The sequence below is a fragment of the Thioalkalivibrio sp. XN8 genome, assembly GCF_011058255.1.
GTDB lineage: Bacteria > Pseudomonadota > Gammaproteobacteria > Steroidobacterales > XN24 > XN24.
Genome location: NZ_JAALFH010000016.1, coordinates 1 through 82,352, shown reverse-complemented (window position 1 = coordinate 82,352; position 82,352 = coordinate 1). Strand labels below are relative to the sequence as shown.

The window sequence follows — 82,352 nt, the reverse complement described above, 5'->3', positions numbered from 1 at the left end:
CAATTAACGACGAAGGTGGCGGATGGGCCCTCGGGCCCATCCCTCCCCACCAAAACCACGACGGCCGGGAGAGCGATCTCCCGGCCGTTTTCTTTTGCTGCGGTCGCTCGCCATCGCGGTGCGCGTGGGACTATCATGCGGCCGGACTGCAGCCCCGCCCGAGCCCGCTATGAGTCACGCCCGCTCCACCACCGTCGTCGGCGCCAACACGCTCGCTTCCCGCGTGCTGGGTTTCGCCCGCGATGTGGTGTTCGCGCGGCTCTTCGGCGCCGGCCTGGGCATGGACGTGTTCGTCGTCGCCTTCCAGATCCCGAACTTCCTGCGCCGGCTGTTCGCCGAGGGCGCGTTTTCGCAGGCTTTCGTGCCGGTGCTGAACGAGTACAAGAGCCGGCGCAGTCACGAGGAAGTCAAGGAACTTGCCGACCGGGTCACGGGGACGCTCGGCGTCGTGCTGTTCGGCATGACGCTGGTCGGGGTGCTGGCGGCGCCGCTCTTCATCATGCTCTTTGCGCCCGGCCACCTGCGCGATCCCGAGAAGATCGCGCTCGGCGTGGAGATGCTGCGCCTGACCTTTCCCTACCTGTTCTTCATCTCGCTGACGGCACTGGCAGGCGGCATCCTCAATACCTACGGGCGCTTCGGCGTGCCGGCCTTCACGCCGGTGTTGCTCAACCTCGTGCTGATCGGCGCGGCCGTCTGGCTGGCGCCGCACTTCGAGCGGCCGATCGTCGGCGTGGCGGTCGGCGTGCTGGTCGCGGGCTTCGTGCAGCTCGCTTTCCAGCTGCCCTTCCTGCGGGCGCTGAAGCTGCTGCCGCGGCCGCGCTGGGGCTGGCATCACCCCGGCGTGCGCCAGATCGGCCGGCTGATGGCGCCGGCGATCCTCGGCTCCTCGGTGGCCCAGATCAACCTGATCGTCGACCGGGTCATCGCGTCGTTCCTGGTCACCGGCAGCATCAGCTGGCTGTACTACTCCGACCGCCTGCTGGAGTTCCCGCTCGGCACCTTCGCCATCGCGGTCGCCACGGTGATCCTGCCGAGCCTGTCGCGCCGGCATGCCGAGCAGTCGATGGCGGAGTTCTCGGCGACGCTCGACTGGGCCCTGAAGCTGGTAGTGGTGATCGCCCTGCCGGCCGCGGTCGGGCTGTTCCTGCTCGCCGGGCCGATGCTGGCGACGCTGTTCCAGTACGGCGAGTTCACGGCTTTCGATGTCCGCATGGCGAGCCTGAGCCTGATGGCTTACGCGCTGGCGCTGATCGGCTTCACGCTGGTTAAGGTGCTCTCGCCGGGTTATTTCAGCCGCCAGGACATCAAGACCCCGGTGCGCATCAGCATCCGGGCCATGCTCCTCAATATCGTCCTCAACATGCTCATCGTGGTGCCGATGTACGTGTACCAGGTCCCAGGTGCCCATGCCGGCCTCGCGGCGGCCACCGGCCTGTCGGCCGTCTACAACGCCACGGCGCTGTACCGCGGGCTTCGCTCCACGGGCATCTACACGCCGCTCGCCGGCTGGGGCCCGCTGCTGGGGCGGGTGCTGTTCGCCAACGTCGTCATGGGCCTGGGCCTGTGGCTCATGGCGGGCCCGCTGGACGGCTGGCTGGCAGCCGCCTGGCACGAGCGCGGGCTGCGGCTGGCCGCCATCATTTGCCTCGGCTTCGGCGCCTACCTCGCCGCGCTGCTGTTGGCCGGGCTGCGCCCCCGCCACCTGCGCAGCCCGGCGGGCGCGCCCACGCCGCCGCATTCCGTATAATCCGGTGTCTTTGGGCCCGCGCGGCGGGGCGCTACCGGATACGGTCTTGGAACTGATTCGCGGCAAGTACAACCTGCGTCCCGGGCACCGCGGCTCGGCCGTCACCATCGGCAACTTCGACGGCCTGCACCTGGGTCACCGCGCGGTCCTGGCCGGGCTGACCGGCGCGGCCCGCGAGCGCGGCCTGCCGGCGGTGGTGATGAGCTTCGAACCCACGGCGCGGGAATATTTCATGGGCGCTGCCGCGCCGCCGCGGCTGATGCGCTTCCGCGAGAAGTGCCAGGCCCTGGCGGCGCTCGGCATCGATCGCCTGTTCTGCGCCCGCTTCGACGCCGCGATGGCCGCGCTCCCGCCGGAAGATTTCATCCGCGATTACCTGGTCGAGGGCCTGGGCACGCGGTACCTCGTGATCGGCGACGATTTCCGCTTCGGGCGGGACCGGGCCGGCAATTTCGCTACTCTCCAGGAAGCCGGGCGACAGCATGGCTTCGAGGTGGCCGACACCCCGACCCGCACCATCGACGGTCTCCGCGTGAGCAGCACGGCCGTGCGGGCGGCCCTCGCGGCCGGCGACCTGGGCCTCGCGAAGCGGCTGCTGGGGCGCCATTTCGGGATGAGCGGGCGGGTGGTGGAGGGCGACCGGCGCGGGCGGCGGATCGGTTTCCCGACCGCCAACCTGCGGCCCGGCCGGCGCGTGCTGCCGGTGACCGGCGTGTTCGCGGTGCTGGTCCGGGGGCTGGCGGACAGGCCGTGGCCGGCCGTGGCCAACCTCGGCGTGCGGCCGACAGTCGGCGGCAGCGAGCCGCTGCTGGAGGTGCACCTGTTCGAGTTCAGCGGCGACCTCTACGGTCGTCGTATCATGGTCGACTTCGTGGCCCGCCTGCGGGACGAGCGGCGCTTCGAGAACCTGGATGCGCTGGTGGCGCAGATGCAGCGCGATGCCGAGCAGGCCCGGCGCACGCTCGCCGCGGCAGGCTACTGAGAAAGGAACGACGACGTGGCTGACTACAAGAGCACGCTGAACCTGCCGCAGACGGATTTCCCGATGCGCGCGGCGCTGGCGCAGCGCGAACCGGCGATGCTGGCTGACTGGGAGGCGCGCGACTTCTACGGCAAGCTGCGCGCGGCGGCGCAGGGCCGGCCGGCCTTCCTGCTGCCCGACGGCCCCCCGTACGCCAACGGCGACATCCACCTCGGCCACTGCGTCAACAAGGTCCTGAAGGACATCGTCATCCGTTCCCGCACCCTGGACGGCTACGACGCACCCTACATCCCGGGCTGGGACTGCCACGGCCTGCCCATCGAACTCGTGGTCGAGCGCGAGTACGGCCCGGTCGGCGCGAAGCTCGCGCCGCGGGAGTTCCGGGATGCGTGCCGCGAGTTTGCCCGGGCCCAGGTGGAGGGCCAGCGCAAGGACTTCCGCCGCCTCGGCATCCTCGGCGACTGGGAGCGGCCCTACCTGACCATGGACCCGGCCTACGAGGCCGAGCAGCTGCGCGCTTTCGCCCGCATCTTCGCCAACGGCCATGTCTACAAGGGCTTCAAGCCGGTGCACTGGTGCCTCGACTGCGGCTCGGCGCTGGCCGAGGCCGAGGTCGAGTACGCCGACAAGAAGTCGCCGGCGATCGACGTGCGCTTCGTGGTGATGGACGAGGCGGCCGCGCTGGACGCCTTCGGCGGCGACGCCCGCGGCAACACCGCGGGGCTGCTGTCGATTCCGATCTGGACCACCACGCCGTGGACGCTGCCCGCCAACCAGGCCGTGGCGCTGCACCCGGAGCTCGAGTACGCGCTGATCAGCTTTGCCGGGGAAGCCGGACCGGAGCGCATCGTGGTGGCGCGCGACCTGCTGGCGCAGGCCACCCGGCGCTGGGGCATCGAGCACTTCGAGGAGCTCGCGGTTTGCCGCGGCGCCGCCCTGGAAGGGCTCAGGCTGAGGCATCCCTTCCTGGAACGGGAGGTGCCGGTGATCCTGGGCGAGCACGTCACCATCGAGGCCGGCACGGGCGCGGTGCACACGGCGCCCGGCCACGGCCACGACGACTTCGTCGTGGGCCAGCGCTACGACCTCCCAGTGGAGAACCCGGTCGGCGATGACGGCCGCTTCAGGCCCGGCACGGAGTTCGTTGCCGGCCAGACTGTGTTCGAGGCCAACCCGGCGATCGTGGAGCTGCTGCGGGAACGCGGCGCGCTGCTGCACCACGAGGGCTTGCAGCACAGCTACCCGCACTGCTGGCGCCACAAGACGCCGCTGATCTTTCGCGCCACGCCGCAGTGGTTCATCAGCATGGACCGCGAGGGGCTGAGGGCCGGGGCGGTCGCGGCCATAGGCAAGGTGCAGTGGATGCCCGCCTGGGGCGAGAACCGCATCCGCGCCATGGTCGAGGGCCGGCCCGACTGGTGCATCTCGCGCCAGCGCAGCTGGGGCGTGCCGATCGCCCTGTTCGTCGACCGCGAGACCGGTGAGCCGCATCCCGAGTCGGTGCGACTGCTCGAAGAGGTGGCGCAGCGCGTGGCGCGCGACGGTATCGACGCCTGGTGGGAGCTGGACGTCGCCGAGCTGCTGGGCGAGGAGGCCGCGCGTTACGAGAAGGTGCGCGACATCATGGACGTATGGGTCGATTCAGGCCTGATGCACCACTGCCTCAGCGCCACGCGCGCCGAGGTGGGGTTCCCGGCCGACCTGTACCTCGAGGGCTCCGACCAGCACCGCGGCTGGTTCCAGAGCTCGCTGCTCACTTCAGTGGCGATGCACGGCGAGGCGCCGTACCGCGCGGTCCTGACCCACGGCTTCACCGTGGACGAGAAGGGCCGCAAGATGTCCAAGAGCCTGGGCAACGTGATCGCGCCGCAGAAGGTGCTGGGCACGCTGGGCGCCGACATCCTGCGCCTGTGGGTCGCGGCGACCGATTACCGCGGCGAGATCAGCGTCTCGGAAGAGATCCTGAAACGCATGTCGGACTCCTACCGACGCATGCGCAACACCTTCCGCTTCCTGCTCGGCAACCTGGCCGGCTTCGACCCGGCGAGCGACAGCGTGCCGCCGGAGCAGATGATCGCGCTGGACCGCTGGGCGATCGCGCGGGCGGCGGCGCTGCAGGAGGAAGTGCGGCGCGCCTACGGCGACTACGAGTTCCACCACATCTACCAGAAGGTGCACAACTTCTGCGTGCTGGACATGGGCGGCTTCTACCTTGACGTGCTGAAGGACCGTCTCTACACCACACCGCGCCGCAGCCACGCGCGCCGCTCGGCGCAGACGGCGATGTACCACGTGGCCGAAGCCATGGTGCGCTGGCTGGCGCCGGTGCTGGCCTTCACCAGCGAGGAGATATGGGCCAGCCTGCCGGGCGGGCGACCAGGATCGGTGCTGCTCTCGACCTGGCACGAGCTCCCGGCGGTGCCGATGCGCGCTGACGATCCCGACTGGGAGCTGGTGCACGAGGTGCGCGACGCCGTCGCCCGGCAGCTGGAAGCCCTGCGCAATGCGGGCCGGATCGGCGGCTCGCTGGATGCCGAGCTGGTCCTGTATGCCGAGCCCGGGCTGGCGGAAAAGCTCGGCCGGCCGGGCGATGAGCTGCGGTTCCTCTTCCTAACCTCGGACGTGCGGGTCGAGCCGCTCGCCGGCCGGCCGCCGGAAGCCGCGCCGCTGGAAGGCTTCGACGACCAGCTGTGGGCGCTGGCGACCCCGACGGATCATGCCAAGTGCGTGCGCTGCTGGCACCGCCGCGCCGATGTCGGCAGCGACCCGGAGCATCCCGAAATCTGTGGCCGCTGCGCCACCAACCTGGCTGGCGAGGGCGAGCGGAGGCAATGGGCATGAACGAGACCACGGGCACCACGAGCACGCCCCGCGGGGCGCTGGGCTGGCTCTGGCTCTCGGCGGCCATCGTGGTCGCCGACCAGTTCACGAAGTGGCTGGTCACGCACAACCTGGCGCTGTACGAGCGCGTCGAGATCCTGCCGGTGTTCGGCCTGACCCACCTGCACAACACCGGCGCGGCCTTCAGCTTCCTGGCCGACGCCGGCGGCTGGCAGCGCTGGTTCTTCATCGCTATCGCGGTCCTGGTGACGGCGCTGGTCGTGGTCTGGCTGCGGCGCCTGCCGAAGCAGGGGCACGGCTGGCTCGCGGCCGCCCTGGCGCTGGTGGTCGGCGGGGCGGTGGGCAACGTGATCGACCGCGTCGCCCACGGCTACGTGATCGACTTCATCAGCGTCCACTGGCAGCAGTGGTTCTTCCCCGCCTTCAACGTCGCCGACTCGGCCATCACGGTGGGTGCCGTAATGTTGATCATCGACAGCTTCTACGAGGGCCGCCGGAAACAAAAGTTGATCTAGGCGGTCAACAACCCCTTGTCGAAAAGAAAACAATATCTTCTCCGGAGGTCCGGCATGAGATTCCTGGTCCCGATGCTGCTGGCGCTCGTCGCCATCCCGTCCGTTCACGCTGCCGAGGAAGACACGCGCCTGCTGCGCTTCCCGGACATCTGGGGCGACCGCGTGGCTTTCGTTTATGGCGGCGACATCTACACCGCCTCGACCGCCGGCGGCGCCGCCCAGCGGCTGACCTCGGACGAGGGGCAGGAGCTGTACCCGAAGTTTTCCCCGGACGGCCGGTGGATCGCCTTCTCGGCCGAATACACCGGCACCCGCCAGGTGTGGGTGATGCCGGCGGCCGGCGGCACGCCGCGACAGCTGACCTTCTATACCGACGTCGGCCCCATGCCGCCGCGCGGCGGCACCGACTACCGGGTGCTGGACTGGACGCCGGACGGCCAGCACATCCTGGTGCGCGCCAACCGGACGCCCTACGGCGAGCGCGATGGCGTGCCCATGCTGGTGCCTTTTGCGGGCGGCATGGAGCAGCCGCTGGGCCCGCCCGAGACCGGCGGCGGCATGCTCTCCGCCGACGGCAACACCTATGTGTACACGCCCATCGACCGCGAGTTCCGCACCTGGAAGCGGCATCGCGGCGGTCGCGCCCAGGACGTCTGGACCTACGACCTGGTCAACAACACCTCCCAGCGGCTGACCGATTTCGTCGGCACCGACCACCAGCCGATGTGGGTGGACGGCCGCGTGTATTTCGTTTCCGACCGCGACTTCACCCTGAACCTGTTCGCCATGGACCTCGACGGCGGCAACGTCGGCAAGGTCACCGACTTCGACGAGTTCGACGTGCTCTGGCCGAGTTCGGACCGGCGGCGCATCGTGTTCGAGAATGGCGGTTACCTCTGGCTGCACGACCCGGCCACCGCCGAGACGCGGCGCATCCCCATCCAGGTCCGGGGCGACCGGCCGCACGTGCTGCCGAGCTTCAAGAACGTCGCGTCCAGTATCGAGAGCTTCGGTATCGCGCCGGGCGGCGAGCGCGCCGTGTTCGGCGCGCGCGGCGAGATTTTCACCGTGCCGGCCGAGCATGGCGAGATCCGCAATATCTCGCGCACGCCGGCCGCGCGCGAGATCAGCGTCAGCTGGTCGCCGGACGGGCGCTGGATCGCCTATCTGTCCGACGCGACCGGCGAGTACGAGATCTATCTCCGGGCCCAGGACGGCAGCGGCGAGCCGAGGCAGGTCACCCGCGACGGCAGGATCTGGCGCTTCCCGCCGGTCTGGTCGCCCGACTCGAAAAAGCTGGCCTTCGCCGACAGCAACAACACCCTCAGCGTGGTGGACGTGGACAGCGGCCGGGTGAGCGTCGTCGACACCACCCGCTACACCAGCAACTCCTTCCGCAACCTGACCCAGTACACCTGGTCGCCCGACAGCAAGTGGCTGGCCTACACCAAGGTCAACGAGAGCTACAACAGCTCCATCTGGGTCTACTCGGTGGACTCCGGCAAGGCGTCGCAGCTGACCGAGGATGCGACCAACGAGCAGAGCCCGGCCTTCGACCCACAGGGCCGCTACCTGTACTTCACGTCGACCCGCGACTGGAACTTGGTGTTCTCGAGCTACGAGTTCAACTATCTCTACAACAACGCCACCCGCATCTTCGCCGCCACCCTGGCCGCCGACGGCCCGGCGCTCAACCGGCCGCGCAGCGACGAGGTGAAGCCGCGCGCCGACGGCAGCGAGGACAAGGGCAAGGACGAGGAGAAGAAGGAGCAGCCCGCGCCGCTGCGCTTCGACCTGGCAGGCTTCAACGACCGCGTCACGGTGCTCGACGTGCCCTCGGCCAACTATGTCGGCCTGGCGGCGAACGAGGGCGGCCTGTTCTTCGTCAAGGCCCAGCAGGGCAACGGCAACGAGCTGCACTACTACGATCTCGAGCAGCGCGAAGCGAAGAAAGTGCTGGACGGCGTGACCGGCTATGAGCTCTCGGCGGACGGCAAGAAGCTGCTGTGGCGCCAGGGGGACAAGTTCGGCATCGCCGACGCCAAGCCGGACGTGGACGCCGGCAAGACGGCGCTGAAGCTCGACCGCATGGAAATGCTCATCGACCCGAAGGTCGAGTGGCAGCAGATGTACGTGGACGGCTGGCGCATCCTGCGCGACTGGTTCTGGGACCCCGGCCACCATGGCCAGGACTGGGAAGCCATCCGCGAGCGCTATGCGCCGCTGGTCCCGCACGTCGCTCACCGCGCCGACCTCGACTACATTTTCGGCGAGATCGGCGGCGAGCTGAACGCCGGCCACATCTACGTCAACAGCAGCCCCGACACCCCGGGCGTCGAGCGCAAGCCGGGCGGCCTGCTGGGAGCCGAGATCGAGCGGCACGAGTCGGGCTACTTCCGGATCGCCCATATCTTCCCGGGCGAGAACTGGCACGACTACTACCGCTCGCCGCTGACCGAGGCGGGCGTCATGGCCGCCGCAGGCGATTTCATCCTGGCGGTGGACGGCGTCAGCACGAAGGGCGTCGACAACTTCTACCGGCTGCTGCAGAACAAGGGCGGCCGGGTGGTCGAGCTGACGCTCAACGACCGGCCGAGCGAGCGCGGCGCGCGCGTCGAGCGCGTCAAGACGGTGACCAGCGAGACGTCGCTGCGCTACCTCGACTGGGTGACCGAGAACCGGCGGCGCGTGCACGAGCTCTCCGGCGGCCGGATCGGCTACATCCATGTGCCCAACACGGCGGTGGAGGGCAACCGGGAGCTGTTCAAGGGCATGCTTGCAGAGGCCCGGCGCGAAGCGCTGATCATCGACGACCGCTACAACGGCGGCGGCTTCATTCCCGACCGCATGATCGAGCTGCTGGCGCGCACCCCGCTGAACTACTGGGTGTGGCGCGGCTTCGAGCCGCAGCCGCGGCCGCTGCTCAGCCACGACGGCCCCAAGGCCATGCTGATCAACGGCCTGGCCAGCTCGGGCGGCGACGCCCTGCCGTATTACTTCCGCAAGCAGGGGCTGGGCCCGCTGATCGGCACGCGCACCTGGGGCGGCCTGATCGGGATCAGCGGCAACCCGGGCCTGGCCGACGGCGGCAGCCTGATTCCCGCCACCTTCCGCTTCCTCGACACCGACGGCGAGTGGGCGGTGGAAGACGAGGGCGTGGCGCCGGACATCGAGGTCATCGACCGGCCCGAGGCCATTGCGGCGGGCCGCGACCCGAGCCTGGAGAAGGCGGTCGAGGTGCTCCTGCGGGAACTGGAGGCCAGCCCGCCGCGGCAGATCGAGACGCCGCCCGCGCCGACCGATTTCCGCTTCCGGCAATAAGGAACTGCGATAGGATTACGCCCATGAAGATCCTGCTGGCCAACCCGCGCGGCTTCTGCGCCGGCGTCGACCGCGCCATCGACATCGTGGAGCGCGCGCTGAAAATGTTCGGTGCGCCGATCTACGTCCGGCACGAGGTGGTGCACAACCGCTACGTGGTGGACCGCCTGCGCAACCTGGGCGCCGTGTTCGTGGACGAGCTCGACGAGGTGCCCGACGGCGCCACCGTGATCTTCAGCGCCCACGGCGTCTCCAAGGCGGTGCAGGCCGAGGCCGAGCGCCGCGGGCTCGAGGTCTTCGACGCGACCTGCCCGCTGGTCACCAAGGTCCACATGGAGGTGTCGCGCTACGGCCGGGAAGGCCGGGAAGTCATCCTGATCGGCCACGCCGGCCATCCCGAGGTCGAGGGCACCATGGGCCAGTACGACCGGAGCCGGGGCGGCGACATCTACCTGGTCGAGAACCCCGGGGACGCCGCGAAGCTGGAGGTCAGGGATCCCGACAAGCTCGCCTTCGTGACCCAGACGACGCTGTCGGTGGACGACACGGCGCGGGTGATCGAGGCGCTCAGGGCGCGCTTCCCGGCTCTCACCAGCCCCCGCAAGGAAGACATCTGCTACGCCACCCAGAACCGCCAGGACGCGGTCAAGGACCTCGTGCGGCAATGCGACGCGATCGTGGTGGTGGGCTCGCAGACCAGCTCGAACTCCAGCCGCCTGAAGGAGATCGCGCTCAAGGCCGGCATCCCCGGCTACATGGTGGACGGCGCGGACGACCTGCAGCGCGAGTGGTTCGAGGATTGCGGCACCGTCGGGGTGACCGCCGGCGCCTCCGCGCCCGAGGTCCTGGTGCAGCAGGTGGTCGCGCGCCTCAAGGACTGGGGCGGGGAAACGACCGAGGAGGTCAAGGGCCGCGAGGAGCACGTGGTGTTCTCGCTGCCCAAGGTACTGCGCTCGGCCTGAGGCGTCGCCTCCGCCCGGTCACGGCCAGCAGCGCTCGGGCGGCCCGGGCCCCGAGTTGCGGACCCCCGCCTGGTCGATGGTCAGCAGCCGGCAGTCCCGGTCCCGCGCCTGGGGCGATCCCGCCGCCGGGCGCGCGCTGGCGATGAAGCCGGATTCGTCGGCCCGCTCGATCCGCAGCCGATACCAGCCCCGTTCGCTTGTCCCCAGTCCCAAGCCCACCGGCGGCGCCGGCGCCGCCGTGTCGGCGTAGCGCCCGTGTACCAGGCGAAACCGCTCCTGCGCCGTGGCCACGGCGTGCAGCGCGGCGGCCGCATCGACGCGGCGGGTGCGCTGGAGCAGCGACTGCCAGGACGGGATGGCGAGCGCCGCCAGGATGGCGACGATAGCCATGCAGGCGAGCACTTCCACCAGCGTGAAGCCGCGCTTCACGGCTCGGCTCCCGTTCGGCGCCACCAGGTCGGCTGCGGGGTGCCGGGCAGCGCGCCCCGGACGGCGAATCCCCGCGACACCGTGGCGCGGGCCGTCCCGGCGGCGCCGATGCTGCGAATCTCGAAGACCCATTCGGCCGGACCGCCGCCGGGGACGAGCCGGGCCGCGACCAGCTCGACCGTGGCGCGCCAGGCGCCGCCGTAGGGCAGGGCCCCCGTGCCTTCCCAGCGCCCGGCCGCCGACCAGCCCCGGGCCTGCAGGGCGGCGGCCACGCCGGCCTCGGCGGCCAGGCCGGCCTGCAGCCGCGACAGGCCCTGCTCGGTCATGGCGAGCTCGAGCGCCGCGGTGCGGCCGACGGCGGAGGAGAGCAGCGCGCCGGCGGCCAGGAAGGCCAGCACGACCACCAGGACCGCGCCCTCGGCCCGGCGCCTCATCCGACCGGCCCGTTGCGCAGCGCGATGGTGCGGGTCATGGCGAGGTCGCTCGCCTCCGCGCTGCGGAGCGTGATGCGCACCGCGACGATGGGGCCGCTCGCCGACTCGGGCGCGACGAAGGCGTCCGGCAGGCCGTGCCCGGCGGTGCCCGGCGCGTCGTGGTCGACCCCCAGCAGGACTTCCAGCGCCGCGATGCCCGGCATCACTTCCTCGTCGACGATGCGCGGGCCGCGCTGCAGGGTCTTGCGTCGCAGCGAAGGCTGCCGGGCGGCGCCGGTCGAGTGCGGGCTGACGTAATAGGCGCGGGCGACCAGGGTCCGGCCCTCGTGCCCGGGCGGCACGGCTTCCCCGGCGGCGACCAGCCGGCCGCCCCAGTAGTCTGCCTGCACCTGCAGGACGCCGGCCTCGGGATCGCCCGGCTCCGAGGATGCCCGGCGCAGGGCGAGGACGCTGCCGAGCGGGCTCGCGCCGCGATAGGGCCGGCAGGCCAGCGGCCAGCCCGCCGACCAGGCCTGCAGCGCCGCGTCGAGGTCGATGCTCCAGCCGGGGCCGCAGTCGCCGCCGACCGCCGCGGCGAGCGGGGCCGCACCGGCCCGGCGCCCGGCGATCTGGGCGGCGTCGGGCGCCGGGCCCCAGTAGGCCGTGTGCGCGAGATCGTGCTCCAGCACCGCCATGGCGATCCTGAGCGCGTCCTGGGCGTCCGCCGCCGAGCCGGCATCGAGCGCCAGGCGCAGGATGCGGGCATGCAGGGTGGTGATCATCAGCGCCAGCAGCAGCCCCAGCGCCAGCGCGACCAGCACCTCCGCCAGGCCGAAGCCGGCCGCTCGCCGCCCGCTCACAGCGGCACTCCTACGCGCAGCGTCCGGGTGGCCCCGTCGTTCTCCCGCCAGCGCAGCTGCAGCACCAGGGCCTCGGCCCCCGCCCGCTGCAGTTCGGCTTCGGCCTCGGGCAGCGCCGCCGCGAGCTGCCGGGACCACGCCGCCAGCTCCGCGGCCGCCACGTGCTCGGGCGCGCAGGGCGCCGGGCAGGGTCCGGCGGCCGGCAACGCAGTCCAGTCGATGGTCGGCAGGGCGCCGATGCGGCCGGCGAGGTCGGCGGCCAGCGCGACCGCCTGCTGTCCGCGCCGGGCCTCGAGGGTGGCGCCCAGCCCGCCCAGGGCGAGGCCGAGGTTCCCGGTGACGACGACGCCGATCACGGCCAGCGCCGCCAGCACCTCGGTCATGGCGAAGCCCTGGTTGCTCATCTTGGCGGGCACTCCAGCGAACCCGGGCCCCGCTCGATGCGGGGCCGCCCGGTGGGCGCAATGACCAGCGCCCGGGCGGCCGCCGCGCCCCGGCGGTCGCACCAGGCCAGCGTGCCGTTGGTGCTCCGCCGTTCGCCCGGCTCGAACACGAAGGCGGCCCGGTTGGCGCGAATGTCGGCGCCCGGCGCCGCCACCGGCTCGCCCCGGCGCAGCGGCGGCCCGGCGGCCGCGACCGGCAGCACCAGCCAGCCGTTGCCCCAGGCATCGCGGCCGGCAGCGCAGCCTCCGCCCGCGGTGGCCGGGCAGAGCATTACCGGTCGCCCCTGGCGGAAGGCCTCGCTGCGCGCGAACCAGGCGGCCCGGAGCAGGCCGTCCATGGCGGCGGCGCGGCCGGCATTGAGCCGCAGCATTTCCATGGCCGGGATCGCGAGCGCCGACAGCACGGCGATGATGGCCAGCGCCGTCATGAGTTCCAGCAGGGTCAGGCCTTCCTGGCGCGACATGGGTTCCTCCCTCCCTTGCTGCACAGGTTGCCGGCTGCCGGGCCCGGCGGGGAGGGTGGGAAAATGGGGATTTGCAGCAGATATCCGGACCGGCGAGAGTGACCGGGGCCGCGGCAGGTGACACTGCCGGCCCGGGCCGCCTATAATGCATCCGTCCGAATGGGTTGATACGTCTATGAATACACAGGAAGAAATCGCCACCCTGCTGGCCCGCCACGGCGCCAAGCCGACGACGCAGCGACTCAAGCTCGCCGAGCTGGTGTTCGCGCGCGCCCAGCACGTCTCCGCCGAGCAGCTGTTGCAGCAGGCGCGCGCGCGGGGCATCCGGGTCTCCAAGGCGACCGTCTACAACACCCTCAACCTGTTCGTGGACTGCGGCCTGCTGCGCGAGCTGGTCGTCGACCGCGACCGCGTCTACTACGACTCGACCACGCACGACCATCACCACTTCTACAACATGGATACCGGCGAGATGATCGATATCCCCGAGGAAGCGGTGTCCTTCGCCGGCGTGCCCAACGCCCCGGCAGGGACGGAGTGCGAAGGCGTGGACGTGATTATCCGGGTCCGCAACCGGAGCTGAGCCGGCCCGCCGGCATTGCCGCTCCGGCGGCCATCTCCTATACTTCGCCGCCTCGCGAAGACCCCAGTGCCGGGGTAGCTCAGTCGGCAGAGCAACTGATTCGTAATCAGTAGGTCGGAGGTTCGATTCCTCTCTCCGGCACCATTCACCTAGCCCGCGCGTGGAGCGATACCTGGCTACGGTTCGGCGACCACCGCTTCGAGCAGCTCTCGGTGGTGCTCGATGATTCCTGGCCGGTAATAGTAGACCTGAGCCTTGCCACCGCTGGATCGGATTCCGAACCTGATCCACGTGTGCGCCGCCCGCAGTTGCTGCGACGGTTCCAGCATCGATCGAATTCCTGGTACCGGACCTTCTTTCTCCATCGCGAACCACTCGGGGGAGTGTCGTATCATGTTGTAGGTGCCCAATGGTTCCGCGACAAAGGTACAGAGCGACACCGTGCAGACGATGTCGGAAATGCCGGAACCATCACCGGGAGGTATCCCCTTGGCGGTGGCGACTGTCAGGATCGCCTGTTCGAAAGACTCTGCCGCCTCGACGTCCAGGCCGAACTCGCGGATGTCCTCCTCTAGAATGAACCGAAGCAAATCATGTCCCGCCCCGCCGCGCCGGTGGCGAACGGCGCTATGAAGCAGGTGCTCGATGGGATCGCCCGCCTGATGTACTGGGTCACGGTCGGGATGAGGCGAATCTTCGGGCAAGTCGGCAGACTCCACGTTCGGCTGTGGCGGGGAATCGCGGTCCGCCATTACTGCCGGACTATGGGACGGATCCGGCCGCGGGTGTGGATTGACATTGGAAACCGGTTCCTCAGGCATCTCAGGCGCGATCGCCAGATTTGCCTCTCCGGGTCCCTGGGGCGGAATCGTGTCTGAGATCCCGGCATCGCCGACGTGGACTGCATAGGCGCAAAACGCTACGGCGATTACGACGACAATCGAAGAACCTAGCAGCCTATAGGACATTCTCAATATACATCCGTATCGTCACACACGTGGAAGATACCGCACGGCTGACCTAGTGCCCCCCAGGTGCCGGATCCGGTGGAGAAGCCGTGCCCACTCGCCCAGTCATGAAACTCCTGAGGTCCACCTGTCGGTGTCCCGCCCTCGGCACTATCGATCCGACCGTCAGAAAAGAACTCTTGTTCCTCAACTGCCAGCCCCGATGAATCCATCCAACCAGCGGCGTACTTCCATCCGCCTTCGCCATCCGGCTTCGTGTTCCAATAAGTATGGAAACCTTTGGCATCGCCCTCGTCGATGAAGCTGTTGACGTCCTCATGCCCGGAGGCCATCGCGAAGTTGCACCAGGCAATGGTCGCGATCAGTATCAATGTAGCTCTTCCCAACATTCTTGCCTCCCTGGCCGAATCGGCACCGACTTCGAGGTTGCGACGATTGACCTGCTTGCTGAGGGACAGCGGCAGATCTCGAGTACCGGATATGGTCCGAAATTACCATATGTCGAATCGGGGGGGGGCAAGTCCCCTTCCGTACTGAATACCCGCCCTGATCGGCAGACCGGAACCGCGGGCACCGGTCGGCGTAGCTTTGGAAACTCTCTGAGGGACGCATGATCCGCGCCTCGTGTCCCCTTTGTGGTACCTTCCCCCGTTCGTTTGGCCACGCTTGCTGACTCATGCTTCGTGCCGTTTTCCTGTACGCGCTGGCCGCCCTGCTGGTCCTGCTTGCCGGTTGCACCGACGCCGGACCCGCGGGTCGCGAGGCGGCTGGCAATGCTCCGATCGGCGGCCCGTCCGGCACCGAGCTGGCGGAGCGCCAGGTCCTGCACCGGGGCAACGGCGCCGAACCGCAGTCGCTCGATCCCCACAAGAGCGAGGGCGTGCCGGAGTCGAACCTGCAGCGCGACCTCTACGAGGGCCTCACCATCGATGACCCGGAACTCGGCGTGGTGCCGGGCGCGGCGGAGTCCTGGGAGATCAGCCCGGACGGCACGGTCTATACCTTCCGCATGCGCGCGAACGGCCGCTGGTCCAACGGCGACCCGGTGACGGCGCATGATTTCGCCTACGGCCTGCGGCGCTCGGTGGACCCGGCCACGTTGTCGAACTACAGCATCATGCTGCGGCCAATCCTCAACGCCGAGAAAGTCATCGCGGGCGAGTTGCCGCCCGAGGCGCTGGGCGTGCGGGCCATCGACGACCTGACGCTGGAGGTCACCCTGGAGGCGCCGACGCCGTATTTCCTCGGCGTGCTGAATCACTCCGCGAGTTACCCGGTTCACCGTGGCACGGTGGAGAAGTACGGCGACCGCTGGGCCCGGCCCGACCGGCTGGTCTCCAACGGCGCCTACCGGCTGAAGGACTGGGTGATGCAGTCCCACATCGTGCTGGAGCGCAACCCCTACTACTGGGACAACGAGAACACCACCATCGAGGAGGTCTGGTTCTACCCGATCGAGAACCAGTCCATCGAGCTGCAGCGCTACCGGGCCGACGCCCTCGACATGACCTACGAGCTGCCCTTCCGGCAGCTGGCCTGGCTGCGCGAGAATCTCGCCGACGACATCCGGATCAGCGAGTACCTCGGCATCTACTATTTCGGCCTGAACGTGACGCGCCCGCCCTTCCAGGACAATGTCGCCCTGCGCCGCGCCCTGAACCTTGCCATCGACCGGGAGCTGCTGACCCGCCAGGTCACGAACGCGGGCGAGATCCCGGCCTACGGCTACGTGCCGGCCGCAGCCTACTACGAGCAGGTGGTGCCCGAATGGGCGGACTGGACCCAGGAGGAGCGGCTCGCGGAGGCGCGGCGGCTATACGAGGAGGCCGGCTACTCGCCGGACGAGCCCCTCACCGTGCAGATCCTCTACAACACGCACGAGAACCATCGCACCATCGCGGTGGCGATCGCGTCGATGTGGCAGGACGCCCTCGGCATCGAGACCGAGCTGGTCAACCAGGAGTGGAAGGTCTATCTAGAGACGCGCCGGACCAAGCAGGACACCCAGGTATTCCGCGCCGGCTGGATCGGCGACTACAACGACGCCTACAACTTCCTCGAGATCCTGCACTCGGAGAGCGGCCTGAACGATCCCGGCTGGAACAACCCGCGCTACGATGCGCTGCTGGAGGCCGCCTCCCGCGAGATCGACCTCGAGCGCCGGGCGCAGCTCATGCACCAGGCGGAGCAGCTGGTGTTGGAGGAGCTGCCGGTGATCCCGGTATATTTCTACGTCACCAAGCGGCTGGTGAAGCCGTGGGTCGGCAACTACCGGCCGCATGTCCTGGACCACGTCCAGACCAAGGACCTGAAGATCCTCAAGCACTGATGCGAGAAGACGGCGACATGCGGGCGGAACGGGGAGGGCGGCGGACGTGATCCGGTACGCGCTGAGCCGCTTCCTGGGCGCCATTCCGACCCTGCTGATCCTGGTCGCGCTGGCCTTCTTCATGATCCGGGCGGCGCCCGGCGGACCCTTCGATTCAGAGAAGGCGCTGCCGCCGGAGATCGAGGCCAACCTGCGCGCCGCCTACCATCTCGACGAGCCGCTGGTGCAGCAGTTCGGCCGCTACCTGCTGAACCTCGCCCGCGGCGATTTCGGGCCGTCCTTCCAGTACAAGGACTACAGCGTCACCGAGCTGATCGCGGCCGGCTTCCCCGTGTCGCTCAGGCTCGGCGGCTCGGCGATGATCCTCGCCCTGCTGCTCGGCGTGACGGCCGGGACCATGGCGGCGCTGCGCCAGAACTCGCGCACCGACCATGCCGTGATGGCGGTCTCCATGACCGGCATCTCCATCCCCAACTTCGTCATGGCGCCGCTCCTGATCCTGCTGTTCGCGGTCACGCTCGGCTGGCTGCCCGCCGGCGGCATCGGCGACGGCAGCCCGCGCTACCTGGTGCTGCCCGTGATCTCGCTGGCGCTGCCGCAGATCGCCTACATTTCCCGCCTGACGCGCGGCAGCATGATCGAGGTCCTGCGCAGCAACTTCATCCGCACCGCCCGCGCCCAGGGCCTGCCCGAACGGACCATCATCCTGCGCCACGCCCTCAAGCCGGCGCTGCTGCCGGTCGTCTCCTACCTGGGCCCGGCCTCGGCCGCGGTGATCACCGGCTCGGTGGTGATCGAGCAGATCTTCGGCGTGCCCGGCCTCGGGCGTTATTTCGTGCAGGGCGCGCTGAACCGCGACTACACGCTGGTGATGGGCGTGGTGGTGTTCTACGGCGCGCTGATCATCCTGTTCAACCTGCTGGTCGACCTGGTCTATGCCTGGCTCGACCCCAAGGTGAAGTACGCATGAGCGCGGCGCCGGAAAGCATGGCGGCGACTCCGGCGCCCGTGAAGGGCCGCAGCCTGTGGGTGGATGCCTGGAACGTGCTGCGGCGCAACCGCGCGGCGATGGTGGCGGGGGCGCTGATCTTCACCATGGCGGTGCTGGTGGTGGTCGGGCCCTGGCTGTCGCCCTGGGACTACGCCCAGACCGACTGGGACAACGTCTCCATCGGGCCTGACTGGGAGAGCCGCCACTATTTCGGCACCGACGCGCTGGGCCGCGACCTGTTCGTGCGCACGCTGCACGGCGGGCGCATCTCGTTGCTGATCGGGGTGGTGGCCACGCTGGTGAGCCTGCTGATCGGCATCAGCTGGGGCGCGACGGCGGGCTATCTCGGCGGGCGCGTCGACCACGTCATGATGCGCATCGTGGACATCCTCTACGCCATGCCCTTCATGTTCTTCGTCATCCTGCTGATGGTCTTCTTCGGCCGGAACATATTGCTGATCTTCGTCGCCATCGGGGCCATCAACTGGCTCGACATGGCCCGCATCGTGCGCGGCCAGACGCTGTCGCTGAAGCACAAGGAATTCATCGAGGCGGCGGAGGCGCAGGGCGTGGCCTCCTTCAACATCATCCGCCGCCACATCGTGCCCAACCTGCTCGGCGTGGTGGTGGTGTACGTCACCCTCACCATCCCCCAGGTGATCCTGGTGGAGAGCTTCCTGAGCTTCCTCGGCCTCGGCGTGCAGGAGCCGATGACTTCCTGGGGCGCGCTGGTGAACGAGGGGGCGCAGGAGATGGGCACGGCGCCTTGGATGCTGGTGTTCCCTGCGACCTTCCTGGCGCTGACGCTGTTCTGCTTCAACTTCGTCGGCGACGGCCTGCGCGACGCGCTCGACCCGAAGGACCGCTGATGGCGCTGCTCGAGGTCGAGAAGCTCAACGTCCGCTTCCACACGCCCGACGGCGAGGTGCACGCGGTGCGCGACCTCGGGTTCTCGCTGGAGCGCGGCGAGACGCTGGGCATCGTCGGCGAGTCGGGGTCCGGCAAGAGCCAGTCGATGATGAGCCTGATCGGGCTCTTGTCGGCCAACGGCCGCGCCTCGGGCTCGGCGAACTTCGACGGCACCGAGCTGCTCGGGCTGCCGGCCGAGGCCTTGCGCCGCATCCGCGGCCGGCGCGTCGGCATGATCTTCCAGGACCCGATGACCTCGCTGAACCCCTACATGACGGTGTTCCAGCAGATGGCGCAGGTCCTGCAGCACCACGAGGGTATCGGCCGCAAGGCGGCGCGGGCCCGCTGTATCGAGCTGCTCGACGCGGTGCATATCCCGGCAGCGGGCAAGCGGGTGGACATGTACCCGCACGAGTTCTCCGGCGGCATGCGCCAGCGCGTGATGATCGCCTCGGCCCTGTTGTGCCGGCCCGACCTGCTGATCGCGGACGAGCCGACCACGGCGCTGGACGTGACGGTGCAGGCGCAGATCCTCGAGCTGATGCGCGAGGTGCGGCGCGAGACCGGCGCCTCGATCATTCTCATCACCCACGATCTCGGCGTGGTGGCGGGTCTCTGCGACCGGGTCCTGGTGATGCACCGGGGCGAGGAGCAGGAATCGGGCCCGGTGGACGACATCTTCTACCGCCCGCAGCATCCCTACACCCGCGCGCTGCTGGCCGCGGTGCCGCGCCTCGACCGGGCCGACGGCCGGCGCCTGGCCGCCCTGGGCGGGTCCGGGTCCGCAGCGGAGGCGGCTGCCGCGCCCGTGCAGGTGGTCCGCACCGCGCCGGACCGCGCCGCGCCGCCGCTGCTGGAGACCCGCGACCTCAAGGTGCATTTCAAGCTGGCGCCGGAGCGGCTGTTCGCGCCGGCGCGCGTGCTGAAAGCCGTGGACGGGGTCGACCTCGCGCTGCACCCGGGCGAGACCCTCGGCGTGGTCGGCGAGTCGGGCTGCGGCAAGTCGACCCTGGCCCGCGCGATCCTGCGCCTGGTCGAGCCGACGGCCGGGCACGTCACCCTGCTGGGCGACGAGATCACGGCGGCGGGCAAAAAGGCGATGCGGCCGCACCGGCGCGACATGCAGGTGGTGTTCCAGGACCCGCTGGCCTCGCTCAACCCGCGCATGACCGTGGGCACCATCGTGGCCGAGCCGCTGCAGACCCATTTCCCGGGCCTCGGCCGGGCCGAGATCCGCCGTCGCGTCGGCGCCATGCTGGAGCGCGTCGGCCTCGGGCCGGAGCACATCAACCGCTATCCGCACGAGTTCTCGGGCGGCCAGTGCCAGCGCATCGGCATCGCCCGCGCCCTGGTGCTCGAGCCCAAGCTCGTCATCTGCGACGAGCCGGTGAGCGCGCTGGACGTGTCGATCCAGGCGCAGATCGTCAACCTGCTGATGGACCTGCAGGCGGAGATGAACCTGTCACTGGTGTTCATCGCCCACGACCTCGCCGTGGTGCGCCACATCAGCCACCGGATCATGGTGATGTATCTCGGCCGCGTGGCGGAGATCGCCGATCGCGACGCGCTGTACGAGCGGCCGCTGCATCCCTACACCCAGGCGCTGATCCGGGCGGTGCCCATCCCCGACCCGGAGCTGGAGCGCGCCAAGGCCTTCGCGCCGCTGGAGGGCGACCTCCCGTCGCCGGTCAATCCCCCCTCGGGCTGCGCCTTCCGCACCCGCTGCCCGATCGCCACGCCGCGCTGCGCGGTCGAGACGCCGGAGTTGCGCCGCATCGACGGCCACCTGGTCGCCTGCCACGAAGCGGACCGGCCGCGCGCGCCGGGGGACTGAAGCCGGCCGTGCGCCTGTCCCGGGTCCGCCTCGCTGTCGCCGCGGTCTTCGTGCTGTTCGCGCTGGCGGTCACCTGGCCCGGCGCCCTGCTGGTCGCTGAGCCGGGCCCGCTGGTCTTCGGCCTGCCGCGCGCCCTGGCCTGGTACATCCTCTGGATCCTCATCGGCCTGGCCGCGCTGCTGGTGCTGGACCATTTCGAGAGCCGCGCGGGAGACGACTGATGGAGCGCTGGCACTGGGTCGCGCTGATCGTCGCTGCCTACCTCGGGGTGACGCTGTGGATCGGGCTCCGCGCCGGCCGGCGCAGCTCCCGTACCGTCACCGGCTTCGTCGCCGGCGATCGCGACTTCGGCCTGCTGGTGATGTACTTCATCACCGGCGCCACCGTGTTCTCCGCCTTCGCCTTTCTCGGCGGGCCCGGCTGGGCCTACTCGCGCGGGGCGGCCGTCTTCTACATCCTGGCCTACGGGGTGCTGGGCATCGCGCCCTGGTATTTCATCGGCCCGCGGGTGGCGCGCATCGGCCGGCGGCTGGGCTACGTCACCCAGGCGCAGTTCCTCACCGGGCGCTTCCCGTCGCGCTTCCTGTCCCTGTTGGTCGCCAGCCTCAGCGTGATCGCGCTGCTGCCCTATATCACGCTGCAGATCCGCGGCGCGGGCATCGTCATCGAGGTGGTGACGGAGGGCCATGTCCCCCTGTGGGCCGGCGCGGCGCTGGCCTATGGCATCGTGCTGACCTACGTGCTGGTGAGCGGCGTCACCGGCGTCGGCTGGACCAACACTTTCCAGGGCATCTTCATGCTGGTGATTGCCTGGTCGCTGGGGCTGTACCTGCCCCATGCGCTGCATGGCGGCATCGGCCCGATGTTCGAGGGCATCCTGCTCGAGCGGCCCGAGTTGCTCGAACTGCCCGGCCTCACCGGCAGCGGCGCGCCCTGGAGCTGGGGCGGCTACAGCAGCGCCATCCTGGTCAGCGCCATCGGCCTGACGCTGTGGCCGCACCTGTTCATGAAGGCCTTCACGGCGCGCGACGACCGCATCCTCCGCCGCACGGTGGTGCTGTTCCCGACCTTCCAGCTGTTCCTGGTGCCGGTCATGCTCATCGGTTTCGCCGGCGTGCTCTACCTGCCGGGACTCGAGCAGCCGGACTTCATCCTGCCGCAGCTCATTCTCGACGTGCAGCTGCCGCTGCTGGTGGTCGGCCTGTTCTGCGCCGGCGCGCTGTCGGCCTCGATGTCGACCGGCGACGCCGTGCTGCATGCCACGGCGTCGGTGGCCGTGGAGGACGGCGTCAAGCCCTTCCTGCCCATGGACGACCAGCTCCAGCGCCGGCTGATCCGCATCGGCGTGCTGCTGGCGGGGATCGTCGCCTACGGCTTCGCCGTCACCGAGGGCATGTCGCTGGTGCTGCTGTTGCTGACGTCCTACGGCGTGATCGTGCAGCTGGCGCCGACCGTGCTGGCGGCGCTGTTCTGGCGGCGGGCAACCACGGCCGGGGCGCTGGCCGGGCTGGTGGCGGGCGGGCTGGCGACCCTGTGGTTCTTCTTCAACCCGGCGCTGCGGCCATGGGACCTGCACGAGGGCCTGCTCGGCCTGGCGGTCCACCTCCCCGTGCTGCTGGCGGTGTCGCTGCTGACGGCCGCGCAGCCGCGCGGCCACGTCGACCGCTTCGTCGCGGTCTGAAGGAGCAGGGCGGATGCAGCTGCTCGAGTTGAGGATTCCCCCGGTAGCGGTGTTTCTCCTCGCTGCCGTGGCGATGGGCGGGCTCGCGCTCGCCACGCCGGGCCTGCGGGTCGGCTTCCCGGGCCAGCTGCTGGCGGCCAGCGTGGTGCTGCTGGCCGCGGGGCTGGTCGGGCTGGCGGGGGTCCGGGTCTTTGCGCGGTACGAGACCACGGTCAACCCGCTGCAGCCGGAACGCGCCACCCGGCTGGTGGCCGCCGGGATCTATCGCTACAGCCGCAACCCGATGTACCTCGCGCTGGCGCTGGCGCTCGTCTCGTGGGCCGTCTGGCTCGGCTCCTGGCCGGCGGCGCTGGTCGTGCCCGCCTTCGTGCTGGCGATGAATCGCTGGCAGATCGTGCCGGAGGAGCGGGCCCTGGCGGCCCTGTTCGGGGCGGAGTACGAGGCCTACCGGCAGCGGGTGCGCCGCTGGCTCTAGCTCAGCACCGCGCCTTTCGAGGCGCACTGCACCAGGCGGGCGTACTTCTCCAGCACGGTGCCGCGTTTTTCTCCGTCGCGCGGGCGCCAATCCTCCAGCCGCCGCGCCAGTTCCGCCGGGCCGACGCGCAGGGTCAGGGCGCGCTCGCGCGCGTCGATCTCGATCTCGTCGCCGTCCTGCACGGCCGCCAGCGGACCGCCCGCGGCGGCTTCGGGCGCGACGTGGCCGACCACGAAGCCGTGGCTGCCGCCGGAGAACCGGCCGTCGGTGATCAGCGCCACCGAGTCGCCCAGGCCCTTGCCCATGATGGCCGACGTCGGCGACAGCATTTCCGGCATCCCGGGCGCGCCCTTCGGCCCCAGGTAGCGAATCACGACCACGTCGCCGGCGGCGATGCGGCCGTCGAGGATCGCCTGCAGCGCCCGCTGCTCGCTGTCGAATACCCGGGCGGTGCCGACGAAGCGCTCGCCCTCCTTGCCGGTGATCTTGGCGACGGCGCCGTCCGGCGCGAGGTTGCCGCGCAGGATCACGAGGTGACTGTCCGGCTTGATCGGCCGGTCGAGCCCGCGCACCACGTCCTGGCCGGCCGGGTAGGGCGCCACCTCGGCCAGGTCCTCGGCCAGGGTCCGGCCGCTCACCGTGAGGCAGTCGCCGTGCAGCAGCCCGGCATCCAGCAGCATCTTCATCAGCGGGCGGATGCCGCCGATGGCGATCAGCTCGGACATGAGGTACTTGCCGCTCGGCTTGAGGTCGGCCAGCACCGGCACGCGCGCCCCGAGCCGCGTGAAGTCCTCGAGTTCCAGCGGCACGCCGGCGGTGTCGGCGATGGCCAGCAGGTGCAGGACGGCGTTGGTGGAGCCGCCGAGCGCAATGGTCACGGTGATGGCGTTCTCGAAGGCCTCGCGGCGGAGGATGTCGGAGGGCTTGATGTCCCGGCGCAGCAGCTCCAGCACCGCCGCCCCGGCGCGCCGGCAGTCCTCGGCCTTGGCGTCGCCGACCGCCTCCTGGGCCGAGCTGTTGGGCAGGCTCAGCCCGAGCGCCTCGATTGCCGAGGCCATGGTGTTGGCGGTATACATGCCGCCGCAGGAGCCGGGCCCGGGGATGGCCGTGCGCTCGACCTCGAGCAGCTGCGCATCCGAGACCGTGCCGCGGGCGTGGCCGCCGACGGCCTCGAACACCGAGACGATGTCCGTGTGCCCGGCGCCCGGGCGGATGGTGCCGCCGTAGACGAACACGCTGGGACGGTCCAGCCGCGCCATGGCCATGACGCAGCCGGGCATGTTCTTGTCGCAGCCGCCGATGGTCACGAAGGCGTCGAAGCCCTCGGCCGCGACCACGGTCTCGATCGAGTCGGCGATCACCTCCCGCGAGACCAGGGAGTAGCGCATGCCCGGAGTGCCCATGGAAATGCCGTCGGAGACCGTGATGGTGTTGAAAATCACGGGCTTACCGCCGGCGGCGCGCGCCCCCGCGGCGGCCTCGCGGGCCAGCTGGCCGATGTGGACATTGCAGGGGGTGAGCTCGGCCCAGGTGGACGCGATGCCTACCTGGGGCTTGCCGAAATCGGCGTCCGTGAAGCCGACGGCGCGCAACATGGCGCGGCTCGGCGCGCGGGTCACGCCGTCGACCACGGGGCTGGAATACTTGCGGGACCGCTCGTCACTCATGGCAAAAACCGCCTCTGCAAATATAAGGTGCGCCCGGGTCCGCTTCGGAGGCGAGGCGGGGCCGTGGCCGGGAGCCGATTAAAAAAACTGTTGACACTGCCGAAAACATTATGCATAGAATCCGCCCAAGCTGATTGCAGCGCAACAAGCGTTATCGAAACAATGACCCACGGCAAGCCACAGCGCAGGAACAACACGAGGCAGCGGCCGATCGCCCTGGCCCGTGCCCCTGAGCGCCTGCCGGTCAACGCAGTCAGCGCCCTCCTTGGCCTCCTTATCGTCATTCTCGTACTCGGGAAGAGCGGGGTCATGGTGTAGGTAGGCGCAAAGCAGGCAGAGAACCGAACCAGAGAACCCCGCAACCGGAAACGGCTGCGGGGTTCTCGCTTTCTGGGCCGCGGAATTTTTGACTTGAGGAAAGGTATCGAGCATGAAGATCTACGTCGAATCGGATGTTGAGCAGGGCAAGGCGGGTGTGAGCCGCATCGCCGTCATCGGCTACGGCAGCCAGGGCCGGGCGCACGCCCTCAACCTGCGCGACAGCGGTATCGACGTGACCGTCGGGCTGCGGCCGGGCGGCCCGAGCTGGCAGCGGGCGGAGGCGGACGGCATCAAGGTCGCGCCCCCGGCCCGGGCCGCTGCGGGCGCCGACATCGTCGCCATCCTGGTGCCGGACATGGCGGCGCCCCGGGTCTGGCGGGACATCGAGAGCAGCGTGAAGCCCGGCGCCGCGATCCTGTTCGCCCACGGTTTCAACATCCACTACGGCTCGATCCAGGCGCCGGACAGCATCGACGTGATCCTGGTCGCGCCCAAGGGGCCGGGCGCCCTGGTGCGGCGCCAGTACGAGGAAGGCCGCGGCGTGCCCTGCCTGATGGCGGTGGCGCAGGACGCGACGGGCCGGGCGAAGGCGCGGGCCCTGGCCTACGCCCACGGCATCGGCGGCACCCGCGGCGGCGTGCTGGAGACGACTTTTGCCGAGGAGACCGAGACCGACCTGTTCGGCGAGCAGGCGGTGCTGTGCGGCGGCGTGACCGAGCTGGTGACCCAGGGCTTCGAGACCCTGGTGGAAGCGGGCTACCAGCCCGAGGTCGCCTACTTCGAGTGCATGCACGAGCTGAAGCTGATCGTGGACCTGCTGCACGAGGGCGGGCTGGCGAAGATGCACCAGTTCGTCAGCGACACCGCCAAGTACGGCGACCTGACCCGCGGCCCGCGCGTGGTCGACGAGAGCACCCGCGAGCGCATGCGGACGGTGCTGAAGGAGATCCAGGACGGCACTTTCGCCCGCGAGTGGCGCGCCGAGTACGAGGCCGGCATGCCGCGCTACAAGGCGATGATGGCCGCCGACATGGCGCACCCGATCGAGCAGGTCGGGCGCGAGCTGCGGGCCCGCATGTCCTGGCTGCGTACGGAACAGCAGGACGCCGCATGAGCAGCAAGGGCGCTGAGCTGGTGGTCCGCGCCCTGGAACAGCAGGGCGTCGAGATCATCTTCGGTTACCCGGGCGGGGCCATCATGCCCGTCTACGACGCGCTGCTGAACTCCTCCGTCAAGCACATCCTGGCCCGGCACGAACAGGGCGCGGCGCTGGCGGCCGACGCCTACGCCCGCGTCACCGGCCGGCCGGGGGTGTGCATGGCGACTTCCGGCCCCGGCGCCACCAACCTGGTCACCGGCATCGCCAACGCGTTCATGGACTCGGTGCCGCTGGTGGTCATCACCGGCCAGGTGCCGACCACCGTGATGGGCACCGATGCCTTCCAGGAGGTCGATGTCTTCGGCATCACCATGCCGATCGTCAAGCACAGCTTCATCGTCCGGCGCGCCGAGGACATCCCCAAGACCATCGCGCTGGCGTTCCAGATCGCGGCCGAGGGCCGGCCCGGGCCGGTGCTGGTGGACCTGCCGAAGGATATTGCCAACGCCGTGCCGGCGCACGCGCCGATCTACGAGACCCGCCGGCCGAAGCGCGTGGTGCCGGACGCCGCGCAGGTGCAGGCCGCGCGTGAGCTGATCCTGGGCGCGCAGCGGCCGGTGCTCTACGGCGGCGGCGGGATTCCGATCGCCGGCGCGGTGGACGCCTTCCGCGCCTATGCCCGGGCCAGCGGCATCCCCGTGGTCACCACCCTGAAAGGCCTCGGCTCGGTGTCCACGCGCGACGAGAACTTCCTGGGCATGCTGGGCATGCACGGCAACCGGGCCGCCAACCGCGCCATCCAGGAGTCGGACCTGCTGATCTGCGTCGGCGCCCGCTTCGACGACCGCGCGACGGGCAAGCTGGACGGCTTCGCCCCGAAGGCCAGCGTGATCCACATGGACGCCGACCCGAGCGAGATCGGCAAGCTGCGCTTCGCCGACGCCGGGCTGCTGGGCGACCTGGTGGAGTCGCTGGCCGCCATGCCCACCGGGCTGGACATCGCGCCGTGGCAGCAGTGGTGCGCCGCGCGCAAGGTCGAGCACGCCTGGCGCTACGACGCGCCGGGCGACGACATCTACGTGCCCCACATGCTGCGCCGCCTGACCGAGGAGGCGCCGGACGTGACCATCGCCTGCGACGTCGGCCAGCACCAGATGTGGGTGGCGCAGCACTGCCATTTCGACCGCCCGGAGCAGCACCTGACCAGCGCCGGGCTGGGCACCATGGGCTACGGGATCCCGGCCGGCATCGGCGCCTGCCTGGCGCGGCCGGGCGCCCGGGTGGTCACGGTCTCCGGCGACGGCTCGATCATGATGAACATCCAGGAACTGCAGACCATCAAGCGCTACGGCCTGGACCTGAAGATCCTGCTGGTCGACAACTCCTCGCTGGGCATGGTGCGCCAGTGGCAGCAGCTGTTCCACGGGGAGCGCTACAGCGAGGTCGACCTGTCCGACAACCCGGACTTCGTCGAGGTGGCGCGGTCCTTCGGCATCCCGGCCTTCCGCATCACGCGGCGCGACGAGGTCGAGGGCGCGATCCGCAGGCTGCTGGATACCGAGGGCCCGCTGCTGGCCCATGTCTGCATCGATCCGAAGAGCAATGTCTGGCCGCTGGTGCCGCCGGGCCAGAGTAACGACGTGATGATGGAGGAGTTGAGCGCATGAACCACACGCTGCAGATGAATCTACACCAGGTCGAGGGCGCCCTGATCCGGCTGCTCGGCCTCATCGAGCGGCGCGGCTTCGCCGTGACCTCCATGAACGCCTACACCGGCGAACAGCACGTCGAGGTGACGGTGGACATCCATTCCGCAGGCCGCTCGGTCGAGACGCTGACGCGCCAGATCCAGAAACTGTACGACGTGCGGAGCGTGGCGTGCCTGACGGCCGCCGAGGCGCCGGCGGCGCTGGGGGGGAGCGTAGCATGCTGACCGCCGACACCATCGCGCCGCCGGCGGCGCCGAACCCGCCCGCGGCCGCAGCCGAGCGGCCGCTGGCCGAGCTGGCCGACATCCAGGCCGCCATGGCGGTGCTGGAGGGCCAGCTCCAGCCGACGCCGCTGCTGCACCATCCCACGCTGGACGCGCGGCTCGGCTGCGAGGTCTTCGTCAAGCTCGAGAACGCCCAGGACGTGGGCTCCTGCAAGATCCGGGGCGCCATGAACCTGCTGGCCCGGCTGGCGGCGGACGAGCGCAGCCGGGGCCTGGTCACCGCGACGCGCGGCAACCATGGCCACGCCATCGCCTACGCGGCCCGGCGCCACGGCGTCTGCTGCACGGTGTTCGTGCCGCGCGGCATCAGCCCGGAGAAGCACGCCGCGATCATCGCCCAGGGCGCGCGGGTGATCGAGTCCGGCCACGACTTCGACGCCGCCATGATCGCGGCGGAGGAGCACGCTGCCCGCACCGGCGCCCGCCTGGTCCACACGGTACGCGACCCCGACATGGTCGCGGGCGCCGGCACCATCGCGCTGGAGATGCTGGCCCAGGCGGCGGAGCCCTTCGACGCGGTGTTCGTGCCGGTGGGCGGCGGCGGCGTGGCGGCCGCGGTCGCGACCGTCGTCAAGGCGCAGAGCCCGGCGACGCGCGTCATCGGCGTCTGTGCCGAGAACGCGCCCGCCATGCACCACGCCTGGCACACCGGCGAGTACCATCCCTTCGCCGCGGTCGATACCCTGGCCGACGGCCTGGCCGTGCGGGTGCCGGTCCGCCAGACGCTGGCGGTGCTGCGGGAGCGGCTGGACGACATGCTGCTGGTGTCCGAGCGCGAGATCCAGGCAGCCATCGGCGTCTACGCCGGCACGGTGCACCAGATGGCCGAAGGCGCGGCCGCCGCGGCGCTGGCCGGGGCGATCCGCTACTGCGCCGGGCAGCCCTGCCGGCGCATCGGCGTGGTGCTGACCGGCGGCAACATCGAGGCCGCGACGCTGATGCGGGCGCTGGCCGACGAGCGGCCGCGGCACCAGCCGAAAGCGATGCCGTACTTCCCGATCGGGGAGCTGCACTATGGCTATTGAGCCGGCTATTGAGCACGGGCGCCTGGTGATCTTCGACACCACGCTGCGCGACGGCGAACAGGCGCCCGGCTGCAGCATGACCGACCGGGAGAAGCTGCGGGTGGCGCGCGCGCTCGCCGAGCTGGGCGTGGACGTCATCGAGGCCGGTTTTCCGGCCGCTTCGGACGGCGACTTCGAGTCGGTGCAGCTGATCGCCCGCGAGATCCGCGGCCCGGTCATCTGCGGCCTGGCCCGCTGCGGCGGCAACGACATCGAGCGCGCCTGGCAGGCGCTGCAGGAGGCGGAGCGCGCGCGGCTGCACGTGTTCATCGCCACCAGCCCGATCCACCGCGAATACAAGCTGGGCATGAGCCGCGAGGAGGTCGTCCGCCGGGCGGTGGAAGGCGTGCGGGTGGCGCGCTCGCTGTGCGCCGACGTCGAGTTCTCGGCCGAGGATGCGGCCCGCACCGAGCTGGACTACCTGGCCGAAGTGGTGCAGGCCGTGATCGAGGCGGGCGCGACCACGGTGAACATCCCGGATACCGTCGGCTATGCGGTGCCGGCCGAGTTCGCCGAGCGCATCGCCTACCTGCGTGAGCACGTGCCCGGCATCGAGCGCGCCGTGCTGAGCGTCCATTGCCACGACGACCTGGGCATGGCCGTGGCCAACAGCCTGGCCGCCGTGCAGGCGGGCGCGCGCCAGGTGGAGTGCACCATCAACGGCATCGGCGAGCGCGCCGGCAACTGCGCGCTGGAAGAGGTGGTGATGGCGGTCCGCACGCGCGGCGACCGCCTGCCGGTGCAGACCGGCATCGACACCCGCCGCCTGGCGCCCACCAGCCGCCTGGTGGCCGCGGTCACCGGCGTCGGCGTGCCGCGCAACAAGGCGGTGGTGGGGGAGAACGCGTTCGCCCACGAGGCGGGCATCCACCAGCACGGCATGCTGCGCAACCAGCAGACCTACGAGATCATGCGGCCCGAGGACGTGGGCCTGGGCGGCAGCCGCCTGGTGCTGGGCAAGCACAGCGGACGCCATGCCTTCCGCGACCGGGTGGCGGCCCTGGGCCTGGCGCTGGACGAGGCCGAGCTGGACCGGGCCTTCATCGCCTTCAAGAGCCTGGCGGACCGCAAGAAGGAAATCTTCGACGCCGACATCGAGGCCCTGGTGTTGCGTTCCGATGACGCCGGCACCGGGCCGTGGCGGCTGGCCGCGCTGCGCATCGCCTCCGGCGACGGCGCGCGCGCCTCGGCCGAGGCGGAACTGGTCCACGCCGACGGCACCAGCCGCCTGGAGTCCGCGACCGGCGACGGGCCGGTGGAAGCGGCCTTCAGCGCCATCGAGCGCGCGACTGGCGTCGCGGTCGAGTTGACGAGCTTCGACATCCGCAACATCACCGTCGGGGAAGACGCCCAGGGCGAGGCCGTGGTCGCGGTCTCACACGCCGGCCGCACCTGGCAGGGCAAGGGCTTCGACACCGACATCATCCAGGCCAGCGCGCTGGCTTTCCTGCAGGCCGTCAACCGCATCGCCGCCCGCGCCGGCGCCGACGCGGCGGCCTGATCCCGACGTACACGCCCAACGGCAACGGAGTATTCAAGTGGCACCGAAGTTTCCGCGCTACATCTGGCAGAACGGCAGGATGGTTCCCGGCGAGAGCGCGACCGTTCACGTACTGTCCCACGGGCTGCACTACGGCTCGTCGGTGTTCGAGGGCATCCGCGTGTACCGCACGCCGGACGGCCCGCGCTCTTTCCGCCTGCGCGAGCACATTTCCCGGCTGTACAACTCGGCCAAGATCTATCACCTCGCCATTCCCTACGCCCAGGAAGAGATCGAGGCGGCCTGCAACCAGGCGGTACTGGCCAACGACCTGCAGGGCGCGTACCTGCGCCCGCTGGTGTTCCGCGGCTATGCCGGCCTCGGGCTGACCGCGCCGGCCGACTCGCCGGTCGAGGTCATCATCGCCGCCATCGAGTGGGGCGCCTATCTGGGTGCCGAGGGCCTGGAGAACGGGGTGGACGTGTGCGTCTCGTCCTGGAACCGGGTGGCGCCGAACACCATTCCCTCCGGCGCCAAGGCCTCCGGCGGTTATCTCTCCAGCCAGCTGATCAGCATGGAGGCGAAGCGCCACGGTTACGCCGAGGGCATCGGGCTGACCACCGACGGCATGATCGGCGAGGGCGCGGGCGAGAACATCTTCATCGTCAAGGACGGCAAGATCTACACGCCGCCGGCCGCCTGCTCGATCCTCGCCGGCATCACCCGCGACACCGTGATCACGCTGGCGCGCGCCGCCGGCTACGAGGTCCACGAGCAGCCGATGCCGCGCGAGATGCTGTATTTCGCCGACGAGGTGTTCTTCACCGGCACCGCCGCCGAAGTCACCCCGGTGCGCTCGGTCGACCGCATCGCCGTCGGCAGCGGCAAGCGCGGCCCCGTCACGGCGGAGGTCCAGCGGCGCTTCTTCGGCCTGTTCTCGGCCGAGACCGTTGACGAGTGGGGCTGGCTGCAGCCGGTCTCGGCGCCGGTGACGCCGATCGCCTCGGTGGCCGTATGACGGCGCCCCGCACGCTGTTCCGCAAGGTCTGGGACCGGCACGTAGTGGTGCCGGAGACCGCGGCGACACCGGCGGTCCTCTATATCGACCTGCACCTGGTGCACGAGGTGACTTCCCCCCAGGCCTTCGCGGCGTTGCGCGAGCGCGGCCTGAAGGTCCGCCGGCCCGACCGCACCCTGGCCACGGTGGACCATTCCGTTCCGACCGCCGAGGCGAGCTGGGCCAGCGGGCTCGGCGAGATGGACCACGCGGCGCGCTACCAGGTGCGCACGCTGGGCGAGAACTGCGGCCGCTCCGGCGTGCGGCTGTTCGGCGTCAACAGCGCGCGCCGCGGCATCGTGCATGTCATCGGCCCGGAGCAGGGCGCGACCCAGCCGGGCATGACCATCGTCTGCGGCGACAGCCACACCACCACCCACGGCGCCTTCGGGGCGCTGGCTTTCGGCATCGGCACCACCGAGGTCGGCCACGTGCTGGCCACCCAGTGCCTGCTGCAGCGGCTGCCGCGCACGCTGCTGGTCGAGCTCGAGGGCCGCCTGGGCCCGGGCGTGACCGCGAAGGACGTGATCCTGGGCGTGATCGGCCGGATCGGCGTGGACGGCGGCACCGGCCACGTGATCGAGTTCCGGGGCGAGGCGGTGAGCGCCATGTCGATGGAAGAGCGCATGACCCTGTGCAACATGGCGATCGAGGCCGGCGCCCGGGCCGGCATGGTGGCGCCGGACGAGACCACCTTCGAATACCTGGCGGGCCGCCCGATGGCACCGCAGGGAGAGGCCTGGGAGCGGGCGGTGGTCGAATGGCGCGAACTCAACTCGGATCCCGGGGCCGAGTACGACCGCAGCGTCACCATCGACGTCGGCGCGCTGGAGCCGCAGGTCACCTGGGGCACCGACCCGGGGATGGTGATGCCCGTCAGCGGCCGCATCCCCGCGCCGGCCGGCGCGGGCCACCGCAAGGCGCTGGACTACATGGGCCTCAGCGCCGGCGCGGCGATCGCCGGCCAGCCGGTGCAGGTGGTGTTCATCGGCAGCTGCACCAACTCGCGCCTCAGCGACCTCCGGGCCGCGGCTGCCGTGTTGCGCGGCCGCCGGGTGGCGCCGGGCGTGCGCGCCATGATCGTGCCGGGCAGCCAGCAGGTCCGCGCGGCCGCCGAGGCCGAGGGCCTGGACCGCGTGTTCCGCGACGCCGGCGCCGAGTGGCACCAGTCCGGCTGCTCGCTGTGCATCGCCATGAACGGCGACCGCGCGGCCGCCGGCCAGTACGTGGTCAGCACCAGCAACCGCAACTTCGAGGGCCGGCAGGGGCAGGGCGCCCGCACCCTGCTGGCCAGCCCGCTGACGGCGGCGGCCTCCGCCATCACCGGCAAGGTCGCGGACCCGCGGCCGCTGCTGGAAGAAGGGAGGCGCATCGCATGATCGAGCCTTTCACCGTGCTGAGCTCGCGCACCGTGGTGCTGCCGGTGGACAACATCGACACCGACCAGATCATCCCGGCGCGCTTCCTGACCACCACCCAGCGTGACGGCCTCGGGCGGCACCTGTTCGCCGACTGGCGGCGCGACGCGGCCAACCGGCCGCGCGAGGACTTCGTTCTCAACCGGCCCGGGGCGGAGGGCGCCCGGATCCTGGTGGCGGGACGCAATTTCGGCTGCGGCTCCTCCCGCGAGCACGCGCCCTGGGCCCTGCTGGACTACGGCTTCCGCGCCGTGATCAGCACCGAGATCGCCGACATCTTCCGCAGCAACGCGCTGCGCAACGGCCTGCTGCCCGTGGTGATCGACGCGGACTCGCACGCCTGGCTGCTGGCGCATCCCGGCGCCGAGATCGGCATCGACCTGCGCGACTGCACCGTGCGCATGGCGGCGGGACGCGAGGCCGGCTTCGAGGTCGAGCCTTTCGCCCGCCACTGCCTGCTCAACGGCATCGACCCGCTCGGCTGGCTGCTGAGCCAGGTTCCGGCCATCCAGGCTTATGAGGACCGGGCCGCGTGTCGCGCCTGATTGCGCTCCTGCCCGGCGACGGCGTCGGGCCGGAGATCGTCGCCGCGGCGCGGGTGGTGCTGGCGGCGGTGGCGGACACCTTCGGCCATGACTTCGAGTTCCGCGAGGGACTGATCGGCGGCGGCGCTATCGACGCCACCGGGCAGCCGCTGCCGGCGGAGACGACGGCCCTCTGCCAGGCCAGCGCCGGGGTCCTGCTCGGGGCCGTCGGCGGACCGCAGTGGTCCGACCCGTCCGCGCCGGTCCGGCCCGAGCAGGGCCTGCTGGCGCTGCGCCGCGCGCTGGGGGTGTTCGCGAACCTGCGGCCGGTCATGACCTTGCCGGCCCTGTACGGCGCCTCGCCCCTGAAGGAGTCATTGCTCGATGGCGTGGACATACTGTTCGTCCGCGAGTTGACCGGCGGGATCTATTTCGGCGCCAAGCAGCGCGACGCGGACCGGGCCTCCGACCTTTGCAGCTACACCCGCGAGGAGATCGAGCGCGTGCTGCGGCTGGCCTTTGAGACGGCGCGCGCGCGGCGCGGGGTCGTGACCTCGGTAGACAAGGCGAACGTGCTGGAGACCTCGCGCCTGTGGCGCGAGATCGCGACCCGGCTCGGGCGCGAGGAATTCCCGGACGTGAAGCTGGAGCACGCGCTGGTGGACGCGGTGGCGATGCAGCTGCTGCAGGATCCCCGGCGCTTCGACGTGGTGGTCACGGAGAACATGTTCGGCGACATCCTGACCGACGAGGCCTCGGTGCTCGCCGGCTCGATCGGCATGCTGCCGTCGGCCTCGCTGGCGGCGTCCGGTCCGGGCCTGTACGAGCCGATCCATGGCTCGGCGCCCGATATCGCCGGGCGCGGCATTGCCAACCCCTGCGGCACCATCCTGAGCGCCGCCATGCTGTTGCGCCACTCGCTCGGGCTCGAGGCCGAGGCCCGGGCGGTCGAGCAGGCGACGTACGAGGCGCTGGGGCGGGGCATCGGCACGGTGGACGTGGTGGGCCGGGAGCGCGGCAGCCCGACGCGGGCGGTCGGGGCGGCGATCGCGGCCGCGATCAGCGAGGGACCGGCGCGGGCAATCGCCTGAGGCTCGCCGAGGGGGTGGCACCGGCCGATAGCAAAGTGATATCATCCTGACATCATCCGCTCTGCGAGGGAGAGAGCCATGGTTCAGGAAAGAGAGTATCGCCCGCTGTCGGGCTGGCTGCCGCTGGTCGTCACCGTCGCGCTGGTGATCGCCGGTCCCTGGTATTTTTTCTATGCCTTGCACGCCGGCGCCTCCGGCTGGCACATCGCGAGCAGCATCGTGATCCTGGCGGTCGGCTTCGTCATGGGCTTCGGCTTCATGGCGATCGCGCCCAACGATTCCCGGGTCCTGCTGCTCTTCGGCGAGTACAAGGGGTCGGTGCGCGAGTCCGGTTTCTTCTGGGTCAATCCCTTCTTCAGCAAGAAAAAGCTGTCGCTGCGCGTACGCAACTTCGAAACCGGCGCTCTTTCGACCCCGGAGAAAAAAGACTCCGTCGGGCAAGTCGTGCAGCAGCGCAGCCGCACCCACGGTCGGCCTTCCAAGGTCAACGACCGCGACGGTAACCCTATCGACATTTCCGCCGTGGTGGTCTGGCGCGTGGTCAACACGGTTGAGGCGCTGTTCGAAGTCGACGACTACGAGGATTTCGTCGCCGTGCAGAGCGAGGCCGCGCTGCGCATCATGGCCAGCCGCTATCCCTACGACAGCGAAGATCACGAGGTGTCGCTACGCGGCGACACCAACAGGATCTCGGCGCAGCTGCGCGAAGACATCCAGGAGCGGCTCGACAAGGCGGGCGTCGAGGTCATAGAGGCGCGCATCAGCCACTTGGCGTACGCCTCCGAGATTGCCGCGGCCATGCTGCAACGGCAGCAGGCGCAGGCCGTCGTTGCGGCGCGCACCAAGATCGTCGAGGGGGCGGTCGGCATGGTGCAGATGGCGCTCGACCATCTCGCGCGGGACCAGATCGTCGAGCTCGACGACGAGCGGCGCGCGGCGATGGTCTCGAACCTGCTCGTGGTGCTGTGCAGCGACACGCACACGCAGCCGGTCGTGAACACCGGGACGCTTTACAACTAGCTTGGCCAAGCGCGACGCGTTCCTGCTGCGCCTCGACCCGGAGATCCTCGCCGCCCTCCGGCGCTGGGCGGACGACGATCTCCGCAGCCTGAACGCCCAGATCGACTACCTGCTCCGGCAGCAGCTGCGCGCGGCGGGCCGGATGCCGGCGGCCGGGGCGCGGGGCGAAGATCAATCCGGCGACGACTGAGGCGCCGGGCGGGGCTTCACATGATGCGCTGCAACGGTCATGCTGTCCGGCAGGATGACGATGGATCGAGTCGACAGCAGCCCCAGCCGCCTGGTCGCGGCACGCCGGGTCGTGATCAAGATCGGCTCGGCATTGCTCGTGGACCGCGCCACCAACAGCCTCGACCGTCCCTGGTTCGAGGGCCTGGTCGAGGACATCGCGCGCCTCCGCCGCCGCGGCCAGGAAGTGCTGCTGGTTTCTTCCGGGGCCATCGCCCTGGGGCGGCGCCACCTGGGTCTCCGGGCCGGCCCCCTGCGACTGGAGGAAAGCCAGGCGGCCGCCGCGGCCGGCCAGGTGCGCCTGGCACACGCCTGGCAGGAAGCGCTGGGGCGCCACGACATCCCCGTGGCCCAGGTCCTGCTGACGCTGGGGGACACCGAGCAGCGCCGCCGCTACCTCAATGCGCGCGGCACCCTCGAGACGCTGCTCGGACTCGGCGCGGTGCCCGTCATCAACGAGAACGACACCGTGGCCACCGAGGAGATCCGCTACGGCGACAACGATCGCCTGGCGGCGCGGGTCGCCCAGATGACCAGCGCCGACTGCCTGGTGCTGCTGTCGGACATCGCCGGCCTCTACACGGCCGACCCGGCCCGCGATCCGGACGCCTGGCTGGTACCCGAGATCCACGCCGTCACCCCCGAGATCGAGGCCATGGCGGGCGAATCGGCCACGGACGTCGGCTCGGGCGGGATGATCACCAAGCTCATGGCCGCACGGATTTCCCTGGCCGCCGGCTGCAACATGGTGATTGCCTCCGGCCGGGTCCGGCACCCCTTGCAGGCGCTCGAGGAAGGTGCGCCCTGTACCTGGTTCGTCGCCGCCGCCTCGCCGGCCCGGGTGCGGAAACAGTGGATTGCGGGCGCGCTCAAGCCGAGTGGCGAGCTGGTGGTGGACGCGGGCGCCGCGGCGGCGCTGGCGCACGGCAAGAGCCTGCTGCCGGCCGGCGTGGTGAGCGTCAGCGGGCGCTTCGAGCGCGGCGACCTGGTGCTGGTGAAAGACCAGTCGGGCCGGGTGCTGGCCCGGGGGCTGTCGGCTTACGATTCGGCCGAGGCCGGCCGGATCATCGGGCTGCGGAGCAGCATGATCGAGCAGGTGCTGGGCTACCGGGGACGGGAGGAACTGGTGCACCGGAACGACCTGGCAATGGTGAATGAGCATGGTTGACTTGCTGGGACTCGAGGGCTCGGGCGCGGTGGCCGAGCTGATGGCCGGCCTCGGCCGGCAGGCGCGGGCGGCGGCGGCGGGCCTGGCCCGCAGCACGGGCGCGCAACGGAACGATGCCCTGGAGGCGGCCGCCACGCTGCTGCGCCGGCGGGCGCCGGCGATTCTCGCAGCCAATGCCGAGGATGTGGCGGCGGCCCGCGAGCGCGACTTGTCGGCGGCCCTGGTGGATCGCCTGCGCCTCGATCCCGAGCGTGTCGAAGCGATGGCGGCCGGGCTCGAGGCGATCGCCGCGCTGCCCGACCCGCTGGGGCGCGTGCTGGCCGAGTGGACCCGGCCGAACGGGCTCGTGATTCGCCGGGTCAGCGTGCCGCTCGGCGTGATCGGCATCATCTACGAGAGCCGCCCCAACGTGACCGCGGATGCCGGCGCCCTGTGCCTCAAGTCGGGCAATGCGGTGATCCTGCGCGGCGGCTCGGAGAGCTTCGCCTCCAGTACCCAGATCCATGCCTGTCTCGAGGAGGCGGTGCGCTCCGCCGGGCTGCCGGAGGCCGCCATCCAGATGGTGCCGACCCGCGAGCGGGCGGCCGTGGGCGAGCTGCTCGGCGGCCTTGGCGGCTGCGTGGACGTGGTCGTGCCGCGCGGCGGGCGCGGGCTCATCGAGCGGGTGCAGCGGGACGCGCGCGTGCCGGTCATCGGGCACCTCGAGGGGGTCTGCCACGTCTACGTCGACAGGGCCGCCGACCTGGAGATGGCGCGGCGGGTGGTCCTCAACTCCAAGCTGCGGCGCCCCGGCATCTGCGGCGCCGCCGAGACGCTGCTGGTGGAGAGCGCCTGCGCCGGCACGCACCTGGCGCCGCTGCTCGCGGCCCTGCTGGACGCCGGCTGCGAAGTCCGCGGCGACGCGACGGCCCAGGCCGCCGATGCGCGGGTGCGCCCGGCCGAGCCGGCGGACTGGCCGCGCGAGTACCTCGACGCCATCATCGCGGTGCGAGTGGTGGACGGCCTGGACGAGGCCATGGCCCATATCGCCCGCTACGGCTCCGGGCACACGGAGGCGATCGTGACCGCCGATCCGGCCCGGGCCGCGCGCTTCCTCGACCAGGTCGACAGCGCCATCGTGCTGCACAATGCCTCGACCCAGTTCGCGGACGGCGGCGAGTTCGGGATGGGCGCCGAGATCGGCATCTCGACCGGACGAATCCATGCCCGCGGCCCGGTGGGGGCGGAACAGCTGACCAGTTACAAGTACCAGGTCCGCGGCGCCGGGCAGGTCCGGCCGTAGGCAAGCCCCCCCCGCCCTGTGGTAGGGTGCGCGTTCAACCCCACCGACCCCCCCGGAGAACACATGTTGTCCAGGTTGCCCGCAGCCGCAGCGGCGGCGTTGTTTTTAGTTACCGGAGCGTCGCTGCAGGCGCAGGAGGAAGTCCCCGTGATCAAGGACGGCAGCACCGTCAGCATTGAGTACACCCTGAAGCTGGACGACGGCTCCACGGCCGACACCAACGTCGGCGCCGAGCCGCTGACCTACGTCCAGGGCGAGCAGCAGATCCTGCCCGCGCTGGAGGCCCAGCTCGCCGGCATGACGGTGGACGAGACGCGGCAGGTCACGCTGACCGCCGAGGAAGGCTACGGCCCGGTCCGCGAGGAAGGCTACCAGGAAGTCCCGCTGGCCATGATCCCGGAAGACGCCCGCAACGTCGGCGCCCGGCTGGTCGGGCAGAACCAGCAGGGCCAGCCGATCCACGCCCAGGTCAAGGAACTGAAGGACGAGACCGTCGTGCTCGACCTCAATCACCCCCTGGCCGGCGAGCAGCTGCATTTCGACGTCAAAGTACTCGAGATCAAGTAAGCTCGGCGGAGAAAACTACGGGCGCCACCCTGCCGGGCGGCGCCCATGTTTTTTGGCGCTGCAGGGTGCGCCAGCCGGGCGCCGGCACCGTACAATGGCGGCCAGAGGCGCGACGCAGCAGGGGAGAGTGAGAGATGACACGCTGGAAGCAGCTTGCCGAGGCAATCCGGGAACTCCAGGACGAGGGCCAGATCGATGTCTTCATCGGTGACCACTCGGTCAGCTTCGAGGTCAACGTCGACGACCAGGGCGTCTATCTCACCGTCTGCCCGCACTGTGTCGGCGAGGCGGTCAACCTCGCGCTCGGCGGCGAGGAGCAGAGCGCCCCGCCGGACTGCGAACTCCACTGAGGCGCGCGCAGGCCCTCAGATCCTGAACGGCAGCGCCTCCCGGATGCTGGCCGGGTCGGCATCAGCCAGGTTCTTCGGGATCTCCTTGGCCACGCAGTGGCGCGTCGCGGGCGACAGCTCCTGGCGCAGGTAGCCGAGGAAGCGCGGGTCGGCGACCACCACCAGCCGGTCGAAGGCCTTGGCCATCCGCCCGGCGTCGAGCCGCTCGGCGACTTCCTTGGCGAAACGAATGCTTTCCTGCTCCGTCGGGCTGACCGTCTGGCCCATGCTGTGGCGGCCGGAGCCCATGCTGTCGAAGGCGCGCCCCGGCTTGTCGGTCGTCAGCTCCTGGTCCTGCAGGCGCCCCTTCGGATGCACCAGGTCCTCGAGTTCTTCGAGCGGCGCGTTGTGCTTGTGGTGGGAGAAGATCCGGCAATGGGTGCTGGAGGCCACCACGACCCAGGCATCGCTCATGTTGCGTTCTCCTTGCCGCATGGTCACCCTGCGATCGGAAAGGGCGGGCGACCGGGACCCTCGTAACCTCAGCCTAGTTGCCGGCCGGAGCGATTGCCAGCGCCCGGGCGTACATGCGGTCCCCGGGGCCCGACTACAACATCTTGTATTCTCCAGGCATCATGTCCAGAATGCCTTGTGTTTGAGAGCTTGGCCGGAACAACAACTTACGATCGCTAATTAAGGCCCATTGTCTGGATCCTGCATGAGCGAAGAACCAACGCCAGAGCCGGTGTCCCGGATCGCCGCCGATCTGGGCGGCGCTCTCCGCAAGGGCCGCGCCACGCCTTCGCGCATCGGCCTCAACCCCGCCATCACCAAGGTCGCCGTCGACCTGCTCAACCTGGAGCCGGAGACGGCCGAGCAGATCCTCAGCGAGTCCCTCGAGACCATCCGGGAGGCCATTGGCGCCGACTCGGTGTGCTTCGCCCTCCTGGCCCTCGACGGCTCGGCGGTGGAAGAGGTCAGCCACGCCTCCACCGTGCTGGCCGGCTGCTGTCCCGAGCGCCTCAAGGGCGTGCGGATCGACGAGCTCGACTGGCTGCGCGGGAAGCTGGGCCACATGCGCCTGGTGGAGATCCGTGACGCCGGCCGGCTCCCGGCGCAGCTGGAGGCAGAATCCCACCTGATGCGGGAGATGGCGGCGGGTGCGGCGCTGTTCGCTGGGCTCGACATCGGCGGCAAGCTCGGGGGTGTGCTCGGCGTGCTGTCGGCGCGGCCGGTCAACGACTGGCACGTCGACGTCTACCTGCTGCTGAAGCTGATGGGCGCGAGCCTGTCGGCCGCGCTGACGCGCCTGAAACTCAACCGCGAGCTCGACGACATCGAGGAGCGCGAGGAACTGACCCGCTACGCGGCCAACGACGGCGTGTGGGATTTCGACGTCGAGAGCAACACCATCCGCTTTTCGCCGCGGTGGAAGGTGATGATGGGCTACGGCGAGGACGAGCCGGACGAGGACATGCCGGACTGGCGCCAGCTCGTCCATCCGGAGGACATGGTGCGGGTGCAGGGCAAGATCCGCGACCATCTCGAGGGCAAGACCGAGCTGTTCGAAAGCGTCCATCGCATGCGGCACCGCTCGGGCGACTGGCGCTGGGTGATGAGCCGGGCGAAGGCGATGATCGACGAGGAGGGCCGCATGTTGCGCCTGGTCGGCGTCGAGCTCGACATCACCGACCAGAAGCTCTACGAGGAGGCCCTGTTCCGCGAGAAGCAGAACGCCCAGATCACGCTGCAGTCGATCGGTGACGGGGTCATCACCACCGATTCGGACTGCCGCATCGAATATCTCAATCCCATCGCCCAGGAGCTGACCGGCTGGAGCCTGGACGCCGCGGCCGGCCGCGCCGTGGACGAGATCTTCCGCAGTTTCCACGAGGAAACCTGCGAGCCGATGGAAAACCCGCTGTCGGTCGCGATCCGGCGCGACCGGCTGTACAAGACCATGCGCCCGACGCTGCTGATCCGGCGCGACGGCAACGAGCTGTACGTCGAGAGTTCCGCGGCCCCGATCCGCAACGATGTGGGCCAGGTGATCGGCGGCGTGCTGGTGTTCCATGACGTCAGCGAGGCGCGGGAGCTGAACCGGCGGCTGTCCTATCACGCCAGCCACGACATGCTCACCGGCCTGGTGAACCGCCGCGAGTTCGAGGCCCGGCTGGAGCGGGCGCTGAAGATGGGCCGCGCGCGCGAGGCCCAGTACGCCCTGTGCTACATGGATCTCGACCAGTTCAAGATCATCAACGACTCCTGCGGCCACATGGCCGGCGACGCCCTGCTCGGCCAGCTGGGCGCGCTGCTGAAGTCCAAGATCCGCTGGCGCGACACCCTGGCGCGCCTCGGCGGCGACGAGTTCGGCGTGCTGCTCGAGAACTGCACGCTGGAGGAGGCGATCAACACGGCCGAGGCGCTGCTGAAGGCGGTGCAGGAGTTCCGCTTCATCTGGGAGGACCGGACCTTCCGCCTCGGCGCCAGCATCGGCGTGGTCCCGATCGTGCCGGAAACCGCCAGCGTCGCGGAGCTGCTGACCGCGGCCGACAGCGCCTGCGCGGCGGCCAAGGAATCCGGCCGGAACCGCGTGCAGACCTGGCAGGAGAACGATATCGACCTGATGCGCCGGCGGCGCGAGATGCAGTGGGCCGCGCGCATCAACAATGCGCTCGAGGAGTCCCGCTTCGAGCTGTTCCGCCAGCCCATCATGCCGCTGCAGGGGGAGCCCCGGGGCGCCCACTACGAGCTGCTGCTGCGCATGCGCGACGAGCAGGGCCAGATCATCGCGCCCGACGTCTTCATCAACGCCGCCGAGCGCTACGGCCTGACGCCGAACATCGACCGCTGGGTGATCACCAACGCGCTGCGCTGGCTGGTCTCCGAGGCGGACGAGCGCGAGCGCCTCGCCATGTGCTCCATCAACCTGTCGGGCCAGAGCCTGTGCGACGACAAGTTCCTGCCCTTCGTCATCGAGCAGTTCGAGCACAGCGGCCTGGATGCCTCCAAGATCTGCTTCGAGATCACCGAGACGGCGGCTATTGCCAGCTACTCGCAGGCCAACCGGGTCATCAACTCGCTCAAGGAGCTCGGCTGCAAGTTCGCGCTGGACGACTTCGGCACCGGCCTGTCGTCCTTCGGCTACCTGAAGCACTTCCCGGTGGATTTCCTCAAGATCGACGGCAGCTTCGTCAAGGAAATCCTGCACGACCCCATCGACCGGGAAATGGTCCGCTCGATCAACGAGATCGGGCATTTGACCGGCAAGCAGACCATCGCCGAGTTCGTCGAGACCAAGGAACTCATCACCATGCTGCGCGGCATGGGCGTGGACTACGCCCAGGGCTACGGCGTGGGCGAGCCGCGCCGGATCATGGACCCGGAGTTCGCCGCGCGCGGCGCGCGCTAGCCGCCACGCCTGCTAAGCTTCCGGCTTTGCCTGTCGGAGCTTGCTCATGACCTTGCTGATTCTCGGCCTGCTGCTGTTCTTCAGCATTCACCTGGTCCGGGTGGTCGCGCCCGATTTCCGCCAGTCGATGATGGACCGCATGGGCGTGTGGGGCTGGAAGGCGGCGTACTCGGTGCCCGCGATCGTCGGCTTCGTGCTGCTGATCATCGGCTACGACCAGGTGCGCTGGACCAGCGCCGTGCTATGGCAGTCGCCGCCCTGGACTCGCATGGCGGCGACGCTGGTGATGGCGCCCGCGCTGGTGCTGTTCATCGCCGCCTACCTGCCGGGCAAGATCCGCGACGGCCTGCGCCACCCCATGCTGATCGCGGTGGTGCTCTGGGCCGCCGTTCACCTGCTGGCCAACGGGCGGGTCGCCGACGTTATCCTGTTCGGCAGCTTCCTCGTGTGGTCGCTGGTCGTGCTGGCGGCTGCCTGGCGCCGGCCCTGGCAGCCGAAGGCCGGCCGGAACGGGCCGGTCTTCGACCTGGTGGCGGTACTGGTCGGCGTCGCCGCCTGGATGGCGCTGATCCGCGGCGGTCACGCCCTGCTGTTCGGCATGCCGGTCGGCTAGCGACCGGCATGCCGGACCGGCGGGACGGGCGCGGTCAGGCGGCCTGCTGTCCCGCCTGGCGCGGCCGGCCGGGGAAGTCGTCAACGGCGATGGCCTCGGCGGTGAGGGCCATGGCCTCGCGCATTTCCTCGGCCTCGAGTTCGTTGATGAGGCCTTCGGCGAGGCCCTTCGCGAGCACCCGCTCCAGGTTCGCGGCAGTGACGCTGGTGCCGAGCTTGCGCTCGATCGGCTCCGCGGCGATGACCTTCTGCAGCGCGAGTTCCATGAGGCCGAGCGGGTCGTCCGCGTTCAGTTCGTAGAACATGCCGGCGGTGAGCCGGTCGCGCGTCTCCGAGGGGCTGAGCAGCAGTTTCGCCACCTCGTGCCCGAGCCGGTCCGAGGCCGGCCGGAACCGGCGGCCGAGCGGCAGCACGAAGGGCCGCAGGAAGCCGCCCACGCCCTTCACCGGGAAGTTGCGCAGGATGCCGTCCAGGCGTTCCTCGATGATGGCCAGCGAATCGTCCAGCGCCCAGCGCACGATCGGCAGGTCAGCGGCGGGCCGGCCGTCGTCCTCGAAGCGCTTCAGCACGGCCGAGGCCATGTAGAGGTGGCTGAGGATGTCGGCGAAGCGGCCGGAGAGTTTCTCGCGCCGCTTCAGGTCGCCGCCCAAAGTCAGCATGGCGACGTCCGCCAGCAGGGCGAAGGAGGCGCTCATGCGGGTCAGCTTGCGGGCATAGGGCGCGGTCGGCCCGAGGTCGGGCGCCTTGACGAAGCGCGCGCCGGTGACGGCCAGCACAAAGGAGCGCACCAGGTTGCTGATGGTGAACCCGGCGTGGGCGAAGAAGGCCTCGTCGAAGGCCTTCAGCCCGGCGGTCTCGTCGGTGTCGGCGGCGGCCAGCATTTCCTTCAGCACGTAGGGATGGCAGCGGATGGCGCCCTGGCCGAAGATGATCATGCTGCGCGTCAGGATGTTCGCGCCTTCCACCGTGATCGCGACGGGCACGGTCTGGTAGGTCTGGGCGAGGTAGTTCTTCGGCCCCAGGCAGACCGCGCGGCCGGCGTGGACGTCCATGGCGTCGTTGATCGCCTGGCGCATGCCCTCGGTGTTGTTGTACTTCAGGATCGCGGAGAGCACCGACGGCTTGCCGCCGAGCGCCAGCGCCGTGGCGGTCAGGACGCGCGCCGCATCCATCCGGTAGGTGACGCCGGCGATGCGGGCCAGCGGCTCCTCGATGCCCTCGAAGCGGCCGATCGGGATCTTGAACTGGCGCCGCACCCGCGCGTAGGCGCCGGTCATCCGCGCCGCGGTCTTGCCGCCGGCCGTGCCGAGCGCCGGCAGGGAGATGGCGCGGCCCACCGACAGGCAGTCCATGAGCATCTTCCAGCCGTTGCCGACCTGGGGCTGGCCCCCGATCACCCACTCCATCGGCACGAACACGTCGGTGCCGCTGTTGGGCCCGTTCTGGAAGGCGCCGGCCGGGTTGTGGCGGCGGCCGATCTCCACTCCGGGGGTGTCGGTCGGGATCAGGGCGCAGGTGATGCCCAGCTCCTTCTTGCCGCCCAGCAGCCCGTCGGGGTCACGCGCCTTGAAGGCGAGGCCGAGAATGGTGGCGATCGGGCCCAGCGTGATGTAGCGCTTGGCCCAGTTGACGCGGAAGCCGAGCACTTCCTTGCCCTTGTACTCGCCCTTGCAGACCACGCCCTCGTCGGGCATCGAGCCGGCGTCGGAGCCGGCCCAGGGGCCGGTCAGGGCGAAGGCGGGGATCTCGCGGCCGTCGGCCAGCCGCGGCAGGAAGTGCTGCTTCTGCTCCGGCGTGCCGTAGTGCATCAGCAGCTCACCGGGGCCGAGGGAGTTCGGCACCATGACGGTCACCGCGGCGGCCACACTGCGGCTGGCGATCTTCATCACCACCTCGGACTGGCCGCGCGCCGAGAAATCGAGCCCGCCGTATTCCTTCGGGATGATCATGGCGAAGAAGCGGTGCTTGCCGAGGAAGTCCCAGACCTCCGGCGGCAGGTCGTCCAGCTCGTGGTTGATCTTCCAGTCGTCGAGCATGCGGCAGAGGTCCTCGACCGGGCCGTCAAGGAAGGCCTGCTCCTCGTCGGTCAGCTCGGCCCGCGGCGTGCGCAGCAGGGCGTTCCAGTTCGGGCGGCCGGTGAACAGCTCCGCGTCCCACCACACCGTGCCGGCGTCGATGGCGTCCTTCTCGGTCTGGGACATCGGCGGCAGGACGGACTTGAACCACTTCAGCAGCGGCCGGCTCAGCAGGGTCCGGCGCAGCGGCTTGAGATTCAGGAGTCCGGCCGCCACCGCGAACACGATCCAGGGGGCGGGGGACAGGCCGCCGCCGGCCAGCTGGATCACGAGCAGCAGCGCCGCCAGGGCCCCGGTCCAGACCGTCAGGCTGCTGCGCAGGTAGGCGAGCGTGCCGGCGACGACCAGGGTAAGTAACAGGATAGTCAGAGCAGTCATGGTGTCCTCCGCCATGTCGGGAGCCGGGCGCAGCTGGCTTTGCACCGCATCTGCCGCGCCGCATCATTCGCTTATAACCCACTCAAACGGGGCCCTGCAAGCAAACAGGTCTTCGATTCAAACAGCCGTTGGGATTCGGTTTTTGCGCTGCAAAATCAACGCCGAGGGGCAGCGCGGCGGCGGCGGCCGGCCATAGTCCGCGGTGCCCCGGGCCGGTCAGGTGCGAGGCCCCGGGCAATCCCGGGTTGTGCGCCGCAACAGGGATTCGGGGGCCGGTTTCAGGCCTCGAGCCGGAAGCGCATCGAGAGATCCACCGCGCGCAGGTTCTTGGTCAGCTCGCCCACCGAGATGTAGTCCACGCCGGTCTCGGCGATAGCGCGGACCGTGGCCAGCGAAACGTTCCCGGAGGCCTCCAGGCGGATGGCCCCCGGGGCGCGGTGCGTGCGGACCACGGCTTCGCGCAGCGCGGCCAGGTCGAAGTTGTCCAGCATGATGATGTCCGGCTCGCCGGCGAGGGCGAGGTCGAGTTCCACCAGTGACTCCACCTCGATCTCCAGCGTGAGCCCGGGATGCCGCGCGCGGGCCGCCCGCAGCGCCTGGTCCAGGCCGCCCGCAGCGATGATGTGGTTCTCCTTGATTAGCAGCGCGTCGAAGAGGCCGTGCCGGTGGTTGGCGGCGCCGCCGCAGGCGACGGCGTATTTCTGCGCCGAGCGCAGCCCCGGCACCGTCTTGCGCGTGTCCAGCACGCGGCAGCCGGTGCCGGCGACGGCGTCGGCGTAGCGCCGGGCAAGGGTCGCGGTGCCCGACAGCGACTGGAGGAAGTTCAGCGCCGTGCGCTCGCCGCTGAGCAGCGGCCGCGCCGGCCCCGCGAGCCGGCAGAGCTCGGCCCCGGCCGCGACCGGGTCGCCGTCCGCGGCCTGCCAGGCGATCGAAACCGCTGGGTCCAGCATGGCGAAAACCCGCTCGAACCAGGCCGTCCCGCACAGCACGGCGTCCTCCCGGGTGATGACCGTGGCTTCGGCCCGGCAGCCCGGGGGTACGAGGTCGGCGGTGACGTCGCCGGGGCCCACGTCTTCCGCGAGGGCGCGGGCGACGACGTCGTCCAGGTCGGCGGGGAGCTGGGGCGGGCGCATGCTTGTTCCTTCGCAGCGGGCGGCGGAAGTATAGCCCGGCAGGCCGCGTTCCGGCCCCGGCGCGCCCTGCCCGGCGGAGGGGCTCTGTTATACTTCGGGTTATACGTATGGGGCTGCAAGCCCCTTCATTCATCCAGCGCGATACAGTTTCGAGGAGTACGCAATGGCGCACACCCTGCCTGACTTGCCCTATGCCATGGATGCGCTCGAGCCGCATATTTCGAAAGAGACACTCGAGTACCACTACGGCAAGCACCACAAGACCTACGTCGACAAGCTCAACCCCCTGATCGAAGGGACCGAGTGGGCCGACAAGTCGCTGGAAGACATCGTCCGCGGCAGCACGGGCGGCGTGTTCAACAACGCGGCCCAGGTCTGGAACCACACTTTCTACTGGCATTGCCTGGCGCCGAACGGCGGTGGCGAGCCGACCGGCAAGCTGGCCGAGGCCATCAACGCCGCCTTTGGTTCCTTCGCGGCGTTCAAGGAGCAGTTCTCGGACAAGTCCGTGACCCTGTTCGGCTCCGGCTGGGCGTGGCTGGTGAAGCAGCCCGACGGCAAGCTCGCCATCGTGCAGACCAGCAACGCCGAAACGCCGATCACCGGCGACAGCAAGCCGCTGCTCACCTGCGACGTCTGGGAGCATGCCTACTACATCGATTACCGGAACGCGCGCCCCAAGTACCTGGAAGCCTTCTGGCAACTGGTGAACTGGGATTTCGTCGCGTCGAACCTGGAATGAGCCGGAACATCAAGCAGGAGAACAGTGTCGATGGAAGCCATCAACGAGCGGATCAAGCAGACGCTGGAGTCGAGTCCGGTGCTGCTGTTCATGAAGGGGACGCCGGACTTTCCGCAGTGCGGCTTCTCGGCGCAGACAGTGGCTGCGCTGCGGGCCTGCGGCGCCGACTTCGCCTCTTTCAACATCTTCGAGGATCCTGAGATCCGGGAAGGGCTGAAGGCCTATTCCAACTGGCCCACCTACCCGCAGCTCTACGTCAACGGCGAGCTGATCGGCGGCTGCGACATCGTGGTCGAGATGTATCACTCGGGCGAGCTGAAGAAGCTGCTGGACGAGTCGGCTGCCAAGGCCTGACTCGCCCGGTTGCAGGCCTCAACCCTGCCGCGACTCGTAGATGTCGCGGAACTGGTTGACGATGGTGCAGAACACGTCGGCGGTAATGCGCGCGTCGTAGCCGGCGGAGTGCGCCGAGCTGCTGTCCCATTCCAGCCCGGCGGCCTCGACGATGCGCGACAGCACGGTCTGGCCATACGCCACGGCGCCCAGCGTCGCCGTATCGAGGCTGGAGAAGGGATGGAAGGGGTTGCGCTTGATGCCGCAGCGCTCCACCGCGGCGTTGAGGAAATTAAGGTCGAAGAAGGAGTTGTGACCCACCAGGATGGCCCGGGTGCAGCCGTGCCGCCGGACGGCCGTGCGGACCTCGCGGAAAATCCGCTGCAGGGCGTCGCGCTCGGGCAGGGCCGGCCGCAGCGGATGCCAGGGATCGATGCCGTTGACCTCCAGCGAGGCAGGGTCGCAATTGGCGCCCGGGAAGGGCTGGACGTGGTAGCGCCAGTCCTCGCCGCGCGCGAAGCTTCCGTCCTCGGTCGGCTCGATCAGCACCGCGGCGATCTCCAGCAGGGCATCGGTGCGGGCATTGAAGCCGCCGGTCTCGACATCGACCACGACCGGCAGGAAAGCACGGAAGCGGCCGGCCATCAGCCCGGCCGGCGGGCTCCCGGGTTCTTCCGGGACGTCGCTCACGCGCTCACCAGCGACCAGCTGACGGTCTCGCCGGCGCGGAACGGCACCAGGGTGTCGGCGCCGACGCGGTACTCCGCGGGCGGCTGCCAGGGACGCCGCTCGAGCACGATCCGGTCCTCGTTCAGCGGCAGCCCGTAGAAGCGCGGCCCGAACTCGCTGGCGAAGGCTTCCAGCCGGTCCAGGGCGCCGGCCTGCTCGAACAGCTCGGCGTAGATCTCGATGCCTACCGGCGCGGAATAGATGCCGGCGCAGCCGCAGGACGACTCCTTGCTGCCGCGGGTATGCGGCGCGCTGTCGGTGCCGAGGAAGAAGCGCGCGCTGCCGCTGACGGCGGCATCCAGCACGGCCTGGCGATGGCGCTCGGCCTTGAGCACCGGCAGGCAGTAGTGATGGGGGCGCAGGCCGCCGGCGAACAGCGCGTTGCGATTCAGCATCATGTGCTGGGGCGTGATGGTGGCCGCCACGCCGTCGCGCGCCCCGCGCACGAAGTCCACGCCGTCCGCGGTCGTGACGTGCTCGAGAATGACCTTGAGCCGCGGGAAGCGCTCCACCACCGGTGCGAGGATGTTCTCGATGAACACGCGCTCGCGGTGGAACACGTCCACCTCGGCGTGCGTGACCTCGCCGTGGACCTGCAGCACCATTCCCGCTTCTTCCATGGCGGCCAGCGCGGCCTCGCAGCGCCAGATGTCGGTGACGCCGGAATCCGAGTTGGTGGTCGCCCCGGCCGGATAGAGCTTCACGCCCGCGATCGCGCCGCTGTCCCGGGCCCGGCGGATCTCCTCGGGCGGAGTGTTGTCCGTGAGATACAGCGTCATCAGCGGCTGGAAGTCGCTGCCCGCCGGCAGCGCCGCCAGGATGCGGTCGCGATAGGCGAGGGCGGCCGCGGTCGTCGTCACCGGGGGCGAGAGGTTGGGCATCACGATGGCGCGGGCGAAGCGGGCCGCGGTGTAGGGCAGGACGGCGCGCAGCAATTCCCCGTCGCGCAGGTGCAGGTGCCAGTCGTCGGGACGACGCAGGGTCAGTCTCATGCTTCGCTCTCCGGGGCGCCCAGGTCGTGGTCGAGCAGCATCGCCAGCGTCAGGCGCACGCCGAAGCCGGTCTGGGCGGTCGGCACGTGGGCGAGGCCGCCCTTGTGGTGGCCGGCGGCGAGATCGACGTGCAGCCAGGGCAGCTCGTCCGGCACGAAGCGCTGCAGGAAGCGCGCGGCGAGGATGTGATCGCCGTCGTTGTCCAGCGAGCACTGCTGCACGTCGGCGACCCGGCTTTCGAGCGCCTCGTCATAGTCCTCGTCCATGGGGAAGGACCAGACCCGCTCGCCGGAGTCGCGCCCGGCCGCGACCGCGCGCTCGAGCAGCGCCGGGCGGTTGCCGAACACCCCGCTGTAGCGATGCGTCAGCGCCGCCACGCAGGCGCCGGTCAGGGTGGCGTAGTCGATGACCAGCGCCGGCTGTTCGCGCGCCGCCAGCGCCAGGGTATCGGCCAGCACCATGCGGCCCTCGGCGTCGGTGTGGATCACCTCGATGGTGGTGCCGTTGAGGGCGGTCACCACGTCGCGCGAATTGTAGGCCGCCGGGCCGATGCGGTTCTCGGTGATCGCCAGCCAGCAGTCCACCGGCTGGTCGAAGCCGACTCGCGTCAGCGCGAGCAGGGTGCCGAGCGCGACCGAGCTGCCCTGCATGTCTTCCTGCATGTCGAGCATGGCGCGGAACGGCTTCAGGTTGGTGCCGCCGGTGTCGAAGCAGATGCCCTTGCCGACCAGCGCCAGCGCTGCAGCCGGGTCGGCGCCGCGCGGCCGGTAGCGCAGCCGGGCGATGCCGGCGTCGCGATGCGGGTTGGCCTGGGCCACGGCGAGGAAAGCGCCGGCCCCGAGCTCCGCCAGTTCGCGTTCGCCGAGGAAGCTCATCTCCCAGCCTTCGCGGCCGGCCAGTTCTTCGAGCAGGCTGCGATAGCCGGCCGCATCCAGCCGGTTGGGCGGCAGCGCGGCCAGCCAGCGGGCGAGATGATTGCCCTCGGCCTCGGCACGCAGCCGCTTCAGGTCCAGGTCCGGCGCCTCGTCGAGCAGCGTGATGGTGGACAGCCGCGAGTGGCCCGGCTCCGCCTTGCGGCGAAACTTCGGCATTTCGCCTTCGGCCGCCAGCAGCGCGGCGATGCCGGCCTCGAGCCAGCCCGGCGCCGCCGCGGCCGGGGCGCCCGCCGTCATCACGCCGACCTTGGCCGGGCGGTGCGAGCGGATCTCCGCCGCCGCCTTGCGCGCGACCGACAGCCGCGCGAACGCCGCGGCCGCGGGGTCCAGCGTGGCGACCGTGACCGGGCACGGCGAATCGAGATGAAGAGTGAAGACGGCGCCCGCCTTGGTCAGCTTGCGGCGCCGTGCTGCGGCGGCCAGGGCATCGCCGCCGGGCACCGCCTGCCACGCGCCGCGGGCGGCGCCGGCCGGCAGCAGCACGAGGAGGTGGTCGAGCTGCGGCAGCGCTTTCGGGTCACGACGTCGCACGAGGCGGGGCAGGGTGCCTTCCGGCAGCAGACTGGTCATTCCTTATCCTTGACCTGGAGGGGCGCTAGAACCGAAGATAACCGGCGCAAAACAACGACGGTCGCGACGTGTCTGGTCCCTGTTTTTGCGGGGCGTCATCGTAGCAGCAAGGCCGCGAATATTCACCCGAGCGACCCCTGGAGGCCCCGGTCGCTCCCGCCCCGAGGGGAGCCCGCGAACATGTCCCACGACCCCAAGTTCCAGGACCGGGACCCGGATGAAACCCGGGAATGGCTGGATTCCATCGACTCGGTGCTGCGGGTGCACGGCGGCGAGCGCGCCCACTGGCTGGTCGAGCGCCTGATCGACCACGTGCGCCGCGCCGGCCATTACCTGCCCTTCGGTCCGAACACCGCTTACCTGAACACCATCTCGGCCGCCCGCGAGCCCTCCTACCCGGGTGACCGCGAGATCGAGAAGCGCCTCGAGGCCTGGCTGCGCTGGAACGCCATGGCCATGGTGGTGCACGCCAACCGCCAGAGCTCCGAGTACGGCGGTCACATCGCCAGCTACGCCTCCTCCCTGACGCTCTACGAGGTGGGCTTCAACCACTTCTGGCGCGGCGCCACGGAAGAGAACCGCGGCGACATGATCTTCATCCAGGGCCACTCGGCGCCCGGAATCTACGCGCGCTCCTTCCTCGAGGGCCGCCTCGGCGAGGACGACCTGCTGAAGTTCCGCCAGGAAGTGAGCGGCGGCCTCTCGTCCTACCCCCATCCCTGGCTGATGCCCGACTACTGGCAGTTCCCGACGGTGTCCATGGGCCTCGGGCCGATGAAGGCGATCTTCCAGGCCAAGTTCACCAAGTACCTCGAGCACCGCGGCCTGGTCGAGCCCTCGGACCGCAAGGTCTGGGCCTTCCTCGGCGATGGCGAGATGGACGAGCCCGAGTCGATGGGCGCCATCGGCCTGCCGGTGCGCGAGGGCCTCGACAACCTGGTCTTCGTCATCAACTGCAACCTGCAGCGCCTCGACGGGCCGGTGCGCGGCAACGGCAAGATCATCCAGGAGCTCGAGGCGACCTTCCAGGGCGCCGGCTGGAAGGTGATCAAGGTGATCTGGGGCCACGGCTGGGACGCGCTGCTGGCGCGCGACGACAAGGGCCTGCTGCGCCAGCGCATGGAAGAGTGCGTGGACGGGGACTACCAGAACTTCAAGTCCAAGGACGGCGCCTACGTGCGCGAGCACTTCTTCGGCAAGTATCCCGAACTGAAGGCCATGGTGGCCAACATGTCGGATGCCGAGATCTGGGGCCTGAACCGCGGCGGCCACAGCCGCGGCAAGGTCTACGCGGCCTACAAGGAGGCGATGGAGACCGAGGGCCGCCCGGTGGTGATCCTCGCCAAGACGGTGAAGGGCTACGGCATGGGCGCCGCCGGCGAGGGCCGGATGATCGCCCACCAGCAGAAGAAGCTCGACCTCGAAGACCTGAAGGCTTTCCGCGACCGCTTCGACATCCCGATCTCCAACTCCGAGATCGACGAGGTCCCGTTCCGCCGGCCGGCCGACGACAGCCGCGAGATCGAGTACCTGAAGGCGCGGCGCGAAGCGCTGGGCGGCTACCTGCCGCGGCGCATCGCCAAGGCGCCGCCGCTCGATATCCCGGCCTGCGAGGAAGTCTTCAAGGCCCAGCTCGAGGGCAGCGGCGACCGCGAGATCTCGACCACCATGGCGATGGTGCGGATGCTGACCGCGCTGTGCCGCGACAAGTCGGTCGGCAAGCATGTCGTACCGATCGTGCCGGACGAGGCGCGCACCTTCGGCATGGAAGGCATGTTCCGCCAGTTCGGCATCTGGTCCCGCGAGGGCCAGCTCTACACGCCGCAGGACGCCGAGACGCTGAGTTACTACAAGGAAGACAAGAGCGGCCAGATCCTGCAGCTCGGCATCAACGAGGCCGGGTCGCTGTGCGCCTGGACCGCCGCCGGCACCGCCTACGCCAACCACGGCGTCAACATGGTGCCCTTCTACCTTTTCTACTCCATGTTCGGCTTCCAGCGCGTCGGCGACTTCATCTGGGCGGCCGGCGACGCGCAGGCCCGGGGTTTTTTGATCGGCGGCACCGCCGGGCGCACGACGCTGGCCGGCGAGGGCCTGCAGCACCAGGACGGCCACAGCCACATCCTGTCCTCGACCGTGCCCAACTGCCGCTCCTACGACCCGGCCTACGGCTACGAGCTGGCGGTGATCGTCCACGACGGTCTCAAGCGCATGTTCCAGCGCGGCGAGCGGGTGTTCTACTACGTCACCTGCATGAACGAGAACTACGTCCACCCGGCGCTGCCCGAGGGCGTGGAGGACGGCATCCTCAAGGGGATGTACGAGCTCCGTAACGCGGGTGAATCCAGGCAGCCGCGGGTCCAGCTGATGGGCTCCGGGACCATCCTGCGCGAGGTGCTGGCGGCGGCCGACCTGCTGCGCGAGGAGCACGGCGTGGAGGCCGACGTCTGGAGCGTCACCAGCTTCAACGAGCTGCGCCGCGAGGCGCTGTCGGTGACCCGCCGCAACCGCCTGCACCCGGCGCAGAAGCCGGAGCAGTCGTACGTCGAGCAGTGCCTGGCCGGACGTGAAGGGCCGTTCATCGCCGCGACCGACTACATGACCGCCGTGCCCGACCAGGTGCGCGAGTGGGTGCCCGGCCGCTTCGTCACGCTGGGCACCGACGGCTACGGCCGCAGCGACGCGCGCGCCCCGCTGCGCAACCATTTCGAGGTAGACCGCCGCTACATCACCGCGGCCGCGCTCGCGGCCTTGGCGGCCGACGGCGTGATCGAGGCGAAGGCGGCGGAGCAGGCGATCCGGGCCTACGACATCGACCCCGACAAGCCCGACCCGGTGGAGCTCTGAGCATGGCCGGCGGGAAGGAGATCCGCGTCCCCGACATCGGCGACTTCACCGACGTCGAGATTATCGAGGTGCACGTCGAGCAGGGCGCCACGGTCGCCGCCGAGGACCCGCTGATCACGCTGGAGACCGACAAGGCTTCGATGGACGTGCCGGCGCCCTCCGGCGGCACGGTTGCCGAAGTCAAGGTCGGCAAGGGCGATCGCGTGTCCGAAGGCGACGTCATCGTGGTGCTGGAGGGCGGCGAGCACGAGGGTGGCGAGAAAGAAAAGCCCCCCGAGGGCGAGCAAGCCGGCAAGAAACAAGAACCCGAGAAGAGCGAGCAGGCCGAGAAGGACGCTAAGGCCGAGCGGAAGGAGACGCGCGGCCGGACGGGCTACGCGCCGCCGGACCTGGCCCCGCAGCCCGGCGCCGAAGTCCATGCCGGTCCCTCGGTGCGCAAGTTCGCGCGCGAGATGGGTGTGAACCTGGCGCAGGTGAAGGGCAGCGGCGTCAAGGGCCGCATCACCCATGACGACGTCAAGGCCTGGGTGAAGCAGGCGCTGCAGGGCGGCGGCGCGGGCGCGGGACTGCCCTCGGTGCCCGAGGTGGATTTCTCCAAGTTCGGCCCGACCGAGCTCAAGGAACTGTCGCGCGTGCAGCGCATCTCCGGGCCCCGGCTGCACGCCTCCTGGGTCAACCTGCCGCACGTCACCCAGTTCGACGAGGCCGACATCACCGAGACCGAGCGCGCTCGCAAGGACCTCAAGGCCGACGCCGAGAAGGAAGGCGCCAAGCTTACGCCGCTGGCGTTCATCCTGCGAGCCTGCGTCAAGGCGCTCAGAGAGTTCCCGCAGTTCAACGCCTCGCTGCATCCGGACGGCAAGCAGCTGGTGGTGAAGCACTACTACAACATCGGCTTCGCGGTGGACACGCCGGGCGGGCTGGTGGTGCCGGTGATCAAGGAGCTGGAGAAGAAGAGCCTGTTCCAGGTGGCGCGCGAGCTCGGCGAGCTGTCGGAGAAGGCGCGCGAGGGCAAGCTCGCCGCGGCCGACATGCAGGGCGGAAACTTCACCGTCTCCAGCCTGGGCAGCATCGGCGGCACCTTCTTCACGCCCATCATCAACGCGCCCGAGGTGGCGATCCTCGGCGTGTCGCGCCACCAGATGCAGCCCGTATGGCAGGACGGCGAGTTCGTGCCGCGGCTGATGCTGCCGCTGTCGCTGTCCTACGACCACCGCGTCATCGACGGCGCCGCCGCAGTGCGCTTCACGCGTTACCTGGCCGAGCTGCTGGCCGACACCGACCGGCTGCTGGCCTAGGGGCGCACCATGAGCAGCAACAAGGAAATCCGCGTCCCCGACATCGGCGACTTCACCGACGTCGAGATCATCGAGGTGCTGGTCGGCGAGGGCGACAGCGTCGCGGTGGACGAAGGCCTGGTCACGCTCGAGACCGACAAGGCCTCGATGGACGTACCGGCCACGCATGCCGGCAAGATCGTCGAGCTGAAGGTGGGCAAGGGCGACCGCGTGTCGGAGGGCGACCTCATCGCGGTCGTGGCCGTCGAGGAAGAGAAGTCGGACGAGGCCCAAGAGTCCGAGCCGGAGTCCGAGGAGGCGCCGCCGGAGCCTGGGCGCGAGGCGCCGGAGGTGGGGGGGGTGGCCGCCGCGGTCGGGCGCCCGGAGGGCGAGGAAAAGGACGAGGAACAGGAAGAGTCCGAAGGCGACTACGATACCGATCTATTGGTACTCGGCGCCGGTCCGGGCGGCTACACGGCGGCGTTCCGCGCCGCCGACCTCGGCCGCGACGTGACGCTCATCGAGCGCTGGGACACGCTCGGCGGCGTGTGCCTGAACGTCGGCTGCATTCCCTCGAAAGCATTGCTGCATGCCGCCGAGGTGATCGAGGAAGCCGCGCACATGTCCGAGCACGGCATCGTCTTCGGCACGCCGAAGATCGAGCTCGACAAGCTGCGCAGCTGGAAGGAGGGCGTGGTCGGGCGCCTGACCAAGGGCCTCGACACCATCGCGAAGCAGCGCGAGGTCAAGGTATTGCACGGCACGGCGAAGTTCACCGGGCCGCATACTCTGCAACTCGACGGCGCCGACGGCGAGCAGGAACTCAGCTTCCGCCAGTGCATTATCGCCGCCGGCTCCGAGTCCATGGCGCTGCCCGACATGCCCGACGACCCGCGGGTGATGGATTCCACCGGCGCGCTGGCGCTGGACGAGCTGCCGAAGAGTTTGCTGGTCATCGGCGGCGGCATCATCGGCCTCGAGATGGCCTGCGTGTACGACGCGCTCGGCGTGAAGGTGAGCGTGGTCGAGCTGACCGACACCCTGATGCCCGGCGCCGACCGCGACCTGGTGCGGCCCTTGGAGAAGCGCATCAAGGCGCGCTACGCGGCGATCATGACCGGGACCAAGGTCGCCGGGATCAAGGCGCTCAAGGGCGGCATCAAGGTGAGCTTCGAGGGCAAGAACGCGCCGGACAAGCCGCAGACCTACGACCGCGTGCTGGTCGCCGTGGGGCGCAAGCCCAACGGCGAGGCGATCGACGCCGCGGCTGCGGGCGTCAAGGTCGAGCGCGGCTTCATCCCCGTGGACCGCCAGCAGCGCACGAACGTCAAGCACATCTTCGCCATCGGCGACATCGTCGGCCAGCCCATGCTGGCCCACAAGGCGACGCACGAAGGCAAGGTCGCGGCCGAGGTCGCCAGCGGCGAGAAGAGCGCCTTCGACGCGCGCGTGATCCCATCGGTCGCCTACACCGATCCCGAGGTCGCCTGGGTCGGCCTCACCGAGACGAAGGCCAAGGCCGACGGTGTCGAGTACGAGAAGGGCGTGTTCCCCTGGGCCGCCTCGGGCCGCTCACTCGCCATCGGCCGGGACGAGGGCGTCACCAAGCTGCTGTTCGAGCCGAAGAGCGGGCGGCTCATCGGGGCCGGCATCGTGGGCACCAACGCCGGCGACCTGATCTCCGAGGCCGCGCTGGCCATCGAGATGGGCTGCGACGGCGCCGATATCGGCCTCACCATCCATCCGCATCCGACCCTGTCCGAGACCGTCGCCATGGCGGCCGAGGCGTTCGAGGGGACACTGACGGACCTGTACCTGCCGAAGAAACGCGGGAAGTAAACCCGGTTGACAGGCCTCGTGGAGGAATGGGCCAAGATTGCCGCGGGTGGAAGTTCATGGCTTTGCAGAGCTCGAGCCGGTACCGCCTATCGAGCTCGCCGATTTTGTGCGGCGTTTGGTACGCCCACAGCGAGTCAGCCATCATCGGAGGTGAGTCGTGATCTGGCCTTTCTACACCGCGCTGCTCGCGCTACTGTTCGTTGCTCTTAGCGTTCGCACGCTGCGGTTGCGCAGGCGGTACAAGCTGGCCCTCGGTGATGGCGGTAACCCGCTCATGCTCCGCGCCATACGTACCCATGCCAATTTTGCCGAGTACGCGCCGCTGGGCCTTCTGCTTCTGGCTGGGGCTGAAATCTCGGGCTCGCCGGCCCTGCTGACTCACGCCATTGGCCTCATGCTGCTTGCCGGTCGCGTCCTGCACGCATTCGGTGTATCGCGTGAAGCGGAGGTGTTTGCCTTCCGGGTCAGTGGCATGGCATTAACGTTCACGGCGTATTTGGTGGCGGCTGCCTATATCCTGTTCCGGTCAGCCGCAGGTGGCGCCTGACAATCCCTTCGAGCCGACGCCGCTTCTCGGCGCGGCTTGGCTCTGGTGTTAGACCCCGGCAGAGGTAGCCCCTTGACCCTGTTCGAGTACCTGGCCATAGCTTTCGGGCTCCTCTACTCTCTGGCCGCGCTTCGCATTCTCGGGGGCCTGCGGGCGGCGATCGATCCGTCGCGCAGGTACTGGGTGCACCTCGTCATGAGCCTGCTCATGCTCGCGACCGTGGCCGCGAGTTTTTGGGCGTTCTGGTCATACCGGGAGGTCGTCGAATGGACCTTTCCACGTTTCGTTCTGGCGCTCTCGCTTCCGGGCCTGATCTACTTCATGGCGGTCGCTCTGATTCCAGAGAATCCGGAGCAGGTCAAGTCCTGGAGGGAACACTATTTTCACGCCCGAGTGGCGCTCTTTTCGGGGTTTTCCGTCTGGGGATTGAGTGCGGGACTGAATGCGTCGCTGAACCTCGACATGGCGCTGAATCACCCAGCCCGGCTGGTTCACGTGAGCGCAGTACTGATCGGCGCCCTGGGTGCGGTTTCCTCGAACGAACGCGTACACCAGGGGATCGTCCTGTTCGGTGTTTTCACCGTGGCCCTATGGGGTCTGACGATCGGTTTGGGAGCGGGAGCGCTCGCATCCTGAGCAGACCAGATGTGGAGGCATCGATTCTCGTCATATATAGGAACAAGCCTGGTTCGGAAGGGGCGATGACCAGTTGATGAAAACCTCCCACCGCCGCGTCGCTCTTGTCACCTGCGCCGAGTACCCCGACCTCTTCGAGGACGACCGCCTGCTGGCCCGGGAACTGGAGCAACTCGGCATCACCCCGGTGCCGGCCATCTGGGACGACCCGGCGATCGACTGGACGGCCTTCGAAGCGCTGGTCATACGCACGCCCTGGGATTACTACGAGCGCGCGGAGGAGTTTCGCCCCTGGCTCGACGCGCGCATCGCCAGCGGCGTGCTCATTTGCAACGCCGGCGACATCCTCGACTGGAACTTCGACAAGCGTTACCTGCAGGACCTGGAGGCAGCGGGCGTGGCGCTGGTGCCGACCATCTTCATCGGGCGTGGCGAGCGGGCCGACGTCGCGGCGCTGGCCCGTGCGCGCGGCTGGGACGAAATCGTGGTCAAGCCGACGGTCTCGGGCGGCGCCTACCGCACTCATCGCTTCCGTGTGGTGGAGGCGGCGGCCTACCAGGCCCAGATCGACGAAACGCTCGCCGACCGCGGCCTGATGGTGCAGCCCTTCCTGCCCGAGATCTTCGCCGGCGAGCTCTCGCTGCTGTTCTTCGACGGGGTCTTCAGCCACGCGGTCCGCAAGCGGGCGAAGCCCGGCGACTACCGGGTGCAGTTCCGCTTCGGCGGCACCACGGAGCGCGTCGAGGTCGAGCCGGCGCTGGTGGCGCAGGCGCGGGCCTGCGCCCTGGCGGCGCCGTCGTTGCCGGTCTATGCCCGCGTGGACGGCGTGATCAAGGACGGGCAGTTCCTGCTCATGGAGCTCGAGGTCTTCGAGCCCCTGATGTTCCTCAGCCACGACCCGGAGGCGGCGGGACGTTTCGCCCGTGCTATCCGGGGGCGCCTGGGAAAGCCGGCCTGACCGACCGCCTGATTGGCGGGATAAAGTCACGTAACCGCTTGATTGTATGAATTCTGCGACTTCCCGGCGTTGCGTTTCCGCGCGCTCGGTGACGGGTTTTGCGGCACTGGTTCCGTATGACAGGACAGGCCCGTTCGACCGAAGAGCAGATTCGCCATGAACTCATCCATTGTTCGTTCCGGTTCCCTGCCCGAGCCCCTGGACACGCTGATCGATGCAGTGCTGCGAGCGCCGCGACGCACCCTCGTGGTGGCACTGCTGCTGATCGCAGTGGCCGGCCTGGGCCTGGGGCAGCTGGTCAAGGAACCTGCGGTCGACGCCTTCGTGCCCAGCGATCACCCGGCCGCCAAGCAGCGCGACCGGGCCCGCGAGCTGTTCGGCATCGAGGACCCTATCGTCGTGGCCATGATCGACGATACCGGCCGGTCGCTGTTCCGGCCCGATGCGCTCGCGGCGCTGCGGCGCATCCACGAGGCCTTCGAGCAGGTGCCGGGCGTGCGTCGCGGCGACCTGTTCAGCATCGCCGGGGAGAAGGCCATCCAGGGCATCGCTGGCGACCTGCAGGTCGAGCCCATCCTGGTTGAAGGCCCGATCGGTGAGGCCGAGGCGGCTCTGGCGCTGGAGCGCTTCGGGGCCATGCCGATGCTGCAGGGTTTGCTGGGCGCGCCGGACGGACACGCCTTGACGTTGATCGTTCCGGTCGACGACCCGAACCATGCCGGGGAGGTGTATGCAGCGATTCGCGCCATTGGCGAGGCCGAGGCGCCGCCGGGGACGACGGTGCACGTGGCCGGGGTGGCCGGCATGAACGCCAGGCTCGCCGAGACGGTCGACACCGACACGCGGGTCCTGATTCCGGCGGCGATCCTGGCGGTGCTGCTGGTCCTGGTCGTCGGCCTGCGCACGCCGGCTGGGTTCATCGGCCCGCTGGTGGTGATTGCCGCCTCGGCGCTGGTCACCATCGGGCTGATGGGCTGGCTCGGGGCCCGCTATTACCTGATCACGACGGCGTTGCCGGTAGTCATCATGGCGATGGCGGTAGCCGACAGCCTGCACCTGAACGTGTTCTACCTGCGCTATCGGGCGGAGCACCCGGATGCCGACGCCCGCACGGCGTTGCGCGACGCGATCGCCAGGACCTGGCGCCCGATCATGCTGACCAGTGTGACCACCATGGCCGGCCTGGTCGGGCTGGCGTTCGGTGCGGCCATGCAGCCGATCCGTGAGTTCGGCCTGTTCGCTGCCGTCGGCGTGCTGGCTGCCGGTGTGCTGACGCTGACCGTGCTGCCGGCGGTGATGCTGCTGCTCGACCTGAAGCCGCGGACGGGGCGCCCGCGGCTGGCCGTGGCCAGCCATATCGAGGCGCTGATCGCGCGCCGCTCGCGCGCCTGCCTGGCGCATCCCATCCTCGCGATCGGCGGCATGGGACTGGTGGTGGTGTCGCTGATTGCCCTGGCGGGCCAGGCTCGCTTCGACTACGAGCGCCAGCGCTACTTCGAGGCCGCAGACCCGGTGCGCCTCGCGGACCAGGCCCTGGGCCGCTCACTGGGGGGGTTCAACTTCCTCGACGTGGTGGTGCGCGCCGAATCGCCGGGCGACCTGATGCGTGCCGACGCGCTGGCTCAGCTCGACCAGCTGTCGCAGCGCATCGCGGCGCTCGATCACGTCGTGCGCGTCGCGGCGATCCCGGACTACATCTCGCACATGCACTCGGTGCTGACGGACGCACCGCCGGGCGCGCTGCCTCGCATCGAGGATGCGCCTTCGCAGTACCTGTTCCTCTATGAGGCGGGCGGCGAGCCGGACGATTTTCATCACCTCATCGACTACGACCATCAGCACGCCCTGATTAGGGCGCGCCTGGACACCGATCGATTCAGCAGCACCCAGCCGACCGTGCATGCGCTCCAGGCGCTGGTTCGCGACTGGTCGGCGGAGACCGGCCTGGGCGCCGAGATCAGCGGCCGGGTCGCCGTGAATGAAGGCTGGATGCAGCACCTGGCAGACCATCACTTCCGCGGCCTCGCGCTGGCGATGGTGCTGGTTTTCGCCATCGCCGTGCTGGCCTTTCGCAACGTCGCTCCGGCGCTGCTGGCGATGGTGCCGGTGGCCGTCGGCGTGCTGTTCGTCTATGCGCTGATGGGCGTGGCAGGCATCGATATCGCGCCGGCGACCTCGATGTCGGCCGCCATCGCGACTGGCCTGGGGGTGGATTTCGGGATCCACCTGATCAGTCACCTGCGACAGAAGCTCCAGGCCGGGGTGCCGCTGTTCGAGGCGCTCGAGGGCGAGTACCCGGTGATCGGTCGCGCCTGCCTGATTTCCGGCCTCGCGCTGGTTCTCGCGCTGGGCGTGATCGGATTGAGCTCGGCGCCGCCGCTGCGCTGGTTCGGCCTGCTGGTCGGCGCCGGTGCGGTCGGCTCGATGCTCGGCGCCCTGATTCTCGTACCCCCCGCACTGGCGCTGTCCGTGCAGTTTCGTCGCTGGAGACTCGCTCATGCGTAACGGAATGCTCTGCCTCCTGTTCCTCGCGCTCGCCCTGGCCCATGGCCACGTACGCGCGGACGATCCGGACGCCCGGGCCCTGGCCGAGCGGATCGCCACGCGGCCGTCCAGCGAAGGCCGCGTCGGGATCATGAACTTCACCCTGACCAACAAGTCCGGGAAGCAGCGGGAGCGGGTCGCAAAAGTGGCCCATGCCGACCTCGACGGTACCGAGCGCCTGCTCATTTACTTCACTGCGCCGGCGGCGATCCAGGGCACCTCGTTCGTGACCCATACGCATCAGCAGAGCGTTGACGAGAGCTGGCTTTACCTGCCGGCGACCGAGCGGGTGCGGCGGATTCCGGCCTCGCAACGCGCCGAGTACTTCCTCGGTACGGACCTGTCCTACGGTGACATCCAGGACAATTTCAGCTTCGGGCTCGATGATTGGCGCTTCGATCCGCTCGAGCAGGTGGAGCGCGACGGGCGCCGCTGGCCGGTGCTGAAGGGGCATGCGCCCGACGCGGACACCGCGCGTGAGCTCGGCTATTCCGCCTTTACCGCAGTCGTCGATCCCGACACCCTGATTCCGATCGAGATCGAGTATCTCGATCCGCACGGCGATCCGCTCAAGCGCGTCGAAGTACTGGATCAGCAGCGCATCGAAGGTATTTGGACGGCGATGCAGTTCACCGTCGTCAACCACCTCAAGCGCCACCGCACCGATGTCTACTTCAGCGAGTTGCGCCACGTCCCGGAGATCGGCCTCGAGGTGTTCGACGCCGAGACCCTCGCTTTTGGCGCGCCGCGCCTGCCCTGATTCCGGCAGAGGGTTCAAGACCATGGTCCGAAGGACACGTGACGCATCGATTCGTCGCGCGGGGTCGCTGGCGCTGATGCCGCTGCTGCTCGCGGCCGCGCTGGCCGAGGCCGCACCGCGGCTCGAAAGCCAGCGGCACCAGCTGGCGTTGTGGAGTGCGGTGCGGACCGACGACGGCGAAGTATCCCTGGCCCGACTCAGTGCCAGCTCGGAATGGCGTTGGCGCTTCGGCGACCGGTGGCAGGCGGAGCTGGGCGCCCGGCTGGAGCTGGCCGACGACGATACCGGTCTTGGCACGGTGCGAACGTTCGCGCCGGCGTCCCGTCCGCTGATCGACAGCGAGCATGCCAGGCTGGAGATCGATGCGGCCACGCTCAGCCGTCAGCACGCCGGTCAACAGATCGTGCTGGGCAAGCAGGTGGTGGCTTGGGGCGTGCTCGACGGCTTGCGGGTTACCGACCGGTTCGCGCCGGTGCGCCTGCGTGATTTCGTGCTGACCGAGGTCCGGCCGGAACGGATCTCGCGCTGGGGGGTGCGGGTTCGGCAGCGGGCCCTGGACGGCTGGTTCGATTTCGCGGTGGCCCTGGACGACACCGTCGACCAGTTGCCGAACCCTGGGGATACCTTCTCGCCGCTGGCGCCGCGGAGCCGTGCGGGTCTCCCCCTGGACGCCGTCGCGCCGCCCCTGGTTGTTGCCGATCGCGGCCACGCTCCCAGCGATGCCACAATCGGACTGCGGTTCAGCCGTGGCCTCGCTGCCGGCAGCTTCAGCGTGCTGGTCCTGGACGGACCGGACACCGAACCGCGTTTCACGCCCCAGCCCGATGGCACCGTGCGCCTGGACTACCCGCGGCGCAGCCTGTTCGGCGCGACCTTCGAAGCCTCGGCCGGGGCGTTCGTCTGGCGCGCTGAACTGGCGCACATTCCGGACCAGCCAGTAAATCGCAGCGGGAGCGCCGGACTGCTCATCGACCGCGAGGCGCGCACGCTCGCCGGCATCGGTCTCGACTGGCGCGGTGAGGACGGCCTGTTCGTCAATGCCCAGTTCGGCATCGACCACTTGAAGGAGGGCGCCAGCGATGCAGCCCTGGTCAGGCCGCAAACCGACTGGATCGGCACCGTGCGGGTGCAGAAAAGCCTGCTGCAGGACACCATCATCTTGCGCGCCGAGTGGATCGGCTCACTCGCCGACGGCGACGGGGCCTTCCGGCCGTCGGTGGAATGGGCGTTGAATGATACGCTGCGCCTGGGCGCCGGCATCGATTGGCTCCACGGCCAGCCCGACGAACTGTTCGGCCAGTTCCGCGATCAGAGCCGCGCCTGGCTGCGGCTGACCGCCTCGTTCTGACGACGGGCGTCCGGCGAGTCGTAGGATGGTCGGGCCGGCCTCCGGGAGGGTGAGCAGATGAACTCCAGCGATTTTTTCCGCCGCCTTGAAGCGCTGTTCCACGAGCTGGAGGCGCTGTCGACGGAGACCCGCGAGGTCCGGCTCGCGGCGCTGGCCGCCGCTGAGCCCGAGCTGCATGCTGAGCTGGTTCGCATGCTCGAGCCGAGCGACCGGCTCGCGCGTGACGAACGGGCGCTGGACTCGGTCGCCGGCCGCGGCGGTATCGCCGCCTCGATCGTCGACCTGGCTGATGACCTGCCCGGCGATCCCGAGATGGTCGGGCGGTACCGGCTCATCCGGCTGATCGGCCAGGGCGGCATGGGGCGGGTGTACCTCGCGGAGCAGTCCGAGCCGGTGCAGCGGCGGGTGGCGCTGAAGCTGACCCGGCGGGGCCTGGACAGTCAGGAGGCGCTGGCCCGCTTCCGGGCCGAGCGCCAGGCGCTGGCGGTCCTCGAGCACCCGAACATCGCGCGGGTGTTCGACGCCGGCAGCCTGCATGACGGTCGGCCGTGGTTCGCGATGGAGTACATCGAGGGCGTGCCTATCACCGAGTGGGCGGCCGCGCGGCAGCTCGGCCTGGCCGAGCGCATCGAGCTGCTGCTGCCGGTCTGCGAGGCCGTGCAGCACGCCCACCGCAAGGGGCTGATCCACCGCGACCTGAAGCCGTCGAACATCCTGGTCGTCGACCAGGGTGGACAGGCGGTGCCGAAGGTGATCGACTTCGGCATCGCGCGGGTGCTGGAGGGGGACGCCGAGGACCGGACGAAAATGACCCGGCTCGGTGAATTGATCGGCACGCCGGAATATATGAGCCCGGAGCAGGCCGCGCTGGGCGAAATCGACATCGACACGCGCTCGGACGTCTACTCCCTGGGCCTGGTGCTCTACGAACTACTGGTCGGGACGCTGCCGATCACCGGCCGGGAGCTGCGCGCGCTGGGCTTCGTGGCGATGTGCCGGCAGATCCGCGAGGGCGACACGCCGCGGCCCAGCCAGCTGCCGCCGGCGGACGCCACGACCGGTGACGCGACCACGCAGACCTGGCGCGCCCGGCTGAAGGGCGATCTCGACTCGGTGCTGCTCAAGGCGCTGGCCAAGGACCGCGAGCGGCGTTACGGCAGCGCAGCCGAGCTTGCGGCCGACCTGAGGCGCTACCTCGCGAACGAGCCGGTGCTGGCCCAGCCGCCGTCGCTGACTTACCGGGCGGGCAAGTTCGTGCGGCGGCATCGCTGGCCGGTGGCGGTCGCCGTTGCGGCCGGCCTTGCCATCGTCACGGGCGCGGTGACCGCGACCTACGGGCTGCTCGAAGCGCGCGTCGCCCAGGCCGAGTCAGAGCGGCAGCGGGCCACGGCCGAGGAGTCGCTGCGGTTCATGGTCGGCTTGTTCTCCGCTGCCGACCCGCGCGAGAACGCCGGTTCCGATCCCTCGGCACGCGAGTTACTCGATCGCGGACGCCAAAGAATCGATGAGCTGGAAGACGCTCCGGCGGTGCGCGTTCGACTGCTCGAGTCGCTCGGCGAGATCTACCGGTCGCTGGGCGACCTGGACGGCGCCCAGGCACTGGTCTCGCAGGGCATCGACGAGCACCGCGCGGCAGGTTTGACCGACCCGCGCCGGCTCGCCCGGATGCTGGGTCAGCTGGGCGCCGTGCATCGCGAACGCGGTGATCTGACTGAGGCCGAGCGCTGGTTCAGGGAGGCGCTGGACGGGCTCGAAGCCGCAGGGATGATGGACAGCCAGGAAGGCGGTTTCGCGCTGAACCAGCTGGCCATCGTCTTGTCCCGAACCGAGCGCTTCGACGAGGCGGTCGAGGCCTACCGTCGCGCGCTGGCCATTACCGAGAGACTGGCCGCGGATCCGGCGGAAGACAGTCTCGTCGCGCAGCAGCGTCTCAACGTGCTGCGTGCGAACATGGCCGTGGTCCAGTACCGGCAGGGCGATCTCGACGGCGCGGCTGATTCCTTCGAGCAGGTCCTCGCCGCGGTGCAACAGGAACTGCCGCCGACGCATCCCTACCTCGGCACGTTGCACAACAACCTGGCCAACGCCTACCAGCGCCTCGGGCGGAGGACCGCGACGCAGGTGCATGCCGAGCGGGCCCTGGAGATCGACCGGGCCGGCCTGGGCGAGCGACACCCGACGGTGGCCGACAGCCTGCTCAAGCTGGGCCAGTCGTTGCAGCTTCTCGGGGACTACGATGCGGCCGCGCAGGCATTCGCCGAATCGCGCGAGATCCTGGTCGAGAACCGCGGCGAGGACAGCTTCCAGGTCACGATGAGGGATTTCGAGCTGGGCTTTCTGCAGCTGCTGCAGGGTGAGCCGGCGCGGGCCCTGCCGTACTTCGAAGCCGTGGTCGAGCATGCCGAGCGGACCACGGACCTCGCCGACCGACAACGGGCCGGTTTCTACCGTAATCTCGCCATGGCCTATCGCGGCATCGCCAACGTCGGCGCAGCCGGTCAGGCGGCACGCCGCGCGCTGGACGTGGCCGGGGACGCAGCGCCGTCGCGCGGCGAGCGGGCCAAGGCGAAGCTGACACTGGCGTTGCTGGCGGCGGATCGCGGCGCTACGGATGAGGCCGAGCAGTGGCTGGCGGCTGCGATGCAGGACGACGAGTGCGCGCTCGACAAGCCCTGCGCCGTGCTGGATTACGCCGCGACTGTACCCTCGCGCGCTGCCGTTCTTGCCCGCATGAATCGGCCGGAGGCGGCGATCGTGGCACTGCAGTCCGGGATCGAGAACCAAGGCTGGCACTTCGGCATGCTCAAGGATCCCGATCTGGCGTTGCTGCGGCGGGATTCTCGCTGGACGGCGCTGCAGGCCAGCTTTCAGGCACGGGTCGAAGCGGATCGGCGCGACGCTCGCTGAACCCCGCCGAGCCGGCATCGCAAGCACGGCGGCCCGGCGAATCAGTCGGGCGTGAGGCGGTCCAGACGCTGGGCCAGCCAGCGCCGCGCGAAGCGCCAGTCCCGTTCCGCCGTGGCCAGCGAAATCTCCAGCAGGTCCGCGGCTTCTTCCATGGTCGCGCCCCAGAACACGCGCAGCCCGACCAGCTCGGCTTTGCGCGGATCCTGCGCCTGCAGTTCGTTCAATGCCTCCGGCACTTCGAACAAGTCGAGCGGCGAGTCGTCGTGCACGGCGGAGAGGGTGATGCGCTGGAAGTCGCCACCGCGCTTCTGGGCGCCGCGCTGGCGCTGGTAATCGATGATCGCGCGCGCCATGACCTGGGTGGCGTAGGCGAAGAAGTGGCGCCGGTTTTCGAACTCGACGGGCCGTTCGAACAGCTTCAGGATCGCGTCGTGCGCGACCATTTGCGGTTCCACCGTCAACCCATCCAGCGCCCCGCGGTTGCCGGCCTCCAGCTGGTTGCGGGCGATGCGCTCAAGCTGGCCGACTACGGCGGCGACCAACGCCTCGTCGGCGGCGCGGTCGCCGCGCGCGGCGCGGCCGAGGAGCTGGGTGATCGGGGCATCGTCCACGTCGTCAGGTTCCGCCAGGGCCGCAGCTTCGGGTGCAGTATCCTGTCGCTCCGAAGCGATCGTCAAGACGAACCGTTCGCAGTGCCGGCGTCGATCGCGGCGGCAAGTCTCCGGAGCCGTGCGACGGTGTTTCGGCGCGGGCGTTTCTGGAAGAATGGCGCCGGCCGGCTTCCACGCTGCGGAACTCCGTCGAGTGAGTGACGGCCGGCACGCCTGTCGGGGCCTTGTCGGGGCCCTGTCGGGCTCGTGGCGGCATGATGTCGTGGTCCGGACCTGCCGGTGATGAAAGACTCGCTCCGCCTCGAACACGGGATGCAGCCATGATTGTCAGAAAGCTACGCCTCCAGCGGGGCTGGTCGCAGGACCAGCTCGCCGAACTGATGGATGTCAGCGTGCGGACCGTGCAGCGGCTCGAGCGCGGGCAGAAGCCCAGCCTGGAGACTGCGCGGTCACTGGCGGCCGTGTTCGAGGTGGATATCTCGTCATTCATCTCGGAGGAAACGGACATGCCGGAAAAAGCTGAACTGCAGCAGGACGAAAAAGAAGCCATCGAGTATGCCAAGGGCGTGAAGGAGTTCATCCACGGGCTGGGCGCGTACGTCGTCATGGCCGTGGTGTTCTTTGCCGTCTTCGGTTTCGATCGCCCGATCCTGTACTGGATCTTCCTCGGCATCGGCGCCGGCCTGGCGATCCAGGCGCTCTTCACCTTTGAAATCGTTCGTTTTCCCTTCCAGGACTGGGAGAAGCGGATGGCCGAGAAGAAGCTCGGGCGCAAGCTGTAACGAAGGGCGTCCCCGGAGTAGGGGTTTTCCCTATTGCTAAGACCAATGCGAATCATTAGCATTCGCGGGTCAAATCCAAGGGGACTCTTCACAATGCCTTATCAGAAAACTTTTGCCGCCGGCCTCGCGCTGGCGCTGTGCTCGCCGGCGCTGCTGGCGGTCGAAAACGACCGTGAGCCCGCAGCAGACCTCGACACGGTGGAAGTGTCGGGCAACAACCGGATTGACCCGTTGCTGCCCGATAACATGCCCTCAGTCGAGGACGGCATGGTCTTTTCCGGGAAGAAGACCACGGCGATCGACCTGGAAATCCAGCCGACCTTCGTCGAGCCCAACCTGCGCCAGATGTTCGCCCGCTTGCCCGGCCTGTTCGTGTCGGAGCAGAAGATCCCGAGCATCTACAACGTGAACTATCGCGGCCTCGGCAATCCGCACGAATCGGAGTTCGTCGCCTTTTTCCAGGACTCGGTGCCGCTGGCCTCGGACCTGTTCGGTTACCCGACGATCTATTACCTGCCGCCGGCCCAGCGCGTCGAGCGGGTCGAGTTCGTGCGCGGCGGTTCCGGCCTGCTGTTCGGGCCGCAGATCGGCCCGACCATCAACTTCATCACCCGTCGCGCCGACGCCGGGGCCGATGCCGGGGGCTCCACCGAGCACAGCTTCGGCACGGACGCGTTCTACAGCACCCACAACCAGGCCAGGTGGGGGGACGGCACCTTCGGGCTGATGGCGACCTACGACCGTCGCCAGGCCGACGGCCCGCGGCTGAATGAAGACTTCGAGGTGGATGCGGGCTATCTGGGCGTGGCCTATGAAGGCATCGACGACGTCCGTATCGGGTTCGACCTCGACCTCTACCAGTCGGACTCCGGCGAGGCCGGGCGGCTGAACTCGGCGGAATTCGCCGCCAACCGCGACCTGACCAAGACCCCGTTCAACCGGGTGGAAATCGACCGGCTGATCGCCACGCTCAGCTACGACCAGCGGCTGGGCGAGGATGCGACGCTGAACGGCCGGCTCTGGCATTCCTACCAGGACCGCTTCAGCCGCCGCTCCGCGCCCTTCATCGATCCCGCCGACGAGCCGGCCACGACCAACATCGACCAGCAGGAATTCAAGACCTTCGGCCTCGACCTGCGCTACGCGCGCGGCTGGGGCGCGGACCACGTCCTGACCGTCGGCACGACCGCCTATCGCACGGACAGCCCGCGCACCCGGCATGTCAGCCCGGACATCCGCTCGAATACACAGCGGCCCGAGGACCTGTTGTATGACCAGGACCGGGTGATCACCTACAACGCCTTGTTCGTGGAGAACCTGTTCCGTTTCGGCAACCTGAGCCTGGCCCCGGCCGCGCGCTTCGAGCGGGTCAACTATGACCTGTTCGAGAACGTGCAGCAGCCCGGCCTGTCGCGCGACCCGATCGACGTGGACCAGACCGAGAACGAGGTGTTGTTCGGCCTCGGGGCGATGTACCAGGTGGGCGAGGTCAGCGAGATCTACGCCAATATCTCCGAGGCCTACCGGCCGCAGCGCTTCGATGACCTGGCCAACCCGAGTGCCGAGCTGGCCGCGGAGAATGCGCCCGAGGTCTCCCGTGCCATGAACTACGAGCTCGGCGTGCGCAGCAGCCCGGTCACCGGGCTGGTGCTGGACGTGAGCCTGTTCCGGATCGAAGTCGAGGACAAGGTCGAGCAGATCCAGGTCAACGTCAGCGACGTGCTGCGGGTCAACAGCGGCGATTCCCGCCACCAGGGCCTGGAGTTCAGCGTCGAGTACGATTTCTTCGCGCTCCGGCAGTCGCCGAGCCGGCTGCTCGGCTTTGTCAACGGCTCGCTGCTGGATGCCGAGATCACCCGGAGCGTGACTGCCAGCCTGGTGGGCAATACGCCGGCGTTCGCCCCGGAGTACCTGGTCCGCACGGGCCTGATGTACGACAACGACCGCTGGAAGGTCGCCCTGATCGCGACCCTGGTCGACGAGCAGTTCTGGCAGGACTCCAACCTGCCGCGGGGCACGGGTGACGCGCAGATCGACGCCGTGATTCCTGCCTACGAGGTGGTGGACCTGAACGCCGAGTATCGCCTGGCCGATGCCTGGACACTGTTCGGCGGCATCAACAACCTCCTCGACGAGGACTACTACAGCCGGGTCCGTAACGACGGCATCGAGCCGGCTGCGGAACAGACGTTCTTCGCCGGCTTCCGCTTCGAGTTCTGAGTACTGCGCCAGGCCGCGGGGCGAGGCTTGCCTCGTCCCGCGGGCCCTGGCGGCAGGGTCGCCTGCCGTTTGCCCGGCCCGTGCATTCCGTGGAACATGGGGCCTGGCGCGGAGCGAGGACCGATGACCAGCCGACCGTCCACTACCAGATGCATCGCCAGCGTCGTGGGCGCCACGCTGGTCCTGTTCGCTTCCGTGCCCGTGGCCGCGACCGCCATGCCGCCTCCGGCGCCGTCTTTCGAATACACGCGCGGCGCCCTGGCCACGGCCGATTTCGGCGCCGCGCGCCTGTCGGGCGCCGAGAACCGCATCGCCTTCCACGCGGCGACGCGGCGGCTGTCCCACGGCGATTTCCGCTGGGCGCTCGACTACGCCTACCAGCGCTTCGAATACACCGGCCTGCCGACGCGCAATCGCGACCTGCACCGCCTCGAAGTGCCGCTGGCCTGGCGGGGCGACGGGCCGATGGCCTGGTCGGGCGAGCTCCGGCCGGTGATTGCCGCTTCGTCGAACGTCTTCAAGGAACTCTGGTCACGCGGGAGCGCCGATGACCTGATGCTGCACGGGCGGGTGTTGCGGGAACACGCGCCGGCAGGCGCCGGCTGGGGCTGGCGCGCGGGGGTGGCCTATGACGACGCCTTCGGCACGGAACAGGCCTATCCCGTGCTGGCCCTGCTGCGGGAGCACGAGGGGTTTCGGCTGGAGCTCGGCTGGCCCGTCACGCGGACCATGCTGGAGGTCGCCCGCGGCGTCGAGGTCGGCGGCGAGGTCGCGCCGGCCGGCGCGCGCTGGCACGTGGTCAGCGACGAGCGCGACGGGGCGAGCTTCGATTACGAGGTCCGCGCCTGGCGGGCCGGCGCCAAGCTGCGCTGGCAGACGGCGGGCGGCCTCTTCCTCACCACCCGGGCCGGGCTCGAGTTCGAGCGCCGCCACCGGCTGGAGGACGACACCGGCGCGGTGGTCGACCAGGGGGTCGGCGAAGCGACCTTCGTCGAGCTTGCCGCCGGCTATCGCTGGTAGCCGCCCCGGGACGCGGCGCGCAGCCGTCGGACCAGGGTGACCGTCGCGAGCACGATCGCCCCGGCCAAGATCCCCACGATCGCATTGAACAGCAGCGGCGCGAGGAATCCGGCGCCGCCGAGGTAGTTCGCCAGCGCATGGCCCCAGTGCTCCAGCGGCCCGATGCCGTGCACGATAATGCCGCCGCCGACCAGGAACATGGCGGCCGTGCCCGCGATCGACAGGCCTTTCATCAGCCAGGGGGCAAGCCGCAGGATGCCGCGCCCGGTCGCGGAGGCGAGCTTCGAGCCTTCTTTCTGCGACAGGTACAGCCCGACGTCGTCGAGCTTCACGATCGCCGCCACCAGGCCGTACACGCCGATGGTCATCAACAGCGCGATGGTGATCAGCACCGCGACGCGCGTGCCGAAGGGCGCGGCGGCGACGATCCCGAGCGCAATGACGATGATCTCGGCCGAGAGGATGAAGTCGGTGCGGATGGCGCCCTTGATCTTCCGCTGCTCCAGTGCGACCAGGTCGACCCGCGGATCGGCCATGGCCCGCACCAGCACCTCACGCTCGGCCTGGTCCTCCGCGGGGCGGTGCAGGAACTTGTGCGCCAGCTTCTCGCAGCCCTCGTAGCACAGGAACAGCCCGCCGAGCATCAACAGCGGCAGCACTGCCCACGGCGCCAGCGCGCTGATCGCCAGTGCGGCGGGCACCAGGATCGCCTTGTTGCGCAGCGAACCCTTGGCCACGGCCCAGACCACGGGCAGTTCGCGCGCGGCGCGGATTCCGGTCAGCTGCTGGGCGTTCAGCGCCAGGTCGTCGCCCAGTACGCCGGCGGTCTTCTTGGTGGCGACCTTGCTGAGGACCGCGACGTCGTCGAGGACGGTGGCGATGTCGTCCAGCAGCGCGAGCAGGCTGGCGCCTGCCATGCCCTAGTTCCTCTCCTCCGCGTCGATGGCTGCGGCGATCTCGCGCGCCAGCTGGATCTGGGCAGCGCGGCGCTCCGGTTCCCGCGGTCCCGGCCAGGCGGCCACGATGGCGACGACCAGGCGCCGCTCGGGGTCTAGGTGGATGAACTGGCCGAAGATGCCGCGCGCCTGGAAGGTGCCGTCCCCAAGCGGCCACCACTGGTAGCCGTAGCCGCCGGGGAAGCCGGTGTCGGCCTGGGTGCTGGTGGCTGCCGCCAGCCAGCCTGCGGGCAGGATGGACTCGCCCTCGATGCGGGCCCCGTCGAGGATGAAGCGGCCGAAGCGGGCGTAGTCGCGCAGCGTCGCCTGCAGGCAGCAGCCGCCCTGCTCGTTGCCCACGTGGTCGACCAGCCAGGTGGCGTCGCGCTCCATGCCGTAGGGCTGCCAGATCTTCTCCGCCAGGTACTCGGCCAGCGGCTTGCCGGTCGCCTCCATCACCAGCAGGCCGGCGAGGTTGGTTTCCGGTGTCTTGTAGCGCCATTGCGTACCGGGCGCGAACTCGCGCGGCTGGTGGCGCATGAAGCCGACCGAGGCGTCGATCCCCGGGGCGGGCGGCTCGCGGTACAGGCGACGGATGTCGGAATCCGGATCGGCGTAGTCCTCGTTGAAAGCCACGCCCGAGGTCATGGTCAGCAGCTGGCGCACGGTGACGCCGTCGTAGGCCGTGCCTTCGAGGGCGTCGATGTAGCGCGTGATCTCCGTGTCGAGGCCCTCGATATAGCCGTCGCGGATGGCCGCGCCGACCAGCGTGGAGGTGATGCTCTTGGCCACGGAGAAGGAGGTCCAGCGGTCGGCCGCCGACTGGCCGAGGCCGTAGCGCTCGAGCCGGACTTTGCCGTCGTGGACCACGATCAGCCCGGCGACGTATTCCTCCGCCATGAAGCCGGCCAGCCGCCCGGCCTGGATGCCGCCCGGCTCGTAGGCCGCCAACGGCGCGCCGGCCGGCAACGGCGAGGGCGTGGCGGCGCCGGTGACCGTGCGGGCCGGGAACAGCGCTTCCATGGCGCGGAAGCCGCTTTTCTTCTGCTCCAGGTCCCAGGTGAAGACCTCGGTGCCGCGGGTGTTCACGGGCTCCAAGGCGCTGCGCATCGCGGCGTCGTCGGCCGCAGCGGGCAGGGCGAGGAGGGCGGAGGCCGCGAGCAGCGCGGCGCCGTGGCGGTGTGTTTTCATGGGCGGCATTATACTGCCCCGACTACCCGATCGATGGAGCCTGAGCAGGATGCAGTTCAAGCCTTTCATGCCGCCGCACCGGACCCTCATGGGGCCGGGCCCCTCCGACGTCCACCCGCGCGTGCTGGAGGCGCTCGGCCGGCCGACCATCGGCCATCTCGACCCGCAGTTCGTGGCGATGATGGACGAGCTCAAGCAACTGCTGCAATACGCCTTCCGCACCGAGAACCCGCTGACCATCCCGGTCTCCGGCCCGGGCTCGGCCGGCATGGAGACGGCTTTCGTCAACCTGGTCGAGCCGGGCGACACGGTGATCGTCTGCATCAACGGCGTGTTCGGCGGCCGCATGAAGGAGAACGTGGAGCGCTGCGGGGCCACGGCGGTGGTGGTCGAGGACCCGTGGGGCCACCCCGTGGACGTGGACAAGGTGGCGCTGGCGCTGAAGGAGCACCCGGAGGCGAGCGTGCTGGCCTTCGTGCATGCCGAGACCTCCACCGGCGCGCGCTCGGACGCCGAGACGCTGTGCCGCCTGGCGCATGAATACGGCTGCCTGGTGATCATGGACGCCGTCACGTCGCTGGGCGGCATCCCGGTGGAGATCGACGCCTGGGGCGTGGACGCCGTCTATTCGGGTTCCCAGAAGTGCCTGTCGTGCACGCCGGGACTCTCGCCCGTGAGCTTCTCGCCACGCGCCGTGGAGCGGATCCGCAGCCGCACCCACCGGGTGCAGAGCTGGTTCCTCGATCTCAACCTGGTGATGGGCTACTGGGGCAGCGGCGACGCCACGCCCAAGCGCGCCTACCATCACACCGCGCCGATCAACGCGCTCTACGGCCTGCACGAATCGCTGCTGATGCTGGCCGAAGAAGGGCTGGAAGCCAGCTGGGCCCGGCACCAGCGCATGCACGCGGCACTCGCCGCCGGGGTCGAGGCCATGGGGCTGGAGTTCCTGGTGACAGCGCCATGGCGCCTGCCGCAGCTGAATGCCGTGCGCGTGCCGGTCGGCGTGGACGAGGCGGCGGTGCGCCAGCGGCTGCTGGCCGAGTTCGACCTGGAAATCGGCGGCGGTCTCGGCGCCCTGGCCGGCAAGGCCTGGCGCATCGGACTGATGGGCTACGCCGCGCGGCCGGACAACGTCCGCCTCTGCCTCGAGGCGCTCGGCACGACCCTGGCCGGCGCAGAAGGCGTGGACGCCGGCGCCGGCCTGCCGGCGGCCGAGGCCCTGCTCGGGCGCGCCGCGGCCTGACGTACTTCGCCCCGGGAGTCGTGGAACATACGGGCGAGGACGCAGGGACGATTCGCTAGAATCGAGGCCTGATTGGCGCCAGGATGGACCACGATGGCCAGGACACTGCTGCTTTATGCCGGCGTTTACGGGCACACCCGCAAGATCAGCGAGCGCATCAAGGCGACGCTGGAAAGCCGCGGCCACGAGGTCGAGCTGGTGCCGGCCGCGCAGGGCGCGGACCCGGCCGGCTATGACGCGGTGCTGATCGGCGCGGCCATCCGCAACGGCAAGCACAATCCCGCGGTGCTGGAGTTCATCGAGCGGCACAAGGCCGAGCTGGACGCGAAGCCGAGCGGCTTCTTCTCCATCAACCTGGTGGCCCGCAAGCCGCACAAGAACACCCCCGAGACCAACCCCTACACCAAGGCCTTCGTCGCCAAGAGCCCGTGGCAGCCGAAACTGCTCGGCGTTTTCGGCGGCGACCTGGACTACCAGCGCTACAGCGCCTTCGACCGCAACGTCATCCGCTTCATCATGTGGCTGACCAAGGGTCCGACCGACCCGCAGACCAAGGCGGAGTACACCAACTGGGACGAGGTCGAGCGCTTCGCCCAGCGCTTCGCCGACCTGGCGGCGGCCTGAGGCGGCCATGAGCGCCGGGACGGGGCGCCGCCAGCACCTCCTGCTGGCCCTGCTGGTGGTGTGGCTGGTCGTGACCAGTCCATGGGTCCACATGTTGCGCCAGGTGCCCCGCAACGCCGGCTGGGTCGACTATGCCCACATCGGGCTGGGCGTGCTCGCCGCGGTCCTCGCCGCGACCTACTTTGCGGCCTGCTGCCGCCGCGGCGGCTGGCGCGTTTACTTCCCCTGGCTGTCGGGACGCATGGGCCCGACGCTGCGCGAGCTGCGCGGCGTGTTCCGCGGCGAGCTGCCGACGGCGGAGGGCGGCGGCCTGTTCGCGCTGGTCGAGGGGCTGCTGCTGCTGGCGACGCTGCTGGCGGGCCTCACGGGCGTGGCCTGGCTGGTGCTGGCCGGAACTCCCGAGGCCGTGGCCTGGCGCGGCTACCACATCCTCGCCGCACAGGGCATGATCGCGCTAGTGGTGCTGCACGTCGTTACCGTCTCGCTGCACCTGCTCGATTTCATCAGGGAGTAAGTCATGGCGAATAACAACAGCAACGCCGGCAGCACGCATGCCTGGCGGTTCTTCCGCTGCGGCGGTTTCGACCAGGTGTCGATCGAGAGCGGCGCGGACCTGCGCCACCTCGGCGAGCTCGACCCCAAGCTCTGGACGGCGCTGAGCTGCCCGACCACCGGCCTCGAGTTCGATTCCCGCACCCTGGCCCTGCTCGACACCGACGGCGACGGCCAGATCCGGGTGCCGGAAATCGTGGCCGCGGTGCAGTGGGCCTGCCGCATGGTGAAGGATCCGCAAGCCCTGTTCGGCGACGGCGCGCTCCCGGTCGAGGCCATCGACGACAGCCACGAGGAGGGCGCGGTGCTCAAGGCGGCGGCGACGCAGGTGCTCGGCTATCTCGGCAAGTCGGAGGCGGGCGTCCTGGCGGTCGATGACTTCGCCGACATGACGAAAATGTTCTCGCCCACGCACGTCAACGGGGACGGGGTGGTGCCCGCGGGGGTCGCCGGCGACGAAGCGCTGGCCAAGGTCATTGGCGACATCGTCGCCACCCAGGGCGGCGTGCCGGATCGGAGCGGCGAGCCCGGGATCACGGCTGAGACGCTGGACGCCTTCTTCGAGCAGGTCGAGGCGGTGCTGGCATGGCGCCGGGGGGCCGCCGAGTCGGCTGAACTGATCCTGCCGCTGGGCGAAGCCACGGCCGGAGCAGCCGACGCCTTCGAGGCCGTCCGGGCCAAGGTAGACGACTACTTTGCGCGCTGCCGCCTCGCGGCTTTCGATCCACGGGCCGTGGAAGGGCTGAATGCGCCAGTGGCGGCCTACGGGACGCTCGGCGAGCGCGTGATCGGCGCCGGCGACGCGGAGGTCGCGGCGCTGCCGCTGGCGGAAATCGGCGCCGACAAACCCCTGCCGCTTGCCAAGGGCGTCAACCCGGCGTGGGCGGGACAGGTGGCGCAGCTGCACGATGAAGTGATCGAGCCGCTGCTCGGCGCGCGCGAGGCGTTGACGCTGGAGGAGTGGCTGGAGCTGTCGGCGAAGTTCGATGCCTACCGGGTCTGGATGGCGGACCGTCCCGACACACAGGTGCACGATCTCGACCTGGCGCAGCTCGAGCAAGTGGTCTCCGGCGACACCCGTGAGCGCCTCGCCGCGCTGATCGAGCGCGACCTGAAGGCGGACGCCTCCGCGGCGAACATCGATGCCGTGGAACGGCTGGTGCGCTACCAGCGCGACCTGGTCACGCTGCTGCGCAACTTCGTCACCATGAGCGAGTTCTACGGCGGCGAGAGCAAGGCGATCTTCCAGGCCGGCACGCTGTATCTCGACCAGCGCAGCTGCGAGCTCGTCATGCGCGTCTCGAACATGGCCAAGCACGCCACCCTGGCGCCGTTCAGCGGCTGCTATCTCGTGTACTGCAGCTGCGTGCGTGCCGGCGCCGGTCCGATCGAGATCGTCGCGGCACTGACCGGGGGCGAAGTGGACGAGCTCATGGTGCCGGGGCGCAACGGCATGTTCTGCGACCGCCAGGGGCTCGACTGGAAGGCGACCGTGGTGAAGGTCGTCGAGCAACCGGTCAGCATCCGCCAGGCGTTCTGGTCGCCCTATCGTCGTGTCGGCGCGATGGTCGAGAACCAGCTGCGCAAGTTCGCCGCCTCGCGCGACAAGGACATGGAAAACAAGGCGGCAGCCAATGTCGCCGGTGCCGCCGCCAAGGCCGACGGCGGGCAGGCCGCGCCGCCGCCCTTCGACATCGCCAAGTTCGCCGGCATTTTCGCCGCCATCGGCCTCGCCGTGGGCGCCATCGGCACGGCGCTGGCGGCCGCCATTGCCGGCCTGTTCAGCCTTGCCTGGTGGCAGCTGCCGCTGGTCGTGGTCGCGATGGTGGCGATCATCTCCGGGCCGTCCATGCTGCTGGCCTGGCTCACGCTCAGGCGGCGCAACCTCGGTCCGCTGCTCGACGCCAATGGCTGGGCGGTGAACGCCAGGGCGCGGATCAACCTGCCTTTCGGCGAGTCCCTCACGGGCCTGGCCGAGCTGCCCGCCGGCTCGAAGCGCTCGCTGTACGACCCCTTCGCCGACAAGAAGCGGCCATGGAAGGCGTGGCTGTTCCTGGTGGCGCTGGCGGTGCTGCTGTTCCTGCTGTGGCGCCGCGGGGTGTTCGCGGGCCTGCTGGGCGGCTGAGGACCGGCGGCGCCGTCAGGGCGCTGGCAGGTTGAAGACGCCGAATGCGTCCTTGGTCAGGCTGCCCAGGTAGAGGCGGCCGCCGGCTTCCGTGACGCTGGTCACCGGCGCGAAGCTGCCCGGGCCTTCGTGTTGCAGGTTGTGCAGCACCTCGCCGTCCAGCGACAGGCCCAGCACGAAGGCGTGCGGCGCCGGCTGGGGCTGCATGAACTGTGGCAGGCGGAACACCAGCTTGCGGAGCCAGGGGTAGCCGGAGAGCGCGTCCAGCGCCGGATTGCGGACGGTGAACAGCGCCAGCCAGTAGGCGTCGCGGTCGTTGCTGGAGATGCCGTCCGGGATGCCCGGCAGGTTGTCGATGAACACTTCGTGGGTGCCGGCGCGCTCGCCGGCCAGCCAGTAGCGCAAGACGTTGTAGCTGCCGGTCTGCACCACCAGCACCGAGCGCTCGTCCGGCGCCAGCGCCACGCCGTTGGCGAACTGCAGGCCGTCCAGCAGCACCGTCACCCGGCCCGTCGCCGGGTCGTACTGCAGCAGCCGGCCGTGGCCGCCGTGCTCGAGGAGGTCGTCGCGCGCCTTCATGGCCGGGCCGAATTTCCACGAGGCGTCGGTGAAATAGATGGTGCCGTCAGCGGCGATGTCGAGGTCGTTGGTGAAACCGAAAGGCAGCCCCTCGGCCGCGGTGGCCAGCACCTCGATGGTACCGTCGGCGTCGATCCGCAGCAGTCCCCGGTAGCCGTCGCAGACCACCAGGCGGCCCTCGCCGTCGAACTCCAGCCCGAGCGGCCGGCCGCCGGTCTGGGCGAACAGCCGGGGGGCAGCCCGGCCCGGCACGAAACGCACGATGCGCCCGTCGTCGTAGCCGACGTACACGGTGCCGTTTCCTGTCACCGCGACATCCTCGGGCCCGGCGCCGACGCCGCGGCCGACGCGGCGGACCTCGGCCAGCCGGTCGTTCACCGCATAGGGGCCCTCCAGCGCCGGCGCCGGCGGCGCCTCCCAGGCCACGGGCTCGATCGGCACCGGCGCGGTAGCGAGCCAGATCAGCGCGAAGACCACGAGGACCAGCAGGAGTCTCATTGCGGTTCCTTCATGGGCCGGTTCAGGCAGCTAACTCCTGCAGCGCCGCCTTGAGAGCGGCCGGCAGCCGCTCGCGCAGGCGCTCGGGCCGCGCCAGCTGGGCCGCGATCAGCCGGGTGGCGAAGGGCTTCGCGGCCTCGACGATGTCGATATCGGGATAGATGGCGCGCGCTACGCCCTCGACGGTAACCAGCGCTTTCACCAGCAGGCCGTAGCCCGCCGGGATCGCAATCCGGAAGTCGGCCAGCATCTCGAGGAAGCCGAGGGCGAAGCCGCGCACGTCGGCCCGGTCGGCTGCGGCGAGATGCGCGCGCATCAGGCGTTCGACGCGTTCGCGCACCGCCGCCTCGCGCGCAGGCGGGATCTCGAGTCCCAGCGCGCGCGAATACTTCAGCGCCCGGTCGGCGTCGCCGTAGACGGTAGCGACCAGCACCTGCGCGATGGCGATCCGCTGCGCCGGCGTGGTGCGGCCGGTGATGCCGAAATCGAGATAACAGATCCGTCCGTCGGGCGTTACGAACAGGTTGGCGGGGTGCAGGTCGGCGTGGTAGCGGCCGTGCACCAGCACCTGGCGCATGAAGACCTCGGCGCCGTGCGCCGCCAGGCCGCGGGCGTCGATCCCGGCGCGCTCCGCCGCCCCCAGCTCGTTCAGCCGCCAGCCCTCGACCAGCTCGGTGGTGAGCACCCGGCGCGTGGTCAGCGGCCAGGCGACCCGCGGCACGACGACCAGGGGATCGTCCGCGAAGTCGCGCGCGAAGCGGTCCGCGACGCGGCCCTCGTGGCGCAGGTCCAGCTCGCTGCGCAGCGTGTCCCCGAACTCGTCCAGCAGCTCGCGCGGGCGCCAGCGAGCCAGCCGGCCCAGCCGCGAAAGCCGCTCCGCCCAGCGGCGCGCGACGGCGAGGTCGGCCTCGATCATCCGCGCGACGCCCGGCCGCACTACCTTGACCGCCAGCGGCGTGCCGGCCGGCAGCGGCGCACCGCTCACGGGCCGATAGTCCCGCGCCAGCACGGCCCGATGCACCTGGGCGATCGAGGCCGTGGCCACCGGCTCGGGGTCGAACTCCCGGAACAGCCGCTCGGGCGGGGCGCCGAGCTCGCGCGTGATGGTCGCGCGCACGGCGGCGGCAGCCACGGGCGGCACGCGGTCCTGGAGCCGCTCCAGCTCGAACACCGTCTCGGGGGCGAACACGTCCGGTCGCACCGACGCCAGCTGGCCGAGCTTGATGAAAGCCGGCCCGAGCTCCTCGCAGGCGAGACGCGCCTGGCGGGCGAAGATCACCCGGCGCGCGTGCCCGCGCACCAGCCCGAAGCGGGACTGCCACAGCGCCCGCCCCAGGCGTGCCAGTGCGACGGCGGCGATGGTGTGGCCGCGGCGCGCCACAGCCTAGTCGCCGGAACGCGCCAGCAGGGCGTCGATCGACGCCTGCAGGGATTCGACCCGGCCGCGGAGCTCGGCCAGCTCGAACACCAGCGCCTCCAGCTGTGGCGCCACGTCGCCTCCGCCGCCGGCCGGGCGGTCGCCGGCGCTGCGTTCAGCGAGTTCCGCCTTGAGGCGCTCTTTCTCCGCGTCCACCAGGGCGGCGAGGCCATCGACGAAATCCTCCGGCCCGCCGCCGGTGCCGGGCGCCTGGTCCCGGCCGCGCGCGATGGCGGCTTTCCAGCCCTCGTCCGCGCTCTCGTGGACCAGGGCCCAGGCAGCCAGGAAACGTACGAAATCGGTCATGGGCTCGCATCCGGCAAGACGGGCAGGGGAACCAGTATAGCCAGCGCGCGGCCGGCCGGCTTGGGGGTGCCGCCTGCGGGTGTTAGCTTAGGCGGTGTTCCGCGAGGGCGGCGAGGGGGCAGGACGGGTGGCCGAGATTCCCGAGTGGTTCAAGATCGTCTACACCGTGCTGGTCGTGGCGTTCATGATCATTTACTGGCCGCGGCACGGGCCGGCCAATTTCCTGTGGTTCTCGGACGTGGCGTTCATCGGCGCCGTGCCTGCGATGTGGCTGGAAAGCGGCCTCCTGGCGGGGGTGCTGGCCTGCATGGCGCTGCTGCCCGAGATCCTGTGGAACGTGGACTACGCGTCGCGCCTCTTGTTGCGCCGCCGGATCACCGGGCTGACGGAATACATGTTCGATCCCTCCATCCCGCGCTGGCTGCGGACCGTTTCGCTGTTCCACGTGCCGCTGCCGCTGGTGCTGGTCTGGCTGGTGGCGGCCTACGGCTATCCGCCGGAGTCACTGTTCTGGTCCGTGATCGCCGGGGCGGTGATCCTGGCGCTGAGCCGCATCTTCAGCAGCAAGGAGAAAAACATCAACTGGGTGTTCGGCCCGGCGATGGTGCAGCATCGCGTCCGTCCGGCGACCTACCTGCTGCTCCTTTACTTGAGCTTCCTGCTGCTGGTGTTCGTGCCGACGCACCTCGTGCTGCTGCGCCTGTTCTAGGGCTCGAGGTCGATGGGCTCGGCCGCCCGGCTCGAGGACGACTGGAAGCGATGCGCGCCGTAGCGCAGCAGCAGCACGGCGACCGCCAGGATCAGCACCGCGCCGGTGGTCACGAGGATGCGCGACTCGCTCAGCTCCTCGGCGCTGATCAGCTTCCGCGTCATCACCGTGATCGTGATGTAGAGCAGGAATTCCACCGGCAGTTCGTCGGTGCGGAAGTAGATACCGACCATGGCGCCCAGCTCGAGGTAGATGAAAAGCAGCAGGATGTCGTGCAGGGTGGCCTCGCGCGCGGCGATCATCTCCAGCACGAAGGCCGCGGCGGACCAGAAGATCGCCGCCCCGATCACGAACAGCGCCACGAGCTGGAAGGCGCTCACCAGCCGGTCGCCGAGTCGCTCGGCGCGGTTCTTCGCCTGCGCCGCCGGCTGTTCAGTCTCGTTCAGTGTGCTCATCGCGGTTCCCCCCCAAGAATGCATCCGGGGCCTGAGCCTAGCGCAAACGTCGCCGGCGCGTGAGGGGCGGGCGCGCGGGGCGCGGTCAGGCGACGGCGCGCGGGTCGACCAGCAGCGCGGCGGACTGTGGCTGCAGCACGGTGCTCATGGCGTGCGAACCCGGCTCGGGATGATCGCGGTTGTAGTGCACGCCGCGGCTCTCCGGGCGCAGCAGGGCGCTGCGGGCCACCAGCAGGCCGACGGAGGCCAGGTGCCGCAGTTCCAGCAGCGCGGGGGCGGGGCCGTGTGCCCGGAACAGCGCCTCGGCCCGGGACTGCAGGGACTCGAGCCGCACTGCGGCCGCTGCCAGCCCGCGATCGCTGCGGACGATGCCGACTTCGCGGGACAGGATGCGTCGCAGGCTGCGGGCCAGCTGGCGCGCCTCCGCCGCCGCCGGCAGCGGCAGAGCCG

72 protein-coding genes, 1 tRNA gene and 1 pseudogene are annotated in these 82,352 nt (G+C 69.7%); 52 read left to right on the top strand and 22 right to left on the bottom strand.

Features of this window, described 5'->3' with window-relative positions; all coding sequences use genetic code 11:
- Window positions 1–169 precede the first annotated feature (169 nt).
- Genes murJ through ispH form a run of 6 tightly spaced genes read left to right on the top strand, consistent with a single transcriptional unit; the run spans window position 170 to window position 10,371 of the window.
- Window positions 170–1,750: a murein biosynthesis integral membrane protein MurJ gene (gene murJ, locus G6N75_RS02420; RefSeq protein WP_165346475.1), complete on the top strand. Its 1,581-nt coding sequence runs from the start codon at window positions 170–172 to the stop codon at window positions 1,748–1,750.
- Between the two features lie 46 nt (window positions 1,751–1,796).
- The gene (gene ribF / locus G6N75_RS02415) at window positions 1,797–2,732 is read left to right on the top strand and encodes a bifunctional riboflavin kinase/FAD synthetase (protein WP_165346474.1); all 936 of its coding nucleotides are present in this window, start codon (window positions 1,797–1,799) and stop codon (window positions 2,730–2,732) included.
- Window positions 2,733–2,747: 15 nt separating this feature from the next.
- Window positions 2,748–5,573 carry an isoleucine--tRNA ligase gene (gene ileS, locus G6N75_RS02410; protein WP_165346473.1) on the top strand — a complete coding sequence of 942 codons (2,826 nt, stop codon included), beginning with the start codon at window positions 2,748–2,750 and terminating at the stop codon, window positions 5,571–5,573.
- On the top strand, window positions 5,570–6,088 hold the full coding sequence (lspA, locus tag G6N75_RS02405; RefSeq protein WP_165346472.1) for a signal peptidase II: 519 nt from the start codon (window positions 5,570–5,572) through the stop codon (window positions 6,086–6,088). Before ileS ends, lspA begins: the two co-directional genes overlap by 4 nt.
- 54 nt (window positions 6,089–6,142) lie before the next feature.
- A complete protein-coding gene (locus tag G6N75_RS02400; protein WP_165346471.1) occupies window positions 6,143–9,409 on the top strand; it encodes a S41 family peptidase in 3,267 nt (1,088 codons plus the stop codon).
- A 23-nt stretch (window positions 9,410–9,432) separates the two neighbouring features.
- Complete coding sequence (gene ispH / locus G6N75_RS02395; protein ID WP_165346470.1) at window positions 9,433–10,371, top strand: 4-hydroxy-3-methylbut-2-enyl diphosphate reductase; 939 nt, start codon at window positions 9,433–9,435, stop codon at window positions 10,369–10,371.
- 18 nt (window positions 10,372–10,389) lie between these two features.
- Here ispH and G6N75_RS02390 read toward each other — a convergent pair whose 3' ends face one another.
- Genes G6N75_RS02390 through G6N75_RS02375 form a run of 5 tightly spaced genes read right to left on the bottom strand, consistent with a single transcriptional unit; the run spans window position 10,390 to window position 12,980 of the window.
- Complete coding sequence (locus G6N75_RS02390) at window positions 10,390–10,800, bottom strand: type IV pilin protein (RefSeq protein ID WP_206202870.1); 411 nt, start codon at window positions 10,798–10,800, stop codon at window positions 10,390–10,392.
- On the bottom strand, window positions 10,797–11,234 hold the full coding sequence (locus G6N75_RS15070) for a hypothetical protein (protein ID WP_206202869.1): 438 nt from the start codon (window positions 11,232–11,234) through the stop codon (window positions 10,797–10,799). The genes G6N75_RS02390 and G6N75_RS15070 overlap by 4 nt, the downstream gene beginning before the upstream one ends.
- Complete coding sequence (locus G6N75_RS02385; protein WP_165346468.1) at window positions 11,231–12,073, bottom strand: PilW family protein; 843 nt, start codon at window positions 12,071–12,073, stop codon at window positions 11,231–11,233. Before G6N75_RS02385 ends, G6N75_RS15070 begins: the two co-directional genes overlap by 4 nt.
- Complete coding sequence (locus G6N75_RS02380; RefSeq protein WP_165346467.1) at window positions 12,070–12,477, bottom strand: prepilin-type N-terminal cleavage/methylation domain-containing protein; 408 nt, start codon at window positions 12,475–12,477, stop codon at window positions 12,070–12,072. The genes G6N75_RS02385 and G6N75_RS02380 overlap by 4 nt, the downstream gene beginning before the upstream one ends.
- Window positions 12,474–12,980 (bottom strand): GspH/FimT family pseudopilin, encoded by a 507-nt coding sequence (locus G6N75_RS02375; protein ID WP_165346480.1) that lies wholly within the window; start codon window positions 12,978–12,980, stop codon window positions 12,474–12,476. The genes G6N75_RS02380 and G6N75_RS02375 overlap by 4 nt, the downstream gene beginning before the upstream one ends.
- 175 nt (window positions 12,981–13,155) lie before the next feature.
- On the opposite strand from G6N75_RS02375, the gene G6N75_RS02370 reads away from it, so the two are divergent.
- Window positions 13,156–13,563 (top strand): Fur family transcriptional regulator, encoded by a 408-nt coding sequence (locus G6N75_RS02370; RefSeq protein WP_165346466.1) that lies wholly within the window; start codon window positions 13,156–13,158, stop codon window positions 13,561–13,563.
- A gap of 68 nt (window positions 13,564–13,631) precedes the next feature.
- A tRNA-Thr gene (locus tag G6N75_RS02365) sits at window positions 13,632–13,707 on the top strand.
- A 32-nt stretch (window positions 13,708–13,739) separates the two neighbouring features.
- Here the strand turns inward: G6N75_RS02365 and G6N75_RS02360 are convergent.
- Window positions 13,740–14,267: a hypothetical protein gene (locus G6N75_RS02360; protein ID WP_165346465.1), complete on the bottom strand. Its 528-nt coding sequence runs from the start codon at window positions 14,265–14,267 to the stop codon at window positions 13,740–13,742.
- A 266-nt stretch (window positions 14,268–14,533) separates the two neighbouring features.
- Window positions 14,534–14,920, bottom strand: coding sequence for a hypothetical protein (locus G6N75_RS02355; RefSeq protein ID WP_206202868.1), 387 nt, complete (start codon window positions 14,918–14,920; stop codon window positions 14,534–14,536).
- A 287-nt stretch (window positions 14,921–15,207) separates the two neighbouring features.
- Here G6N75_RS02355 and G6N75_RS02350 point away from each other — a divergent pair, with 287 nt between their 5' ends.
- The 7 genes from G6N75_RS02350 to G6N75_RS02320 are packed head-to-tail and all read left to right on the top strand — an operon-like array spanning window position 15,208 to window position 22,750.
- Window positions 15,208–16,860 carry a peptide ABC transporter substrate-binding protein gene (locus G6N75_RS02350; protein WP_165346463.1) on the top strand — a complete coding sequence of 551 codons (1,653 nt, stop codon included), beginning with the start codon at window positions 15,208–15,210 and terminating at the stop codon, window positions 16,858–16,860.
- Window positions 16,861–16,906: 46 nt separating this feature from the next.
- Entirely contained in the window at window positions 16,907–17,830 is a 924-nt protein-coding gene (gene oppB, locus G6N75_RS02345; RefSeq protein ID WP_165346462.1) for an oligopeptide ABC transporter permease OppB, read from the top strand.
- Window positions 17,827–18,720, top strand: coding sequence for an ABC transporter permease subunit (locus G6N75_RS02340; protein WP_165346461.1), 894 nt, complete (start codon window positions 17,827–17,829; stop codon window positions 18,718–18,720). The genes oppB and G6N75_RS02340 overlap by 4 nt, the downstream gene beginning before the upstream one ends.
- A complete protein-coding gene (locus G6N75_RS15410) occupies window positions 18,720–20,594 on the top strand; it encodes an ABC transporter ATP-binding protein (protein ID WP_165346460.1) in 1,875 nt (624 codons plus the stop codon). The genes G6N75_RS02340 and G6N75_RS15410 overlap by 1 nt, the downstream gene beginning before the upstream one ends.
- An 8-nt stretch (window positions 20,595–20,602) precedes the next feature.
- On the top strand, window positions 20,603–20,815 hold the full coding sequence (locus G6N75_RS02330) for a hypothetical protein (RefSeq protein WP_165346459.1): 213 nt from the start codon (window positions 20,603–20,605) through the stop codon (window positions 20,813–20,815).
- Window positions 20,815–22,275: a sodium:solute symporter family protein gene (locus G6N75_RS02325; RefSeq protein WP_165346458.1), complete on the top strand. Its 1,461-nt coding sequence runs from the start codon at window positions 20,815–20,817 to the stop codon at window positions 22,273–22,275. Before G6N75_RS02330 ends, G6N75_RS02325 begins: the two co-directional genes overlap by 1 nt.
- A gap of 13 nt (window positions 22,276–22,288) precedes the next feature.
- Complete coding sequence (locus G6N75_RS02320; protein WP_165346457.1) at window positions 22,289–22,750, top strand: isoprenylcysteine carboxylmethyltransferase family protein; 462 nt, start codon at window positions 22,289–22,291, stop codon at window positions 22,748–22,750.
- Here the strand turns inward: G6N75_RS02320 and ilvD are convergent.
- A complete protein-coding gene (gene ilvD / locus G6N75_RS02315; RefSeq protein ID WP_165346456.1) occupies window positions 22,747–24,417 on the bottom strand; it encodes a dihydroxy-acid dehydratase in 1,671 nt (556 codons plus the stop codon). The two genes, G6N75_RS02320 and ilvD, sit on opposite strands and share 4 nt — an antisense overlap.
- Before the next feature lie 430 nt (window positions 24,418–24,847).
- Here ilvD and ilvC point away from each other — a divergent pair, with 430 nt between their 5' ends.
- The 15 genes from ilvC to G6N75_RS02240 all read left to right on the top strand — a co-directional run bounded on the left by ilvC (window position 24,848) and on the right by G6N75_RS02240 (window position 39,079).
- Window positions 24,848–25,852 (top strand): ketol-acid reductoisomerase, encoded by a 1,005-nt coding sequence (gene ilvC, locus G6N75_RS02310; RefSeq protein WP_165346455.1) that lies wholly within the window; start codon window positions 24,848–24,850, stop codon window positions 25,850–25,852.
- A complete protein-coding gene (ilvG, locus tag G6N75_RS02305) occupies window positions 25,849–27,504 on the top strand; it encodes an acetolactate synthase 2 catalytic subunit (protein ID WP_165346454.1) in 1,656 nt (551 codons plus the stop codon). Before ilvC ends, ilvG begins: the two co-directional genes overlap by 4 nt.
- Window positions 27,501–27,770 (top strand): ACT domain-containing protein, encoded by a 270-nt coding sequence (locus G6N75_RS02300; RefSeq protein WP_165346453.1) that lies wholly within the window; start codon window positions 27,501–27,503, stop codon window positions 27,768–27,770. The genes ilvG and G6N75_RS02300 overlap by 4 nt, the downstream gene beginning before the upstream one ends.
- Window positions 27,764–28,855 carry a pyridoxal-phosphate dependent enzyme gene (locus tag G6N75_RS02295; protein WP_165346452.1) on the top strand — a complete coding sequence of 364 codons (1,092 nt, stop codon included), beginning with the start codon at window positions 27,764–27,766 and terminating at the stop codon, window positions 28,853–28,855. The genes G6N75_RS02300 and G6N75_RS02295 overlap by 7 nt, the downstream gene beginning before the upstream one ends.
- On the top strand, window positions 28,845–30,395 hold the full coding sequence (locus G6N75_RS02290) for a 2-isopropylmalate synthase (protein ID WP_165346451.1): 1,551 nt from the start codon (window positions 28,845–28,847) through the stop codon (window positions 30,393–30,395). Before G6N75_RS02295 ends, G6N75_RS02290 begins: the two co-directional genes overlap by 11 nt.
- Window positions 30,396–30,432: 37 nt before the next feature.
- The gene (locus G6N75_RS02285) at window positions 30,433–31,392 is read left to right on the top strand and encodes a branched-chain amino acid transaminase (protein ID WP_346765470.1); all 960 of its coding nucleotides are present in this window, start codon (window positions 30,433–30,435) and stop codon (window positions 31,390–31,392) included.
- Window positions 31,389–32,810, top strand: a complete 1,422-nt coding sequence (gene leuC / locus G6N75_RS02280) for a 3-isopropylmalate dehydratase large subunit (RefSeq protein ID WP_165346450.1) — start codon at window positions 31,389–31,391, stop codon at window positions 32,808–32,810. Before G6N75_RS02285 ends, leuC begins: the two co-directional genes overlap by 4 nt.
- Window positions 32,807–33,394 (top strand): 3-isopropylmalate dehydratase small subunit, encoded by a 588-nt coding sequence (gene leuD / locus G6N75_RS02275; protein WP_206202867.1) that lies wholly within the window; start codon window positions 32,807–32,809, stop codon window positions 33,392–33,394. Before leuC ends, leuD begins: the two co-directional genes overlap by 4 nt.
- Window positions 33,382–34,464 (top strand): 3-isopropylmalate dehydrogenase, encoded by a 1,083-nt coding sequence (gene leuB, locus G6N75_RS02270; protein WP_165346449.1) that lies wholly within the window; start codon window positions 33,382–33,384, stop codon window positions 34,462–34,464. Before leuD ends, leuB begins: the two co-directional genes overlap by 13 nt.
- 78 nt (window positions 34,465–34,542) lie before the next feature.
- Window positions 34,543–35,484 carry an SPFH domain-containing protein gene (locus tag G6N75_RS02265; RefSeq protein ID WP_165346448.1) on the top strand — a complete coding sequence of 314 codons (942 nt, stop codon included), beginning with the start codon at window positions 34,543–34,545 and terminating at the stop codon, window positions 35,482–35,484.
- 1 nt (window position 35,485) lies between these two features.
- Window positions 35,486–35,674: a hypothetical protein gene (locus G6N75_RS02260; RefSeq protein WP_165346447.1), complete on the top strand. Its 189-nt coding sequence runs from the start codon at window positions 35,486–35,488 to the stop codon at window positions 35,672–35,674.
- A 60-nt stretch (window positions 35,675–35,734) separates the two neighbouring features.
- A complete protein-coding gene (gene proB, locus G6N75_RS02255) occupies window positions 35,735–36,880 on the top strand; it encodes a glutamate 5-kinase (RefSeq protein WP_206202866.1) in 1,146 nt (381 codons plus the stop codon).
- The gene (locus tag G6N75_RS02250) at window positions 36,873–38,162 is read left to right on the top strand and encodes a glutamate-5-semialdehyde dehydrogenase (protein WP_240900883.1); all 1,290 of its coding nucleotides are present in this window, start codon (window positions 36,873–36,875) and stop codon (window positions 38,160–38,162) included. Before proB ends, G6N75_RS02250 begins: the two co-directional genes overlap by 8 nt.
- Window positions 38,163–38,225: 63 nt before the next feature.
- Entirely contained in the window at window positions 38,226–38,729 is a 504-nt protein-coding gene (locus tag G6N75_RS02245; protein WP_165346444.1) for an FKBP-type peptidyl-prolyl cis-trans isomerase, read from the top strand.
- A gap of 134 nt (window positions 38,730–38,863) precedes the next feature.
- Window positions 38,864–39,079 (top strand): hypothetical protein, encoded by a 216-nt coding sequence (locus G6N75_RS02240; protein ID WP_165346443.1) that lies wholly within the window; start codon window positions 38,864–38,866, stop codon window positions 39,077–39,079.
- A 15-nt stretch (window positions 39,080–39,094) separates the two neighbouring features.
- Here the strand turns inward: G6N75_RS02240 and G6N75_RS02235 are convergent, their stop codons facing one another.
- The gene (locus G6N75_RS02235; RefSeq protein WP_165346442.1) at window positions 39,095–39,532 is read right to left on the bottom strand and encodes a host attachment protein; all 438 of its coding nucleotides are present in this window, start codon (window positions 39,530–39,532) and stop codon (window positions 39,095–39,097) included.
- Between the two features lie 244 nt (window positions 39,533–39,776).
- Between G6N75_RS02235 and G6N75_RS02230 the strand changes: the two genes are divergently transcribed.
- Together G6N75_RS02230 and G6N75_RS02225 are read left to right on the top strand one after the other, a co-directional pair.
- Window positions 39,777–42,470, top strand: coding sequence for an EAL domain-containing protein (locus tag G6N75_RS02230; protein ID WP_165346441.1), 2,694 nt, complete (start codon window positions 39,777–39,779; stop codon window positions 42,468–42,470).
- Window positions 42,471–42,516: 46 nt separating this feature from the next.
- Complete coding sequence (locus G6N75_RS02225) at window positions 42,517–43,083, top strand: NnrU family protein (protein ID WP_165346440.1); 567 nt, start codon at window positions 42,517–42,519, stop codon at window positions 43,081–43,083.
- Window positions 43,084–43,117: 34 nt separating this feature from the next.
- Here the strand turns inward: G6N75_RS02225 and G6N75_RS02220 are convergent, their stop codons facing one another.
- Together G6N75_RS02220 and nadC are read right to left on the bottom strand one after the other, a co-directional pair.
- The gene (locus G6N75_RS02220) at window positions 43,118–45,535 is read right to left on the bottom strand and encodes an acyl-CoA dehydrogenase (RefSeq protein ID WP_165346439.1); all 2,418 of its coding nucleotides are present in this window, start codon (window positions 45,533–45,535) and stop codon (window positions 43,118–43,120) included.
- 278 nt (window positions 45,536–45,813) lie between these two features.
- Window positions 45,814–46,668, bottom strand: coding sequence for a carboxylating nicotinate-nucleotide diphosphorylase (nadC, locus tag G6N75_RS02215; RefSeq protein ID WP_165346438.1), 855 nt, complete (start codon window positions 46,666–46,668; stop codon window positions 45,814–45,816).
- A gap of 163 nt (window positions 46,669–46,831) precedes the next feature.
- On the opposite strand from nadC, the gene sodB reads away from it, so the two are divergent.
- Together sodB and grxD are read left to right on the top strand one after the other, a co-directional pair.
- Window positions 46,832–47,410: a superoxide dismutase [Fe] gene (sodB, locus tag G6N75_RS02210; RefSeq protein ID WP_165346437.1), complete on the top strand. Its 579-nt coding sequence runs from the start codon at window positions 46,832–46,834 to the stop codon at window positions 47,408–47,410.
- 30 nt (window positions 47,411–47,440) lie between these two features.
- On the top strand, window positions 47,441–47,764 hold the full coding sequence (grxD, locus tag G6N75_RS02205; RefSeq protein WP_165346436.1) for a Grx4 family monothiol glutaredoxin: 324 nt from the start codon (window positions 47,441–47,443) through the stop codon (window positions 47,762–47,764).
- Between the two features lie 18 nt (window positions 47,765–47,782).
- Here the strand turns inward: grxD and rnt are convergent, their stop codons facing one another.
- From rnt to G6N75_RS02190, 3 genes are read right to left on the bottom strand one after another with little or no spacing between them, the layout of a single operon-like run.
- Window positions 47,783–48,388 carry a ribonuclease T gene (gene rnt, locus G6N75_RS02200; protein ID WP_165346477.1) on the bottom strand — a complete coding sequence of 202 codons (606 nt, stop codon included), beginning with the start codon at window positions 48,386–48,388 and terminating at the stop codon, window positions 47,783–47,785.
- A gap of 41 nt (window positions 48,389–48,429) precedes the next feature.
- On the bottom strand, window positions 48,430–49,464 hold the full coding sequence (pyrC, locus tag G6N75_RS02195; protein ID WP_165346435.1) for a dihydroorotase: 1,035 nt from the start codon (window positions 49,462–49,464) through the stop codon (window positions 48,430–48,432).
- Window positions 49,461–50,969 carry a leucyl aminopeptidase family protein gene (locus tag G6N75_RS02190; protein ID WP_165346434.1) on the bottom strand — a complete coding sequence of 503 codons (1,509 nt, stop codon included), beginning with the start codon at window positions 50,967–50,969 and terminating at the stop codon, window positions 49,461–49,463. The genes pyrC and G6N75_RS02190 overlap by 4 nt, the downstream gene beginning before the upstream one ends.
- A gap of 180 nt (window positions 50,970–51,149) precedes the next feature.
- On the opposite strand from G6N75_RS02190, the gene aceE reads away from it, so the two are divergent.
- The 10 genes from aceE to G6N75_RS02140 all read left to right on the top strand — a co-directional run bounded on the left by aceE (window position 51,150) and on the right by G6N75_RS02140 (window position 66,632).
- Window positions 51,150–53,816: a pyruvate dehydrogenase (acetyl-transferring), homodimeric type gene (aceE, locus tag G6N75_RS02185; protein ID WP_165346433.1), complete on the top strand. Its 2,667-nt coding sequence runs from the start codon at window positions 51,150–51,152 to the stop codon at window positions 53,814–53,816.
- Between the two features lie 2 nt (window positions 53,817–53,818).
- On the top strand, window positions 53,819–55,114 hold the full coding sequence (aceF, locus tag G6N75_RS02180; protein ID WP_165346432.1) for a dihydrolipoyllysine-residue acetyltransferase: 1,296 nt from the start codon (window positions 53,819–53,821) through the stop codon (window positions 55,112–55,114).
- 9 nt (window positions 55,115–55,123) lie between these two features.
- On the top strand, window positions 55,124–56,932 hold the full coding sequence (lpdA, locus tag G6N75_RS02175) for a dihydrolipoyl dehydrogenase (RefSeq protein WP_165346431.1): 1,809 nt from the start codon (window positions 55,124–55,126) through the stop codon (window positions 56,930–56,932).
- A gap of 157 nt (window positions 56,933–57,089) precedes the next feature.
- Window positions 57,090–57,479, top strand: coding sequence for an MAPEG family protein (locus tag G6N75_RS02170; protein WP_165346430.1), 390 nt, complete (start codon window positions 57,090–57,092; stop codon window positions 57,477–57,479).
- A 72-nt stretch (window positions 57,480–57,551) separates the two neighbouring features.
- The gene (locus G6N75_RS02165; protein ID WP_165346429.1) at window positions 57,552–58,115 is read left to right on the top strand and encodes a hypothetical protein; all 564 of its coding nucleotides are present in this window, start codon (window positions 57,552–57,554) and stop codon (window positions 58,113–58,115) included.
- Window positions 58,116–58,191: 76 nt separating this feature from the next.
- Window positions 58,192–59,073 carry a hypothetical protein gene (locus G6N75_RS02160; RefSeq protein ID WP_165346428.1) on the top strand — a complete coding sequence of 294 codons (882 nt, stop codon included), beginning with the start codon at window positions 58,192–58,194 and terminating at the stop codon, window positions 59,071–59,073.
- A 156-nt stretch (window positions 59,074–59,229) separates the two neighbouring features.
- Window positions 59,230–61,578, top strand: a complete 2,349-nt coding sequence (locus G6N75_RS02155; protein WP_165346427.1) for an MMPL family transporter — start codon at window positions 59,230–59,232, stop codon at window positions 61,576–61,578.
- On the top strand, window positions 61,571–62,377 hold the full coding sequence (locus G6N75_RS02150; RefSeq protein WP_165346426.1) for an outer membrane lipoprotein-sorting protein: 807 nt from the start codon (window positions 61,571–61,573) through the stop codon (window positions 62,375–62,377). The genes G6N75_RS02155 and G6N75_RS02150 overlap by 8 nt, the downstream gene beginning before the upstream one ends.
- 76 nt (window positions 62,378–62,453) lie before the next feature.
- Window positions 62,454–63,725 (top strand): DUF1302 domain-containing protein, encoded by a 1,272-nt coding sequence (locus tag G6N75_RS02145; RefSeq protein ID WP_165346425.1) that lies wholly within the window; start codon window positions 62,454–62,456, stop codon window positions 63,723–63,725.
- 57 nt (window positions 63,726–63,782) lie between these two features.
- Complete coding sequence (locus tag G6N75_RS02140) at window positions 63,783–66,632, top strand: serine/threonine-protein kinase (RefSeq protein WP_165346424.1); 2,850 nt, start codon at window positions 63,783–63,785, stop codon at window positions 66,630–66,632.
- Between the two features lie 41 nt (window positions 66,633–66,673).
- Here G6N75_RS02140 and G6N75_RS02135 read toward each other — a convergent pair whose 3' ends face one another.
- Window positions 66,674–67,243 (bottom strand): ECF-type sigma factor, encoded by a 570-nt coding sequence (locus tag G6N75_RS02135; RefSeq protein WP_165346423.1) that lies wholly within the window; start codon window positions 67,241–67,243, stop codon window positions 66,674–66,676.
- A 320-nt stretch (window positions 67,244–67,563) separates the two neighbouring features.
- On the opposite strand from G6N75_RS02135, the gene G6N75_RS02130 reads away from it, so the two are divergent.
- From G6N75_RS02130 to G6N75_RS02120, 3 genes are all read left to right on the top strand, one after another.
- On the top strand, window positions 67,564–68,025 hold the full coding sequence (locus tag G6N75_RS02130; RefSeq protein WP_165346422.1) for an XRE family transcriptional regulator: 462 nt from the start codon (window positions 67,564–67,566) through the stop codon (window positions 68,023–68,025).
- Window positions 68,026–68,118: 93 nt separating this feature from the next.
- Window positions 68,119–70,245: a TonB-dependent receptor gene (locus tag G6N75_RS02125; protein WP_165346421.1), complete on the top strand. Its 2,127-nt coding sequence runs from the start codon at window positions 68,119–68,121 to the stop codon at window positions 70,243–70,245.
- Between the two features lie 123 nt (window positions 70,246–70,368).
- A complete protein-coding gene (locus tag G6N75_RS02120; RefSeq protein ID WP_165346420.1) occupies window positions 70,369–71,265 on the top strand; it encodes a hypothetical protein in 897 nt (298 codons plus the stop codon).
- Here the strand turns inward: G6N75_RS02120 and G6N75_RS02115 are convergent.
- Both G6N75_RS02115 and G6N75_RS02110 read right to left on the bottom strand, forming a co-directional pair.
- Entirely contained in the window at window positions 71,253–72,182 is a 930-nt protein-coding gene (locus G6N75_RS02115) for a DUF808 domain-containing protein (RefSeq protein ID WP_165346419.1), read from the bottom strand. The genes G6N75_RS02120 and G6N75_RS02115 overlap by 13 nt on opposite strands.
- A 3-nt stretch (window positions 72,183–72,185) precedes the next feature.
- A complete protein-coding gene (locus G6N75_RS02110) occupies window positions 72,186–73,391 on the bottom strand; it encodes a serine hydrolase (protein ID WP_206202865.1) in 1,206 nt (401 codons plus the stop codon).
- A 49-nt stretch (window positions 73,392–73,440) separates the two neighbouring features.
- Here G6N75_RS02110 and G6N75_RS02105 point away from each other — a divergent pair, with 49 nt between their 5' ends.
- From G6N75_RS02105 to G6N75_RS02090, 4 genes are all read left to right on the top strand, one after another.
- A complete protein-coding gene (locus tag G6N75_RS02105) occupies window positions 73,441–74,637 on the top strand; it encodes an alanine--glyoxylate aminotransferase family protein (protein WP_165346418.1) in 1,197 nt (398 codons plus the stop codon).
- Between the two features lie 93 nt (window positions 74,638–74,730).
- Window positions 74,731–75,261, top strand: a complete 531-nt coding sequence (hemG, locus tag G6N75_RS02100; protein WP_165346417.1) for a menaquinone-dependent protoporphyrinogen IX dehydrogenase — start codon at window positions 74,731–74,733, stop codon at window positions 75,259–75,261.
- A gap of 7 nt (window positions 75,262–75,268) precedes the next feature.
- Complete coding sequence (locus G6N75_RS02095; RefSeq protein WP_165346416.1) at window positions 75,269–75,775, top strand: cytochrome b/b6 domain-containing protein; 507 nt, start codon at window positions 75,269–75,271, stop codon at window positions 75,773–75,775.
- 3 nt (window positions 75,776–75,778) lie between these two features.
- On the top strand, window positions 75,779–77,938 hold the full coding sequence (locus G6N75_RS02090) for a hypothetical protein (protein ID WP_165346415.1): 2,160 nt from the start codon (window positions 75,779–75,781) through the stop codon (window positions 77,936–77,938).
- Between the two features lie 15 nt (window positions 77,939–77,953).
- On the opposite strand, the gene G6N75_RS02085 is transcribed toward G6N75_RS02090, so the two are convergent.
- From G6N75_RS02085 to G6N75_RS02075, 3 genes are read right to left on the bottom strand one after another with little or no spacing between them, the layout of a single operon-like run.
- Window positions 77,954–79,015 carry an SMP-30/gluconolactonase/LRE family protein gene (locus G6N75_RS02085; RefSeq protein ID WP_165346414.1) on the bottom strand — a complete coding sequence of 354 codons (1,062 nt, stop codon included), beginning with the start codon at window positions 79,013–79,015 and terminating at the stop codon, window positions 77,954–77,956.
- A 22-nt stretch (window positions 79,016–79,037) separates the two neighbouring features.
- On the bottom strand, window positions 79,038–80,396 hold the full coding sequence (locus tag G6N75_RS02080) for an AarF/UbiB family protein (protein WP_165346413.1): 1,359 nt from the start codon (window positions 80,394–80,396) through the stop codon (window positions 79,038–79,040).
- A 3-nt stretch (window positions 80,397–80,399) separates the two neighbouring features.
- The gene (locus G6N75_RS02075; protein ID WP_165346412.1) at window positions 80,400–80,738 is read right to left on the bottom strand and encodes a hypothetical protein; all 339 of its coding nucleotides are present in this window, start codon (window positions 80,736–80,738) and stop codon (window positions 80,400–80,402) included.
- Between the two features lie 127 nt (window positions 80,739–80,865).
- Here G6N75_RS02075 and G6N75_RS02070 point away from each other — a divergent pair, with 127 nt between their 5' ends.
- The gene (locus G6N75_RS02070; RefSeq protein ID WP_165346411.1) at window positions 80,866–81,447 is read left to right on the top strand and encodes a membrane-associated protein; all 582 of its coding nucleotides are present in this window, start codon (window positions 80,866–80,868) and stop codon (window positions 81,445–81,447) included.
- Here G6N75_RS02070 and G6N75_RS02065 read toward each other — a convergent pair.
- Complete coding sequence (locus tag G6N75_RS02065; RefSeq protein WP_165346410.1) at window positions 81,444–81,902, bottom strand: phosphate-starvation-inducible PsiE family protein; 459 nt, start codon at window positions 81,900–81,902, stop codon at window positions 81,444–81,446. The genes G6N75_RS02070 and G6N75_RS02065 overlap by 4 nt on opposite strands.
- Before the next feature lie 85 nt (window positions 81,903–81,987).
- Window positions 81,988–82,352 (bottom strand): annotated as a pseudogene (locus G6N75_RS02060) (hypothetical protein); the annotation flags it as partial.

Bases quoted from the DNA above. Each gene is read 5' to 3' on its own strand.
- G6N75_RS02125 (WP_165346421.1), top strand. From the start codon at position 68,119: ATGCCTTATCAGAAAACTTTTGCCGCCGGCCTCGCGCTGGCGCTGTGC.
- leuC (WP_165346450.1), top strand. From the start codon at position 31,389: ATGACGGCGCCCCGCACGCTGTTCCGCAAGGTCTGGGACCGGCACGTA.
- G6N75_RS02120 (WP_165346420.1), top strand. From the start codon at position 70,369: ATGACCAGCCGACCGTCCACTACCAGATGCATCGCCAGCGTCGTGGGC.
- G6N75_RS02245 (WP_165346444.1), top strand. From the start codon at position 38,226: ATGTTGTCCAGGTTGCCCGCAGCCGCAGCGGCGGCGTTGTTTTTAGTT.
- G6N75_RS02090 (WP_165346415.1), top strand. From the start codon at position 75,779: ATGGCGAATAACAACAGCAACGCCGGCAGCACGCATGCCTGGCGGTTC.
- G6N75_RS02290 (WP_165346451.1), top strand. From the start codon at position 28,845: ATGGCTATTGAGCCGGCTATTGAGCACGGGCGCCTGGTGATCTTCGAC.
- G6N75_RS02075 (WP_165346412.1), bottom strand. From the start codon at position 80,738: ATGACCGATTTCGTACGTTTCCTGGCTGCCTGGGCCCTGGTCCACGAG.
- ilvD (WP_165346456.1), bottom strand. From the start codon at position 24,417: ATGAGTGACGAGCGGTCCCGCAAGTATTCCAGCCCCGTGGTCGACGGC.
- G6N75_RS02250 (WP_240900883.1), top strand. From the start codon at position 36,873: ATGGTTGACTTGCTGGGACTCGAGGGCTCGGGCGCGGTGGCCGAGCTG.
- nadC (WP_165346438.1), bottom strand. From the start codon at position 46,668: ATGCGCCCGCCCCAGCTCCCCGCCGACCTGGACGACGTCGTCGCCCGC.
- G6N75_RS02130 (WP_165346422.1), top strand. From the start codon at position 67,564: ATGATTGTCAGAAAGCTACGCCTCCAGCGGGGCTGGTCGCAGGACCAG.
- G6N75_RS02380 (WP_165346467.1), bottom strand. From the start codon at position 12,477: ATGAGCAACCAGGGCTTCGCCATGACCGAGGTGCTGGCGGCGCTGGCC.
- G6N75_RS02225 (WP_165346440.1), top strand. From the start codon at position 42,517: ATGACCTTGCTGATTCTCGGCCTGCTGCTGTTCTTCAGCATTCACCTG.
- G6N75_RS15410 (WP_165346460.1), top strand. From the start codon at position 18,720: ATGGCGCTGCTCGAGGTCGAGAAGCTCAACGTCCGCTTCCACACGCCC.
- G6N75_RS02085 (WP_165346414.1), bottom strand. From the start codon at position 79,015: ATGAGACTCCTGCTGGTCCTCGTGGTCTTCGCGCTGATCTGGCTCGCT.
- rnt (WP_165346477.1), bottom strand. From the start codon at position 48,388: ATGGCCGGCCGCTTCCGTGCTTTCCTGCCGGTCGTGGTCGATGTCGAG.
- sodB (WP_165346437.1), top strand. From the start codon at position 46,832: ATGGCGCACACCCTGCCTGACTTGCCCTATGCCATGGATGCGCTCGAG.
- hemG (WP_165346417.1), top strand. From the start codon at position 74,731: ATGGCCAGGACACTGCTGCTTTATGCCGGCGTTTACGGGCACACCCGC.
- leuD (WP_206202867.1), top strand. From the start codon at position 32,807: ATGATCGAGCCTTTCACCGTGCTGAGCTCGCGCACCGTGGTGCTGCCG.
- aceE (WP_165346433.1), top strand. From the start codon at position 51,150: ATGTCCCACGACCCCAAGTTCCAGGACCGGGACCCGGATGAAACCCGG.
- G6N75_RS02065 (WP_165346410.1), bottom strand. From the start codon at position 81,902: ATGAGCACACTGAACGAGACTGAACAGCCGGCGGCGCAGGCGAAGAAC.
- G6N75_RS02190 (WP_165346434.1), bottom strand. From the start codon at position 50,969: ATGACCAGTCTGCTGCCGGAAGGCACCCTGCCCCGCCTCGTGCGACGT.
- ilvG (WP_165346454.1), top strand. From the start codon at position 25,849: ATGAGCAGCAAGGGCGCTGAGCTGGTGGTCCGCGCCCTGGAACAGCAG.
- G6N75_RS02370 (WP_165346466.1), top strand. From the start codon at position 13,156: ATGAATACACAGGAAGAAATCGCCACCCTGCTGGCCCGCCACGGCGCC.
- lspA (WP_165346472.1), top strand. From the start codon at position 5,570: ATGAACGAGACCACGGGCACCACGAGCACGCCCCGCGGGGCGCTGGGC.
- G6N75_RS02295 (WP_165346452.1), top strand. From the start codon at position 27,764: ATGCTGACCGCCGACACCATCGCGCCGCCGGCGGCGCCGAACCCGCCC.
- G6N75_RS02300 (WP_165346453.1), top strand. From the start codon at position 27,501: ATGAACCACACGCTGCAGATGAATCTACACCAGGTCGAGGGCGCCCTG.
- G6N75_RS02220 (WP_165346439.1), bottom strand. From the start codon at position 45,535: ATGACTGCTCTGACTATCCTGTTACTTACCCTGGTCGTCGCCGGCACG.
- G6N75_RS02400 (WP_165346471.1), top strand. From the start codon at position 6,143: ATGAGATTCCTGGTCCCGATGCTGCTGGCGCTCGTCGCCATCCCGTCC.
- G6N75_RS02230 (WP_165346441.1), top strand. From the start codon at position 39,777: ATGAGCGAAGAACCAACGCCAGAGCCGGTGTCCCGGATCGCCGCCGAT.
- G6N75_RS02235 (WP_165346442.1), bottom strand. From the start codon at position 39,532: ATGAGCGATGCCTGGGTCGTGGTGGCCTCCAGCACCCATTGCCGGATC.
- G6N75_RS02350 (WP_165346463.1), top strand. From the start codon at position 15,208: ATGCTTCGTGCCGTTTTCCTGTACGCGCTGGCCGCCCTGCTGGTCCTG.
- lpdA (WP_165346431.1), top strand. From the start codon at position 55,124: ATGAGCAGCAACAAGGAAATCCGCGTCCCCGACATCGGCGACTTCACC.
- G6N75_RS02160 (WP_165346428.1), top strand. From the start codon at position 58,192: ATGAAAACCTCCCACCGCCGCGTCGCTCTTGTCACCTGCGCCGAGTAC.
- G6N75_RS02320 (WP_165346457.1), top strand. From the start codon at position 22,289: ATGCAGCTGCTCGAGTTGAGGATTCCCCCGGTAGCGGTGTTTCTCCTC.
- G6N75_RS02355 (WP_206202868.1), bottom strand. From the start codon at position 14,920: ATGTTGGGAAGAGCTACATTGATACTGATCGCGACCATTGCCTGGTGC.
- G6N75_RS02140 (WP_165346424.1), top strand. From the start codon at position 63,783: ATGAACTCCAGCGATTTTTTCCGCCGCCTTGAAGCGCTGTTCCACGAG.
- pyrC (WP_165346435.1), bottom strand. From the start codon at position 49,464: ATGAGACTGACCCTGCGTCGTCCCGACGACTGGCACCTGCACCTGCGC.
- G6N75_RS02240 (WP_165346443.1), top strand. From the start codon at position 38,864: ATGACACGCTGGAAGCAGCTTGCCGAGGCAATCCGGGAACTCCAGGAC.
- ilvC (WP_165346455.1), top strand. From the start codon at position 24,848: ATGAAGATCTACGTCGAATCGGATGTTGAGCAGGGCAAGGCGGGTGTG.
- proB (WP_206202866.1), top strand. From the start codon at position 35,735: ATGGATCGAGTCGACAGCAGCCCCAGCCGCCTGGTCGCGGCACGCCGG.
- G6N75_RS02155 (WP_165346427.1), top strand. From the start codon at position 59,230: ATGAACTCATCCATTGTTCGTTCCGGTTCCCTGCCCGAGCCCCTGGAC.
- murJ (WP_165346475.1), top strand. From the start codon at position 170: ATGAGTCACGCCCGCTCCACCACCGTCGTCGGCGCCAACACGCTCGCT.
- aceF (WP_165346432.1), top strand. From the start codon at position 53,819: ATGGCCGGCGGGAAGGAGATCCGCGTCCCCGACATCGGCGACTTCACC.
- G6N75_RS02110 (WP_206202865.1), bottom strand. From the start codon at position 73,391: ATGAAAACACACCGCCACGGCGCCGCGCTGCTCGCGGCCTCCGCCCTC.
- G6N75_RS02265 (WP_165346448.1), top strand. From the start codon at position 34,543: ATGGTTCAGGAAAGAGAGTATCGCCCGCTGTCGGGCTGGCTGCCGCTG.
- G6N75_RS02375 (WP_165346480.1), bottom strand. From the start codon at position 12,980: ATGTCGCGCCAGGAAGGCCTGACCCTGCTGGAACTCATGACGGCGCTG.
- G6N75_RS02145 (WP_165346425.1), top strand. From the start codon at position 62,454: ATGCCGCTGCTGCTCGCGGCCGCGCTGGCCGAGGCCGCACCGCGGCTC.
- G6N75_RS02105 (WP_165346418.1), top strand. From the start codon at position 73,441: ATGCAGTTCAAGCCTTTCATGCCGCCGCACCGGACCCTCATGGGGCCG.
- G6N75_RS02095 (WP_165346416.1), top strand. From the start codon at position 75,269: ATGAGCGCCGGGACGGGGCGCCGCCAGCACCTCCTGCTGGCCCTGCTG.
- G6N75_RS02115 (WP_165346419.1), bottom strand. From the start codon at position 72,182: ATGGCAGGCGCCAGCCTGCTCGCGCTGCTGGACGACATCGCCACCGTC.
- G6N75_RS02325 (WP_165346458.1), top strand. From the start codon at position 20,815: ATGGAGCGCTGGCACTGGGTCGCGCTGATCGTCGCTGCCTACCTCGGG.
- G6N75_RS02340 (WP_165346461.1), top strand. From the start codon at position 17,827: ATGAGCGCGGCGCCGGAAAGCATGGCGGCGACTCCGGCGCCCGTGAAG.
- grxD (WP_165346436.1), top strand. From the start codon at position 47,441: ATGGAAGCCATCAACGAGCGGATCAAGCAGACGCTGGAGTCGAGTCCG.
- G6N75_RS02150 (WP_165346426.1), top strand. From the start codon at position 61,571: ATGCGTAACGGAATGCTCTGCCTCCTGTTCCTCGCGCTCGCCCTGGCC.
- G6N75_RS15070 (WP_206202869.1), bottom strand. From the start codon at position 11,234: ATGAGGCGCCGGGCCGAGGGCGCGGTCCTGGTGGTCGTGCTGGCCTTC.
- ispH (WP_165346470.1), top strand. From the start codon at position 9,433: ATGAAGATCCTGCTGGCCAACCCGCGCGGCTTCTGCGCCGGCGTCGAC.